Genomic DNA, 115,343 nt, shown 5'->3' with positions numbered 1-115,343 from the left:
GCATTAGCGATTCATGTTAAAAATGTATTTATCATCTTGGGTGCTAATTACTTTGTGATAAAAAATAAGATTAAAAACTATCCTGTTGAAATCATTGTAAATTCGGAATGGAAGAGTGGTTTGGGGGCGTCAATTTCCCGAGCTGTTTCAGGATTAATGGATGTTGTCCCAAAATTCGATGGTGCAATGTTTATTTTAGCCGACCAGCCTTTTGTGACTAGCAGTTATTTAAAACAGATGCTTACATGTTTTAAACCCAATTCAAAGCAAATTTTGACGACGAAATATAACGATGGGAAGCTAGGTGTGCCGACTATTTTTAATCGCTGTTATTTTGAAGAGTTATCAAATTTGTCAGAAGACAAGGGGGCCAATACCATCATAAAAAAATACGGTAACTTTGTTTTAAGCCTAGATGCCCCGTTTGAAAATATGGACATCGATACCGAAGAAGATTACGAAAGGGCATTAAAAATAATCAGTAAAGAGTAGTTATGAGTTCGTCTCCCCAAGATAAAGCCAAAACACCCGAAACATTTTTAGATTTAAAAGTCACAGAGCCAGAAACCAATAGTGTTGGGTTAGGTGCTATAAAATCGGCCATTGGTCAGGTTTCAAAATATATGAATGCGGCCAATGCCATAAAGCTTTCCGCAAAAATAAATCAAAAAGGCGGGTTTGATTGCCCCGGTTGTGCTTGGCCAGATCCGGACGATGAGCGGTCTTCATTGGGCGAATATTGTGAAAATGGGATAAAAGCCATTGCTGAAGAGGCTCAAAATAAAACCATTGGGGCTGAGTTTTTTGCAAAGCATTCGGTGGATGAATTGGCTAGTTGGACGGATTTTGAAATCGGAAAATCAGGTCGCTTGGCCGAGCCGATGTTTCTGCCGGAAGGCGCATCGCATTATCAGCCCATTCCTTGGGAAGACGCTTTTGCTAAAGTGGCCAACCATTTAAATGCGCTCAATTCACCCGATGAAGCGGTGTTTTACACTTCGGGCAGAACCACCAACGAAGCCGCATTCTTATATCAATTGTTTGTTCGGGAATTCGGGACATCGAATTTGCCCGATTGTTCAAACATGTGTCACGAAGCCAGCGGAAAAGCGCTTTCTGAAACTTTGGGTATTGGAAAGGGCTCGGTGACTTTAGATGACCTGTACAAAGCCGAAGTGGTTATGGTTATTGGTCAAAATCCCGGAACCAACCACCCGAGAATGCTCACGGCATTAGAGAAATGTAAAAAGAACGGTGGTAAAATTATAGCCATAAATCCGTTGCCGGAGGCAGGATTGATAAAGTTCACTAATCCGCAAAGCCCGATAAAAATGCTAACGGGCGGTACTCAAATTGCCGATGTATTTGTGCCCATAAGCATCAATGGCGATGTGGCTTTCATAAAAGCCTTGCTGTTAAAGCTTTTGGAAAAGGAAGAAGAATCGGGAAATGCATTTGATAAAGTATTTATCGAACAACATACCAGCGGATTTGATGTTTTCATTTCAGATTTAAAAACGTATAATTTCGAAGAATGTTTAAAGGCTTCGGGAGTGGCAAAAGAAATTTTTGATGCCGTTTTCGATTTAATATTGAATAACGATAAAATAATTTGTTGTTGGGCCATGGGCTTGACGCAGCACGAAAATGCTGTGGATAATATCCGGGAACTCGTCAATTTACTACTATTAAAAGGAAGCATTGGAAAGGAAGGGGCGGGTACTTGTCCTGTTCGTGGACATAGCAACGTTCAGGGCGATAGAACCGTTGGAATTTGGGAAGCGGCACCACAAGCTTTTTTAGATAAAATTGAAGCCAAATACGGGTTTAAGCCTACCCCGAAACATGGTTATTCGGTGATTGATGCCATTAAGGCTATGTATGAGAACAAAGCCAAGGTGTTTTTCGGCCTGGGTGGTAATTTTATTTCGGCGGTACCAGATACGTATTATTCGGCTCAGGCTTTGGCCAATTGCAATTTAACCGTTCATGTAAGTACAAAGCTTAACCGTTCACATTTGGTAACGGGCAAGGAAGCCTTGATTTTGCCATGTTTGGGGCGTACCGAAAAGGACTACCAAAAAACAGGTTTGCAAATTCAGAGTGTGGAGAATTCCATGGGTGTGGTGTCTTCCACAAAAGGCGTTTTAGAACCTTGTTCGGAAAGTCTTTTAAGCGAAGTGGCCGTGGTTTGTGGGGTAGCGTATGCTACGTTGAAAGAGCGTTCTAAGATAAATTGGTTGAGTTATAAAGACGATTATAATCTAGTGAGAGCCGATATTGCTGAGGTGGTCGATGGATTCGATGATTACAACAACCGCGTAAAACAACCTGCGGGATTTTATTTGCCCAACGGAGCCAGAATTAGAAATTTTAAGACAGAAACGGGTAAGGCACAGTTTTCAATCAATAAATTCCCAACTTGGAAATTGAAGTCAGATGAACTCATAATGATGACCATTCGTAGTCACGATCAATTCAATACCACCATTTACGGTTTGGACGATAGATACCGAGGTGTTTTTAACGAGCGACGCGTTATTTTTATGAACCGAGAAGACATGCGGGAGCGTGGGTTGGAAAATGGACAAATAGTTAATTTGAAATCAGTTTTTAACGGTGTTGCCCGAAAAGTGAATCGTTTTAAAGTAGTTCGGTATGATATTCCTAAAAACTGTTGCGCTACGTATTTCCCGGAAACCAATCCCTTGGTACCGCTAGATAGCTTTGCACATACCGCAAAAACGCCCGCATCCAAGAGTATTGCTATAACTGTTGAGGTTATTTGAGGTTTCGATAAAAACCAATCCTTTTAATTTCCTAAAAAGCAATTATTCTTATTTCTATTTGAGAAAATGGCAATAATCGGGCTGTTTGAAAAAAATCTTCAATAATAGCATAATAAATTACGTATAAATACTTAGTTTTGTGTTTATAAATACGTAGATATGCAAAAAATTATTGTAGTTGGAAACGGTATGGTAGGTTACAAATTTTGTGAAAAGTTTGTAGAGAGACCTGAAAGTAAAAATTTTAAAATTACTGTTTTTGGCGAAGAGCCAAGACCAGCTTATGATAGGGTTCATTTAAGTGAGTTCTTTGAAAACAAAGATGCAAAGGCACTTGAAATGGCACCACGAGAATGGTATGAGGAACATGGTATTGAGTTGGTGACGAACGAGCGCATTAGTGATATTCACCGGTCATCTAAAAAAGTGACTTCTACTACTGATGTTAATTATAAATACGATTACTTGGTATTGGCTACGGGGTCGTCTCCTTTTGTGCCTAATATCGAGGGTATTGAGAAAAAAGGGGTTTTTGTTTACAGAACCATAGAGGACTTAGAAGATATGTTGGCTTATGCTGATAAGATTCAGGAAGGTCGCGAAGAAAAAGTAAAAGCTGCTGTTTTAGGGGGCGGACTCTTAGGTCTGGAAGCTGCCAAAGCGGTTATGGATATGGGCTTTGAGCCTCATGTGGTGGAGTTCGCGCCCAAACTAATGCCAAGACAATTGGATACACGAGGTAGTAAAGTGCTTCAGGAAAAAATCGAGTCTATTGGTATTAACGTCCACCTTTCAAAAGCAACCAATAAAATTTTGGGAGAATCTGCGATTACTGGAATGGAGTTTGGCGAATACGATAAGATTGATGTTGAAATGTTAGTGGTTTCGGCAGGTATTAGGCCAAGGGATGAGTTAGCTAAAACTTGCGGTTTGGAAATGGGTACACGTGGTGGTATTGTGGTGAACAACAAGATGCAAACTTCAGATCCTGAGATTTATGCCATTGGGGAGGTTGCCCTATTTAATCAAATGATTTATGGTTTGGTAGCGCCTGGCTATGATATGGCCGAGGTTGCTGTGAACCAGATTATAGGCAATATTGATGTCGTAATGGAAGACGATATCGACATGTCTACAAAACTGAAACTTATTGGAGTGGATGTGGCCAGTTACGGTGTGCCTTTTATGCCGGTTGAAAAAGGATATTCCATCATTTTCGAAAACAAAACAAAAAATTTATATAAGCGTATTAATGTAAGTCACGACGGAAAAAAACTGTTGGGAGGTATCCTGATTGGTGATGCTAGTGACTATAATATGTTCCATCAAATTTACTTAAACGGATTGCCAATTCCGGAGGATGCAGAAGAATTGGTGATTGGTGCTAGGGGCGAAGGCGGTTCGTCTTTCGGTAGTGTGTTGGATATTCCAGATGTAGCTCAGGTGTGTTCTTGTGAAAGTGTTACCAAAGGCGATATTTGCTGCTCTATTACCGATGGCGATAGCAAAAACTTAAGCGACGTTATCGCGAAAACCAAAGCCACAACGGGTTGTGGTGGATGTAAACCTATGGTGGTCGATTTGGTTAACGAAACACTTAAATCACTTGGTCAAGAGGTGAAAGAGGTGTTGTGTGAGCACTTCAGCTTTAGCCGACAAGAGCTTTACGACTTAATTAAGGTAAATGGTGTTGCCGATTATGAGGAAGCCTTGAACCTGTTTGGAGAAGGGCACGGTTGTGAGGTTTGTAAACCAGCGCTGGCTTCTATTTTTGCAACCATAACCATGGAAACGCCAAACAGACAACCGGTTATTCAAGATACAAACGATAAATTTTTGGCTAACATCCAGCGTAACGGTACGTATTCCATTGTACCAAGGGTTGCAGGTGGGGAGATTACCCCAGACCATTTAATCGTATTGGGTGAAGTAGCTAAAAAATATGATTTATATACAAAAATTACAGGCGGTCAGCGTATCGATTTGTTCGGTGCTCAAATTCACGAATTGCCCATTATTTGGAAAGAGTTGATTGATGCCGGATTTGAAAGTGGCCACGCTTACGGAAAGTCGCTAAGAACAGTAAAAAGTTGTGTAGGTTCTACGTGGTGCCGCTACGGTATGCACGAGAGTGTCACCTTCGCCATCGAGATTGAAAATAGATATAAAGGCTTGCGTTCGCCGCATAAATTAAAAGGAGGCGTTTCGGGTTGTATCAGGGAATGTGCAGAGGCTAGAGGAAAGGATTTCGGATTGATAGCTGTTGAAGGCGGTTGGAACCTTTACGTATGTGGAAACGGTGGTGCTACACCAAAGCACGCGGTATTGTTTGCAGAACAATTGGATGACGAAACGGCCATAAAATACTTAGACAGATTTTTAATGTATTACATAAAAACAGCTGGTCCGTTAGTAAGAACAGCCCCATGGTTGGAAAAACTTGAAGGAGGCATAGATTACTTAAAACAAGTGGTGATTGAAGATTCGTTGGGTATTGCTGAAGATCTTGAAAAAGAAATGCAGGGCTTGATTGGTAAATACGAATGCGAGTGGAAACAAGCTATTGAAAACCCAGAAATGATGAAGCGCTTTAAGCATTTTGTAAACTCTGATGATACGGACGATAACTTGGTATTCGTGCCCATGAGAGAGCAAAAAATGCCAAAAGCCTGGAACTAAAAATCTAATCGTAGAAAAAACAGAGTAGTTATGCAAGATATTCTAGAACAGTACAAAACAGTGTTAGAGCCCGAAGTTAAAGAGTGGTTTAAGGTGGGCGTGGTTGAAGATTTTCCGCAAAACAGTGGGGCTTGTATTAAGTACAAAACCAAACAAATAGCGGTCTACAACTTTACCAGAACGGGCAAGTGGTACGCTACACAAAACCTGTGTCCACATAAAATGGAAATGGTGCTATCACTTGGAATGATAGGCGATAAAGACGGTATTCCTAAAGTGGCCTGCCCCATGCACAAAAAGAATTTCTCGTTGGAAGATGGCAGCAACCTTGGCGGCGAGGATTTAAAAATTGCAACTTATCCTGTTAAAATTGAAGAAGGAAATGTGTATATTGGCTTTTCGGATTAACGATTAGTACAAAATATACAACCATATGAAACCTACCAGATTTGAAACAGCCATAGCATTAATTGATGAACAAAACAACCAAGACCCTAATGTTTACGAGGTTTTCGGTATAGAATATCCAAAAGAGTTGCTGTACTCGCAACGCATGACGAGGAAGCTTTTGCAATTTGAACCCAATGCTTCAAAAGCGCTTCAAATTGCTGCACGGGCCCAACATATTTGTAGGTGGAAAATTGCGCGCGACGAATACCCGATGGATCGTGTGGGGTATTTAAAATGGCGTGAAACATTGAAAAAAATGCACGGCGAATTGACTTCCGAAATTTTAAATCAGGTAGGTTACGACCAAGAGTTTATTGATCGGGTTTCTTTTTTGATCAATAAAAAACTCATCAAGAAAAATGAGGAGTCACAAACCTTGGAAGATACAATTTGCTTGGTGTTTTTAGATTATTATTTTGAGGAGTTTGCAGCCAAACACGACGACGAAAAAGTGATTGATATCCTAAAAAAAACTTGGGTTAAAATGTCTGAAAAAGGGCATCAAGAAGCATTAAAACTGCCTTTTTCAGAAAAAAGCTTGGCTCTGGTTAAGCAGGCGATTTCTTAAAATCGAAAAAATATGGCAAAAAACGGTAATTCATTAGACCAGCGTACGTTTAATAAGTTGAGCCGTTTGTATGTTATCGCTTTAAGCGCCATTGCCGTTTCGGTAATAGCCAGCCAAATTCTTATCAGGAAACATTTAAACGATCAGCAAAGCGATTCTACAGTAATCAACGTGGCGGGTAGGCAGCGTATGCTTAGCCAAAAATTAACCAAAGATGTGGTCGCTCTTTCGGCCGAACCTGTGTTGGAAAACAGGGTGTTGCTGAAAGAAAAAATAAAATCGACCCTTAAAATTTGGGAGCTTTCGCATCACGCTTTGCAACAGGGAAACGATAGCCTGGGTTTGCCCAAAAAGAACAGTAAGGCGATTACCCAGAAATTTAAAACCCTAAACCCGGTTTTCGATACCATAGCTGTAGCGACAAAAGCCATTATCGAAAAGATTGAAAATGTACCACCATTACCCGTTAGTGCTTTTGTGGTCGATATTGAAAAGGTTAAGGCGAATGAGGGGGACTTCCTCTCGCTAATGGACGACATAGTAAACCAATATGATTTGGAAGCCGATGAAAAGGTTAGTTGGCTTCGGAATTTGGAAATTTGGTTGATGTGCTTTACTTTGTTGGTGCTGCTTGGTGAGTTCCTGTTTATTTTCTGGCCCACAGCCAAAAGTGTTAAAAATACCTTGGCCGAATTGTTGGTTGCCGAAAAGCGGGCTAAAAAAATGGCTGCTGAAGCTGACGAATTGAGCATTTCAAAAGAAAAGTCGATTAGAGAGTTGCGGGCTTTGAGTCACGCCATGGATGAAACTTTGCTGTTTGCAAGAATATTGCCTAATGGACAAGTGGTGCATATGGGCAACAAATTTTCAAGGTTGTTTAAATTTTCAAAGTTTGGAAAAAGTACACTCATTTGGAATGTGCTATCAAAGGTTGAAAGCGAACAATTTGTGGTTGAAGACATTGTCTCTAAACATAAAAAAACAGGTTGGCAAGGCGAGGTAAAGGCTACAACTAAAGACGGTAACGACATTTGGTTGGAAATGGCGATTATTCCTTTTAGTCCAACGGAGGATAAATCGGAGTTGCTCATCATTGCTTCAGAAATTACGGCACGTAAAGTGGCTCAAATTGAAATCGAACGGCTTAACAAGCAGAGTTTTGAGGAAAAAATGAGTCAGCAAAAAATAATCTCAAGTAAGATTATTGAAAACCAGGAAAAAGAACAAAACCGCATTGCTAAAGATGTTCACGATGGTATTGGGCAAATGTTAACGGGCTTAAAGTATAATTTGGAAAGTATCGATACCAAAGATGTTGAAAAGGCCACCACAAAGATTGAACATTTAAAAGAACTCACCACAAATATTATAAAAGGCGTGCGAACGGCAACCTTTAATTTAACACCGCCGGAGCTGACAGATCATGGTATTCTGCCAGCCATTGCTAAATTAACACAAGAGCTGTCGAAACTTACGGGAAAGCAAATTGTGGTTTTTAATAAAACCGATTTTAACCAAAGGCTCGATTCCCTTACTGAAATTAATATTTATAGAATAGTACAGGAAGCGATTAACAATGCTATTAAATATGCGGAATCCACACATATTTTGGTATCGTTATCGCACAGTAGGAATATCCTAAGTATTGTTATTGACGATAATGGCAAAGGTTTTGAGCCTTCAAAAGTGAAAAAGATAAAAGAAGGCGACGGCGGTATGGGCATGACCTTTATGCGCGAACGTATCAATTATATTGGTGGCAGGTTGTTCCTTAATTCCGAAATAGGAAAAGGCACTCGGGTTACGCTTAATATTCCGTTGGAATAGAATACGTAGTATTGTTTAAAAATACTTATTTTTGTAGTTGACTTGTTACTTTTTAACAAAGAGGATTAAAATTTGTAAAATATTATGGAAGACGTTATTAATGTAGTTTTGGCAGATGACCATATTTTGGTGAGGGACGGTATTCGTGCACTTTTAGAAGATCAAACAGGGGTTGTGGTTATAGATGAGGCTTCAAATGGTAAAGAAGCTGTAGAGATTGTGGAAAAAAACCGACCACACGTTTTGATTGTTGATATCAGGATGCCAGAAATGAACGGTATTGAGGTTGTGGGTGAAATTAATAAACGTTTTAAGGATGTAAATACTTTGGTGCTTTCCATGCACGATTCAGAGGAGTATGTGGTGCAGGCCATTCAAGCAGGTGCCGATGGCTATTTATTGAAAGGGGCTAGTAAAGAAGAGTTCTTGAAAGCTTTAAATAAAGTAGCTTCAGGAGGTAAGTATTTCACTGGAGATGTGTCGGCCATAATTATGAATAACTTCGTAAACGGTAACGCCAGTCCAGCGGTGGAAACTAAAAAAGAACCCAAGGAAGCACCGTTTAAATTAACCCGTCGCGAAAAGCAAATATTGGAGTTGGTGTTACAGCTTAAAAATAACAAGGATATTGCTGAAGAACTTCAAATTAGTAAACGAACGGCTGAGGTGCACCGTTTCAACCTGATGAAAAAACTGGAAGTGAAAAACTTAATGGAGCTTACCAACAAAGCTAAAGAGTACGAGTTGGTATAACGGGCAATTTCGTTTTTTATTGAAAAAATACTTATTTATAGCGGCCATTTGGTCGCTTTTTTTATGTTCATACCTGCCTTGTTACTTCAGTATTATCAAAAAGCTAAAAAGGAATCGACTTATTGTTGTTGATTATTCAAAAACAAGATTCTAAAATTGTTAATCTGATATAAATACTTAAATACTTAAATTATAAGAATTAAAATTAAGTATAAATACTTAGTTTTGTTAAAAAGAAATACTAAGTTTCTTGGATTAAAATATACAAACCTTTAAAAATAATTATCTAATGAAAGTAACAAAAGGGGCAAATAAAACGCTGTTTATTAATACGTTATCTTTCACTTTTTGTTTTGCAGCATGGCTGTTGAATGGAATATTAGTGACTTTTTTAGTTGATAATCAGGTGTTTAATTGGAGTGCCGTTGAAATTGGTTGGTTAATTGGTATTCCTATTTTAACAGGTGCCATTTTCAGATTGCCGGCAGGTATCTTAACCGATAAATTTGGAGGGAAGCCCGTATTTGCAGGATTATTATTGCTCTGTGCAGTGCCCATGTATCTGTTGTCTTATGCCAATGGCTTTTGGTCGTTTGCACTGTGCAGTTTAGGTTTTGGTATTGCAGGAGCCAGTTTCGCTGTTGGTATTGCCTTTTCTTCAATATGGTTTCCAAAAGAAAAGCAAGGTATTGCTTTGGGGATATTCGGTGCGGGAAATGCCGGTGCTGCCATCACCACACTTATTGGCCCAAAGTTGTTGGATATTTTAACCGACGGAAAAACCAATCTTGAAGGGTGGCGCGATATGCCAAAAATTTATGCTGCTTTTTTGGTAGTAATGGCGATTGTGTTTTTTCTTTCAACAAAAAATAAAAAACCAGCTTCAAGTACTAAAAACTTAAAAGGCATGTTGCAACCACTTAAAAGTGTGCGTGTATGGCGATTTGGGCTGTACTACTTTTTGGTATTTGGATGTTTCGTGGCTTTCGCGGGCTGGTTGGTACCATATTATACTAACGTTTATGCCTTAGATTTAGCCACCGCAGGTTTCTTGGCCTCTTGTTTTAGTTTGCCTTCTGGTGTTATTAGAGCTTTTGGAGGTTGGTTGTCTGATAAATTCGGAGCGCGAAAAGTGATGTATTGGGTGCTAGGTACCTCGTTGGTGTTCAGTGCGACGCTCATTATTCCAAAGATGGATATTTACGCGGCAGGAAAAGGGATTATGGCCAAAGCGGCAGGAACGGTTACCGACGTCACTTCCTCATTTATTGAAGTGGATGGCGTTCAATACCCGTTAAAAGAGAAAACAGGTAAACTGGCTTCGGCTGATGAAGAATTCTACTTTTTTCCAGCTAAGGAATCTTGGCAACAGCCTTTGGTTAAGAAAGGTGACGTGGTGAAAAAGAAACAATTGATTGCCGAAGGAAAAACACATATTTATTTTCAAGCCAACCTTTGGATATTTGCCATAATAGCCATTTTAATTGGTTCTATTTGGGGTATTGGTAAAGCTGCGGTTTATAAGCACATTCCCGATTATTTCCCAGAAGAAGTTGGGGTTGTAGGGGGTATGGTTGGCGTACTCGGTGGATTGGGCGGTTTCTTCTGTCCTATTATTTTCGGTTACCTTTTGGAAGGCACAGGGCTATGGTCTAGCTGTTGGATTTTAATGCTTGTTTTGTCTGCCATTTGTCTCATTTGGATGCACAGAGTGGTACAGCGCATGGTAAACAAAGCCACGCCGCAGTTGGTTGATAAATTCGAAAAGAATATTGACTAAATAATGAATGGTTCTGTGCTCAGAAGATGTGATAATGATAAAAACAAGTATATAAAGAACCCTTTTTTAATAAATCATTAAAATCGATATTCTATAATTATTAATCCCATATTTTTTAGTTGTTGGTTAATTATTAAGAATGAAAATTAAGTATTTATACTTAATTTTACGAAACAAGAAGCAGAAGGTTAATACAATTTGTATTTGGAGTTGGGAACAATGTCTTATTTATTTAAAAGTTTATTTAAATGGTAAAAAGCGAAGTAAAAACAACGTGCTCGTATTGTGGAGTAGGATGTGGAATTATTGTTAAAAAAGACAATAACGATAAAATTTATGTTGAAGGCGATAAAGACCATCCGGTAAATAAAGGCATGCTCTGCTCAAAGGGTATGAACTTGCACTATGTAGCGAACGATGTTTCCGATAGGATTTTATACCCAGAAATGCGTTGGAGCCGTTCACACCCCCGTGAGCGTGTAAGCTGGGATGATGCCTTGGATAGGGCTGCTAGTGTTTTTAAATCCATTATAAAAAAGCATGGTCCAGACAGCGTTGGTTTTTATGTGTCGGGCCAAAGTTTAACTGAAGAATACTATATAGCCAACAAGCTTACCAAAGGTTTCTTGGGAACCAATAATATAGACACTAACTCGAGGCTGTGCATGAGTTCGGCCGTTGTGGGGTATAAAAAAACATTCGGTGAAGATAGTGTGCCGATTTCCTATGAAGATATCGATTTGGCCGATTGCTTTTTAATTACTGGGGCAAACCCAGCATGGTGCCATCCTATTTTATTCCGAAGACTTGAAAAAAGAAAAGAGGAAAACCCCGATGTAAAAATCATTGTGGTCGATCCCCGAAAAACAGACTCCGCCAGCTTTGCCGATTTGCATTTGCAATTGTTACCAGGAACTGATGTGGTGCTTTACAATGCCATTGGAAGGTGCCTTTACAAACGCGGGTTGATTGACGAAGATTTTATCAACAACCACACTGAAGGATTTGATGCTTACAAAGATTTAATTTTTAAAACCTCATTAAAGGAAGCTTCCAAACTTTGTGGTGTTCCCGAAAAGGATATCCAAAAAGCGGCCGATATTATTGGGCTTTCAAAAGGATTTATCAGTATGTGGGCCATGGGGCTTAACCAAAGTGTTGTTGGGGTCGATAAAAATGTGTCGTTACTCAATTTATCGCTTATCACCGGAAAAGTGGGGAAACCCGGTTCGGGACCATTTTCGTTAACAGGACAGCCCAATGCCATGGGAGGACGTGAAGTGGGCGGTATGGCCAATTTGCTCGCCGTTCATAAAGACTTAATGAATGAAGAACACCGTAGAGAAGTAGCACAATTTTGGGGCGTGGATAAAATAAACCCGAAACCCGGGTTAACAGCCACCGAAATGTTCGATGCGCTTGAAAGCGGAAAAATGAAAGCCGTTTGGATTGCTTGTACCAACCCGTTGGTGAGTATGCCTAACACACACCGTATTGAAAAAGCCATGAAGAACGCCAAGTTTGTTGTGGTTCAAGATATTTCACATAAATCGGATACCGTGGCACACGCCGATTTGGTATTGCCAGCTGCGGCTTGGTTGGAAAAGGAAGGTACGATGACGAATTCCGAACGCCGTATTTCATACTTGCCAAAAGAAATCAATGCGCCCGGTGAGGCCAGACCCGATGTTGAAATATTCTGTGATTTTGCACAGCGTATGGGCTTCAGAGGCTTCAACTTTAATAATGCCGAAGAGATTTACGATGAGTACGCCTCAATGACCAAAGGCACGAATATCGACGTATCATTCTTAAATTACGAAAGATTAAAAACCGAAGGCACGTTCCAATGGCCGGTACCAGAATATAGACATACTGGAACAGCGCGTCTTTTCGAAGATAAAAGATTCTATACGCCATCAAAAAAGGCACAATTCAATTTGCCAACGCATACGGTAAATACATCGGTACAACCGAATGAAGATTATCCGTTGATATTAACTACAGGGCGTATCCGCGACCAATGGCACACCATGACCAAAACGGGAAAGGTGTCGCGATTAAAAACGCATTACCCAACGCCAGTGTTGGAAATCAACCCCGTTGATGCTTATCTCAATAAGTTAAAAGATGGCGACATTACCGAAATAAAAAGTGAAAACGGATTGGTGCGTGTGCGTGCCAAAGTAACCGACGATATTAAACGTGGCGTGGTGTTTTTGCCCATGCACTGGGGGAAACAGCTTCAAAGCGATTTGAACCGTACCAACAACCTCACTAATACTCATGTTGACCCGGTTTCGAAAGAGCCCGATTTTAAGTTCACCCGAGTTTCGGTGACTAGGTACGAAAAGACTTTTGAAAAAATTATAATTGTTGGAGCTGGAGCGGCAGCCTTTAGATTTGTACAAAACTACAGGGAATTCAATGAGAATGACGAAATCCATGTATTTTCAAAAGAACCCAACCTGTTTTACAACCGGGTATTGCTTCCGGAATATGTTACAGAAGAGTTAAGTTGGGAGCAGCTTTTAAAAATTAAGGAAAGGGAGCTTGGAAAATTGAATATCCATTTGCATCCTGAAACTTATATCACCGACATCAATAAAGAAGAAAAAAACGTTACCGACAGCAATAACGAAACGCATACTTTCGATAAATTAATATTGGCAACGGGAAGCCGCGCCTTTATCCCGAAAGATGTGCAAATTGATTTACCAGGACGTTTTACCATGCGAAACAAAAAGGATGCCGATGAGTTTAAGGCCTACTTGGATGGCACCGGTTTGCCGCCTGAAGAGCAGCACGTCGTTATCGTTGGTGGTGGATTATTAGGTTTGGAGTTGGCCGCGGCCATGAAACATAAAAATGTAAAAATTACCATAATTCAGCGGGCATCGCGATTAATGGAACGCCAATTGGATAAAGTTTCTAGTAAGCTTTTGGCTTTGGATGTGCAGGAACGCGGCATTCAAATTTACTTCGATAACGAAGTAAGCACTGTGTTTGATGATGAGGATACGGGCGAATTGAATATCACCTTAAAAAGTGGAAAGTTTTTAACCGCCAACGCTATTGTTTACGCTATTGGAACCATTCCAAATGTTGAAATAGCGCGAGAAAATGGTATTGCATGTAGTAGGGGAGTTAAGGTAAATCAGCATTTACAATCCTCGCACCCCGATATTTTTGCCATTGGCGAAATTGCCGAATTCAACAACCAACTTTTCGGAATTACATCGGCGGCTGAAGAACAGGCGAATATTTTAGCCAACTTCATAGCGGGCGATATCAGCTGTGCGTACAACGGTTCGGTGTTGATGAATATATTGAAATTCAATGATTTGAATCTGTGCAGTATTGGCGATATTAGTGTGCCGGAAAACGATGATAGTTATGAGGAAATCATTTTCACAGACATTAAAAAGCGTTACTACAAAAAGTGTATTGTAAAAGATGATTTATTGATTGGCGCGGTTTTAATGGGTGACAAAAATGAGTTTGCTGAATTTAAAACCATGATTGAAAGTAAAATTGAAATGGCCGAAAAACGAAATACTTTACTTCGTGGATCGTCCAATAATGAGCCAGTTATTGGTAAATTAGTATGCTCGTGCAGTCAAGTTGGTGCAGGTAATATAGAGGAAGCCATTGCCAAAGGTTGTAACGATTTTACAGAATTGTGCAATAAAACCGGAGCTGGTTTGGGCTGCGGAAGTTGTAAAACAGAAGTTAGGGAAATACTTAATAATTCAAAAGTATTAGCATAATGGAAGAACCATACAGATTACGGATAAACGGAGGTGTACTGTCTCCAGGTGAACTGAAATATATTTGTGAAGCCGCAGAGGGCTTGGGATTGGATGCTATTTCTTTTGGTTCGCGACAGGATATCATTTTCCCCGAAGCTATCGATGAAAGCAAGTTCAGCGAATTCGATAAAATTACCTTTGTAAAACCTAAGCGGGATGGCGTGGAAAATATTTCGTCGTCTTATGTGTCGGCCGAAATTCTCCCAAGCACATCTTGGTTAACCAGTGATCGATATCTGTACGTTATTGAGCAATTTAAGCATAAGCCCAAATTACGAATTAACGTTACCGACCCTAAACAGCGTTTGGTGCCTTTGTTTACTGGGAATGTGAATTTTATAGCTTCAGAGCACGAAGACTATTGGTATCTATACGTAAGGCTTCCCGAGTGGAAAAAAACGGTGATGTACCCAGCATTGATTTATAGTTGGGACATGGATAAAATTGAACATGCTATTGAGAATGTTCTGCAGGAAGAACCCGAAAATGTTGAAACCCTTTTTGAGTTGGTAAGCGATGCGGTGGATACCAATAACCGCACGGTCGATAAACCTTTGGATGTGCCGTTTTATCCCTTTCCGTATTACGAGGGCATGAACCGTATTGGTCCAGATAGGTATTGGTTAGGATTGTATTGGCGAAACAACCGTTACGATTTAAAGTTTTTAAAGGCCATGTGCGATTTGTGTTCCGATAATAAAATTGGAAAAATATCCATTACGCCTTGGAAATCATTTATCGTAAAAGGTATCCCTTTGAGTTCCAAACTTCAATGGGAAAAGTTTTTGGGCAAATTCGGAATCAACGTGCGCCATTCTATGTTGGAGATGAACTGGCATATTCCGGTAAACGATAAAGAGGCGCTCAACCTTAAAAAATATCTGGTTACCAATTTCGACCAAAACGATATTAGTACTTACGGACTAACTTTCGGCATTACCAGTTACGATAGCGATACTTATAATTTCACGTCCATCGTTATTGAAAAAAATAAAAAACCCGAGGCTATTGGAGATTTTAAAATCCGAGATACTTTCAATTTGTTGTATGCCAAAGATTTCGACCCCAATACCCAAGAATATATTCTGCATGTGCAGGATGTTGATAAAGTGGAACTTCCCGGTTTATTGATGGAATTAAGCCAATTGTATTTTGAACAATTAGGAAACGAAAAAACCGAGGAAGAACAATCAAAACCATTAAAGGAAACCGTTGAGGATGAGGTTTATCAATGCTCGGAATGCCTTACGGTTTACAATGAAGTTTACGGAGACCTTACCCAAAATATTGAACCCAATACCCCGTTTGAAAATTTACCGCCCAACTACGAATGCTCGTTGTGCGAAGCACCAAAAAGTAGTTTTGAGCGTAAAGTTTTGGTGAAATAATTGATTGAAAATTGTCAGCTTTTTTTCAATTATAAATGGAGCCTTTATACAGGCGTTTTTAAGTGGCCAGTTTTGTTAAAAAACTGGCTTTTTTTATGTCAAAAATCCGTCTAAATATTGCACTGTTTTTCTGTTTAAATGGTCATTTTAGCGATTGTGGCAACTATAGATAGAGCCTTGTGGACAGGTCGTTTCAAGCATTCTTTATTTAAACTCAAAACTATTCGTCTATACTTTTTTGCCATTTATCTACACATAGGGAAGAATAGACTAATTATACGGTTGTAGATTGATATTTCGGTTAATTTTACTGAATCACATTTAAGCTTAAATTTTTTAAAAATGAAAACCCTGAAAATATTACTTATTGAAGACGACGTGATTGAAGTCATGAAATTCAATAGAGTTGTATCGTCAAATAACCTTCCACATACCATAATAGAGGCCAATAATGGAGAGGAAGCTTTAGAACTTTTAAAGGACAAAGACAATATACCCGATATCATTCTTTTGGATTTAAACATGCCAAAAATTAATGGTATTGAATTTTTAAGTATTCTTAAAAAAGATGAATTTTTAAAGTATGTGCCAACCATAATTCTCACCACATCAAGTAACCAAAGGGATTTAGTGGCTTGTTACGAAATTGGTATTGCTGGCTACGTACTTAAACCTCTAAAATATGAGGAATATGTTTCAAAAATTGAAAAATTATTGGCATATTGGAGTATCAACGAATTAAAAAAGTTATAGAAAAGGAAAAATGAAAGGCATAGTTTTTACAGAGTTTCTCGATTTGGTTGAAAGCAAATTTGGCCTGGAAATGGTAGATAAGATTATCAATAAATCAAACTTAGAATCACAAGGCGCCTATACGGCAGTAGGAACATACGAATTCTCAGAAATGCTACAGCTGTTGCAGCATTTAAGTGAGAGCACTGGAGTTTCTATCGATGATTTATTGATGGTTTATGCCGAACATTTTTTCAAAGTTTTAGTGGATAGTTATCCCGGAATTATTTCAGCCTACAAAGACCCGATTGAAATGTTATCATCTATTGAAAACCACATTCATGTAGAAGTAAAGAAAATATACCCCGACGCCGAACTGCCAACATTCCAAATCATTGAAAAATCGGGCGAATTATTGGTTATGGTGTATAAATCCAGTAGGGCCATGTATTACTTTGGGCTAGGGTTGATGAACAAAACTTTCGAACATTTTAATTCATCGGCTGAAATTCAGTTGGAAAAAATTAAAGAAGACGGCACCGAAGTAAAGTTCATAATCCAAAAATGTCCATGAGCCAAAAAGAAATAGACATATTAAATCGAGCATTACAAAGGGAAAAGTTAGCGAGGAAGAAGGCCGAAAAAATTTTAGAGGATAAAGCTGCGCAACTGTACGAGGCTAATCAAGAACTTACCAAAGCCAACAGAGATTTGGAAATTCTTTTGTTAAAAACAGATTCGCAACTTCAAGGGGTTTTTGAGAACATAGTGGATGCCTACGTTATTATGGATTTGTTTGGCAACATCCTTAAAATGAACGATGCAGCCGTTTCTTTATTGGGCTTCAATAGTGTTAAGGACGATTTTAATTTGATGAATTTAGTGCATCCTAAAGAGGCCGAGCGTGTGGTGGAAGCTTTCAAAACACTTTATGACCATGGAAGCATTACCGATTTTCATCTTAAAGTGATAACCAGAAAGGGGCAACATTTGTTGGTTCATATCAATGCCAGTATTATTTATGATGAAGGCGTTCCTGTGGCGGCACAAGGTATTGTTAGGGATATTACTGAAAAGAAAGCATACGAAAATCAGTTGATAGAATCTGAAAACAGATTATCCACCCTAATTTTGAACTTAGAGAGTGGCGTACTACTGGAAGATGAAAATCGAAAAATAGTACTTACTAACAAAAAGTTTTGTGAATATATGCAATTGGGGGCTGCCCCAGAAGATTTAAAAGGGCAAGACCGAGCCGTAATAGCAGAGCAGAGCAAACCGGTGTTTAAAAACCCAGACCAATTTGTACAGCGCATCAACCAAATACTTGAAAATAAAGAGCAGGTGCTTGGAGACGAGATAATTATGGCCAACGGCACCATTTTAGAGCGCGATTTTGTTCCTATTGTCTATAACAATAAGCACAAAGGGTTTCTTTGGAAATACCGTGATGTTACCGTAAGGCGCCGTTACAGAAAAACGCTTGAGGCGCAAAGGCAAAAATACCATAATATTATTTCCAATATGAATCTAGGGTTGGTGGAAGTCGATTCAGACGATAGGATATTAATGGTAAATCAAAGTTTTGTGGAAATGACGGGGTATTCCGAAAAGGAACTGGTAGGTTCTAAAGGGAAGGACTATTTACCTGTTGAAGAAGACCAACAGCTCGTTAATGAAACTGTTGCAGCACGAAAAAGAGGCAGGACCAACAGTTATGAGTTACGTATAAAAAACAAACAGGGCGATATTAAGTATTGGTTGGTAAGCGGTACGCCAAACTATAATTTAGATGGAGAATTGGTGGGATCTATTGGTGTTAATTTTGATATTACCGAAATAAAGAACCTGCAACTCCAAAAGGAAAGTTTGCTGAAAAAATTGGAAAAAAGTAACGACGAACTCCACGAGTACGCGCATGTGGTATCGCACGATCTTAAATCGCCATTGCGCAGTATAAATGCCTTGGTAAGTTGGCTAAAGGAAGACAACAAAGAGGTTTTGGACCAAACCAGTATACAAAACATAGGACATATTGAAGACACCTTGGAAAAAATGGAACAGCTCATTAACGATGTGTTGGAATATTCCAGTGTAGGGGCAGACGATGCCAAGGCCGAACGAGTAGATACAAATATTCTGGTTAATGATTTAATAGCGATTTTGTATGTGCCAGAACACGTACAGATAAAAATAAACAATCAGTTGCCCGTTGTAAAAGGCAGCAAAGTAAAGCTTCAACAGGTATTTCAAAACTTGTTGAGCAATGCCGTTAAGTTTATGGATAAACCCCAGGGGCTTATTGAAATTAGTTGTTTAGACCTAAAAACCCATTATCAGTTTGCGGTTAAGGATAACGGGATGGGTATTGAAAAACAATTCCACGATAAAATATTCAAAATATTCCACGCTTTAAACAAAAGTAAAGATTCAACAGGAGTAGGATTAAGCATCGTTAAAAAAATTGTAGAGCTTCACGATGGTGATATTTGGTTGGATAGTGAACCTGGCCAAGGCACCACTTTCTATTTTTCGTTAAAAAAATAAAATAAAAAAGATGAAAACGGTTCAATTACATAAAGCAAAAGATGGCAATTGGGAGTATTTGTCAGCTAAACAACAGCTTAAAAACCCTTTGGTATTGGTGTTTGGTAACAGACATCTTTTGGAGGATAACAATATATACAATGAAATGGAAACACTATTTCCTGAAGGGCATATTGTTTTTGGTTCAACTTCTGGCGACATCTGTTCCCAAGCTGTAGCCGATCAAGGCATCACAATTACGGCCGTTGAGTTTGAGAAAAGCACATTTGTAATAAAGACCTGTAATATTGTCGATTCTCAATTGGATAGTTTTAAAACGGGACACGATTTAATAAACCAGTTTCCGGATGAAGACTTAAAGTATGTGTTGGTGGTTTCCGAAGGAAGTTTTGTAAATGGCAGTCAATTAACGAAGGGCATGAGCGCCGCGACAAACCACGACGTTTTAATAACGGGCGGGCTGTGCGGTGACGATGACCGTTTTGAAAAAACCTTGGCTTCTTATAATGAAAATCCGAAACAGGGCGAAATCGTGGCCATTGGTTTTTATGGCGAAACCTTAGAAGTTTCTTCGTCCATTCACGGCGGATGGACCCCTTTTGGGCCAGAACGAACCGTTACCAAATCGGAAGCCAATGTACTGTATGAATTGGATAATCAGCCCGCTTTAGATTTGTATAAAAAGTACTTGGGGGAAAAATCCAAAGAATTGCCGGGAGCCGCATTGTTGTACCCTATGAATGTTAAATTGGTAGACGAGCACCAGTCTATTGTAAGAAGTATTTTAACCATTGATGAAAAGGAAAACACGATGATTATGGCGGGCGATATTCATGAAAATTCTAAAGTGCAGTTGATGATGACCAATGTTGATAATATTGCCAACGCTTCTGAACGCGCCGCTAAACAAGCCTTGGAATCAAGAAAGAATGAACCACAATTAGCATTTTTGGTAAGCTGCATTGGTCGGAAATTAGTGCTCGATCAGCGTGTGGAAGAAGAAATAGAGGAAGTGACAGCCGTTGTTGGTGCAAACACCACCATTTCGGGGTTTTATTCCTACGGTGAAATTGCTCCGTTTCATGGCGAAAACAACTGCCAGTTGCACAACCAAACTATGACGGTAACGCTCATTAGTGAATAAATGAACTCTTTACTCAAGCGACAAATAAGAAAGTATTTAAGCGAAGAACAAGCTTCAGATAAAAATATGGAGCAGTTCTTAAACGCTATAGGCCGTTCGTATAATAATTATGACGAACAGTTTAATATGTTGCAGCGATCCATGCAGATTAGTTCGGAAGAGTTGTTCACTGCGAACAAAAAATTAGAAAAAGAAGCCCAGGCACAACAGGAGGTTATCGATAAGTTGAAGAATGTTATTGAAACGCTTAAATTTTACGAATTACCAGAAAATATAGCATCAAAGAATAGTGCGGATTTAGACGGCTTAAAGCTGGTCAATTTTATAGATAATCAAACCAAGGAGATTATAAAAATTAATCAGCAGCGTGAAAACTTGATGAGTGAGTTGGAGCACCAAAACGAAGAGCTTAGTGATTATGCCCACGTGGTGTCGCACGATTTAAAATCGCCTTTACGCAGTATCGATACCCTTTCAACATGGTTAAACCAAGATTATAAAGATTCGTTGGATGTAAATGGGGTAAACAATATTCAGCAAATTAGAAGTCATGTTGAGAAAATGGACAAGCTAATTAGCGGCATATTGGAATACACAGCCATTAGTAAAAATAAAATTGAATTTTATGATGTTGATACCGATAAATTAGTGGATGAAGTCATTAAAATGATTGAAGTGCCCGCACACATATCAATTATAAAAAGAAATAAATTACCTGTTGTAAAGGGTGATAAATACAGGTTGCAGCAACTGTTTCAAAACTTAATAACCAACGCAATTAATTATAACGATAAACCCGAAGGGCTAATAGAAATAGGATTAAAAGCCGAAGGTAAATTTTGGCAGTTTTATGTAAAGGATAATGGCAAGGGAATTAAAGAAACGTATTTCGATAAAATATTCAAGATTTTCCAAAAGTTGGAAAATGATTCCAAGTCCACTGGGGTTGGCCTGTCGATAGTAAAAAAGATTATTGAAGCATTTGGCGGAAAAATTTGGCTGGAATCTACCTTAGGAGTTGGAACAACTTTTTATTTTACATTAAAAAAAAAATCAACATGGAAAAACCTAATCTTACCTATATAGAAAGTATGTCTGGAGGCGATAAGGCCTTCGAAGAAAAGCTTTTGAGTATTATAAAAACAGAATTCCCACAAGAAAAAGAAACGTATTACAACAATTTAGCTGATAAAAATTTTAAAGAAACAGCAGAAAATGTACACAAACTTAAACATAAAATTAGTATTTTAGGGCTCGAAAAGAGTTATAAAGTTGCAGTAGCTTTTGAAAACAATCTTTTGCAGGGCAATACAGACCTAAGCGAAGAGTTCGAATCTATTTTAACCAACATAACCAATTATTTAGACCAACAACCCTAGCTATATTTTATGAATTGTATCATTATTGACGATGAAGCCACAGCGAGAGCAATCATAAGTCAATTGTGTTCTAATGTACCAGGTATCCATGTTCTGGAGGAGTTTCCAAATGCCATTCAGGCCATAAAATACTTAAACCAAAATGAGATTGACCTCATTTTTTTGGATATCCACATGCCCGATTTTACAGGATTCGATTTTATCGATACACTAAAAAATCCACCAAAAATAATATTGACAACCTCTGATGCCAATTTCGCTATTCAGGCATTCGAGTACGAGTGTATAGTCGATTATTTGGTAAAACCCATTACTTTGGAGCGGTTTCAAAAAGCCATAAAGAAAGCTGAAACATTTACAGTAGCCTTATCCGAAAAAGCAACTTCTGAAAAAACTGAAGGTTCTTCCAACAACGATTTATACGTCAATATTGATAGACGTTTAATCAAAATAGATATACCAAGTATTTATTTGGTGGAGGCCAAAGGCGATTATATTCATGTAAAAACAGAAGATAAAAACTACACGGTGCATTCTACCTTAAAGAAAATTGAAGAAAAATTACCAGACGATTTATTCTTGAAAGTACATCGGTCGTTTATTATAAACACGACTAAAATAGTTGATATTGAAGATAATAGCGTGCTTATAAAAAAGGATGTTATACCGGTAAGTCGCTCCAACCGCCCAGAGCTAATGAAGCGTTTAAACTTACTTTAAGCGTTTAACTCGGCAATTTTACCATTCGTCTACACTTATTTCCCGCCGAGCGAAAATCCCCCTGAAAAAGATATGTGGAGATTAACTTCGTGGAATAAATTATTATCCCATGAAAAAAAATCTACCCCTACTGTACCTACTTGTTTTATTTAGCAGCTTGTCTCAAGCACAAGATTTGCCTTTTAATTGTGATTATAACGCTTATCTTTTTCAGTACAACGACGTTTATGCCATCGATTTGGCTTCAGGAAATTCGTATAGCGTAGCAACTGATGTTACCGAGGGCAATATTAATGCAGCTGCCTACAATCCGGCTGATGGTTTTATTTGGGGTTCTTTGAGTACGCCTGCCAGAACTATTGTGAGGATAGGAAAGAATTTTCAAACCACAACCTATTATGTCGATGAACTATCGGACAACAATCGATATGTTGGCGATATTAGCGATGAGGGTGTTTACTATCTAAAAGGTGGAGGAACCACTTATTATAAAATTGATTTGAACCCAGAATCTGAAAGCTATTCAAAATTCATTTCAGAAGAAAATTTATCATCAAGCATCAATGTACACGATTGGGCTTTTAATGCTGTTGATGGACATTTATACACCGTTGAGAAAAAAACAAATATACTTTATAGGATTAATCCAGAAACCAGTCAGGTTACTGTGCTTGGTGTGGTGCCCATTCTTTCGGGACTCAATTATACTTATGGTGCCGTTTATTTTGATGCTGATGGTCGTTTTTACGTTTCGGCAAATCAAACAGGAACCATTTACGTTATTCAAAATGTACAGGATTTAACAGGTATTAATGCCATGGAATCTAATCTGTTTGCCTTTGGGCCGTCCAGTTCGCAAAACGATGGTGCCCGTTGCCCAACAGCACCAGTACCTCAGGAAGATTGTATTAACGGTATCGATGATGATGGTGACGGATTAGTGGATTGCGACGACCCATCTTGTTCGGGCTATGCATCTTGCCCAATCTTGGAGTTATCTACAACTTCGAGCGCGAACCAAGGCGGATTGGAAAGTAATAACCGTTTATCGCAACAAATCAGTAAACGAAACTTTAAAAGAGCCAAAAATAACTATAGGTTCGACCAAAAAGCAGCGAAAAAATTAAAAAAGTCTGTAAACTACGGGAGGGTATCAGCAAAGCAACAGGCGCTGCAGTTATCTAATTTTATGCCATTATCTGTTATTAACGAAGACTACGTGGTAGAATCAACTCCAGCAGATTTGATTGATATAACCAATGCTACGGAAGTATATTCGGCCGATTATTACCGAAACGATAACGCTGTAGCATCCATATTGTTACTTAAAACTGAAAACGGAGCCTACGAACACACCAAATCGATTTGCGATAGGTTGTTGGGCGCAGAGTTGCTTTCGGTATCGACTATCGAAATTAGGGAGCACTCCTTTATAAAAGCATTAATAAAGAATACAAACGGTTCCATCGAATTTGTTTTGAGCCTATCTGCAAAACCAACTGAAAACAATACCGCATTCGGGATTGAAAGCCACTGGAATATCGACAAGTACGAAACCGGTGTAGGCTGCTACAATTTTCAAATTTGGTCCAATTCGCTGGACGACCTGTTGACTTTAGGAGAAGAAGTGGTGCGTTTATTGGAAGTGCAAAAACCCATTTCGGGCTACAATACGTCAACACCTCCAACCGTATTTGTTAAAAAAGGCGGCTACCATAACGGTAAGTTGGAGTTGCAAATTGTAAATACGAACAGAACGGAGTCGGTACAATTTGATGGCGGATTACGAGCCACAGAAACCAGTGAAGTAGAGAACGTATCAACCACCATTCAACTTAACGGTAATTATATTTCGAATGTTGAAGTGGAGGCCGGAAACCTGTTCGATATAGGCTTTAGAATTGGCGATGGCATTGCCACTCCCGACGATTTATTTATGTCTGACGGGCCTTGGGGCTACGACGATGCCGCAGTAAGCACGGTAGTTACGGAGTATTTAGTAGAGGAAAATCTTGAAGCGTTTTTAGAAAATGAATACCCAATTGAGCGCAACATCAATTTATTAGCCACAACAAGCGAATACGTGGCTGCTTACAGAGCATTGACACCAAAATTCAACCCCATTGATTTTTCTGATTACCACAGCTTAAAATTTAAAGCCAAAGGTACGGGAACATTAATTATACGGTTGGTGAAAGAAAGTGTTGGCGATTGGGAAGCACAGTACAAAGCATCGATTGATTTAACCGAAAACCTAACGGATTATGATATTGCTTTAGCGGATTTCAAAAACAGTGGAGGCGAGAGTATTACTCCTAACGATGTTACATCGCTAGTGTTTACAATGATTGCCGATAGCGGTGTTATGGAAACAAAAGAATTAAATTTAAAGCAAATGCGTTTTGCAGAAAGCAGTTCCCTGTCGGTTGAGGAAGCGAACCTAGTATTCCTAAATGATGCCAAAGCCACGCCCAACCCCATGCACAGCAAAACCACGGTTGAGTTTACAGTACACAACAATCAGGATATTTCACTAATGGTTTACAACCCCTTGGGCATCTTGGTAAAGCAACAAAATATAAAAGCTGTGGCCGGTAAAAATAACATTACTATAAACCGTGACAACTTAAGTACGGGCATGTATTTGTGTCACCTAAAAGGCGCAAATAACCAATCCAGCACAATAAAATTACTCATTAAATAACTGGGTAGAACTGAGAATAATTAATAGCAAGTTTTTATTTTTCAGAGAAGAGAGGCAAAAGAGTTATTCTTTTGCCTTCTTTATTTTTATTTGTAGTATATTTCGTGAAGTAGAAATAATGGGCTATTTTGTGCTCCAAACATTAACGAAAAAACTCACTACTAAACAAAAAACCTCAATTAATTGAAATGAATATTGAAAAAATACTAAATCAAATTGGAGAGATTTACTCGCCATTATCCAATGAATGTTTACAAGAATTCATTTCTAACTCCGAACTAATTACTTACAGAAAAGGAGATACTGTTGTTAAAGAAGGGCAATATTCTAAAAAAGCATATTTAATTATTAAAGGTTGTGCAAGGGCTTATTATCTGAAAGATGGTAAAGACATTTCTGATTGGTTTGCCTTTGAAAATCAATTTATGGCCTCCATTGTCAGTTTTTTTAGCAACGAACCAAGTCCACACTACGTTGAGTTTATTGAGAATTCAATAGTTTTAGAGTTCTCAAAAGATACTGTTGATGAACTGTCTAACAAGTATCACGTTTTTGAACGGTTTATTAGTAAGGTAGTTACAGAAACTATGTTAGGACTTTGTGAAAGGTTACATACTATTCAATTTACTAAAGCAGAAGAAAGATATCAGAACTTAATAAGTATTTACCAAGATATTACACAACGTATCCCATTAACCCACATTGCTTCATATTTAGGCATTACGCTTGAAACATTAAGTCGAATTCGTAACCCTAAAGTTCGAATTTGATTTATATCAAATGATATGACTTCCATTAAAATGACCTTTGTAAAAAGATTTAAAAATGGAAGATTTAAACAGTCAACGAAAATCAGTTTTTGGCACTTGGTGGGAACCTATTAGAAAATGGTTTTATCCAGCATGGTTAAGCTATGAAACCTCAATTCGTTTCTATGAATATTCGTTAGGTGTAAGCAACTATTTTATAAAACAGCAAGATACTATTGGAGTACTTTTTGCTCAAATTTTGGCAATTGCTTGTGGACTAGCAACATTCTTAATCTGCTCATTCTATTTAACTATTCCGACCTGTATTATTCTTTATAAGTTTTTTAAAGAAGATAAACTTACAAACCCATTTCTACATAAAATCAAAAAATATTTCTAATTCAAAATGAAAAAAACATACATAAAATAGCAGGTATCATAAATCTATTAGGTGCTATTCTTCATACCATAGGTGGACAAATAGAATTGGTTAATCCTCTTTTAGATAGCAATATTAGTATTCAACAAAAGAGTGAATTAACCGCAGCGTGGCACATTGTAACTATTCTTTTATTTTTGACTTCTTACATCATCTTGAAAGTCGGATTTTCAAAAGACAATAATCAAGAAAAAGCACAACTTAAATCTATAGCTGTTCTTTATATTTTATCAGGAATTCCATTTATAATTACCAGTTATATATATAATGCTAATGCATTTCAATGGATATTGTTAATGCCTATTGGATTTCTACTCTTAATAGGTCTACGTAAATCATCTACTAAAAAACAAAATCTTTAGTTTTTATGAACCAATATATATGGGTCGCAGGTCTTCTATGCTTTATATTAGGATTAGTACATTCAATACTTGGTGAAGTTTTAATTTTTAGAAATTTAAGAAAGTCAAAAGAAATAATTCCCACAATTGCAAAGTCCAAATTAAAGGAAAGATATCTAAGAATTATTTGGGCTACTTGGCACTTAACATCATTATTTGGATGGTGTATAGGAGCTATACTTCTTAAAGTGGCAAATAAATATAATATACAAACTAATGAGTTATTACAATTCATCTTAACATCTACAACAATAACAATGTTCTGCTCTTCCCTTCTTGTTTTTATAGCAACAAAAGGAAAACATCTTGGATGGGCGATTTTATTAATTATTGGAATTTTCACTCTATTAGAAACCTTAAAATAATACGCAAATGAGTAAACGTATAGCACTAATAATTGGTCATCCAGATAAAGAAAGTTACAATTTCGCTTTAGCGAAAGCTTACAAAAAAGGAGCTGAATCATCAGGTTTTGAAATTCGAGAAATCATTATTCAAGATTTAAATTTTAATCCAAATCTTCAATTTGGCTATAGAAAAAGGACTGACCTTGAACCAGACTTATTAAAAAGTCAAGAAATATTAAAATGGGCAAATCATTTAGTTTGGGTTTATCCTGTTTGGTGGGGCTCAGTACCAGCAATTATGAAAGGCTTTTTAGATAGGGTTTTACTACCAGGTTTTGCATTTAGTAAAAGAAAAGATTCTTTATGGTGGGATAAACATTTCACAGATAAATCGGCAAGATTAATTTGCACATTAGACCAACCAAGTTGGTACTATAAATGGTTTTATTCAAGCCCTAGTCATAAGGCAATGAAAAAATTAACTCTTAATTTCATTGGAGTAAAAAAAGTAAGAACTACAACCATTGGTCCTATTAGACTATCTAAAGAAAATTTTAGAGAAAAATGGTTAATAAAAGTTGAAAAGCTAGGTCAAATGGCTAAATAAAGGAAGTAACATAAAATAACGTTTGCCAACAACGTATATAAAAAATAGCGGTTTAGATGCAAATCTTAACCGCTTTTGCCTTTAAATAAGTATATTGGTATATGAAAAGATAATGCCCAAAAACCCGCTACTTTTTATATACGTTGTTGGCAACAAGCTGAAAAAAAATGTACAAATCGATAGAAGATATTCTTCCTAGGGAACAAAATGAGGTAAAAGCTGAATTAAATAAGCTTTCATCTTCTATTGATAATACAGTTGATTTCGGAACGCACTTATTAAAATGGCAAGCAGATAAAATGAAAAGAGGTGACGACCATTTGGTACCAATACTTTTCTTTAGAAATATATTAGAATTAGCAGACGCGATTTCAATTCTAATAAAAAACTCTTCCATAGACCCAGCAAAACCACTTCTTCGTTCATTACTAGAAAACTCATTTGGATTAGAATATCTACTTGAGGATGATAAAAAGAACAGAGCTTTATCATACAATGTTTGGATTGCACATAAAGATTTGAAGTTCTTTGAAAAATTAAATGCTAACAGCCAAGTTGGAAAGCAGTTTTTCAATGTGATTAAAAAAGACAAGCACGTTCAAGAAATTAAAAGCAATAAAGAGTTAATAGAATTTGGTAAAAGAAATTCAGAGGAACTTTTAAAACTATCTATTTATCAAAAAATTGAGGAGGAATATCAAAGAACTAACGCTATTCGGAAAAACCCCAAATGGTTTGCTCTATTTGACGGACCTTGTGATATTGAACAACTAGCAAAAAAATTAAACCATCATACACTTTACGAAGTAGTTTATAGAATGCTCTCTGACAATGTCCACGCAACTGATTTAATGAAGAGCAAACTTGTTCCAGGAAAGAATGGACAAACTGATATAATTCAAATTAGGTTTCCAAAAGATGCTCAAAATATCACTGTCTATACTCTAAACATATTGCTTATGACATATTTAACCTTTTATCAAAAAGAATTACCAGAAAGGAAAGACGATTTTACGAAATGGTATTCGAGTTTTCAACCAACTTTTAAGGAATTAAGGGAAAAAGAGTTATTTAATATAAAGTTATAAAAGCCAGTTGGCAACAAAGAACTGAGGAGAAAACCAGAATCCAAAACGCCCATTTTAGGGCGTTCATTATTTCCTAAACCTAAAAATCGGTGTGTCAAACAAATACCATTTAAAACGGAGACCAAGTTCGGTATAGGTAAAACCGGCAGCGGTGGCCGAGGCAATATTACTTCGGGTGCCAAACAGGTTGGCCATACAGCGATTTGAAAATTTATAGCCTAGTTTACCTTGCGCTCGGTAGGTGCTTTGGCTGCTATCGTCTTCAATATATTGTAAACCAGTTGCTGCTGTTAATTCATAAAACCAGGCTTTGGGTTTGGTGATTACTTCGTTTTTAATCAGGTTTATAAATACCTCACCAGCATTGAATTTTTCCGGAGAAAAGTAAATACTGGGCACTTGGTTTTTAAACGTAATATATTGGTAATTGAGTCCGGCTTTTAGCGCAGGTTTGCTCAAAATATTATAGTATAGCGAGGTGAATAGTAAATTGCGGCTATTGTCATCATTCTGCCAGGTATAAAAATATTGTGTAAACCAGCCCAAATTGAAGTTGGTGCTGAGGTTGTAATTCGCGTAAATATTGTTCATTACAATCTCGCGATCTAATAAATCGGCATTAAAACTTTGTATTTCACGTTTATAGCCCACATCGAGCACTTGGAGTTTTAACGGTTTTATGTTGAAAGATACATCGGCTAGGAGTTGCGTGTAGTCTTCGGTTGCTGCTTTTGCAGAAGAAACACCAGCCGTTCCCTTAAAAATTACATTGGGCAACAATTGATAGGCGAGGCCCAACGACAAATTATTCGAGGTGGCTTTGTTGTTAGTTACTGTATTGTTGGTGATTCTGTAATTATAGCTTCCCATCATTTTGAATTTTATGGACATGGGAAATTCAACCGAATTTTGTACCGAAAATGCTTCGTTGTTGCCGTTGTCAAAACTGTAACTGGCTTTGGCTTCGTAAAACGGTGTAAAATTGGTGTTTAAATCTTTTATAAATTGTGAGGCATCTTTTTGTTTGTCGTAAAACTTTAGCGTGTTTTCGGCCGATTGGTAAGCACCGTCATAAATACCGAGGGCTTTTAACGTATTGGCTTTGCCCAGATTGCCATCAAACGAGGTGCTATCGTTAATCAAAATTTGGTTGTAGTCGGCCACACTTTTTTTGAAATCACTTTTATAGATGTTTAAGGTGGCGCGTAATGCCAATACCCAATTTTTGTTAGGGTGTTTTTCAATTAATTGGGAGATGAGTTGGTCGGCCTGTTTAAATTTTTTGTTCCAAATTAAAGCTTGTGCGTAGCGCTCGGTGGTGGCTTTTATTAAATTCTGGTCGGTGTCTTCAGTCAAACTTAAAAATGCTTTCTCACTGAACTTTAAAGCTGTTTTTTCTTTACCGTTTAAATGGGCTACGAGTGCCAAACCGTTTAAAGAAAGCAATTTGTTTTCAGGATTTTGAGCCAAAATATTGTACGTGGCTTCGGCATCTTCCAACCGGTTGGCGATTAAATATAAGTTGGCCAAGTTGATTAAAGTGTCTTTATCATTATCAAAAAGCTTCAAATTTTCTTTCAAAAGATGTTCTGCTTCATCGTATTGTTGAGCCTGTTGCTTTTGGTAAGCATACCCCAAATAAATATACTTTTTCGATGTGAGTGCATTGGGATTTTCAGGTGATACTTCCAAAGCCTTGTCAACAAAAACAAGGGCATCTTGGTATTCCTTTAAGTTGGATAGCGTATTGGCATAGCTTAAAAGTGCCGGGAAACTTTTCGCATCTTCATCAATTAAACCTTTAAAATAGTTTTTTGCTTGAGGGTATTTTTTGTTCCAGAGCAAGGATTCGCCGTAATTCAATTTTACCTCGAAGTCATTGGGGAAATCTTTCAGCAAATCAATAAAAAGCTGTTCTGCCTGTTGCGCGTTGCCGTTTAAACCCACGGCGCGGCCGTAACACAATCGTGCTGTTTTATTTTCAGGGTGGTTGTTTAAGATGTTCTTAAAATAGGTTTCAGCTTTGGGGTAATTGCCTTTTTCCAAATAGTTAAAGCCTTTCTGCATGTGTTGTGCAAAGGCCAAATTAACCAATAGAAATAGCGTAAATAGGGCAATGGATTTGACGGTCATGATTCGGGGTTTATTCTTTTTGCAAGTTAAGCATTCAACTGTAATCATTCATCTACAGTAACGTGCCACTCACCGAAATTGATTGGTATTACATTGATTCTTAAGGCATCTTTGTGTCTATAACCCCAAGTAATATTAACCAAAATTTAAAGTTATGGCATTAAAAATTAAACAAATAAAAGATGTTTTCATGGTGGAAGGTACCATAATCTCCGATACCGTTAAGCAATTTAAAAACCATTTAGAATTCCTTATTATTTATTCTAAAGCATTGACCATAAATATTGATGCTGTAACTTCAATTGATAAAGATGGCATGAAGGCTATTGAAGAATTGTATAAGATGGCTTTAACTTATAAAAAACCGTTTACCATTGTGGGCTATGGTTGCAAGGAAATTTATGAAGACATTCTAGTGAATGATGCCGCATAACAAAGCTGTGAAATCATGCAATTGATAGCCTCTTTAAAATCGAAAAAAATAACGCCCGAGCAGCTTTTTATGCTCAGCGTATTGACCGTTAACGGCGGAAACTACTTGTACAATCTTATTTTAGGCCGTGTACTTGGGCCAGCCCAGTTTGCCGATGCAGCCGTGTTAATTACTTTTTTATTGGTACTGTCGTTTGTGGCCATGACTTTTCAATTGGTTACAGCGAAGTTTTCGGTGATTTTTGAAAACAGCATGTTTTCTAATTTCATATCAAAAGTGTACCAAAAAGCCATTGTTGTTGGCTTAATTTTAGGCGCTTTGATCGTAGTGTTTTCTGGCGCGTTACAAAACGTGTTCAATACATCGTCATCAAACATGTTTGTGGTTTTTGGTATTGGTGTGCCGTTGTACTTTATTATGAGCGTAAACCGCGGTGTTTTCCAAGGAAAAAAAGCTTTCAAACAGCTTTCTATTACTTATCAAGCTGAAATGTTGAGCCGATTGTTTATTACATTAGGCCTGATTTTTCTGTTCAGTTTACAGTCTTCAGTAATTATTGCATTCGGTATTTTAATTTCGTTTGCATTCGGACTCATACCGTTTAAAACCGAACATATTTCATTCAAGAAAACATTTTTAGATAAAGCACAAAGTAAACAAATCAGGAACTTTTTTGTACTGACCGCCTTTTATGAATTAACGCAAATTATTATTAACAATAGCGACATTTTATTGGTTAAGCATTATTTTGAATCGTACGAAGCAGGATTGTATGCTTCGTTGGCGCTAATTGGGCGGATTGTTTACTTTATCGCTTGGATGTTTGTTATGCTGCTGTTGCCCACTGTAGTACAGCTCGAAAAGGAAGGCAAAGAAACGGCTCCCATTTTGTTTAAATATGTGGGCTACATTGCCGGTATTGCCACCCTGATTATAATTGGGTGCGCTTTGTTCCCAGAAACGGCGATAACACTTTTGTTCGGCGACAGCTACTTGGCCATGGCGCCTTTGCTTTGGAAATATGCTTTGGCAACTGGTATGTTCGCCGTTTCCAACATTTTTGCCTACTACTACTTATCGTTAGACCAATACGTTCCGGTAATCATTTCTGGCGTGTTTGGTATGCTGCAAATGGGCTTGGTAGTGTTTTTCCACGATAGTTTAGAGGAGGTGGTCCATATGCAGATTATAGCCATGGTGATGCTGCTTGGCATTCAGGTTATTTTCTTTAGATGGAATGTGGCGCAAAAGGCGAAAAAAGAGCTCGTCTAAGGAAAACAGCCATTCGTCTACACTTAAAAGCGAACTAGCTATTTACAACCATTTCTTGAATTTATATATTCCAAATTTGTATTAATACAAAACCTACAATTATGAAACTGGCTATAGTAACCGCATACCCCCCAAGTAAAGTTACTTTAAATGAGTATGCCTACCATCTCGTAAAACAGTTTAGACAACAACAAGCTGTTAGCGAATTAGTTTTATTGACTGATAAAACTGAAGAAGCAAAAGATATCCAATTTACCGAAGATGGTTGTAAAATTACAGTTAAGGAATGCTGGAAGTTTAATAGCTATGCCAATATTCTTAGCGTAAGCAAAGCCATTAGAAAAACGAAACCTGATGCGGTTTTGTTCAATTTGCAGTTTATGAAGTTCGGCGATAAAAAAGTGGCAGCGGCACTAGGGTTGATGTTGCCTTTGGTTTGTAAAATAAAACGAATCCCTAATGTGGTTTTGCTGCACAATATTTTGGAAGAAGTTGATTTAGGGAGTGCCGGCTTTACCAACAATAAATTAATGCAGAAAGTATACGGTTTCATTGGTAGCTCGTTAACACGACTCATTCTTCAGGCCGATACCGTTGCAGTTACCATGCAAAAATACGTTGACATTTTACAAAAGAAGTACAACGCAAATAACGTAAAATTAATTCCTCACGGCACTTTTGAAATTGCTAAAGAACCTAATTACCAAATTGCGACATCGCCAATGCAAATCATGACTTTCGGTAAGTTTGGAACTTACAAAAAAGTTGAAGGCATGATTGAAGCTGTAGAACAAGTGCGTAAACGTACTGGTTTGGATTTGGAGGTGGTCATCGCCGGAACCGATAACCCTAACGTACCAGGGTATTTGGCAAAGGTGCAGGAAGATTACAACCATGTACCACAGGTTAGGTTTACGGGTTATGTTGAAGAAAGCGACGTTCCTAAATTATTTAATGAAAGTGCGGTGGTGGTGTTTCCATATACATCCACTACAGGAAGCTCTGGTGTGCTACACCAAGCAGGAAGTTATGGTAAAGCCGTAGTGATGCCAGATTTAGGCGATTTAGCCCTATTGGTGAAAGATGAAGGTTATCAAGGTGAATTTTTCGAGCCTACTTCGGTGGATAGTTTAGCCAATGCTATTGACGCGATTGTAACCAACGAAACCTATAGAATACAATTGGGCCAAGCCAACTACAAAGCTGCAACGGCATTCCCTATGGAAAAAATTACTGAAATGTATTTAAATGCATTCTACGATATTATTGTGAAACAATCAAAATTGAGCGGATCGATAACCAAGGAAGCTATTTTTTAGCTATGTACCTGAAGGCGGGTTTAGTCTCTCCATTTTGGTTTATAAAACCAAAATACCCTTGAACCCGTTTACGCCAAGGGAGTCGTCCAACGACTTCCTTTGGTACTTCAGCAAAATCGTATAAAGTCCAAGACATAAATTGTAAATCATTGTTTGCAATTATTTCTTGGGCTTTTTTATGGTAATTGGCCTGGTCTTCTTCGGTGCTCCCAAATGGCTTCCATAAACCTCTGTAAGACGATAAACCGAACTCTTGAAGAACAATAGGTTTATTGGGTATTTCGGTTTTTAATGCTTTCACAGCACTATCTAAAGTGTTTAAATCATCATAATAATGAATGGACACAAAATCTACTTTGTCCTTTAAAAGCGTAGCGCTTTCGGTATTCGACCAACCAATGGTAACAGGGTGACGGCTATCAACCGATTTTACTAAATCTATCATATGTTCTAGCCAAGCCATTACGTTATCCTGACCTCTAGACTCAAAATCTAAGTTGGGTTCATTTTTAATATCGTAAGCCAATAAAGCGCCGTGATTTTTTACGGCGTTGACAATGGTTTCGGCATGCCGCTGATTGAGAGTCCAATTCAGCACCGAATAATCACCATAAAAATCGAAGAGTGTCAAAACCACTTTGAGCTTATTCTCCTCGGCTGCATCTAAGGTTTGTTTTAGTTTTTCAAGTTTTTCGGGTTTTACGGCTGCCTTTCCAAAGTCATCGTATTGCACAAAAATGCGCACTGAATTTAAACCAGTTTCTTTAATAATTTTAAAGTCTTTTGAAATGGTGTCTTTATGAAATTTTTCACCAAACATATCCCATGGACTTGCCTGCGGATAATAATTAATGCCTTTAATGTGAAGTCCGTCAACCGAGGCCGTTTGGCTGCTTTCACTTCTAGTTTCAGCATGTTCTTTTACCAAATGCCGAATGCGCCAAAAGCCATCTTCTAAGAGTAGAACCATTTTATAAGTGGCTGTTTCGGTGGTTTCCAAAACCAGTTTTTTGGCTTTGAAAATTCGCTTGTATTCTACTACATCCTTATCGGTAATCACAGCTAATTGCCCATCTTCACTAAAAAACTCTAAAATCGGATGGTGTTCTAGTGTAGTAGATTCAATAGTGATGTTTTCAGCTTTATTACGCTCAATAATGTTAAACAAGTTTTCTCGGGCACTTTCGGTGTAGTAATCTTTTATACCTGCAGTTTTATTGCTTTTATAGGCCACATGCCTCACGTACCAAGCATCTAAATAATCGTTTTCAATAGACTTGAGGTTTTCGTCGTCCATGGGGCGGCCTTCGTTTTGTAAAGGAGCCCAGTCCATTTTGGCGAGATATTGTTCTACTTTTTTAATTTCGGTATGTAGCATGCTGCTGCGGTCGGCACCGGTATTGAGGTAACTGAAAATGGCGCTAACGCCCGAAATGATTAAGGCTACAAGCATAATGTAGGAAGCTATTAAAATGGTACGCATTATATTTTTATTAAGACCTACCATAGTTTTTTTGATTTGAATTCTTTAGTCAATCCAGCGATTTCAATGGTAAAATTATAGTTAGCATTTTTATAAACTTCTGGTTTTAAATTGAAATTTACAAAGCCGTTGAAAGCCGTTTTAATTATTGTGTCAATTAATTTATTGTCGTGGTAAATAAGCAACTTTACTTGCAGACCGTCAGGAATCAGTTGTTTCATGAAGCTCTGCAACGGCCCCACGGAAATATTTCGGTTTCTTTCAGAAAACGAAACGGTAAAATCGTCAATAACCTGTTTGAAGCTGATGCTTATTTCGTTGCTTTCAGAAATACCTTCAACAAAGGCTTTGATGGTCCAATCATCGGCATAATCTGGATGGATGATTTTTGCGGAAGCCACACCATCAATAGTAGTGCCCGATGTTTTTAAAATATTGCCTTTGGAATTGGTAATAAAAAATGTAACAAAAGTACCGTCGCTAACAATATTGTTGTGTTTGTCTTTTATGACTGAAGTTGAAAAAGTTGTGATTTGGTTACCATCGGCATATTGGTGCGGGCGGCTTGATGAAATAATAAAGTCATTGGGTATGGCAGCGGAAACATTTATAGTAAATTCTTTTGAACTGGTATCCAGGCTCTCGGAAGATACCAACATTCGACCGCTTTCTTTTTTTGAATGAATGTTTTTATGAGCGATTAAATTTTTCGTGAATACGCTTTCGCTGTCTTCCGAGGTTAAAAACTGATGCTTTACGTTGACCAAAGTATTTGAGGGCACGGGATTGTCTAACGAGTCCGTTGGAATAACCACCAACATACTGTAATCTAAGGCGCCGGCCTCAATACTTGTAGGGCCTAAATAGGTTTCCATAGTGGCAACTTCGGCTTTAGGTTGCATGCTTATGGTTCCTGAAATGGGATTTTCATTTTGAAGCAAAGTCCAATTGATCACACCGATTTTTTTGGTGAAACTATCGGGTAATTCATATATTAAAACTCGGTTTTCCAATTTTGGTAGAATTAAGGTCGATCCATAGCTGTTAGAGCAGTACAGAGATGGCGTACTATTGTTAGGTGCCGAAAATTTTAAAATAATTTGGTCGCCTGCTTCGTAGTGGGACTGGGCAGTTATCGGCGTTATTTTATCGCCAACATTGTTTTGTTGAGCCATGCTAAACGGCGATACAAGCAACGCGCAAAAAACGAATATGTAAAAATGTTTAAAGCTCATTAAAACGGACTTCCAATATAACTGTTAATTTCAACTTTTATATACTTAAAATGTGGATGGTCAATGGGTTGTAATTGGCCATTGGTATGGTTTTTAATTCTGTTGGGTACAATTTTATTCGAAATGCTTTCATTGGGCAATCCGTTAATAAAAATGTTTTTCATGCTTTCATTTATTACCGAAACGGAACCATCTTTCGGAATAAGATATTCAAAATTTTGTTTTCGTTGTTGCCTGATGCCATCTTTTAAAAACAAGTGGTCTACCCAAACCATCTTTTTGTTTTCGTTGTAATAGGTAATGAGCAGTTGCGGGATGGTAACCTCTTGTATACCGCTATTAAACAGGTTGCCGGTTACAACTTGGTCTTTGATGTTTATTTCGCTTAGCACCACATTTTTATATAAATCGGAGCCAGCCACATTTCCTGCCACTTGCAAATTGAATTTGGTGGGTTGTTCTTCAAACTCCACCGGAGTGAATTCATCGGGGTTGAAGGTATCGGGAATGGAATCTTCGGTTTTAGACCACGCTATGCCTTCAAAATTAATTCGGAAACTGCTCGATTCTTTAGGCATTAATTTATGCTTTACGTGGTATTTGGCGTTGTAGGTAGCTAGCTGTTTGTTGTTGTCGTTGTAGAGTGTGCCTTTCAAAATAACATCGGCCGGTACGTTATCAATATTTTGAACTTCGCCAATTATAGCATAGCTACCGTGATATTTAACCAGTTTGGCCGTTACTACTTCCAAAACGGGTTGTTTTAGTACATCTTCGTGATAGGTTTGTTCGGTGGTAACGCGTCGTCGACCTTGATTGTAATATTTTGTGACATTACTGGAATATAACTGATCTGGCGGCAAATCGTTATTTAAATCGTCGGGTTGCAAATACCATTTACCCTTGATTTTAGAAAGCGATTTATAATCTACTTTTTCAATTTTTTCCAGTGGAGTGATCCATTTTGTCATCACTTTTGCCGATACCGTACTGTCGTTATGTGTTGTGATTTCAGTTTTTATAGCATCCATTTTAGCATAGCTACTCAGCAAACCATCGGTAACCGAAATTTCAAGCATGTATTGGGCTATAGGAATATTGTTCCTGGGGTCGATAAGGCTGTGGGCTTTTTCAAACTCCTTAAAATCGAGTGCATCGTAATAGGCAATAATCGCATTTTCGGGACTGCGTTGCGAATCGTTTTTCAGATAAAATAGGTAAATACCGTAAAAAACAACAACGGCTAAAATGAAAGACCAAACATGCGTAATTCTTAACACATTTCGGTTGAATTTATTATATAAAAGGGAATGTTTTAAAAAGTCGGGCACAGGTTTGAGCCTGGTTTTCAGCATATTCACCCATAACATTTGAATGTTAAGGATAAAGGCAATTAAAACGGTTAAAAATGGCATGATACCCCAATGGACTTTTAGCCATTTGGCAACATCTTCTTTAGGGAGGATAGATGCCACCGGAGGAATGTTTAGCCGTTCCCAAACCATAATACCGTTTTCTAATTGCCGCAAGCGTTGCCATCCGCAGAAATACAGAATGGGGTCGTAAAATTTATCGTTAGAGAAAATATACTTGAGATTGTATTTTTCGGGTGTGGTTAAAAACTGTTGCAACGAACCTATACCGGCAACACCTTTAAATTTTGAATTTTCCAAACGCTCAATGGGCCGTGTGGTCAATTCAGGTAAACGTCTTGCTGAGTGGTAGTTGCCATCAACCGTCATAGCGTTGGTTTGTGCACTTAGCCAAGCCATTTGATCGCCAAAGCCCAAAGTTAAAAACCGCCATTTATCATGGTCGTCTTGGTTTAGGAAATTCACGATGGGTAGCATTTTTATTTTTTGCGGTTGCGATGGCCTAAAATAGCCCAAACTCATGGTGAAAATGACCATAAAGACGAATAGTCCCGCCAAGATGCCACCAATAATGCGATGGTAAACCGCACCAAATTTAGCTTGAATTAGAGCTTTTAAATCGCCTTCTACAAATCGAAATGCAAATTCACCCATCATGGGAATAGACATGATGGAAGCCCAAAGGGTAAATCGATCTAAGGTTAAAATATTAAAGGCTGTTTCGCCTAAAACTTTTAGGGGAATAGGCGTTGTGCCTCCCGTTCCTAAAATGGTTAAAATGGTGATTGAAAGTCCGAAAAACAAATACCGTTTACTGTAATACCGATAGAAAATATAGGGCAGTAGTACGAGCAGAACGCCCCACGGAATTAAGAAAAACACCAAACCCGAAGAGGTGATTTCCAAAAAGTTATCGCGAGAACCGTGCGGTATTGGAACCTGGGTTATAGGGTTAGCTTTGGAGTTTATCCAATATGGCAGGATGCAACCCACTATTAAAACCAAAGAACACATCCCAAAAGTAATAATGCGTTTAAAAAGTTTGAAAAAACTATTTAAAAAAACTTTAAAGGTGACTTCTTTCATGGAATTTACCTGCTCTCTCGATACGTCCATAATCACCATTCCAATCAATGGGAATATAAAAAATACCATTCCGAAAATAGGGGTAACGTGGTGAGAGGTTACCGTCACCGAAATTAAAGATAGGCACGTGGCCAAATACCATTTTTCACCTGTTTTCAGCCATAAATAGATTTCGGGAAGGGCATGCATCAACACCGAAATACCTACTATGCTTGGCAGTTGCCCAAAAATATGTAAGGTTTCAACAAACGATGATGAAAACACCGCTAAAAGGGAGGCGTAACCCGCCACGGTTTTGTTTGAGGTAATTAACAATGAAAACCGATATGAACCAGTAATGAAAAGAACAATGGCTATAAGTGCCACGCTAAACATCCCAAATTTGAGTCCGCCGACTAATGAGAGCAAAGCAATAGATTGATGAACCAGCGGCGGGTAACTTTGTACTGTAAATCCTGTGTACCACTCGTAGTTCCAAGGTTCAAACCAGCTGTTGGCATAATGGTCTGCAAAAAATAAATGGATTAAAGCGTCATAAGTAGTCTCTAATGTGAAAAATATCGAGCTACCATGAAACGCCAAACCTAAAAGTAGGGCAGAGATTAAGTATTTGTTTGAGGTTTCTTTCATTACTGTTAGTGGTGTAAAGATAAATAAATTAAGTAGCTGTTCATTTTTTAATCATCTACAGCAATTTGCCATTCGTCGACACTTAATTTTAGCTTAACTAAATTAGGATTTTAAAAGCGTCATTCGTGGTATTTTTGGGACACCCCAAAACAAAAACCAACTTATTATGAAAGTTTTAGCGATCGATGATCAGCAGCTCGTGCTGCTTCCGCTTCAAAAAAGATTAACAGAATTAGGGTACGATGTAAAAATCGAAACTGATGCCCAAAAGGGATTGGAACTGTTTGAATCTTTTAAACCCGATTTAGTTATTGTAGATATAAATATGCCACGGGTTTCTGGCCTGGAAGTGGTTCAACATATCCGTCTAAAACAAAAATCGCAGGTACCTGTAATGGTTCTTTCTGGTGATACGCAAGATGATACCATTACCGAAGGATTCGAGCTAGGTATTAACGATTACATGAAAAAGCCATTAAGTTTAAATGAAATCTGCGCCCGCGTAAAACGTTTAATTGGTGTTCCGAAAGGTACTAATGTTATTTCAAAAGGAGAAGTGTTAATTCAACAGCGTTGCGTGGGCGTAGTTATTCCTTGTTACAACGAAGAAGAGCGGTTGTTAAGCACCGAATTCTTAAATTATATTGATAAAAATTCGGGGTACCATTTGTGCTTTGTAAACGATGGCAGTAAGGACAATACGTTGCAGGTGTTAAAAAATCTCCAAAAAGGACGTGAAGACTTCATAACGGTTTACGACTGTGAAAAAAATGGAGGAAAGGCCGAAGCCGTGCGACAGGGCATGTTGTTTATGGCACAAAAGGAAGACTTGGATTATATTGGTTTTTTGGATGCCGACTTATCTACCGATTTATCCGATTTCGACGATTTGGTAAAAACCATTGAAACTTCAAACTTTAAAATTGTAAGTGGTTCGAGAATTTCAAGAATGGGAGCTAATATTACGAAAGAATCTGCTCGGAAAATTATTAGTTTAACCATCAACTACATCATCCGAAAAATCTTGAAAATGGATTTTAAAGATACGCAGTGTGGTGCGAAGATTTTCAGTAAAGATGTAATTGGAATTGCGTTCAATGAAAAATTTGTTACACAATGGATTTTTGATGTTGAAATTTTCAAAAGAATGAGTAAGCATTTCGGACTCAAAAAAGCAAAGGCCATGCTTTGCGAACAGCCTTTAAAACGTTGGGTTCACGCCGATGGCTCTAAATTATCCATGAAAGATTCCATAAAAATTGTAATGCAGTTGGCTCAAATTGCATGGGTGTATAAAGGTAAAAAGGCAAAAATTTCAAAAACAGAAAGTCAACTTAAAGTGGCCTAACGTCAATGTTAACAAATTATTAAAACATTGATTTTCATTGTTTTGATTGAAGTTTTGATGTAACTTTAGTTCGGACAACTACTAGATAGAGACACTCTATACTATTTCTTTACGTTACAATCAAATCTTTTAATTTCTTTAGTCATGACGCCTACAAGCATTTTAACGCCTAAACAGCGTAGATCGCATATTTCAAAATTTAGTTTACAAAACAAGCTCAGTAAGAATAATTTAAAAGTTCAGGAAACCCGTTCGGGTTTTCATTATGAATTAAAAATTCCCGGCTATATAAGAGAGGATTTTAACTTTTATATAGAGGGCAATGATTTGGTAATTACTACAGATAAGAGTAAAACTAGTATGGCCGAAAATAGTGGCGATAATAGAAAAAGACACCATTATTGTTATCCTTCTGCTTATTTTAAAATGAAGATTCCACTGCCAAGCAATATTGTAAGCAATAAGATTTCAGTAAACTATGAGGACGAGGTTTTGTCTTTCGATTTGTTTAAACTGAATTCGTATTAACCGCCAATAGTAATCATACTACGGTTGTTGTTGTGCAATTTCGGTTCCTGCAATTTCTTTAAGGTATCCATGCCTCCGCGCATTTTAAACTTCGCCTGTACTGCTTTTTGGATAACAGGTTCAATAGAATGTCCTGCCCGAAGGGTGGTTAGTAAATCGGATTCGGAGGATGAAAATAAACAGTTTTTCAATTGGCCGTTGGCGGTCAATCGAAGCCTGTTGCATGAATCACAAAACGGATTGGTTACCGAGCTTATAACTGCAAAACTGCCTCGGTAACCTTTAATTTTATAGTTTTTTGAGGTGTCGTTGGGTTCATCTTTTAGGCGGATAACATCGTCTTCTGAAAAAGAAGCATTAACGTATTCCATCACTTCGGCGTAGCTTACCATTTTGCTCATGTCCCATTTGTTGCCATCAAAAGGCATGAATTCAATAAAACGTACCGAAATGGGTAAATCTTTTGTGAAATTGATAAAATCAATGATTTCATTATCGTTAAATCCTTTCATTAAAACGGCATTTACTTTTACTTTAAAACCTTCTTTCACCAGTAATAAAATGTTATCGTAAACCTTTTTAAACTCGTGACGGCGGGTAATGTGTTTGAATTTTTTTTCATCCAACGAATCCAAGCTCACATTAATTTTATTTACCCCGTTGGTTTTCAGTACATCAATAAATTTATCGATGATAACAGCGTTCGAGGTAATGGATATCTCCACAGGAAGTGTAGCTAGTTTTTCCAAGATAACGGGAATATCTTTTCTGATTAAAGGTTCGCCACCGGTTAACCTGATTTTATTCACACCGTGTTTTACAAAAGTTTTGGCTATGCTGAATATTTCCTCATAGGTCATTAAATCACTTTTAGGAGAAAGCTGTACGCCTTCTTCGGGCATGCAATACGTGCACCTTAAATTACAACGTTCAATCAACGAAATGCGCAAATAATTATGCTCCCTGCCAAAATGATCTTGTAATATGTTCGACTCCTTCTTCATTTTATATTTTTCAACTATCAACTATCAACTATCAACTATCCTAATCATGTCTTGCGCCTCGTAAAACTCCAAAAATGTGCAACACCGATGGAAATATGGCATCCATAGATTCTTTTGCGCCATTGGTAGAGCCAGGCAGCGCCAATACCAAAGTGTTCCCGATGGTACCGGCAACACTCCGTGAAAGCATTGCGTACGGCGTTCGGTCCTGTCCGTAATTACGAATAGCTTCTTCGATACCGGGAATGCGTCTGTCCAATAACGGAATTAAGGCTTCGGGAGTCACATCGCGACCCGAAAGTCCCGTTCCGCCAGTGTAAATAACTAAATCTACGCCTTGCGAATGGTAGGTTTTTGCTTTTTCAGAAATAATATCTTTTTCATCAGGGATGATAATGTATTCATTCACCTTAACTCCTGAAGTTTCTAATTTTTCAATGATCGCTTTTCCGGCTTTATCTTTCTTTTCTCCTTTGGAAATAGTGTCGCTACACACAACAACCGCAGCAGATAAATCACTTCTAAAACGGTTTTTGAAACTGGATTTTCCGCCTTTTTTGTTCAATAACTTTATGTGGTGAATTTCAATGCCTTTATCTATGGGTTTCAGCATATCGTACATGTTTAGAGCGACTACGCTGGCCCCGTGCATGGCTTCTACTTCAACACCGGTTTTATAAATGGTTTTTACGGTGAATAGTACCGTGATTTCCAATCCGTTTATTTCGTATTCCACACCAGTAAATTCGATTGGCAAGGGGTGGCAATCGGGTAAAATATCTGGGGTACGTTTTACGCCCAAAAGTCCGGCGGCCTTGCTCATGGCAAAAACGTTGCCTTTGGGCACGGTGTCGTTTTGTATCGCTTCGATGGTTTCGGGTTTGCTTACCTTAAGGACTGCTTGTGCGATAGCGGTTCGAAGCGTTGTGTTTTTATGTGTAATATCTACCATGACTGTTTAATCGTTGATTTGTTTAACTGTTTAATTGGGAATTACGTAATGCGTTTAGTTTATTGGAAATTTTTTCAACTTCACTTCGTAACATTTGATAATCGTTTTCTCGAAGAAACCCCAAATCTTTTGAAATTATAATTTGATTTAAAACTTCCATTAATGAACTAAAAGCTAAAGTTGAAAAATGGGCTTTATCTTTATTTGTATGTCGAGAGGTTCCTTCAGCCAAATTGGAAGCTATGGATATGGATGCTCTTCGTAGTTGATTCGTTAAACCGAATTTTTCTTCGTTGGGAAAGTCTTTTGTAATTAAATAAATTGATTTAACTAATTGTTTTGAATCACTCCAAACATTTAATTTTTCAAATGAAAATGTATATGCCATATTTTACTTTTTTACGATTAAACGGTTCAACAAATAAACAACTCCACAAAAACACTAAGTGTTTTTCTTCCATTGATGTGTTTCGTCCTCAAAAATTTCCTTTCCAAAAACGGGAACATTTGCTTTAATCTCTTCAACGATATATTCCAAAGCTTCAAAAACTACTTTGCGTCGGGGCGAGGATACGAAAACAAACAGGCAAATTTCGCCGGCTTTTACTGTGCCTAAGCTGTGGTAAATATGCATGCAAGTCATGTCGAATTTTTCAAAAGCGGCCTCTCTAATGTCATGGAATTTTTGATTGGCCATATCTTCGTAAGCGGTGTATTCAATGGCCGAAACGGTTTTTCCATCAATAACATCAGCACGTACTTGGCCCAAAAATATGTTGTGGGCGCCAATGCTGGTTTTCGTTTGATGTTTGGCAATAGATTCTCCAATAAATGCTGAAGAAATAGCACCTTGTTTAAATACGTTTTTTGGTTTTTTATCTGACATGGGTCGTTGTTTTTTGTTGTGTTTCTAAATAATTATTGATTTCTGGAGCGCCTTCCTTGATACTGTAGCAATTTGAAAAACCTGATTCAATTAAAAAAGAAACGGCCTTTTTGCTACGGATACCTGATTGGCAAAAAATGAAATTTTCTTTCTTTGAATCGATTTTTTCTAAATTGTTTTTCAACTGACTTAATGGAATATATGTAACCTCCAAACCATCTACTTTTGGCATTTCGTGTGGTTCGCGAACATCAATAAACTGAACGTTTTCCTTTTTTAAAACGGCATCAATTGAAATTTCAACATTTGGGATTGCGCAATTCTCTTCCATTTGCTTTTTGCTGAAAAGGTGCTTTTCTTTCAAAACTTTTGAAATTTGGTTTTCTGATTTGCTAATTTTCAAAACAGAAGATTGCGCCGTCAAAGCGTTATAGCAAAGCAGTTTCCCTGAAAGGGTGTCGCCAATTTCTAAAATAATTTTTAAGGCCTCGTTGGCTTGCATGGTACCGATAATCCCGGGTAAAACACCCAAAACGCCAATTTCTGAACAGTTGGGCACGCTGCCTTTTGCTGGGGCATTGGGAAATAAGCAGCGGTAGCTCGGTCCATTATTGTAATTGAACACCGAAACCTGCCCTTCAAACTTATAAATTGCTCCAAACACCAAAGGTCTGTTTGTGATAATGCAAGCGTCGTTAACCAAATACCGCGTTTCAAAATTATCGGAGCCGTCAACAATAATGTCGTATTTTTCGAATAGTTCGATGGCGTTTTGGTAGGTGAGTTGCTCCGCAAAAGCGATGATGGAAATCTCTGTGTTTAAATCTTCCAAGCGTTGTTTTGCCGCTATGGCTTTGTTTTGGCCTAAACTGGCACTGCCGAATAATACTTGACGTTGCAAATTGGAAGTTTCAACGACATCAAAATCGATGATGCCCAGAGTGCCCACACCGGCAGCAGCCAAATATTGTAAAATAGGACAACCCAATCCGCCAGCACCAATAACCAGTACCTTGGCGTTGTTTATTTTGTCTTGGCCCGTTTGCCCAATTTCGGGTAAAATAATATGTCTGTTGTATCTGTTTGTCATTCCTGCGAATTTTCGTCATTGCGAGCGAAGTGAAGCAATCTTATTATTTTTTTATATAATTTTTTTGAAAGATTACTTCGTCGTTTCCTCCTCGTAATGACATTAAATACTAATGTTTCACCCCCCCGAAAACGGTGGTAATAATGCGATTTCCGCGCCGGTTAATTTTTCGTCTTTAGAAACCAATTCTTGGTTTTGTGCTATTTTAAATTCTTTATTTTTCAAATTATTGTACTTCGAATAAAGGACATCCAAAACCTTAGAAATAGAACCTCCCGAAACCTCCATTTGTTCCATTTCCTTTTGGGTTACTTCGGCAATTTGTCCGAAATATTTAATGGTTATTTTCATGGTTAAGTTGTTTAAATTCTTCTTTTGTATTCACATTAATCGTGGCGTGGTTTAAATCGTCTTCCAAAACCACATTTTTATAATGGCAGGATTGTACGGCCACTCGCAACCGCCGTTCGTTTTGCAGCAAAAGTTGATAAAATATATCTTTTACTTCGCGTTTGTAAAGCGAAATGAGCGGCATGGTTTTGCCGTTGCTTTCAATTTGAACGATTGCAGATTTATCATCGGTATGTTCAATCAGTTTGTTTAAAATTTTAGTCGTAATCAACGGAATATCACAACTTAAAATTAAACTGTATGGCGTGGTTGAGACTTTTAGTCCCGAATAAATTCCAGATACCGGCCCCGCACTTTTTACATCGTCTTCAATGCGTTTAAAACCAAATTGGTCATATTCAGGATGGTCTGAAACTATAATGATTTCAGAAACCAAAGGCAACAACGCACCAATGCTATGCTGAACAAAAGGTTTGCCATTATAAAGCAAAAGCCCTTTGTCCGTCCCCATTCGTGAGCTTTTTCCACCCGCGAGAATAATGCCTGTTATGTTGTTTTTTTCAATCATTTTAAGTGAAAAACAATTTTACCGAAGCGATAATGAGTACGAATGCCAAAATATACCTTAAACTTTGATTGTTTATTTTTTTGCTTCCCAAATAGCCGCCTAAAACGCCACCTATCAGGGCAACGGCCACTAAGAGGAACGAAGCTGCTTCCAACCGAACGCCGGTACTGATTTGCCCAATCAGTCCAGCTGCCGAGTTTACCCAAATAAATAATGCTGAAACGGCTGCCGCTTCTTTCATTTTTCCCCAGTGCAACAATAAAATCACGGGGGTTAAAATGATGCCGCCGCCAATGCCAATGAGGCCAGAAAAGAAGCCAATAACACTACCCACAACCAATCCTTGCCATAGTTTCACTTCTTTTATCGTGTTGCTTTCCCTGCCAAAAACATTCAGCATTTTTAAAATGGCGAACACCAATAAAACGGCCAATATTTTTTTATAAAGTGAGGCCTCAATTTCTAATGTGCCCCCAATAAATGCTAGTGGGATGGAAGCTATGGCAAATGAAAAGAACAGTTTTTTGTTGAAAAAACCACCTTTATAATAATAGTAAAACGAGATGCCCGCCACGAATAGATTTAGTAATAGGGCAGTGGGCTTCATGGTTTCGGGTGCAAACGAAAATAAAGCCATTAATGCCAAATAGCCACTTGCACCGCCGTGCCCCACACTCGAATATAAAAAGGCCACGATGGGCAGCAGAAATAAAAATGAGTATATGTTCTCGGTTTGGAGCATGTTTTTAGTGAATATATTTTAGAGGTTTTCAATCTTTTTAAGTTGGTTGTCTAAAAAATCCCAACAGTTTTTATTGATTTCGTCGAATGCCGTAATTAATGACTTTCCGTATTCTGTCAGTTCGGCACCGCCACCACCTTTGCCACCAATGTTGTTTACTGTAACCGGGGTTTTGGCCGATTGGTTTACTGAATCAAGAAGGTGCCAGGCTTTTTTATATGAAATATTCAAAGATTTTGCCGCTTTCGATAACGACCCCGTTTCTTGAATAGCTTTTAAAAGCTGTACACGCCCTTCGCCTAAAAGAACATGGCCATTAGACTCAATCCATATTCTGCTTTTTATTTTGTAATCCATAATTAAACGGGTAATAAAATGGTTTCAACGGTGTCGTTAATGTCTATTTTAGTGACGTGTTCCGGAACAAAAACCAAAGCGTTCGATAGGGCAAAGGTTTGTTGCATGGCCGAACTTTGTCCTTCTAAAATTTCAACTTTTCCGTCTGTAAAAATGGCTTTTAAAAATTGTGGACGGTCGCCTTTTTTTTCAAAATTTGAAAGCGATTTGGCTTCAACATATGGTAATTTATTGCTTTCGCGGCCCATCATGTTTTGCAACGCGATATACACATAAACATAAAAGCAGGTGAGGGCTGCAGCAGGATTTCCGGGCAATGCAAAAATGGTGGTGTTATTTTTTTTTCCGAAGAAAAGCGGTTTACCCGGCTTTTGCTTGACTTTATAAAACACTTCCTCTACGCCAAGTTCATTCAAGGCTTTGCCCACATAATCGTAATCGCCCACCGAAATGCCACCAGTTATCAGCACCAAATCATTCTGCTTGATTATGGTCTTTAATTTGTCTAAGGTTTTAGCGTAATCGTCTTCTAATTTATGTATGGAAACATCATAAAATTTGAGGCTGTACAGGGCACTCAATAGCATCTTTGAGTTGCTTTCGTAAATTTTTCCGTAGGGTAAATCGGTGCCGGGTTCAACCAGTTCATTGCCCGTTGAAATGAGTGCAATGGATGGTTTTTGAAACACCGAAACTTCAGATATACCTAACGACGACAAATATCCGATAGCAGCAGGCGTTAATTTCGTGCCTTTTTTTAAAGCCAGTTCACTTTGTTTTACCTGCTCACCCAGCGGACGGATATTGGTTTCGTTTTCAACGTGATGTTCAATTGAAATGGACTTGCCATTAACTTCCACCTTTTCCTGCATCATCACGGCATTGGCAGAATCGGGAACGGCAGCTCCGGTAAATATCCTCAACGCTTCCCCTGGTTTTAAAACAGGTTGTTGACCATCGCCTGCTTTTATTTCACCAATTAATTGGTATTCCAAACTGTCATGCAAATTCAAGGCGTAGCCATCCATGGCCGATTGCCTGAACGGAGGCATATTAATGGGTGATAGTATGTCTTTTGATAATTCGTAACCACAAGCTTTTTCAACAGGTTTAGTAGTTACTTTTAAAAGTGGTTTTACTTGTTGTTTTACTAATTGTATGGCTTTTTCAATAGAAATCATGGGATGATTAGCGTTGTGTCTTTGCAAATATAGCGAATTTGGGAATTGTTTTGCGCTTCAATGAGGCAGAATTCCAGTTTATTTAGATTTGATATAAATAATACAGATGTGACGATCGTCAGTTTTTAGATTTTATACATAAGGTAGATTTGTCTTTTATTAATAAAAGTTTATGCCAATCACAAGTTATTTAGCCCACCCGCATTCTGGAAGAAAACAGCGTCTTATTGAAGCTTTGAAAGCTTTGCCGAATTGCGATGTTGTTCCTGCTGAAAATGAAAATCTACTCATTGCAATTACCGAAACCGATAACCAAGAGCAAGACGATAAACTAAAACAGACCATAGAGAACCTTGAAAGTTTAAAGCTTCTGGCCATGGTTTCTGCCATTGTAAGAAGTTTTACGGCGTTTAAGATTGAAGATAAAACCATCAAGAAAATAGCCATGGTGGTGACCGTAGCGGCACAGATTAATTTAATCCTGCTTATTTCAGAATTGTTCAAAGAATTTTACGCCCCCACGCACCACAGTGAAAGTGCTTGTTATTTGTTTTTTGGATTGCACGGAAAAGATGCTTTGTTGCCTTGGATTTGGACGGCCATTCCTTTAAACGTGTTGGCCACGGTATTGTTAACCTTCCATAAACTGCGCAATAATTTTAAGGTGCTGTTCTTTTCTTGTTTTATTCTGTTTGTGGCCATTTGGATTGAAAAAGGCTTCGGATTAATCGTTCCTGGTTTTATCCCCGGACCTTAAGGTAAAATTGCCGAATACACACCCACGGGCATCGAAATTGGTGTGACTTTGGGTATTTGGGCTCTTGGTGCTTTTGTGTTTACCATTTTGGCTAAAACGGCTATTGGGATCGAATTGGGGAATATAAAATATAAGAAAAATAATAAAAATTAATGTGTTCATAACATTGAGTAAGAAGTAATTTTTTTATCTTTAAAATGATAAAAGTCAGTTTTTTTAAGGAAAAAATATGGGAGTTTTGTTCGTGTCCAAGCCATAAAATAGTGCAGCTAATAAAAAAAATTAATACTTAATAATTGTGAACCTTCGAAAAAACATACTTCCGGACAAGGCATCAAGATGGAGAACCATAGCGGTTTTTTTAATAGCTGTTATTACAGGATTAGGTTTTTTTATGGCAAAAGAAGCCGAATTGGTATCGTATATGTCTGATAATCCGCAAGCCTGCGTAAACTGCCACGTTATGACACCCGTTTATAATAGTTGGATGCACAGCTCGCACCGCGAGTGGGCCAATTGTAACGACTGCCATGTGCCGCACAACAACGTGTTCAACAAATATTATTTTAAGGCGAAGGATGGCCTGTTCCATGCTTCGGTTTTCACGTTAAGGGCCGAGCCCGAAGTGATGTTTATGCGCGAAGCATCAGAAGAAGTGGTTCAGAACAATTGTATCCGGTGCCATGTACAACAAGTTACTCAAACCAAATATGCAAATTGGATTGACGGCCATAAAGAAAACAGAACCGATAGACAATGCTGGAGCTGCCATCAAGAAGTGCCTCATGGCAGTGTTCATGGTATTTCAACCATAAAAAATAACATAGCGCCATTGCCCACCGATACGGAAGAAGCCGTAATCCCCGAATGGCTCGAAAATCAAATAGCTGACCAATAATTTTTTTTGAAAATGAAAAACAAAGTATTATTTATCGTTACCGCCGTAGTTGTTTTCCTCTTAGGAATGTTGGCGTCAAGTATCGTTAACCGAAAAAATGAAGCTAAATACAAGTACGTTCCTAAAGTTGAGCTTGGGGAAAACGAACCCCGTAACGAAGAATGGGGCAAAAACTTTCCTGCCGAATACCAATCGTACATGCAAACTGCCGATACCAGTTTTGCATCCATGCAGGGCGGTTCTGCCATGCGCGACGTGCTGCATGAAGATTCACGTTTGGTGGTGCTATGGGCAGGTTACGGGTTTTCAAAAGATTATAATCAGGGTAGAGGGCATTATTACGCCATTGAAGATATACACAATACCTTGAGAACTGGTGCGCCCGAGGGGAAAGGCGATGGCCCAATGCCGGCTACTTGCTGGACCTGTAAAAGCCCTGATGTACCCCGTTTAATGAACGAAAATGGCATTGCCGAATTTTATTCCGGTAAATGGGCCGATAAAGGGGCCGAAGTGGTTAACCCCATTGGTTGCGCCGATTGCCACGATTCAAAAACCATGAAACTCACCATTACCAGACCGGCTTTGGTAGAGGCGTTTCAAGAAATGGGCAAAGATATCAATCAAGCAACGCACCAAGAAATGCGTTCGTTGGTTTGTGCGCAGTGCCACGTAGAGTATTATTTTGATAAAAAATTACCCGGAAAAGAAGGGGTGCCTTATTTAAAGTTTCCATGGAAAAATGGGATGACGGCTGAAGCCATGGAAGAGTATTACGATGAGATAGAGTTCAGTGATTGGACACATCAGTTAAGTCGTGCCCCAATGTTAAAGGCACAGCACCCAGGTTACGAAACATATTTAACGGGTGTACATGCCGATAGGGGTGTTTCTTGTGCCGATTGCCACATGCCTTATAAAAGTGAGGGCGGACAAAAATTTACCGATCATCACATTCAGTCGCCTCTCAACAATGTAGCTAACGCCTGCCAGGTTTGCCATCGTGAGGATGCTGAAAAACTGAAACTAAATGTTTACGAACGCCAACGTAAAGCCACAGAAAACCGCTTGAAGCTGGAAGACTTTTTGGTGAAGGCACATATTGAAGCAAAAAAAGCTTGGGATTTAGGCGCCACCGAAGCACAGATGAAAGCTATTTTAACCGATATCCGCCATGCGCAATGGCGTTGGGATTATTCGGCCGCTGCTCATGGTGCTTCTTTCCATTCGCCTGTTGAAACGGCTCGTGTTATGGGAGGAGCCTTAACCATTATTCAGGAAGGGCGTTTAAAATTGGCCAGGCTCTTGGCCGAGCTGGGGCATAATGCTCCCGTTGAAATGCCCGATATTTCAACTAAAGAAAAAGCGCAGGAATTTATTGACCTCGATGTTGAAAAATTAAAATCAGAAAAAGAGGAATTTAAGAAAAACCTGGTGCCTAAATGGCTAGAAGAAGCCAAAAACCGCGAAGCTGATTACAGCAGCAAAAAAGTGTCCATGGTCAATTAAACTTTTACCAAGTTAAAACTAAAAGATAACACTAAAAGTTACAACATTTTTCGTGTTATCTTCTTTCTTTATGCCCTATGCAGAAATTATATAGATTCTTTTCGTCCTCAAGTTTAGCGCTGTTGCTGCTTTTAGTTTTTGCAGTTGCCATGGCCGTGGCCACATTTGTTGAAAACGATTTTGGAACAGCGACCGCCTGGGCCGTTATTTACGATGCTTGGTGGTTCGAATTGGTTATGCTGGGATTGGCCATCGCGTTCCTGGCCAATATTTTCAAATACAAACTGTTGCGAAAAGAAAAATGGGCTGTTTTATTGTTCCATTTGGCATTTATCGTTATTGTTTTAGGGGCGGCCATTACACGATATGCGTCTTACGGCGGGGTGATGCGCATTCGTGAAGGTGCTTCATCAAACGTAATTATTTCCGATACTAATTTTTTAACGCTTCATATCAGCGATGGTTCACAAAGTAAAACCATAAAGAAGAAACTATCGTTTGCGCCAATTGGTAACAATGATTTTTCAATCGATACGGAATTCAACGGAAAAAAGATAGAAGTATCATATATCGATTTTATTGCAGATGCCGTACCGGAAGTTGTAAATGACGAAGCTAATGGCGAACCTATTTTAGAAATGGTGATAACGCACGGCAACGGCAGAAACAGTATTTTTTTAAAAAAGGGTGAAGTAGAAAGTATGGTTGGCCACCAGCATGAAATTGGTTTTGAATCTGATAAAAAAGGCATCATAAATATTTCTGAAAAAGATGGCACGTTTTTTATGGAATCACCCAAAAACCTTGAGTTTTTTGTGATGTCAACCCAACAAGCCGGAAAAGTAAAAAAAGACAGTTTACAGGCCGTTACTTTAAGAACATTGTACCGCGATGGCGATATGTCGTTTGTGCCGTTGGTGTATCATGAAAAGGGTATATTTCAATTGGTAAGCGGTTCGGAAAAACCAAAAGACAATGAAGAAACTAAAGACGATGCCTTGATTGTTAATGTGAATGTGGACGGGCAGGAAAAACCTTTGAATATTTTATACCGACAAGGTTTTTTGCCAACGCATCACCACCTCGAAATGGGCAATCTTCAGTTAACCCTTTCCTACGGTGCTGGTGCCATACAAACGCCGTTCGCCATAAAGTTGAATGATTTTCAATTGGAACGCTACCCAGGCTCAACAAGTCCGTCGTCATATGCCAGTGAAGTCGCCATTTTAGACAACGGCGAAAACATGCCGTACCGCATTTTTATGAACAATGTTTTAGATTATAAAGGCTATCGTTTTTTCCAGGCGAGTTACGACACTGACGAAAAAGGAACGGTGCTTTCCGTGAGCTACGATAGAGTGGGCACCTTGGTAACTTATCTGGGCTATTTATTGATGATGCTGGGGATGTTTTTTTCGCTCTTCGGAAAAACATCGCGTTTTCAATTCATCAATAAAAAATTAAAAAAACTAAAAAGTGTTGCCGTAGTGGCATCGTGTTTATTTCTTTTTGCGGTTCCCAATTCTGTTTTTGCAAATAAACCAACAGATTCATTAAGTGTCAACGTTGAAAAGGCATTGAAAAGCCAGCAAATAGATGAGTTGCATGCCGATTTTTTCGGAAGGCTTTTGGTACAGGATTTAGATGGCCGCATAAAACCAATAAATACGCTGGCATCAGAGTTTTTGAGGAAAATTTCAAGAAAAACAAAGTTTACGTATAACGATTTGTCGTTCAACGCCAATCAAACGTTTTTGGCCATGCATATGCTTCCCCAGATGTGGCAGCGGGTACCCATAATCAAAGTAGATTTTAAAAAAACAGGAAACTTGTTTGATGGTGTTGAAGTTGGGATTAACGGCCTTTTGGCCTTTAGCGATTTAATGGATCGGTCGGGAAATTATGTGTTGGCCAAACAGGCTGAAACTGCCAACCAAAAGAAGCCGGCAGAACGCAACGAATTTGATAAAGAAGTTCTCAAAATAGATGAACGCTACAATATTCTTTACAATGTCTTTATTGGCAACTATCTAAAAATATTTCCGAATAAAAATGACGACAATAACACATGGTTCAGTTACACGCACCATTTTTCAGATTTTCCCGAAGAAGATGGGCTGTTTGCAAAAACCATAATTCCGGCCTATTTTAAAGATGTTACAACGGGAAATTATGAAGCCGCGCATGATAAACTGATGTATATAAAAAAATATCAGGATGTTTTGGGGGCAGAGGTCATTCCTGCACCAGAGCGTATTGAAGCAGAAATTTGGTATAATAAAGCCAATGTTAACTTTTGGATGTTTCAGGTGTTTTTTACGCTCGGTTTCGGTTTGTTGGTGTTGGCTATTTTAAAAATGTTCTCGAAAAAAAAGTGGCTTACTTTCCTCAACAATATTTTTATTATTTTGGTGCTCATTGCTTTTTTGTGCTTTACGGGTAACATTTTATTGCGCTGGTATGTGGCCCAACATGCACCGTGGAGCAACGGTTACGAAATGTTGGTTTTTGTAGCCTGGGTGTTGGTTTTTTGTGGGTTGCTAACTTTTAGAAAATCTGATTTTTCATTGCCATTGGCAACTTTGTTTTCGGGAGCCCTGCTGTTTGTAAGCTATTTGGATTGGTTAAGTCCAGAAATTACAAACTTGATGCCGGTGTTAAAATCGTATTGGTTAAAAATTCATGTGGCCACGATTGTTAGCAGTTACGCGCCTTTGGCTTTATCGGCAGTTTTAGGAATTATGGCCTTGCTGCTAATGATTTTTAAAACTTCAAAAACCAAAACTATTATCGACATAAAAATCAAAGAACTCAGCTATATCAGCGAAATGGCCATGACTATTGGTTTGTTTGTTTTGGCGGTCGGCACTTTTTTAGGGGGCATTTGGGCCAACGAATCTTGGGGCCGATACTGGGCCTGGGATCCTAAAGAAACCTGGGCGCTCATTAGCATCATTGTTTATGCCATTGTGCTGCACTTGCGGTTTGTGCCGAAATTGAACAATGTTTATGTGCTCAATGTGGCCAGTATGTTCGCGTTTTGGTCTATTATCATGACCTCATTTGGTGTTAATTATTATTTGGCTGGCTTGCACAGCTATGCCGCAGGAGACCCATTGCCAATACCCTCATTTGTGTATGTGTTGGTGGCTTTTATGGTTTTGATAGCGATTTGGGCTTTTTTTAGAGAAAGTAAGCGAACGGAAACTTTAGTCGAATAAGTATTTTTTGCTTGCATTGTAAATAATTTTGTTGTGTATTTCTAAATTTTTTAAAAACATTTTTATCAATTCTGAAAGTGAAAGCCTTTATTTTGTGTAATCCTTAAAAATAAGTATTGTGTTTAGATTAATTAAGTATTAATACTTATATTTGGTCTAAGTAATAATTCTGTAATTGCAAGCAACCCGTTTACATACTGTTTCTTCTGCCACTAGAAAGCGTACTTCTTTTGAGGTGACTTGCGATGTTTGTGAAAACAAAAACTGCTTAATAAAGAGAAATTTGGTTTCGTTGGAAGAAAGTGGTTTAGATGTTGAAAAAAATAATCTTCGTTGCAAAAAAGGTCAGCAATTTATTATTGAAGGCGCTCCTGTAAATGGTTTGTTCTTTGTGTTGAAAGGGAAGGTAAAGGTATTTAGAACCGGAATAAATGGCAGGGAGCAGATTGTTCGTTTTGCCAAGGATGGTGAAATTATTGGTCACCGTGGTTTTGGTACAGAAGAATATTATTCGATCGGTGCTGTAGCCCTCGAGGACAGTGTGCTGTGTTATTTCTCTAAAGGGTACCTTCAAAACGCCCTTCAAAATAACCCTAAATTCGCTTACGATTTGATGCTGTTTTATGCAAACGAATTGAATAAAAGCGAATCTAAAGTAAAATCTATTTCTCAAATGGCGGTGCGCGAGCGTGTAATCGATACCCTGTTGTACATCAATAGAAAATTTGGTAGCAATAAAGGCTTTTTAGACGTGTCGTTAAGCAGGCGAGAATATGCAGAATATGCTGGAACAACCGAAGAGCAAGTTATCAGGATGTTTTCGGCACTGAAAAAGGAAAAACTCATTGTGACAAAAGGAAAAAAAATAGGTATTAACGACATTCAACTTCTTAAGAATGAAATTAGTGAGCACAACTTTTTTTTAGATAGTTAGCTCGCTTAAACTTCTTTTTTAAGTTAATTTTTCTTTTGAACCATACGTAGAAATACGTATGGTTTTTTGTTTTACAAAGATTCTTCGTTTGTTTTTTTAAGTCCATCTAGTATCACGACTTGCATGGAAATCACAGGGTATGAAGTACCTTTCGCTATAAAAGATGCCGTTCCTTTAAAAATGATAGATGGTTATTTTAAAGGAGGGGAAGATCCGTTTGGCACGGATAATAAATATACTGAACTATCTGAATTGGAATGTCTTAAACAGTTTAAAAACAAATAACACGTATTGTTTTGTTTTTTTACGTAGTTTTTTTGGTTAAAAGGAACATTTTAATCAGTGAAAACATAATAAATAGATAATTAATTAAGGTTTATCAACAAAAAAACACCTAATACTTAGGTGTTTTTTTGTTGATACGTACATTTTTTAATGGTTCAAATGTCTGTATATTAATTGTTTAAGTGTATTTTATGTGTTTTCGCAGGTTATAATGTGTTGTAAAAAGAGGTGTGTACATGTGCATTACCATATAATAGAACTTGTTCTACGTATATCTTTGTCAAAAATAAGTATTACTACTTAATAAAAACTAAAAACAATAAATATGAAATCTCTACTAAAAAGAACAACTTGGATTTTACCCGTAGCAGCTTTGCTTTTTGCTTGCGGTGGAAAAGAAAAAAAGAAAGACGTGGCGGAAAGTGTCGTAGCTGAAACGTCAAAAACAAAAACATTGGATATTGAAAAACCACAATTAACATTTGGTTTTATCAAATTGACGGATATGGCACCTTTGGCCATTGCAAAAGAAAAAGGATTTTTTGAAGATGAAGGTTTGTTCGTTTCAGTTGAAGCACAATCAAACTGGAAAAATGTTTTAGACCGTGTTATTGATGGTCAGTTGGACGGTTCGCATATGTTGGCTGGTCAGCCCATCGCTGCTGGAGCTGGTTTTGGTCGCCAAGCACAATTGGTAACACCGTTTTCAATGGATTTAAATGGTAACGGTATTACAGTGTCAAACGATGTTTGGTCTAAAATGAAACCTAATGTACCAGCCGATGAAGATGGAAAGCCTATTCATCCTATTAAAGCAGATGCTTTAAAGCCGGTTATCCAAGAGTATAAAAACAGTGGTAAAGCCTTCAAAATGGGAATGGTGTTCCCAGTGTCTACGCATAACTACGAAATTAGATATTGGTTGGCTGCTGCAGGTATCCACCCAGGAATGTACACTGCAGATAATGTACAAGGGCAAATCGATGCTGAGGTTTTATTGTCGGTAACGCCTCCGCCACAAATGCCAGCAACGCTTGAAGCAGGTACTATTTATGGTTACTGTGTGGGTGAGCCATGGAACCAACAAGCTGTATTTAAGGGTATTGGTGTGCCAGTAACCACTAACTACGATATCTGGAAAAACAACCCAGAGAAAGTATTCGTAATGACTAAAAAGTTTGTTGAGGATTATCCAAATACTGCCGTAGCCGTTACCAAAGCGTTGATTAGAGCCGGTAAATGGTTGGATGAGCCAGGAAATAGAGCAGAGGCGGTAAAAATATTATCAATGTCTCAATATGTAGGTGCTGATGAAGCGGTATTGGCCAACTCGATGACGGGAACTTTCGAATTCGAAAAAGGAGATAAAAGAGAAATGCCCGATTTCAACGTATTCTACAAGTACAACGCTACTTACCCATTCTATTCAGATGGTATTTGGTTCTTAACACAAATGAGAAGATGGGGACAAATTCCAGAGTCGAAACCAGCGGAGTGGTACGCCGAAACCATTAAAGATATTTACAGGCCAGATATTTGGGAAGAAGCAGCAAAACTGTTAGTAGAAGAAGGTAATATTCCTGCCAGCGATATACCAACTACCGATGGTTACAAAGCACCAACATCCGATTTTATCGATGGCACTACTTATGATGCCAAAGATCCAATAGCATATATCAACAGCTTTAAAATAGGAAACAAAGAAAAAGCTGTACAATAAAAAATAGACAGTACTAAAATAATAAGTCATGAAGCAAAGTATAACATTAGATAGAGTAACCAGATTTGTAGGATTGGGATTTTTAACCTCAATAAAAGACCTATTCACAGGGAAACTAGGGAAGGAAGATTTTAAAGGTATCTTGCGTAAAGTAGTCGTACCGCTTGCTTCCGTGCTATTATTTTTAGGTCTGTGGCACTTAGGAGCCAAGTCTCTTTACAACACAGAGGCCGAGTTTAAAATTGAAAAAGCACTAAACGACCAAGGTCCGGCAGCTGCCGATGCTATGCGCGAATGTATAGCATCGGGAGATGTTAGCTGCCAACCCAACACCTTGCCGTCGCCAGCTAAAGTATGGGAGTCGTTTCAATCTTTATTGAGAGACCATAATATTATTGCTGCTGATAAAGAAGCCTTTATTGAAAAAACAGCAGCCTTAAATGAAAAGCGTATCGCTGAAGGGAAAGACCCGATTACTTATACAGGAAGACCGTCATTCGTTGACCAAATTTTCAGAAGTTTAAAAACAGTATTTGCAGGTTTTTTATTGGCATTGGTTATCGCCGTACCGCTTGGCATATTCATCGGGTTAAGTCCTACTTTAAAGAGTTCCTTCAACTGGTTTATTCAAATATTTAAGCCCGTATCGCCCGTAGTTTGGTATCTGTTGGTTTTTATGATCGTAAAAACGGTGTTGATAGATTCCAACGAAGATAGCTCATTCACCATTTCATTCATTAGTGTGGGGTTATGTTCTATGTGGGCCACTTTGGTAAACACCGCCATGGGCGTGTCGTCGGTTGATAAAGATTACATCAACGTAGCCAAAGTACTGAAGTTAGGGCCATTTCAAAAAATATTCAAAGTGGTGTTGCCATCGTCTTTACCATTGATTTTTACAGGATTGAAAATTACGCTTTCAGTAGCATGGATGGTATTGATTGCTATCGAATTATTGGCGCAAAGCCCAGGTTTAGGATTGTTTGTTTGGGAAGAGTTCCAAAACGGAGCTAACGATTCCAACGCAAAAATTATTGTGGCGATGTTCGTTATCGGTATCATTGGATTCCTTTTAGACCGATTGATGCTTACCATCCAAAACACGGTATCGTTTGATAAAACCGATGCGATATAAATAAGGTGGATTTGTTTAATCGTAAAAACGAATAAACTTATCAACAAATAAACAGAAAGAAAATGGCATATTTAGAATTAAATAACGTTTATAAAACTTACGGAGAGGGCGATAACGCTGCCGAAGTGCTTTCAAACATCAACTTGTCGATTGAAGAAGGGGAGTTTGTGGCCATAGTAGGCTTCACCGGAAGTGGAAAAACCACTTTGGTAAACTTGATTAACGGCTTATTGCAGCCCACAAGCGGAGAGGTTTTGTTTAAGGGCAAACCTGTAACGGGCACGAGTCACGAGCGCGGGGTGATTTTTCAAAACTACTCGTTGCTACCTTGGTTAACGGTTGGGCAAAATGTGTTTATGGCTGTAAAAGAAGCTTTTCCGAAGAAAAGCAAAGCCGAACTGAACGACATTGTTGCAAATTATGTTGAAATGGTGAATTTAACACCTGCCATTAATAAGCGTCCAAAAGAACTATCGGGAGGAATGCGCCAGCGTGTGGCCGTAGCCAGAGCTTTAGCAATGAAGCCCGAAATGATTATTATGGACGAACCGTTAGGCGCTTTGGATGCCTTAACCCGTGGCAATCTTCAGGATGAAATTTTAAGAATTTGGGGAAAAGATAAGCGCACAGCGTTGTTAATTACCAATGATGTGGATGAAGGTATTTACATGGCGGATCGCATTATTCCGTTGCGTCCGGGGCCAAAAGCTACTTTAGGGCCGGAATTCAAAATTGATATCGAGCGGCCAAGGGATAAAACCGAATTGAACGATAATGCCAATTTTAAGGAAACCCGAAATGCTATTATCGAATATTTGATGGATATTGGAAATGAACGCAAATCGGAAGCGCAAGCCGTTTACGAATTGCCCGATTTAGCACCAAAGGATTTTGTTAATCAATTTTAAGCACACAAAAGATGAGTACTTTAACAGCAAATAAAACAGGAAATTTAACTGATAATGGGTTGTTTCCCGCATCGGATGTGATGTTGGATTTAAAAAACCTTAAAAAAGTGTACCCTACTCCAAAAGGCGATTACACGGTTCTGGAAAACTTGAACCTTCAAATAAAAAAGGAAGAATTTGTTACCATTATCGGGCACTCCGGTTGCGGAAAAACAACCATGTTGAGCATGATTGCTGGACTGAACGAGATTTCTGGAGGAAACATTTCGGTATTGGGAAAACACATTAAAGGGCCAGGGCCAGACCGTGGGGTTATTTTTCAAGCGCCCAGTTTAATGCCTTGGATGACATCGCTTCAAAACGTGCTTTTAGGAGTAAATCAGGTATTTCCCGATGCCACTAAAGCGCAACGTAACGATATTGCCAAATACTACTTGCAAAAAGTAGGTTTGGAGGATGCCTTTCATAAAAGAGCTTCCGAATTATCACAAGGTATGCAACAGCGTGTGGGCATTGCAAGAGCCTTCGCCATTAAACCAAAAGTATTGTTGCTGGATGAGCCTTTTGGAATGTTGGATTCCTTAACCCGTGGAGAGCTTCAGGATATTCTCATCGAAATTTGGAACAAGGAAAAAATTACCGCCGTTATGATTACGCACGATGTGGACGAGGCCATCTTTTTGGCCGACCGTGTGGTGATGATGACCAGCGGGCCCCGAGCCAAAATTGGTGATGTTCTGGAAATAGATTTTGAAAGACCCAGAACCAGAAAAGCTGTTTTAGAACACGACGATTACTACAAATACAGAAAACATTTAATTGACTTCTTAGAGCATTAATAAAGCGACTTCGGTTCGATTGTAATTCGGACGGGAGTCAAAAAACAAATCAAATTTAGCGGATTATTAAGGTTATGAAACATGAGAAATGTCATAGCCCTGGGGGTACTACACTCTTAAATTTGCTAAAAAATCAAACAAAAAAAATCAAATTTTAAATATAACTCAATAACAAACAACTTAAAAACAAGAAAACATGAAGAAACAATATCTTATAATTGGACTTTTACTGGGGTGTTTACAGTTTGCACAAGCGCAGTTTACCTTAGATGGTGAGTTTAGACCACGTACCGAATACCGCAACGGTTTTGGAAGTATCATCCCTGATGCTGCGGATCCTGGTTTTGGTATTTCAACCAGAGCACGATTAAATGCTGGCTACAATACAGAAGCATACAAATTTTATTTAAGCTTGCAGGACGTGATGGTTTGGGGTGAAAACAGACAGATTTTACCTTACGACCAAAATAACTCGTTTGCCATTTTCCAGGCTTGGGCCGAAATTGCTCTTGGCAAAGGTTGGTCAACAAAATTGGGTCGCCAAGTGATTTCTTATGACGACCAAAGAATTTTTGGTGGATTGGATTGGGCACAGCAAGGGCGTAACCACGATGCCGCTTTGTTAAAGTACAGCAAAGGCAAATTTTTAATGGACGTTGGTTTGGCTTTCAACCAAGATTATTCGAACCCAACAGGATTCCAGTCGATGAACACGGCTTACAACACTTCTGGTTTTTTCTCATATAAAACCATGCAATACGTGTACTTAAAGCAGGCTTGGGAAAATTTCACAGGTAGCTTATTGGCTTTAAATACCGGATTTCAAAATTTTGATACCAATAACGCGCCAGATGGTGTAAACAGCATCCAAACCATTGGTACGCATTTAAACTATAAAAAAGGAAGTTTTGGTGCAGCGGCCAACGCCTTTTTGCAAATGGGCGATAACGTAGATGGGGCTTATTTGGCATCGTTGGATTTAACATATAAAGCTTCTGAAAAAGTAGGACTTGGTGCAGGAGTTGAAATCATCAGTGGAAATGACGGTAGCACAGCCGATACTGAAGCGTTCTTCCCTCTTTACGGAACCAACCACAAATTCAATGGTTTAATGGATTATTTCTACGTAGGTAACCATGCCAACAACATCGGTTTGGTTGATGTCCATGTGAGTGCCAACTTTAAGTTAGGTGAAAAATCAAGCTTGATGGTTAAAGCCTTAAACTTTAGTGGAGCGGAAGAATTGCCAAGCGGAGAAAAATCGTTGGGAACGGAATTGGATTTGGTGTTCAAAAAAGCATTCAATGGTTATGCTTTGGTAATGGGCTATTCACAATTGTTTCCAAGCGATGGCATGTATGAGTTGAAAGGTGTAAGCGAAGCAGCTGCAGCCGATATGCAAAACTGGGCATGGGCCATGTTGGTGATCAAACCAAAATTTTTAAACTAACCAACTTCCATTATATAGTTGATTAATTGGAGAATAATTTTCATTTAAAAATGTGGATTAGTTTGATGTTTCCAATTTATATGAATCCCGCTTTTGGCGGGATTCTTTTTTTATGAAAAGGCGAATTATTTCACATCTGTACTTTTTAGATTAGTAACTTTTCAATTACATTTCTTACATTTAAGCTGTAAACAACAATTATGCTCAAAAAAGTTTTTGGAAGCGCCGTTTTTGGCGTTGAGGCCACAACCATAACCGTCGAGGTAAATGTTGATGGCGGAATTGGTTATCATTTAGTGGGCTTACCCGATAATGCGATTAAGGAAAGTAACTACCGTATAGCGGCTGCGCTTCAAAATAATGGCTATAAAATCCCCGGAAAGAAAATTACCATCAATATGGCACCCGCCGATTTACGAAAGGAAGGCAGTGCTTACGATCTGACTTTGGCCATCGGAATTTTGGCGGCCTCAAAACAAATACAAGCCGAAAATTTAGAACAATATTTAATTATGGGCGAACTATCGCTCGATGGCAGTTTGCAGCCCATAAAAGGCGCTTTGCCCATTGCGGTAAAAGCACGCGAGGAAGGATTTAAAGGTTTTATTCTGCCAAGTATGAATGCCAAAGAAGCCGCCATAGTAAACGATTTGGAAGTTTATGGTGTCGATAACATTAAGCAGGTTATCAATTATTTTGATAAAGGTGAAGCTTTGGAGCAAACCATCATCAATACCCGCGAGGAATTTGCCAAAAGCCTCGATTTCCCGGAATTCGATTTTAGCGATGTAAAAGGTCAGGAAGGGATAAAGCGCTGTATGGAAATTGCAGCGGCAGGCGGACATAACATTATTTTAATCGGCCCTCCGGGAGCAGGAAAAACCATGTTGGCCAAGCGTTTGCCCAGTATTTTGCCACCCATGACTTTGCACGAAGCTTTGGAAACCACAAAAATACATTCGGTGGTGGGGCGTGTTAAAGATACAGGGTTGATGGCGCAACGGCCATTTAGGAGCCCGCATCACACTATTTCGAACGTGGCCTTGGTCGGTGGAGGTAGTTTTCCGCAGCCGGGTGAAATTTCACTATCGCACAATGGCGTATTGTTTTTAGACGAACTGCCCGAGTTTAAGCGCGATGTGCTGGAAGTGTTACGTCAGCCTTTGGAAGACCGCGAAGTTACCATTTCAAGAGCAAAGTTTACGGTCACATATCCATCGTCGTTTATGCTGGTGGCGAGTATGAACCCGAGTCCTGGTGGTTATTTTAACGACCCCAACGCACCGGTAACGTCTAGCCCTGCCGAAATGCAGCGGTATTTGAGTAAAATTTCAGGCCCGTTGTTAGATCGTATCGATATTCATATTGAAGTAACCCCCGTGCCGTTTGAAAAACTTTCGGAAGACCGAAAAAGTGAATCGTCCGTGGAAATCAGGAAACGGGTAACGGCGGCACGCCAAATTCAAACAGAGCGTTTTAAAGAATCGGATAACGTGCATTACAACGCCCAAATGAACACCAAGCAAATCCGTAAATATTGTGTGTTGGATGATGGTTCAAAAGATTTACTGAAAACCGCTATGGAACGGCTGAGTTTATCGGCCCGTGCGTACGACCGCATTTTGAAAGTAGCGCGCACTATTGCAGATTTGGAAGCCAGCGAAAACGTAAACGGTTCGCATATCAGTGAGGCCATTCAGTATCGCAGTTTAGATCGCGAAGGGTGGTTAGGGTGATGTTTTTTAGATAAAACATTACTACTAATAAATTGACTTTTAAGCGAAATTACAGTATGATAAATTCAAAGAATATTTTTATGCAAGATAAACTTAAAAGCTTTTAATGGAATTAAACTTATTAATATTTAAAAATGAGTATAAACTTTATAATTAATAAATATTCAGTTTCTTTAGTTTTTTTGCTTTTACTATTTAATTCCAATAGTTTATATCCCCAAGCAACTATTCCGTTTATTACAACATGGAAAACAGATAATCCAGGTACATCAGCTAATAACCAAATAATTATACCTACTGCCGGAGGTGGTTACAATTACACAGTAGATTGGGGAGATGGAACAACACCTACAGTTGAAACAGGAGATGCTACACATACCTATGCTGTTCCTGGAACTTATACCGTCAGTGTTACTGGGGATTTTCCTGGAATACATTTTGCAAATACAGGAGATAAAGACAAAATATTAAGCATTGAGCAATGGGGGGACAATCAATGGGAATCTATGTCATATTCATTTTGGGGATGCACGAACCTAGCTGGTAATTTAGTAGATGCCCCTGATTTATCAAAAGTGTCATCTACTAAATATATGTTTGCTGGAGCAACTAACTTCAATACAAGTTTAAACAATTGGGATGTTAGTAATATTACCGAGATGGTAGCGATGTTTAGGAATGCAGAAACTTTTAATGGAGATATTAGCAATTGGGATGTGAGTAATGTTGTCGACATGACTCTTCTATTCGCTAGTGCGGTCGCTTTTAATCAGGATATTAGCAATTGGCAAACAGGGAGCGTTAAAAGTATGAGAAATATGTTTTATGAAGCAACTTTATTTAATCAAGACATAAGTAATTGGGATGTTAGTAATGTTACAGATATGTTCGCTATGTTTAATGTTGCCGAGGCATTTAACCAATATATTGGAGATTGGGATGTTAGTAATGTAACTGATATGACTTCTATGTTTAGTATTGCAACATCGTTCAATCAAGATATTAGTAGTTGGGATGTTAGTAATGTTACTAATATGAGTCATATGTTTAACGCTGCTAAATCATTTAATCAAAGTATCAATAGTTGGAGTACCAGTAAAGTTACTAATATGCAATGGATGTTCGGTTCAGCGGAATCATTTAACCAATATATTGGAGATTGGGATGTTAGTAATGTGACTAATATGATTGGGATGTTCAGTGATGCACATTTATTTAATCAAAGTATTAATAGTTGGAATACCAGTAAAGTTGATAGAATGCAATGGATGTTTGCTGAAGCTTTTTCGTTCAATCAAGATTTAAGCAATTGGAATGTTGGTAATGTTACAAATTTTGATGGCATGTTTGCTTATGCAGAAATGTTCGATCAAAATATTGGAATGTGGAATGTTCAAAATCTTCAAAGAGCAATACGAATGTTTGAAGGCGCAAAACTTTCTGTGGAAAATTATGATGCCTTACTTATTGGATGGAATTCTCAAAATTTAAACAATAATGTTTCTTTTGACGGAGGTAATAGTAAATATTGTACTGGGGCATCAGCTAGGGCAAATATGATTAGTATGGATAAGTGGAGTATTATTGACAATGGAGCTGCTTCTCCGTCAATCGACCCTTTAATGGATCAAAATAAAATAGGAAGTTTTACCTTGCCACCTATAACTGGGGTGGATTTATATGGTAATGAAGCTTACTACACTGGACTAAGTGGTACGGGGACAATGTATAAACCAGGAGAGGTTATTAATTATTCAGATTTCCCAATGTATCCCGTTACGCTTTATATTTATGGAGGGTACAATGTTGATTGCAGTTCTGAACAAAGCTTTGATCTGGTGATAACTTCGGATCCTTTATGTACAAATTTATCTTCACCATTAAATGGAGCAATAAATGTATCTACCGATACTGACATTACTTGGAATGCCGTAAGCGAAGCCATTGGTTATAAGTTGACGGTTGGCACAAGCATTGGAGCAACGGATATTTTAAACAATTTAGATGTTGGTAATACTACTGCTTATGATTTGACTTCAGGCCTACCTGAAAATACGACAATATTTGTAGCAATTATACCTTATAACGCTTCAGGTGATGCCCATGGTTGTAATGAGGAAAGTTTTACTACAGAAATTGTTAGTATGATTCCATCATGTACAACACTTAGTTCGCCAGCTTCAGGAGATTTAGACGTGTCGATTGATACAGATATTACCTGGAATTCAGTAAGTGATGCTTCAGGTTACAAATTATCAGTGGGCACTAGTCCTAGTGGAACAGATATAGTAGATAGACTGGATGTTGGCAACGTACTAATTCATGATATGCCTTCAGATTTACCTGAAAACACAACAGTTTATGTTAATATTACACCTTATAACGCTAGTGGAGATGCCTTGACATGTAGTGAAGAAAGTTTTATTACGGAAATTGTAAATGTAAGTACATTAAATGCGGAATTGCCACCTAGATTTTTTACACCAAATAATGACAATGAAAATGATTATTGGATAGTTCCGAACACATCAAATCAAATATCTAGTATTTATATTTATAATCGTTATGGGAAACTATTAAAACAAATAGTTGATTTTTCTGAAGGATGGGACGGTACGTTTAAGGGGAAAAATATGCCTAATAGCGATTATTGGTATCTTATAACCTATAGAAATGGTAAAACCCTTAGAGGTCATTTCAGTTTAGTGAGGTAAAAAGAACACATTCACAATTTATAAAAATAGTTGTTGATCAATATACAGAGTTTCATAACTAAAGTAGTGCGCACCATTGCCGATTTGGAAGGCAACGGAAATGTAAACGGCTCGCATATTAGTGAGGCTATTCAGTATAGCAGTTTAGATCGCGAAGGATGGTTGGGGTAACAGATTTCTATGGAAATAGGAATGTGTTTTTTATATTGTTTTTTGGAGCTCGTTACATATGAACATTTGAAAAGGTTTGTTTTTTTGTAGTTCGCGGGAATCATAAAGTCTGATTGTTGCCTAAAAGATAGCAGCTGGAGAGAATCTGCATTATTCATTACGCTTTCGGTCAAGACCAATACGTCATGGTGGGGAGAAAATCCAAAACCATGTGCCAATTGTGCGACGAAGTGATCGTAAAAGTTAAAAACACCTGGATTTTAATTTGGTGGGGAAAGTTGAGGATTTGGGGTGGTTAATTTTAATGATATGACGTCGTTTCAATGACTTATATCAGTCGTTAACTAAAGTGGTCGGAATTTTTTATATAATCAAATTTTGTTTCATATATGTGTAACTTTAAAGCCTTAATAAATACCTATATAAAAAACTAAAACCATGATGTTAACAACCACAAACAGCCTTGAAGGCTTCAAAATAACCGATTATTTAGGGGTGGTTTCGGGCGTTGGTGCCAATACCCGTAAAACCTCATTTTCTTTTAAAATAGAGAAGTTTCTGCAAACGCTTGAAAACAGCATTGAAGAAGTAAAGGAAGATGCTTTTCAAAAATTACGGGAAAATGCCATTAAACTGGGCGCCAATGCCGTGGTGGGTATAAGTATAGACTTTGAAACTGTGCCAAATACCACCTATATTTTGGTGTCTACCACTGGTACGGCGGTAAGGGCGTCTTGAGTTTTAGAGGTGTATTGTCATTGCGAGGAATGAGCAACGAAAGAGCCTGTAGTGAGCAAAGACGAAGTGTGGCAATCTCTTAGTTTTACCCTTCAAAAACCAATCAACAATCAAACATATTCATTAAAATTTTCATAAAATAAAATGCTGTGGAATAATTGTTGATAGCTTTGCGGTATTAACTAAAAATCAAACGCGAAAAACAAATGAAAACACTAGTTAAATTTTTTGTACTGTTTATAACCACAACGCTTTTTTCCCAAAACACCATAGAACAGGAAGTTGGTGAATTTACCGAACTCAAGGTGTTCGATTTAATACAAGTGGAACTCAAAAAAGCCAAGGAAAACAAAGCTTTTATTTCTGGTAAAAACAAAGAAGATGTGGTTATAGTTAATAACGATGGCAAACTGAAAATTAAAATGAAGTTGGATGAAGCTTTTGATGGAGATGAAACCAAAGTAGTGCTATATTACACTCAAATTGATATTATTGACGTTAACGAAGGCTCGAAAGTGGAATCTAGCGACACCATTGAGCAGTTTGAAATCGATTTAAAGGCGCAGGAAGGCGGAAGCATCCATGTTCCCATCAATGTAAAATATGCCAACATTCGTGCGGTTACAGGTGGTTCAGTAACAGCAACGGGATCTTCCAAAAAGCAAAATGTATCGTTATTAACAGGCGGTATTTACAATGGTCAATCTTTGGAAACCCAAAACACCGATGTATCTATTAGCGCCGCTGGCGAAGCCTATGTGAACGCCTCCAAAAAAGTAGAAGCCAAAGTACGGGCAGGAGGTAACATCTATATTTATGGCGATCCCGTAGAAATTAGCGAAAGCAAAATGTTAGGGGGTAATATTACTAAAATGTAAAAACAAAATTGGTATTGATATTAGCTGTACTTAGGTACGGCTTTTTTGTGTTTATAACCAAAAACGAATAATGAAGTTTAAAATATTTCTTTACTTTGTATTGAAACCCTCTCAATAAATATGATTGACGATATTTTAACGGCCGTGCCATTCGGAATTATTCTTGCATTTACCATCGGGCCGGTGTTTTTTGTGCTCTTGGAAACCAGTGCTACCAAAGGGTTTAGGAGTGCTTTAATTTTTGATTTGGGCGTTATACTGGCCGATATCATTTTCATCATTATTGCCTTCTACAGTACCAACAATCTCCGTGGAAAAATAAGCAACGACCCTAATTTTCTCATTTTTGGTGGCGTGCTATTGATGGTTTACGGGGTCATTTCGTTTATGAAAACCTCAAAATCCTTTCGTGCCATTGTAAAGGAATTCCATAAAGTAGAACTTAAAAAAGGCTACGGCAAACTGTTTATAAAGGGTTTTCTGCTCAATTTTATAAATATTGGGGTATTGTTGGGGTGGCTGGGCTTTATTGTGTTGGGCGATTCGCTTACCAGTTCTGAAAACGGCAGTTTGGTTTTTATTTTCGGGATGTTGTTTTCTTATTTTGTTTGCGATATCGTTAAAATATTGATTGCTAAAAAACTGAAGGCCAAACTCACCCCACGACTCATTTTTAAAACAAAAAAAATAATAGCTATAGTCATTCTAGGCTTTGGTGTGTTGCTGTTTGTGCAAGGTGTGTTTCCAGATGCCTACGAAAAAAACAAGGAAAAATTGGAGCGCATCAGCCCGATGAATTGAGTTTTATTTATTAACATTTTGTATTATGCGCTCAATACCTTGGTTATTTTTTAAGTATTTTTAAACTGCATTTTTACTTTCACATAACCGCCATAGGGTAAAACCATTCATCAATTTTTAAATTTGTTTATAGTTCGTTTTTTCTGTTTCTGGGTCCGGCTTTTGCGGTTCGGCAGGAATGATGGGGCGTGCATGCTGTTCGAAGAATAACTGCTGAATGGAATCCATGCGTTTCATCATGTTTTTAATATGATCATCCTGATTGATAAACCCGCGTTGGAAAAAATTTCGTGGATTGAACGTGCTCGTGGAATCGCTCCCAAAAAAATCATCGAAAAACGAATCGCTGAAAATGGAATTCTGTTTAAAATGGTTTTCGAACTGCATGCGCAGACTGTCGTTAAGTTTACCGTTTGAAGAGTAACTGTACGAGTAAATGGAGTCGTATTTTATCAGGTTGCCATGCTCGTCGTACTCCTTGTTTACAGTAATGTTTTCGTCGGGCTTCACAGCGTTTTGTTCAACCTTGCCTTGTTTTTCTTGACCCGAACAATTGAAAAACAAGAGTAAAAATAACATCGGAATAATTTTAAGTGTCTTCATAGTGCTTACATTTTAAATTAAAAATTCTGCGACGTTTTGCGTCGTAGTTCCGTTGAAATTGTCATTCCCGTGAAAACGGGAATCTAAACTAATGTTTGATAATTATGTAGCAAAAAATATACCAAGGCACTGTGAAATAACGAGGTGGTTTTTAAAATGTCAGGTTGGCAGAGAGCATAAAAAAAACACCCTAAAAGTGGGCGTTTTTGTATCCTGTTTTTGAAAAATTATGGGGTTGTGCGATGGTTATCGGGGTTGGCTACCGTTTTTTTATACTGTTCAGTTGGTCAGATGTTCTATTTCTCATTCTTTCCAGAGGTTTTAAATCTTTGTCTGAAACTTTTTCGCAAATCATTTTAACTCTTTCTAATTTTTTAAGTTTGTCTAAAAATTTAAATGAATCGTATTCTTTATTTGTTTTACTTATTTGTAGGATTTTCAAATTTTCTGCATTTCCAAGATTTGATATTTGTTCAATATTAGGGATGCTGTAAGTAAAAAATACCTCAAGATTTTTGTGGTTTTTAGAAATTCCGTTAAAACTTTTTAGATATTTAAGGTAGTATAAGTGAATCTCTTTTAAAGTAGACAGGTTTTCTATTCCTTTTAATGATTTAACTGTTCCGTTTACTAATTCTAATCTAATTAAATTTTTGAGATTCGATAAAAAGGTTAAGTCATCATTTTTAAAATACCAGAGTTTACAAGAAATCAATTCAGATAATTCATTGAAGTTTTCAAATTCCACACTCCAATTCGCAGAAATTAATTTAAGTTGATTTATTAAAGAAAAATCCAATATTGCTTTTTTACATTCATCTCCAATTGTTAAAACTTGTAGATTCTTAAAAATATTTAGTCTATTAAGATTGTCGAAATTCTTTTTTATTGAGACTTCTGTAATTCCATCGCAATTAAACTTTTTTAAGATTTCAAGGTCTTTAAATTCAAAAAACTGTTCACAGATAACAATTGATTTAATTTTGTATTTTTTTAAATAGCGAAAACTTCTTTTTAGTCTTTTAGAATTAAGATATAAGCTCTTTTTTTCTGTAGCAAATAATGGATTTACATAATCCGTTTCTATTATTTTTATTCCTCTAATTTCGGTGTGTTCCATAATGTGCTACAACAATTGGCTAAACTCAATTGCGTTTAGCCCCATTATATTTATATTCGATAAATATAAGTAATAACCTAAAAGAATGTAGCCGTTTTATTAAACTTTCTGGAAAATCAAGAACTATACACTTGGTTTTCCTGTTCGTTTACGCGAATAAACGTGGTACGTTTGGTCAATTCTTTAAGCCTTGAGGCGCCCACATAAGTACAGGTACTGCGCAGGCCGCCCAAAATATCCTGTAGGGTGTTTTCAACCGAGCCTTTATAGGGCACTTCAACGGTTTTGCCTTCGCTGGCACGGTATTCGGCCACACCGCCCACATGTTTTTCCATGGCTGTAGATGAGCTCATACCGTAAAATTTCCGAAAGGGTTTGCCATTCTTTTCAATGATTTCGCCACCACTTTCATCGTGTCCGGCCAGCATACCGCCCAACATCACATAATCGGCCCCGGCACCGAAGGCTTTGGCAATATCGCCAGGCGAGGCGCACCCCCCATCGCTAATGATTTGTCCGCCCAAACCATGCGCGGCGTCGGCACATTCAATTATAGCCGACAGTTGCGGATAGCCCACACCGGTTTTAACGCGCGTGGTACACACCGAACCGGGGCCAATGCCCACTTTAACGATATCGGCACCCGCCAACAAGAGTTCTTCTACCATTTCGCCCGTAACCACATTGCCGGCAATAATCACTTTTTCGGGGTACTGCTCTCTTGTACGCTTTACAAAGTGCACAAAATGTTCGGAGTAGCCATTGGCCACATCAATGCAAATGAATTGCAATTGCGGATGCATTTTAAAAATCTCGGCCAATTTTGTCGAATCGTTTTTGCCAATGCCTGTACTTACGGCCACATAGTTTTCGGCGCCCTTGGGCAACTCTGCTAAAAACAGGCTCCAATCGTTAATGGGGTAGTGCTTGTGAATGGCGGTAAACAGTTTGTTTTTCGACAGGACTTTGGCCATATCAAAAGTGCCCACCGTGTCCATATTGGCTGCCATAATCGGGATACCTTCCCATGAAATTGGGCTGTGCAAAAACTTAAATTCCCGATTAAGGCTAACTTCCGATCGGCTTTTTAAAGTAGAGCGTTTCGGCCTGATCATAACATCTTTAAAGCCTAGTTTTATATCGTATTCTATTCGCATTTTTATGAAAGTTAAGAGAAGTGATTGATGCTTAAAGGTAGTTAAATTAAAAATATTTTTATAGGGGTTTACGTATAATAGTTTTGTAATTTTACATATTTATAAATAAGTTTGTTAAAAGCGCCAATCTAATGAATTTCCTTTCAAAATTTATGAAATCCGTAAAGGTGAAAAAGAAGCAGTCTTTTTTCATTTTTATATTTATTGCGGCTATTTTGGTGGTGGGTTATGCCGTTTTGGAGGATAAGATTTACGCGAATACGGCGGCGGCTATTTTATTCATCATCGCTGTGGCACAAGTTTTGGTTTTGCAATTTTTCTTCAAAAACCAGTTGAAAAACGACGTGGTTAAAACCAATTTAAAACAACGCATAAAGGAACTTAAGGAAGAGGTTGTAGTGGCCGATAATTTGGCGAGTGAAAAATCGGTGTATTTGGCCAATATGAGTTACGAGGTGCGCACGCCACTCAGTACCGTTTTGGGCATGATGAACATGTTGAAACAAACCGATTTGACGGCTGACCAACGCGCGCAGGTGGAGATTGCCGAATATTCATCCCAACATTTACTACAATTGGTAAATATGATTACCGATAATTCGGAAGTGGAAAATGAAGGCGTATCGTTGAATTTAACGACTATGGATTTACGTTCGGACCTCACCAAACTGTTCAAAGTGTTCGAGTACCAAGCTTGGGAAAAAGGCTTGGAATTTGAATATACCTTTTTGCCAAAAGACAACGATAAGTTTTTGCTTATTGGTGATTCGGCACGCATCCAGCAAATACTCATTAATTTAATAAACAATGCCATTAAGTTTACCCATTTGGGGAAGGTATCGGTTATTGTAGACCAATCGGTGGGTATACAAGGCGAGCAAATCATTGCCTTTTACGTGAAAGATACCGGAATAGGCATGCGTCCCAATATGGCAAAACAGGTTTTGGGCAACGCCCAACAAACACTAAACGAGCCTACTTTAAAAGATTACAGAGGGCGGGGTATTGGTTTGGCCATTTCGAATAAGCTGGTGAAAATGATGGGCGGACAATTGAAGTTGGAAAGTAAGGAGAATGAAGGCTCTACTTTTTATTTCAGCCTTCAGCTTAAAAAAACGCTCAATCTAAAACTAGAGGAGGAAATAAGCAAACCCATTTTGTTGGAAAAACTGAATGTTTTGGTGGCCGAAGATAACCGTACCAACCAAAAGGTAATTAAGTTTTTATTGGAACGCCATGGCGCCGATTGTACGTTTGCTAAAAACGGATTGGAAGCGGTGGAACTTTATAAAATCCTCGACTTTGATGTGATTTTTATGGATATTTATATGCCCGACATGGATGGCTACCAGGCTACGAAGGCCATCAAGGAAACCAAAAAGTATGATGCTAGACAAACGCCTATTATTGCGGTGTCGGCCAGTGCTTTTGAGGAGGACATCAATAACGCCAAACTCGCTGGAATAGACGACTTTTTGGCCAAACCCATTGAAGGTGAAAAGCTAAAATATTTACTACTGAAGTATTCTAAAAAGAGTGCTTAAGGCATCTATTTTCCTTGAAAATTAATCTCGCAAAGTCGCTAAGGCGCAAAGGTTTTTCACTGGTTTTTTAAGTAACCTGAAACCCGAAACCTGAAACTTTGAACCCTACACCCGATGTTTCCAACGTTTGTGTGTCCAGAAATAATATTCGGGGGCTTGGTAAATTTGTTTTTCAACTTCCCTTAGAAATATATCGGTAAGCTCGTAGTCTTTATAAATTCTTGAATCTTCCGCCAGGGTGATGATTTCAGCTTCGTAATAGCCCCGTTTTATTTTGTTCACTTTTAAATACGCGGTTGAAAAATCCAACTTTTTAGCCAAACGCTCAGCGCCCGTAAAACACGGTACTTTTATCCCCATAAAGCTGCTCCAATACACTTCTTTGCTCAACCGTGGTGATTGGTCGCTTAAAAAACCGGTGATGGATTTTGTTCCGGCCAACTCATTTTGGGTAATGGTGTGTATGGTTTCTTTTGTACTGATTAGCGTAGTGTTGTATTTCGAACGAATATCGCGAACCAATTTATCGAAATGTTTGTTGGCCAATTTTTTGTAAACCGCAAAGCCTTTAAAATTGATGTAGTTTTGCAATACGATAGACCATTCCCAACTGGCATAATGCCCAAAAATTAAAATGATGCTTTTGTTGAGTTTTTCAAGGCGTTTTAGTTCTTCCGGATTGGTGATTTTAAAGCGTTTTTCCAATTCCTTTTCAGAAATAGTCATGGTTTTGGCCATTTCCAAAAACATATCGCAAAGGTGCTTGTAGAATTTCTTTTTTATGGCCGTAATTTCCTGTTCAGTTTTCTCGGGAAAGACCAATTTTAAATTTTCGGTCACCACCTTTTTTCGGTAGCCCACAATGTAGTAGAGTAGTAGATACAGCCCATCGGAAAGCAAGTACAACAACCGAAACGGCAATTTGGAAACCATCCACAATAGCGGATAAACCAAAATATAAACTAGAAATTGCATGAATAAATTTTAGATTTGCAAATATAGACTAATTCAAACTTTTATTCCCCATGGGCAACATAGATGTCATTACCATAATTTTGATTGCAGCGAACGTCATCATTTCGTATAAAGGATTCCAGGATTACTCATTTTTTGAAAAGTATAAATTCAACGTGGGGGCGGTAAAACGCGGAGAACAGATCCGAATGTTCAGTTCGGGATTTTTACATGCCGATATGCAGCATTTACTGTTCAATATGCTAACGCTCTACTTTTTTGCCGGTGTGGTTATTACTTTGTTAAACACCACGCAGTTTGTTTTAATTTATCTGGGCAGTTTGTTGTTGGGTAATTTGTTGTCGTTATACTTCCATAAAAACGAATACCATTACAGCGCCGTTGGTGCCAGTGGAGCCGTTTCTGGGGTTATTTACGCCGCTATATTATTGCGTCCGGATATGAGTTTGTACTTGTTTTTTATCCCCATCCCCATCCCGGCGTATGTGTTTGGCATCGGTTATTTACTGTACTCCATTTACGGTATGAAAAACCGTATTGGCAATATTGGGCATGATGCGCATTTTGGAGGTGCCATTGGTGGTTACGTAATTACTTTAATTCTTTCGCCGTGGCTGTTCCAAACCAATTTGTTGATGGTGGTGTTGTTGGCCATTCCCATCGTTTTACTTTTTGTTTTGAAGAAAATGGGGAAGATGTAACCCCAAACCTCAAATTGGGTTTTGCAAAATCCAATTATGGCACAGCAATTGAATTTACTACATTAAAGAGAATAGGTATGTTCGTTTAAACCGCCTGTTTTCAGCGTTTTAAAACTTTTAGAGTTAAATTAAAAATCAAAACCATCTGTTTTTAATGACAGATTGGCTTAATATAGTATATGAAGAAATCGAATATCATGAATCTTGACAGTTTGTCATTGCAGGAGTTTGACGAAAATGCAGAATTGATTCCGTTAATGACACCCGAAGATGAAGAAGCCATAAATAACGAAGAGTTGCCCGAAACCTTGCCTATTTTATCGTTACGAAATACGGTGTTGTTTCCCGGCGTGGTCATTCCTATTACCGCCGGTCGCGACCAATCCATAAAACTGATTAACGACGCCAACAAGGGCGGAAAGGTAATTGGCGTAGTGGCCCAAAAAGATGAAAATGTAGAAAAACCTACAGCAAAAGACATCCACCCAACCGGAACGGTGGCTCGTATTTTAAGGGTTTTAAAAATGCCCGATGGCAATGTTACCGTGATAATTCAGGGAAAAAAACGCTTTCAAGTGGCCGAGGTCATTACCGAAGAGCCTTACATGAATGCCACGATTAGGGACATCCCCGAAGCAAGGCCCGCACAAAAAAATAAGGAGTTTAGCGCGATTATCGAATCGATTAAGGATTTGGCTTTGGATATCATTAAGGAAAGTCCAAATATTCCAAGTGAAGCCTCTTTCGCCATAAAAAACATTGAAAGCAATTCGTTTTTGGTGAATTTTGTGTCGTCGAATATGAACCTTTCGGTGGATGAAAAGCAAGAACTTTTAGAAATCAACGATTTAAAAGAGCGTGCTTTGGCGACTTTAAAATATATGAATGTTGAGTTCCAGAAATTGGAATTGAAAAACGATATTCAATCGAAGGTGCAAATGGATATGAGCCAACAGCAACGTGAATATTTCCTGCACCAGCAAATGAAAACCATCCAAGAAGAATTGGGGGGGGTAAGCCACGATACCGAAATTGAGGAAATGCGTATCGCAGCCCAGGAAAAAAACTGGGACGAAAAAGTAGCCAAGCATTTTGAAAAGGAAATAGCCAAAATGCAACGTATGAATCCGCAGGTGGCTGAATATTCCATTCAACGTAACTATTTAGAGCTGTTTTTGGATTTGCCTTGGAACGAGTTTAGCGAAGATAAATTCGACTTAAAACGCGCCATGAAAATCCTGAATCGCGACCATTTTGGTTTGGAAGACGTAAAAAGACGCATCATTGAATATCTAGCGGTATTGAAACTGCGAAACGATATGAAATCACCTATTTTGTGCCTTTATGGGCCTCCGGGTGTGGGTAAAACGTCGTTGGGAAAATCTATTGCCGAAGCTTTGGGGCGTGAATATGTGCGTATGTCGTTGGGCGGATTGCGAGATGAAGCCGAAATTCGTGGGCACCGAAAAACATATATTGGGGCGATGCCGGGGCGTATCATCCAAAGTCTAAAAAAAGCGGGCACATCAAACCCCGTGTTTGTATTGGATGAAATCGATAAACTTTCCAATTCGCATCAAGGCGATCCGTCGTCAGCGATGTTAGAAGTATTGGATCCCGAGCAAAACAGTGAGTTTTACGACAATTTCTTAGAAATGGGCTACGACCTCTCTAAAGTGATGTTTATTGCCACTTCAAATAGCTTATCGACTATTCAGCCGGCATTGCTCGACCGAATGGAAATTATAAACGTAACGGGCTATACCATTGAAGAAAAGGTTGAAATTGCCAAGCAGCACTTGTTGCCAAAGCAGTTGAAAGAGCACGGATTGTCTTCCAAAGATCTAAAAATTGGTAAGCCACAATTGGAAAAAATTGTTGAAGGCTACACGCGCGAATCGGGTGTTCGTGGTTTGGAAAAGCAAATTGCCAAAATGGTACGTTTTGCGGCCAAAAACATTGCCATGGAAGAGGAATACAATATTAAAGTAACCAACGAAGATATTGTTGAAGTTTTAGGCGGACCAAAATTGGAGCGCGATAAATACGAAAACAATAATGTGGCTGGCGTGGTAACAGGTTTGGCTTGGACCCGTGTTGGTGGTGATATTCTGTTTATCGAATCCATTTTATCAAAAGGAAAAGGAGCGATGACCGTTACCGGAAATTTAGGTAAAGTGATGAAGGAATCGGCTACCATTGCCATGGAATACATCAAATCGAACGCCGAGGAATTTGGTATCGACCCAACAGCATTCGATAAATACAATGTACACATCCACGTGCCTGAAGGCGCTACGCCAAAGGACGGGCCAAGTGCAGGGGTAACGATGTTAACCTCGTTGGTATCATTGTTCACACAGAAGAAAGTGAAGAAGAGCATCGCCATGACAGGCGAAATTACCCTTCGAGGAAAAGTGCTTCCCGTTGGTGGTATCAAAGAAAAGATTTTGGCGGCCAAGCGAGCCAGAATCAAAGAAATTTTATTGTGTGAAGATAACCGCCGCGATATTGAGGAAATCAAACCAGAGTATTTAAAAGGTTTGACGTTCCATTATGTATCCGATATGAGTGAGGTCATAGAATTAGCCCTTACTAACCAAAAGGTTAAAAACGCCAAGAATATTTAAAGTTTGCAGACTGTTTAAAAAGGTCGTCATTCCGAACAAAGTGAATGAATCTTAAAAAATCAAGCCAATGATTATGAGATTACTTCGAAATATAAATTTCTCGTAATGACGTTTACATGTTACCTTTTTTAAACAGTCTGTTTTTTTATGTTCTAAAATAAAATATACGTACCGCCGTTTTAAGATAGATTTGCTTTCTTTGTGTTCGTAAATATGCTGAAACCATTCGTCTTATTTTTTAGCCTCACATTAACCACTTTAGCTTGGGCACAGGTTGGGGGAGAGCATACCTATCAGTTTTTGAATTTGGTATCGTCGCCCCGTCAAGCAGCTTTGGGCGGAAAGGTTTTAACTAATGTGGACTACGATGTTACGCAAGCCCTATTTAATCCAGCGACCATAAATATTGAAATGGATAACCAGTTGGCGTTGAATTACACCAGTTATTTGGGCGGTATTGGTTACGGAACGGCCGCTTATGCTTATACCGTTGACAGGCGTACACAAACCTTCCATGGTGGCATCACTTACATTAATTATGGTTCATTTGAAGGTTATGATGAGGACGGAAATTCAACAGGAACGTTCAGCGGAAGCGAAACGGCACTGTCATTGGGTTATGCTACTCAAATCGGCTATTCCAATTTTTATTTCGGAGGGAACTTAAAACTCATCACTTCAAAACTGGAGCAGTATGGCTCCTTTGGTACGGCGGTCGATTTGGGTTTGATTTATATTAATGAATATCTGGATTTTAATGCCGCTTTGGTGGTTCGGAATTTGGGATCGCAGATTACAACATACGCAGGACTTAATGAGCCTTTGCCTTTCGAGGTAGCTTTTGGCATGTCGCAACTTATGGAAAATGTGCCCATCCGTTGGCATGTTACTTTAGATAATTTACAGGAATGGCCCATTTCCAGACCAAACCCAGCACGAACTACCAGTGATTTGTCTGGAAATTCAACCGAAGAAAAAATTGGATTTATTGGTCAGGTGATTCGCCATACTATTGTTGGTGCTGAAATTTTTCCCGAGGGTGGATTCAATATCCGTTTAGGATATAATTTTAGACGCGGCGAGGATTTACGTATTTTAGACCAACGTAATTTTTCGGGGCTTTCGGCAGGTATTTCCATAAAAATGAATAAAATGCGTTTTAGTTATACGCATGCCAAATATACCAGCGCCGCCAATTCGAATTTCTTTGGTCTGCAGATTGATTTGCAGTAGAAAACTTTTAATCGAAAAGAATTCCCCGCATGTTTGCATTCGGGGGGGAATTGTCATTCCCGTGAAATCGAAGATTCATGATTTCAAAAATTTAGAATAGATACCAATGAATAAAACGGGAATCTAAATAATCGAATTTCGGTTCTTGATTCTATAGCCAAAATGAAATCAGCTAAATACTCCTGTGGCTTGCCCTGGGGATAGTTGGTTTCAAGAAATTCTTTTATTATCCCAATATTTTACATCCTTAAGCATTTTAAGTATTTTTGGCACTTCAAAATTAAAGCATGCAAAAAATTACCATTGCCATCGACGGATTTTCGTCCACTGGAAAAAGTACCGTTGCCAAACAGTTGGCTAAACATTTAGGCTACGTATACGTTGATACAGGGGCGATGTATCGCGCGGTGACGCTTTATGCCATGCAAAACGGATTAATTGATGCCGATTCTTTTAAAGTGGAAACCTTGGTAGACCGTTTACCGGAAATTAATATCAGTTTTAAGTTTAATGCCGAATTGGGTTTTGCTGAAGTATATTTGAACGGCATGAATATTGAAAAAGACATCCGAACTTTGGAGGTTTCCAGTTATGTGAGTAAAGTGGCTGCTATTTCTGAAGTGCGCCAAAAATTGGTGGAACAACAGCAAAAAATGGGTGCCGATAAAGGCGTGGTGATGGATGGTCGTGATATTGGCACCGTGGTATTTCCCGATGCAGAGTTGAAGTTGTTTATGACGGCAACAGCCGAAACCCGTGCACAACGCCGTTTTAAGGAATTGATAGAGCGAGGTGATAAGGTGGAATACGAAGATGTTTTAAAAAATGTAAAGGAACGCGATTATATTGATTCTAACCGTGAAGATTCGCCATTGGTAAAAGCAGGCGATGCCATTGAAATCGACAATTCGGACCTGACTTTAGAGGAGCAATTCGAAAAAATCCTTCAGTTGGTCAAATCGGTTATTGGGAATGGTAATTATAATGGATAGACAAATTTCAGTCAGTTTAAATGAGTTCCATATGGTTATTTGTAAATTCACCCGAAAAAAGATTTACTTTTTAACTAGCTTAATTTATTGAAATGCCATTTTCATTAAGTCTTAAATCTAATTGCCAATCCAAACGTTTGGCCGTAAAACTCAATGCCAAAGGCGAACAGTTTGTTTTAAAAGGCCATCCGTGGGTTTTTTCAAAAAGTATTGTAAAAATAAATGATGATGCCAAAACGGGCGATTTGGCTATAGTTTTCAGTAAGAATAAAAACCGTGTAATGGGTTTGGGGTTGTACGATGCACAGTCTCCTATTCGAATAAAAATGCTCCATAGCGGTATCGATAAGGTAGAAATCAACGAAACTTTTTTTCAAAAGAAAATAAAGGAAGCATTTCAGAAAAGAAGCCCATTACTAAAAACAAACACGAATAGTTATCGTTTGTTATTCGGTGAAAACGATGGTTTTCCGGGGTTGATAGCCGATGTATATGCTAAAGTTTTGGTAGTAAAACTGTATTCTGAAATATGGTTGCCGTATTTGGAAGTACTGCTTCCCATTTTACAAAGTACCGCAAAAGCTGAAACGGTTGTAATTAGGCTGAGCAGGGCGCTTCAAAATTCAAAAAACCATAAGTTAAAAGATGGCGAGGTAGTTTACGGCACGCTTGAAAACGACGTGGTACGGTTTGTAGAACATGGCGTAAATTTCTCAGCCAATGTGATTAAAGGGCATAAAACAGGTTATTTTTTAGATCACCGAGCCAACCGAAAGCAAGTAGGTAAGTGCAGCAAAAATAAAAGTGTTTTAGATGTATTTAGTTACGCAGGCGGCTTTTCGGTACATGCATTGGCCAATGGCGCCAAAGAAGTCACTAGTTTAGATATTAGTAAACAAGCGCTTGAAATTGCCATTGAAAACGGCAAACTCAATACCTATTCGGGCGTACATAAAACCATTGCAGGCGATGCTTTTGAAGAATTAAATAAACTCATTAAAAAGCGCGTAACATTCGATGTGGTGGTAATCGACCCACCAAGTTTTGCAAAACAAGCTTCGGAAATCGATTTGGCCAAAAAGAAATACGCCCAACTTGCCCAATTGGGTGAAAAATTAACAGCAAAAAATGGACTTTTGGTATTGGCTTCATGTTCATCCCGAGTGGTTTCGCAAGCGTTTTTCGATATCAATAATCAGGCGCTATTGACTTCCGGTCGTCCATTTAAAATGATTCTTCAAACGCATCACGATATGGATCACCCTGTCGGGTTTCCCGAAGGCGCCTATCTCAAGTGTGGATATTATCGGTTTTCAAATTAAATAGAGTCGCTGTTATGCGTGCATAATATTTGTTATATTTGTTGAAGTCAAGTTCAATAAATGGAAACACGCCTTACTCAACTTCTCGATATTAATTATCCTATTATTCAAGCGCCAATGTTTTTGGTTTCTAATGTAGCCATGGTAAAAGAAGCGATGCATTGCGGTATTGCCGGTTGCATTCCCGCTTTAAATTACCGTACAGTGGACGAATTACGAATAGCAATCAGGGAATTAAAAGCAGCCAAACCAAAAGGCGGTTCGTTTGGGTTTAACCTTATTGTTAACAGATCGAATGTAAAATATAAAGGGCAATTGGAAGCCATTTGCGAAGAAGGTTGCGATTTTATTATCACTTCGCTTGGAAGCCCTGAAGAAACCATTAAACGGGCGCGCCAAGTTGGCATTAAAGTGTTTTGCGATGTGGTGGATTTAAAGTTTGCAAAAAAGGTCGAAACATTAGGTGCCGATGCCATAATTGCTGTTAACAATGAAGCCGGAGGGCACCGAGGGAATTTATCGCCCGAGGATTTAATAAAAGAATTGAAAATGCACTGCAGCATTCCTGTTATTTCTGCCGGAGGCGTAGGAAACAAAGCCGAGGTTGATAAAATGCTAGGATATGGCGCCGACGGCGTTTCGGTGGGAAGTCCGTTTATCGCTTCAGAAGAGGCCAATGTTACCAAAGACTACAAGCAAGCGTGCGTAAATTACGGTGCCAATGATATTGTAATGACCGAGCGTATTTCGGGAACACCCTGCACCGTTATCAATACGCCTTATGTTCAAAAAATAGGAACCAAAGCCACATGGCTTGAAAACATCTTGAACAAAAATAAAAAACTGAAAAAGTGGGTAAAAATGATTCGTTTTGCCATTGGTATTCGTGCTACCGAAAAAGCGGCAAAACAGGCTACTTACAAAACCGTATGGGTGGCGGGCCCCAGTATTGAGCACACTAATAAAATTCTACCGACTAAAGAAATTGTTAGGCGACTGATTAGTTGACCAATGCCACGGCTTTCTTTTTCTTTTTATTGCCAATAAAAAGATTCAAAGTGGTGCTCATAAACAATCCGCCAGCGGTAGTAGCAACAATTTCACCTGTGTCAAACCGTTCATTTTGGCCAAGGTCAATAGCCTCTTTTGCTATACCGGCTAAAGCAGAAGCGCCCAAACTATACCAAAAAGCTTTTTTCTTGTTTTTGGTAGCCAAATAAACCACAGTATAAGACATTCCAGAAACTAAAGCTCCTGCTCCTAAATGTAGTTTGTCATCCGCAGAAATGAATTGGGCGTTACAAATAAGTATATTAGAAAAAAATAATAGCAAAAGGGTTAAAATTAGTTTCATAAGTTTACCAAAAATGTTTTTGAAGTTTTAAAGTAACTAAATGGTTTTTTAACAGCAAAATATGATGTTTAATTATCTATTAACTCCGATAAAATGTATATATCCTTAAAAGAATTTGGTGTTGAAAGACGGATTGCCAAGGTGTTTTTGAGTGTGAGTGAGCCACTACAGATTTCCAATCAAAAAGTTTTATAAGAGAATAATTTTTTTAACTATTGTCTTATTCCCTGGCTAATTAATTACTTTTTAGACACCCATTTTTTATGAGTAACAGGTTTTTAACTCACTTTTCTTTCGTTTTTGCTGTTGCCTTAAAGCGATAATTCCGAAGGCAATAATAACGCCTACAGAAGCCATAGCAGCGCCAATCCAATCGGCCGACGTGTAACCGAAGCCCATAGCAATGGGTATGCCGGCAAAGTACGCTCCGGTGGCGTTCCCAATGTTAAACGCACTTTGGTTAAGCGACGACCCCAAAGTTTCCGAACCTTTTGATGCATTGATGATAGCCACCTGAATAGGGGTGGAGAGGCAAAAGGTTATCGTACCGATAATAAAGGTCATAACCAAAACCATAATTTTGTCTGAAGCCAAATAGGTATTGAGGCCCAAACAAATTACCATAAAAATGAGGGTAATAATGATGGCATTGATTGGCGAAAATTTTTCGGCCAGTTTGGCACCAATAAAATTTCCGATAAACATGCCCAATCCGGCCAAAATCATAGCCAGCGATACCATTTCCTTTGGGTGTCCTGCAACATCGGTAATCAAAGGCGCAATGTAGCTGTACCACGCAAAGAATCCGCCCGTACCAATGGTGGTCAATAAAATAATCAACCACAATTCCAACCGTCTAAAAATTTTAAATTCTTCAATAAAACGGGTTTCCGAAGATTTTTTCAACTCTGGCATCCAAAATTTAACGCTTAAAACTGCCAGAATGCCAACAATGCCAACCATTAGAAACGAAACGTTCCAATTGAAACCTTTTCCTAAATATGTGCCCAATGGAACCCCCAAAAGGTTAGCGATGGTTAATCCACTAAACATAATGGCAATGCCTTGTGCCTGTTTTCCGGGTTTGGAAAGTTTGCCCGCTACCACAGCCCCAATACCAAAAAAAGCACCGTGGGGTAAGCCGGATAAAAATCGTAAAATCAAAAATTGATAATAACCGTTGGCGAAAGCCGAAAGGGTATTGAAAACTGTAAACCACAGCATAAGTGCCAAAAGTACTTTGTGGGCGGGCCATTTGCTGCCAATTCCCGTTAAGGTTGGTGCGCCAATCACAACGCCCAAAGCGTATGCCGAAATAAAATGTCCGGCTTGGGGGATACTGATATTGAATGCCGTAGCCACCTCGGGCAAAATACCCATAATTACGAATTCTGTTAACCCAATGCCAAAACCGCCAATGGCTAATGATAGTAATGCTTTGTTCATAAGCGTTCAAAGATTTAGAAACGACAAAAATACACGCCAATGCATTAATTGAACGCTTGCTGAATGATAAATAAAAGTTAATTCAGAAATCGGTAAAATACAACCTCGATAATTATCGTTTTGCAATATTTTGAGAAATGATATTGTACAATTGATGCCTGTTAAACTGTTTTTGAATGAAAAACGATTTCTTCAAAAAGAAATATATAAAATGAAGAGATGCTTTTTAATTTATGGTTAATAACCGATATTTGCCTATAACTAACCAAATAAAGAAAAAGATTATGGCAATGAATAAAAACACGGTATTGGCTTGGGCTACATGGATTATGATTTTTGTGGGGCTAGGGTTAATTGCCATGGGAGCTTTTAAATATCAGGAAGTAGCAGGTTGGGGATTTGCAGCTGTAGGATTGGGCTTTTTCGCTGTGGCTTGGGTATTTAACGCTTTAAAGGGACGTGTTTAAATTAAAACTTACTTAAAATAAAATGAGCGACGATAAAAAAATAATATTCTCAATGTCTGGTGTTACCAAGACATTCCAGAGTGCCAATACACCGGTGCTTAAAAATATTTACCTCAGTTTTTTCTACGGGGCCAAAATCGGTATCCTGGGGCTTAATGGTTCGGGTAAATCTACTTTACTGAAAATCATTGCGGGTGTTGATAAAAACTATCAGGGCGATGTGGTGTTTTCGCAAGATTACTCAGTCGGCTACTTAGAGCAGGAACCGCAATTGGATGAAGAAAAAACGGTGATGGAAGTAGTTCGCGAAGGCGCTGCCGAAACGGTTGCCATTCTTGACGAATATAACAAAATAAACGATATGTTTGGTTTGGAAGAAGTGTATTCCAATCCAGATAAAATGGAAAAATTGATGAACCGCCAAGCCGAGCTTCAAGACCAGATTGATGCCGTCAATGCTTGGGAGCTCGACACCAAATTGGAAATTGCGATGGACGCCCTGCGCACGCCCGAAGGAGATAAAAAAATAGGTGTGCTTTCTGGTGGTGAACGTCGCCGTGTAGCACTGTGCAGATTGTTGTTGCAAGAACCCGATGTGTTATTGTTGGATGAGCCTACCAACCACTTGGATGCCGAATCGGTACATTGGTTGGAACACCATTTGGCGCAGTACAAAGGCACGGTGATTGCCGTAACGCACGACCGTTACTTTTTGGATAATGTAGCGGGTTGGATTTTAGAACTCGATCGAGGTGAAGGCATTCCGTGGAAAGGGAATTATTCGTCTTGGTTAGATCAAAAATCAAAGCGCATGGCGCAGGAAGGTAAAGCCGCTTCAAAACGACAAAAAACCTTGGAACGTGAGTTGGAATGGGTACGTCAAGGCGCTAAAGGCCGACAAACCAAACAAAAGGCACGTTTAAAGAATTATGATAAACTTTTGAGCCAAGACCAAAAACAGTTGGATGAAAAACTGGAAATTTATATTCCAAACGGCCCGCGATTGGGAACCAACGTTATTGAAGCCAAAGGCGTAAGCAAAGGCTATGGCGATAAGTTGCTGTATGAAGATTTAAATTTCAATTTGCCACAAGCGGGAATTGTTGGGGTTATCGGGCCAAATGGTGCTGGTAAAACTACTATTTTCAGGATGATAATGGGTGAAGAAACGCCCGATAAAGGAGAGTTTGTAGTAGGAGATACAGCCAAAATAGCCTATGTAGATCAGAGCCATTCCAATATTGATCCCGAAAAAACCATTTGGCAAAACTTTAGCGACGAGCAGGAATTGGTGATGATGGGAGGAAAGCAAGTCAATTCACGAGCTTATTTGAGTCGATTTAATTTCAGCGGAAGCGAGCAAAATAAAAAAGTGAAACTGCTTTCGGGTGGTGAGCGTAACCGACTTCATTTGGCGATGACGCTAAAAGAAGAAGGCAACGTGCTGCTTTTGGATGAGCCCACTAACGATTTGGACGTAAACACGCTTCGTGCCTTGGAAGAAGGTCTTGAAAACTTTGCGGGTTGTGCCGTGGTTATTAGTCACGACCGCTGGTTTTTAGATAGAATTTGTACCCATATTTTGGCTTTTGAAGGAGACAGCCAAGTGTATTTCTTTGAAGGTAGTTTTTCTGATTACGAAGAAAACAAAAAGAAACGATTGGGAGGCGATTTAATGCCGAAACGAATTAAGTACAAAAAATTGGTACGATAAAAAAAGAGGTCGTCTAAAAATCACTTTGTAGACGACCTCTTGAGTTTTAGGGTAATTAATTACCTTGTTGATTTTGAATTTGTTCCATCATTTCTTGCGATTGCTGCATTAATTCGTCCCAACCAATAGTTGAAATCTGATAAATGGTGTAAACAAGGTAAAGAATATTGATGATTAAAATAATTAAAGCCACTGTTTTGGCGGTTCCCATGGCTTTTATACTGTTTGCCTCGTAATTTTCAGGGTTTAACTTTACGGCGTTTAGTTTGCTGTTGGCAATAAAAAAGGCCACAGCAGCAAGAATAGCACCAGCACCACCAAAGCAACAGCACAAAAGGCCTACAATTGCTAAAACATAAACAAGGGTTGGATTGAGTTTTTGTTGTTCCATATTTAATTATTAATTGATTAATTTAACCATATAGCTTATTACAATAGTCGTTACCGTTATTATGGCTAATGCTCCAATGATTTTATTGGAATGTCTAAATTTAAAGAAAATATTTACGCCCATAACAGTAAACAGTATTAATAAACTATAAACGGCTGGATACATTTTGAAAGCTGCCACAAACTCACCTTGAAACACAAGGGCGATAGCCCGTTGCAAACCACAGCCTAAACATTCAATGCCAAACAGTTTTTTGTTCAGACAAGGTAGCATATATTTTTCCATAGTTATAGTTTGAAGTGAAATGCCCAAGCCAATTTAATAAAAAGAAAATATTTAAAGGAAATTTATTCTGCAATATCATGTACAATCACTTTTTTGGTTAAACTGTGGTTGTCCGAAGTTTCAATATTTACCAAATAAGCACTAGTGTTTAAGGATTTAGTTGATATTGAATGTTTTCTTTCAGAATGTAAATGTTTACTGGTTACTATCTTTTTACCTGAAATATCAAAAAGTGTTATGGCTTTAAGTTTAATCTGATTAGGGTTTAAAATGGTGATTTCAGAGGCAGATTTATTAAAGAATACTTTAAAGTTGTTTTCGGCAATAACTGGAAGGTTTAAAGCATTTTTAGAAAAAGTAATTTCAAATCGGTCGTTATGCGTCCCTTGATTGAGGATGATTTCAAAAGAGCCATTTTTTACATCGGTATAGCTATTATTTTCATGGTCATAAACATATACGTTCACATGCTCAGGAACATTTTTCAATTTATGGATTTTTAAGCTAAATAGGCTATTGTTTTTCCCGGCCTTAAAGCCCAACGGTAAACTAACCGATTCGTCATATTTTATGGATTTTACAACCAGTTTTTCGTTTCCCGAAATAAGGTAAACATCAGTAGCTAGATTATTTATGTTTCTACCATCAAAAAACTTATTGTAGGTACTGTTGTTCGGAGTGCTTTCCCTGAAAGCAATAACGTTTTCTTTATAATAACTGTTGTTAATATGGGTGTGCAATCTAATTTCAGGCACAACCGTTGGGTTTTCAAAAATGGCTTTGTAATCCACACCGTTGTGCGAAATTGGGTGTTTTTTTCCTTCAGGTTCAGTCTTTTTATTCTTGCCTTTTGCAAATACAGAACCATCGCCGTTCGGATCTGAATCTTCAGCAAAACCGATGCGCATAGAATTATCGAAAGTAGCAAAGCCTCCATTAACATTACTTGCAATCACAAAACCTTGGCCAATGGCAGCATAGCGTCTTGAATGGTTTGCATTAAAATCTGTAGTGCTTCCTGTTGTGGTATTGTTGTCGCTTCCGTCGCCATTGTAGCTTTCAAAAAGAGTAGCCGTGTAGGTGCCATTATCGTTTAAATCGCCTAAGTTACCTGGGGTATATACACCATAACCGCCTTCATAATCAGCTAAATAATGAGAGCTTTTTTGTTTTTGTTCCCAAAAATAAATTTCACCATTTAAGTTGGTTTGGTTATCAGCATGAGCCAAAAATAATTTTAAATCCAGGGCAGAAGGGTAAGGGTTTCCTGTTAAAGTTTGGGCGTGATTTAGCAAGCCTGAAGGTTGGTTGTCTGTACCGTCATACGAACAGCTTACAGTAATAGTACCGTTGTTTGGTCTACCTCTAAAATCCAAAACATTATTGAGTGTTGGGCTTCCTTTTAGGGTAAAACCGTAACCCGTTTCAATAGTGCCCGTATCGAAAACTTGCTGCCAATTCCAATAACCTTCTGCGTCTTTTAAAGTGTATATCCAATAGTTTGAAAGTTGGGTAGCTGTACCGTTATAGTCTGAAGTAAAACCATATAAGCTTGAGTTAACATTTGTTACATCGGCGTCATCAATAGGATCATAAATGTTATTTCCGCCCAAGAAATCAGCATTAGCATGAGTTGTGCCATCGGTGCCTAGGCCTACAGGAGAACACCAATAGTTGTATTCATAAATACCAGTAGTTTGGTTTTGATAAATGGAAAGGCTGCCTGTATCAGAATTTTTTATGTCATTATTTTGAATAAGTTGGGCATCACCGCGAAAGTATAAATTAGATGTTGGCGTTTCCAACCGAATATCGTCATTAACAAAAACAACGACATCATTAGCGAAGAGGTAGCTATTGTCGGCCACGTAAAGATCTTGGCTAAAAGCGAAATTCAATGATAATAGGAAAAAAAACAGAAATTTGGAGTTCATATACTGAAGATTGTAGGTGTAACCAAATATACAAAATTTATATTTTCTTACATGTAAAATTTAGGCGATAAGTTTACAACATGCAGTTATAGTGCTGAATATTGCTTATATATAACTGCTTTAAATGCTAAAATTAGTGTAATTTCGCTATGTAAATTTTACTGGTAAATAATGAAATATTTAAATTATATATTGATTATTATTGGTGCCTTTGTGGCTATTTATGCCAAGGCAGGGGCAGACCAGAACCAACTTGTTTTGATATTAGGAATAGTGTTGCTCATGATTGGCGTTTACCGTATTTCAAAGACCATTCCCAGTAGAAAAAAAGATGAAGATTCCGAGAATTCTGAAAACGATAACTAATGTTGTTTAAACCAGGCGATTATGTTTTTGTATTGGACGAACAGCTTTCCGGGACGGTAAAATCCGTTAAGGGAACAATTGTTTCTATTGAAACAGATGAGGGCTTTTTGTTGGATTTTGAAAAGCACGAATTGGTAAAAAAGCAAGCTAAGGAAAACATGAAGTCTCAGTGGTTGGCACATTCGGAGTTAGATTCTATAATTTTAGAAAAAGAACAACCCAAAAGAAAGCAGCAGCCCAAAAAGAAAGCAAAGGAGCGTTTTGCTCCAGCAATGGAAGTCGATTTGCACATCCATCAATTAGTTAAATCGACGCGGGGCATGAGCAACCACGATATGTTAACGCTTCAGTTGGATACGGCGCGCCGTAAATTAGAATTTGCCATGGCCAACCGCATTCAAAAAATAGTATTCATCCACGGGGTGGGCGAGGGTGTTTTAAAGCTGGAGTTGGAATATTTATTTGGTCGGTATAGCAACCTAAAGTTTTATGATGCCAATTACCAAAAATATGGTTTGGGCGCTACTGAAGTGTATGTTTACCAAAATCCTCAATGATTAATTAAACTCGGGCGTTACTTTTCGGCTTTTCGAAGTATCGGGTATGGCACCGTTTTCAAGGGTTCCAAAATTAAAAACATCTAAAGAAATCAAGGTTAAATCAAAGTTTTCAATCACCAGAGTTACGGTAAACGTTCTGTTGATAGTGTGTTCTCTGTAGGCTGTTGCAGGTACCAAAGTTGTAGCATCAGGGTTTAAATAATCGGCTCCCACTTCGCTGTTGGTAATATCGTTTGCAGGGTTGTTGTCTTGAGTGTCGCCTTCTTCATCACGGGTTAAAACGCCGTCACCGTCATCGTCGTTATCCAAATAATCGGGTATGCCATCGCCATCAGTATCTTGGGCATCGTCAAAAATACCGTTGTCATCGGGGTCGGGGTTTTCGTCTTTGGTTAAAATGTTGTCGCCATCGTCATCGGCGTCAATATAGTTGGGTATGCCATCGCCATCGGTATCATCATTTTCTAAATCGCCATCACCGTTTATGTCTTCAAGTTCAGCAGGAACACCGTCGTTATCGTCTTCAACTAATACGGTCTTTAATAAGGCGTTACCGCTGGTACTTTCAATGTCTTCTTTTAATTTTACTTCAGCATTAGGTATGGCATTGCAAAACAAATCGTCGGGCAATGTAGTGTTGCTGTAAGTTCGGTAATTAAAAGGGTTGTTGGCGTTTATGGTGATGTCTTTTTTGTATTCGTTTTTTTCATCAACTTTCAAAATATCTGCAATAGTTAAATCGGTAACCTTAAGCGATAAAGATTCAGACGGATCGTTCTTTGTTTTGTAAAATACCAAATCGCCACCGCTCTCGCAAACTTGAAAATCATCATCAAAATCCAACTCAAAAGTGATGACATCTCCGTCGTCACATGAGTTAAGAGGGAGAATCATAAAGGTTGAAATGGCTAAAAATAACTTACGCATGGGGTGTGGTTTTTAGGCAAAAATAACAGAATTGTTATTTATAACGTAGCGTATTGAAAATAATTTTATTTCAAGTACTTTTGAAGTTTTAAAAGCACGATTTTTAAATAACAGGCATTAAGTTTACACTTTAAAATGAAACAGGTATATTTTGATAATGCGGCAACAACCCCTATTCGGGATGAGGTGGTTAAAGGAATGGTTAAGGTGATGAATGAAAATTATGGAAACCCTTCATCTTCACATGGTTTTGGTCGTTCATCGAAAGTTTTGGTTGAAAATTCAAGAAAAGCGATTGCTAGTTGTTTTAACGTATCTGCTGGTGAAATTATTTTTACTTCCGGGGGAACTGAGGCTGATAATTTGGTGCTGAAAAGTGCTGTTAAGGATTTGGGGGTTCGGCACATCATCACTTCAAAAATTGAACACCATGCCGTTTTGCACACCGTTCAACAGTTAGAAATTGATTATAAAATTAACGTGACTTATGTAAACCTTGACAAAAAGGGGAATGTGGATTTTGAACATTTGCAACATCTATTGAAAACCGACGATAAAACCTTGGTGAGCTTGATGCACATTAACAATGAAATTGGCAATATTTTAGATTTAAAACGAACCGCAAAACTGTGCAAGGAAAACGATGCGCTTTTCCACACCGATGCGGTGCAATCCGTAGGACATTATAAATTGGATTTACAGGATATTCCAGTGGATTTCTTGGCGGCTTCAGCGCATAAATTCCATGGGCCAAAAGGAGTGGGTTTTGCTTTTATTAGAAAAAACAGCAGTTTAAAACCCATGATTATTGGAGGAGAACAAGAACGAGGTTTAAGGGCGGGTACCGAAAGTGTGCATAATATTGTGGGTATGGAGTTGGCCCTAAAAGCGGCGTACCAAAATCTAGAAAAAGAGCGGCAAATCGTATTTAGGCTGAAACAATATTTCATTGATAAAATGAAATCTGAAATCCCGAATGCAACTTTCAACGGGGCATCAGCAAATGCTGAAAATGGCACTTATACGCTCGTTAATGTTTGTTTGCCCGTGCCACCAAAAAAGTCTGCTATGCTCTTATTTCAGTTGGATTTAAAAGGGATTGCCTGTTCTAAGGGGAGTGCCTGCCAAAGTGGAAGTTCGAGAAATTCACATGTGCTGTCTGAAATTCTAAATGAAGATGATTTGCAGAAGCCTTCACTTCGGTTTTCATTCAGTATTTATAATACTAATGAAGAAATTGATTATGTGGTTGGTGTTTTAAAAGAATTTAGCACCTAAAGAGCGCATAGAGTTTCTTCCATTTTCTTGTATTTTGCCGACTTAACTAAAATAAACAATTTCTGTATATCGATATGTTGGTTTAAAGGAAGTTTTTAGTAATAATGATGCAGGCTAATTGAAGCTGTTTATGTTAAATAAATCATATAGTTTTCAACTCTTGAATTGGCTAAATGATTTGTTAATAGTGTTTTGTGTTTTTTTACCACGGAATTATTATACGTTTTTTTTAGCCCCGCTCATGGTTCTTTGTATAAATTTCGTACTTTTATAGAATAGAAATCCCAAATCTCTATAAATTGTATGAAAAAAGATAAACTCATTATTTTCGTAGTGTTTTGTCTGCTAACCTCGACTATGGCTGCGCAAATTGGAATCGGAACAACCAACCCTAATCCGTCTTCAATTTTAGATATCGAATCTACATCGCAAGGTGTTTTAACCCCAAGAATGACATCATCCCAAAGAACAGCAATAGCCTCTCCGGCAGAAGGTTTGTTGGTTTACGACACCGATGAAAGTGCATTTTATTATTACAGTAGTAGTGTATGGGAAAAATTGGGAGAGATTGAAACCCGAGATAATTATAAATTGATAAAAAGTGAAGCCGATTTAGCAGATGAACTAACTGCTGGCGGCGGAGCGTTTTATGAATTAGACACCAATACACTTTATGAAATTAATGGTGAAATCACATTAGTTGCTCCAATTGATTTAAACAGCGCTTATTTAATCTAAAGAATTCCTCGTCAGCTTGCTGCGGGGTTTAGCTGAAAAGTTTGAAAAACGGAGAGTTTTTCAAAACACTTTGAAAAAGTGTATATTGGATTTATGAGTGAACATATTCACAAGCGACATAATAAAAGCCTGCTGTTGTATCATGTAGTTTGTCCAATAAAATATAGGCGTTCAATTTTGACTGACCGTGTTAATTCTAGTATGGTTTTAGTTTGTTCAGAGATAGAAAACAGATATGATATCTATTTTATAGAGATAGGTTTAGACGAGAACCACGTTCATTTTTTAGTTCAGAGTGTTCCGGTTTATTCTCCAAAAAAGATAGTGCAAACGGTCAAGAGTATATTGGCAAGGGAAATCTTTCGTCTTCATCCAGAAGTAAAAGAGCAATTATGGGGAGGTCAGTTTTGGTCAAAAGGGTATTATGTAAATACGGTGGGTCAATATGCTAACGAAGAAGTGATAAAGAACTATTTAAAGAATCAAGGAAAACAAAAAGAATATAAACAGATTCATTCAAGTCAATTGAGGCTGTTTGAATAATTGAGATACCTCGTCAGCTTGCTGCGGGGTCATTCATTCGGCTTGGATACAAATGAAGATAAGCTTGTTCGGGCAAGTGGCATTTTGTTTTCTGGGGCAAATGGAGGCAGTATTAGGAATTTAACTTTAGAGGCCACAGGTGGCGGTGTTTTTGGATTATCCGGAAGTGGGGCAGAGTCGTTGGTGGTGCAAAATTGTATAGTCCAAAACTCATCTAGCGTGGGTAGTATTGCCAACTTTGGGCTTGTTTTTAATAATATCATTCAGTTTTCAGGAAATACAACAGGTATTACTTTTTTGTCCATCAATACTTTGCTTTTAAATAATATGGGGTGGTTAGGAAACAATACTGGAACTTATGAAACCTACATCGGAACTTTCAGTTTAATAGAAAAGGTGAGCGGTTTCAGTACCGTGACTTCGGGTGTGACAGGTCTTGATGTGAGCGCAAACCCAGCTGTAACTGATGGCGTGTTGCTGGGAACGGCATTTTCTGGAGTAGGAACTTATGTGGATGGATATACCACGGGCAGCTATCCTGGGTATAACTTCACCAATAACTGGTTTGTAAATGCTCCGGGAATTGCAGAGGAAACTGATGGTGTGGCTTCTGGGAATTTTTACTTTAATGGTACCTTAACAACAGGTTTTTCTCAAACAATAATCAATGGTATAGCTACAGAGGTTCAAGGAAATGGTACTTTTACTGCTAATAGCCTTTTTAGGTTTACTAGTGCTGGTGGCAACAACAGATTAGTTTACGACGGATTAAAAGAAAGAGAATTCCAAATCAATGCTTCCATGTCGGTTCGCGTTACAGGTGCAGCAACAAACTTTTATGCGTTTGTTTTAGCAAAGAATGGAACTGTCCTTACCGAATCGAATTCTATAGTATATATTGACAGTGATACACAAATCCAAAACATATCGATAAACGCGAATGCTAATCTTGCAAATGGAGATTACATAGAGGTTTATGTTCAGAGGTTAACCGGAAGCGGGATTGATAGCTTAGTGGTTTTTTCGGAAAACCTCAGCATTAAATAGTTCTCAAAACTTCATCGTCGTCCGTACATTAAAAACCCTTGGCGTTAAATAATTGGGTATGGCGTATTGGCGCTTGGTATCCACATCGCGTACCCAAGTGTTGGTAATGGAGTTCTGTACATCAAATATGTTGAAGATTTCAAACCCGAACGAAAGTTCTTTAAATGGTTTTTTCCATCCACTGTTGAATTGCTTTTTTCCGTCAACCAAAACAAACTGTAAACCTAAATCAGCACGCTTGTAATCGGGCAATCGGTTTTGATAAACGTATGGGTCGGCATAGCTTGGCGAACCTCCTGGCAGTCCGGTGTTATAAACCAGGTTTAAATACATTTTCATGTTTGGTACATTGGGCACGTAATCCTGAAATAGTGCCGCAAACTTTAAACGTTGATCGGTTGGGCGTGAAATATAGCCTCGGTTGTTGATGTTTTCTTCAGTTTTTAAATAGCCAAAGCTAAACCACGATTCGGTACCTGGAACAAACTCACCGTTCAGTCTCATATCTAAGCCGTAAGCATAGGCTTTAGCACTGTTGTTGGCTCTGTAACGGATACGTACGTTTTCCAAAGTATAAGGGTTAACATCGCTTAAGTTTTTATAATAAAGCTCAGAAGTGAGTTTAAAAGGGCGGTCCCACATTTTAAAACTGTAATCGTTCCCCAATACCAAATGAATTGATTTTTGAGCTTTCACATTCGGTTGAACTATTCCGTTGGCATCACGAAGTTCGCGATAAAACGGTGGTTGGTAATACATACCTGTAGCTACTCTAAAAAGCATATCTTTTTCCCAATCGGGTTTGATGGCGAATTGCGCACGCGGACTAAAAACGGTTTGCGAGGATGACGAAATCCCCTTACCGCTAACCGTCCAATTATGGGCGCGAACCCCGGCATTGTACCAAACATCGCTATTTCCCCAAGTACTTCGTTTGCTCCATTGGGCGTACGCCTGAAAGCGGTTTATAGTCGTGTTATTCGTGGCTCTAACGTTGTTGTATGGCTCCAACGGGCCGGTAAATGGAATGTAAGGCTGTTCGTTGGATGAGGTTTTGGGTGGACGCAAAGAAAACCCTGCCGAGTCTATCACTTCCCATTCCACCAATCGGTCACGGATGTTTTCGTGAGTGAATTTTGCAGACCATTCAATGCGGTTGTAATCAATTTTAAAATCGCCTTTATGCTCGATATTTGTAATTAGAGCATCTAAATCGTTTCGGCCGTGCGTGAGCTGGCTGCCTATGCCTTCACTAAATTCTACTTCGCCTAAATTTTCATCGCCAATATTGTTATTCACTTCACCTAATCGGTACTGGGCAAAAATATCGAAATACTCTTCCTCGGTAGTGTGGTAACTCGAGGTAATGAGTTGAAGCGTTAAGTCGTCGTTTACAAAATACGAGCCTTTAAATGCTCCGAAAAGCGTTTGGTAGCGGTCTTTTTCCTGTCCTTCGTAAAACACGATAAGTGCCACGGGATCGGCCAAGGTTCCAAAATTGGTCTGTCTTGTTTGTGGTTGGTAGTCGTAGGTGTTCAACGAAGCGTTCCCTAAAAAGCTCAAATGGAATTTATTGGTGAATTTATAGGTAAAAAATGCTTGGGCGTCTGTGAAAGACGGTTGGAAATTGGTTTCTGTTTCTTTGGCATTTACTAGCAAACTATTGTCGCGATAACGTAGCCCCACAATGCCCGATAATTTTGAATCTTTGCTCACATTTTCAACAGAAAGGCTTCCGCCGAGCAAACTCAGATCGGCATTTACTTCAAATTGATACGGGTTTTTATAGGTGATATCTAAAACAGAAGAAAGCTTATCGCCATATTTCGCTTGAAATCCACCAGCGGAAAAATCGACGTTTTGAACCAAATCGGTATTCACAAAGCTCAATCCTTCCTGTTGCCCCGAACGCACCAAAAACGGACGGTAAACTTCAATGCCGTTAACGTAAACAAGGTTTTCATCGTAATTTCCGCCACGAACCGAGTATTGCGTGCTCAATTCGTTGTTGTTGCTTACACCCGGAAGTGCCATCAATAAATTTTCAACACCAGCATTGGCACCTGGTATTTTTCTGATGGTTTCTGGCTTTAAAGTGACTACCCCTTCAACGTCTTTCCGCCGGTCTCCGCTAACCACCACGACTGCAATTTGCTCAACAGAATTGTTCATTACGGGGTTAAATTCGTAAACCTCACCGTTCTTTAAGTTGAAAGTGCTCTCTACCTTTTTGTGCGAGAGATGCGTAAAGCTAAGGGTTATGTCTTGGTTTATCGGGATATCGAGGGTGTAAAACCCATTTTCGTTGGTTTTGGTGCCGCTATCTCTGTTGCTTTTAATGTTTACATTTTCTATGGGCTGGTTGCTTTCGTCAAGAATAATACCTTTTACGGTAGCCGTTTGTGAGAACCCAATGGTAATTAAAGAAAAAAGTAAACAAGTGGTTAGTAAGAGTTTTGCTTTCAAAGATGTAAAAAGTTTATTTGCGGTAAAATAACGCTTCAAAAGTAGAATTATTTCCAACATTATCGGTCACAATCACTTTTAAATTGTTCTTAGTGTCGGTTATCTTGCCATCGTTAAAATCGTGCGTTAGGGTTTTGGTTTTATAATCGTATTCCATTAAAATCCATTTGCCGTTAACGGTGGCCCTGTAATTTGAAATGCCCGAACCGTCGTCATCAATTTTAATTTTTAAATAATGGTAATTGCTCATCCATTGCCCATCTTTAAAATTTGAAGCCGAAATAGTGGGAGCAATCGTATCGAAGGCTAGTGTGTAGGTGCCCAGCTTTTTAGAACTTGCCGTTAGGGTTTTACCATTTTTTTTGGTGTAAGTGTAAGATGGATATTGGTTGTGACCTACTAAGCGGGCAACGTATAGTTTGCTAATGTCTTCGTCGGAATATTTACTGGCATCAAAGGTAATACTGAAGTTTTTTTGACAAGCCATAACATCGTCGTGCAATTTCAGGGTGTCATTTTTTACTTCAAAATCCATGTAAAAATCGTCGTAAAAGGTGTCTTTATAAAAATCCACGCTTACCGAACCTTGCTTTAAATTGGTGGTTTGCTTGGCCTTAATAAAATACGGTGTTGTTTTATGTTGCTCGGGTTCGGCGATAGTGTTTTGGGTGCCTTTTATTTGCACGGTAACCCACGATTCGTTGTTTTTAAAATCGGAAACCCTTATTTTAAATACAGATTGAGTACTGTCTTGAATGGCAAGCATACCATTGTTTAAACCTGGTTTAATAATACTGAGCGGATTGTTCTTTTTGAACAGTTTTTGAATGCGCTCGTGTTGGTTGCTGTAATGCTCGTAATCGATAAGTTCGTTTAGGTGTTTGGTTTCATCAAACGAAAAACGACGAAAATCCAATTCAAAATTTTTACTGCCATTAACAAACGATTGGATATTGTAAACCCCGTTGGAATTGGCCGCATAATCTTGCCTATCGATGGTTTCGATGCCAAAACCAATATTGCCAATAGCCTCAATATTTTCGGCAATATAATCGCCATTTTGTAAAGGTGTTAAGCGCAATTTCTGCTTGGTTTGAAACTTATTTACAAATGAGTTTTCGTCCAACGGATACACATATAACGAGTTCACAATAGGAAAAGAAGTGTCTTTTATGTTGATGCCGAACAGCATGGGGTTGATGGGACGTTCTTGTTTGTCGCGAATTTCGTAATGCAGGTGTGGGCCTCCGGAACCTCCGGAGTTTCCGCTATAAGCCACTAAGCTATCTTTGATAACGGGAAGTGTTTCGGCTGTTGGAAAAAGTTCAACTTCATACGACTCTTTTTCGTATTGATGCTTTTTTACATAAGCTTCAATCTCTGGTGAAAATTTTTGTAAGTGGGCGTAAACCGTTGTGTATCCGTTGGGATGGGTAATGTAAAGGGCTTTTCCATAGCCGAAATGCGATACTTTTATACGGCTTACAAATCCGCTGGCCGATGCTTTCACTCTCAATCCCCGACGTTGTTGGGTTTTAATGTCAATGCCCGAATGGAAATGGTTCGACCTTAGTTCAGCAAAAGTTCCGGAAAGGATCAAAGGAATTTCCAGAGGACTACTGAAATAATCTTGGGGGTAGTTGTTTTGGGCATTTACAACTATCGAAAAAACTAAAAAAAGTGTAGGTAAAAAGCGCATAAAAATGTATTGTGCTAAAATATTAATTAGAAGTGAAATCGCCAAGCTTTGTGCAAAAATCGAGCCAATGGAAAATTGGTGGCTATGGTAAAGTGTGTTTAAAATTTTATGAAAAAACAATTGTTATTCTTAACGAGGTATGTTAACTTTGTGAGGTAAGTATTGGATTTTGCAAATGGGTAATATTGAGGATATTGTAGATTCTTTAGAAAACAAGATTAGTAAAGTATTACACAAACTAGAGCTTTTGAAGCTTGCAAACGCGAAATTAAAAGAAGAATTAGACGTTTCGAAGCAAGAAGTAAACACCCAAAAAGAAATCATTGCGAATTGGGAAGAAAAATACGAAGCTTTAAAAATGGCAAATTCCATGCTTGGTAGTAACGATAATAAAAGAGAAACTAAGCTTAAAATAAATGCGCTAATTAGGGATATAGATCATTGTATTGCCCAACTATCAGATTAGCACAACATCACACTCAATGTCTGAAAAGCTTAAAATCAAACTGTCTATAGCTAATAGGGTGTACCCGTTAACTATCGAAGCCCATCAAGAAGAGGGGTTGCGCAGGGCGGCCAAAAACATTGAGGTTATGATAAAACAATTTGAGCAAAGTTATTCTGTTCGAGATAAACAAGACGTGTTGGCCATGTGTGCCCTTCAGTTTGCCTCTCAGGTAGAACAGAAATCTATCGATAAGGCAAATGTTAATGAGCATGTAGAGAATAAACTCAATGCGCTTCACGACTTGCTGCAATCGCACTTGGTCTCTTAGTCGTTCTTTAAAATAAGTAAAAAGTTACTGCCTACATTGGTTATTTTTTTTGATAAACTCAACGTTAATTCTTTAAAAAGGGTGAGTTTAAGTTGTAAAAGCAGGCCACTAGTGCTGAACTTGTTTCGGTAGCTATGGTGGATCCTTGATCAGCTTGTTAGCCCTAAACTTGTTTTTAAGGAGTTTATACAAAACTTTATGCTGGTGTAGGCTTTTTTTATATATGTAAATTAACTAAATCAAAGATGGACAACTCAATTATATTTGCAGTGGGTGGTGTTATTTTAGGGCTAATTGTAGGCTTTATTATAGCTAAAATACTAGAGAAAAATAATGCTTCAAAATTGGTAAAGGAGGCCAAGAAAAATGCCGCCTTAATTCTTAAGGAAGCCAATAGTGAAGGCGAAAGCATTAAAAAGGACAAGATTCTTCAAGCCAAGGAAAAGTTCATAGAACTTAAAGCGGAGCACGAAAAGGTTATTTTGGCACGCGACAAAAAGATGGATGAAGCTGTTAAGCGTACGCGTGATAAAGAATCGCAGGTTTCGAGTGAACTTTCCAAAACGAAAAAACTTAACGACAGTTTAGAAGGGAAAATAAACGACTACAATCACCGATTGGAAGTACTTGATAAAAGACAGGAAGAGGTTGACAGATTGCACAAAAGCCAAGTGCAGCAATTGGAGGTGATTTCTAGCCTTTCTGCGGAAGAAGCCAAAGAGCAGTTGGTTGAATCGCTTAAAGGAGAGGCGAAGAATGATGCCATGGCTTACATTCAAAGTACCTTGGAAGAAGCGAAATTAACGGCTGAACAGGACGCTAAAAAAATCATCATCAACACAATCCAGCGAATTGGAACGGAAGAAGCCGTTGATAACTGTGTGTCTGTTTTCAATATTGAATCGGATGATGTAAAAGGCCGAATCATTGGTAGAGAAGGACGTAACATCCGCGCCATTGAAGCGGCTACAGGTGTTGAGATTATCGTTGACGATACGCCGGAAGCAATTATATTATCCTGCTTTGATTCCGTTAGGAGAGAGGTAGCCAGACTATCGTTGCACAAATTGGTAACCGATGGACGAATTCACCCTGCGAGAATCGAAGAAGTGGTTAAAAAGACCCAAAAGCAGATAGAGCAAGAAATTATAGAGGTGGGTAAACGTACCGTTATCGATTTGGGTATTCACAATTTGAATCCAGAGTTGATTAAGATGGTTGGTAGGATGAAATACCGTTCATCTTACGGTCAAAACCTATTGCAGCATTCGCGCGAAGTGGCTAAACTTTGTGGTGTAATGGCAGCAGAATTAGGGTTGAATCCGAAATTGGCCAAACGTGCCGGACTATTGCACGATATAGGAAAAGTGCCAGATGCCGAAGCCGACATGGAAACACCGCACGCTATTTTAGGTATGCAGTGGGCTGAAAAATACGGCGAGAAAGCTGAAGTTTGTAACGCGATTGGAGCGCACCACGACGAAGTTGAAATGAAATCGTTATTGGCGCCAATCATTCAAGTGTGTGATGCTATTTCTGGAGCTAGACCAGGGGCGCGTCGTCAAGTGTTGGACAGTTATATTCAGCGTTTAAAGGATTTGGAAGATATTGCTTTTGGCTTTACGGGCGTAAAAAAGGCTTATGCTATTCAGGCAGGTAGAGAACTTAGGGTAATTGTTGAAAGTGAAAAGGTGGATGACCAAAAAGCAGCCGACTTATCATTCAACATTTCACAGAAAGTTCAAACCGATATGACTTACCCTGGGCAAGTTAAAGTGACTGTGATTAGGGAAACGAGAGCAGTAAATATTGCCAAATAAGTTAGTCCTGCGATAGCAGGAATCTTTAATTAAATATTAAAATTAAATCCAGTTCAATTTTGAGCTGGATTTTTTTGTTTATCGACTTTTGCGAGGGTGGAATTTCTCAACCGTTTCCGTTAAATGTGTTTCGTCCATATGCACATAAATTTCGGTAGTGGTGATGCTTTCGTGACCCAACATGAGCTGGATGGAACGCAAATCGGCATTATTTTGCAATAAATGTGTCGCGAAAGAATGCCTAAAAGTGTGCGGAGAGATGCTCTTTTTTAATCCGATTTTTTCAGCCAATTGTTTGATAATGGTAAATACCATGGCGCGGGTGAGTTGCTTCCCTCTTCGGTTTAAAAATAAAGTGTCTTCATGTCCATTTTGTATTGAAATGTGGGGTCTCACTTCATTTTTGTAGATGTTGATGTATTTTTGGGTCAGGTCAACAATGGGGACAAAACGCTGTTTGTCACCTTTCCCTGTAACTTTTATAAAACCTTCGTCAAAAAACAGGTCAGAAATTTTTAAGTTAATCAATTCGCTAACTCGCAGTCCGCAGCCGTATAGGGTTTCCAGCATGGCGCGGTTGCGTTCACCTTCCGGTTTACTTAAATCTATGGCGCTTATAATTTGGTCAATTTCCTCTTCCGATAAGGTGTCTGGTAGCTTTCTGCCAATTTTGGGTGATTCTATGAGTTCCAAAGGATTGCTTTCCCGGTAATCTTCAAAAACCAAATAATCGAAAAAACTTCTAAGTCCAGAAATAAACCGTGATTGAGAGCGTGCACTCACGCTTTTAGCGGTTTCGTAAATGCACTCTTGAATGGTTTTGGTGGATATATCGATAGGTGAGATGGTGATATTATTGCTTTTTAAAAAGGAAATCAGTTTTTTTATATCGAGAGCATAATTGTTGATGGAGTTTTCTGAAAGCCCACGTTCAATTTTTAAATACAATTGATAATCCTTAAGTGCATTTTGCCATTTCATTGTTTAAAATTATGGAAATATTTAATAATCAGGGTGTTTTTGGGGTACGTATTTATACGCATTTTTTAGTGTTTGTGTTAATAACTATTATTTTAAACAACACATAAACAGTTTGTTATGTTTTATTGTTGATAAAATTGTTGATAACATAATTAGTTTTGTAGGATTTTCCAAAAATTTGATCTTAATTTGTCAATATCAAACTAAAAACATTTTTTATTATGAAAAAATTATTTTTATTGGCTGCTATTGCAGTATTCGGAATTGGTAGTGTTAATGCACAAGGTAGTGCTCTGTCGGAAGGAAGTTGGGTTATTGAAGCTAATACAGGTTCTTGGACTACAGGTAGTACTGCTTTTTCTTTGACTTCAGTAGATGGTGAGACTATGTGGTCTGCTGGAGCTGAAGCAGGTTATTTTGTTAAAGAAAGCTTAGCTATAAAAGCAGGGTTGGGTTATTCAGATGCTGGTGGTGACTTGTCTTCATTTAGTTATAAGATTGGAGCTAAGTATTATATAGCCAATGAGTTCCCTGTTGGAGTGGATTATACAGGGACTAGTATTAAAGATTTTGATGAAAACCCTTCATATGTAGGGATAGAAGGGGGGTATGCTTGGTTTTTAGCAGACAATGTATCTTTTGAGCCTAAACTTAGATACAATATTTCTATGAATAGCGACTTTTATGATGATGCGTTACAATTCTTAATCGGGTTTGCCATTCATATTTAATCTATGAAAATATAAAAGTCAAAGCCGAGGTTTTAGTCCTCGGTTTTTTTATATCATAACTTTTGTATTTTTACCACATGAAAAAAATCCTTATTATCAACGGGCCAAATCTAAATTTACTTGGTAAAAGAGAGCCCAATATCTACGGAAGCTTAACGTTTACTGAGTTTTTTGACACTATAAAAGATAAGTACCAGAATGTGGAATTGAGTTATTATCAATCGAATATTGAAGGAGAAATAATAGATAAATTACACGAAGTAGGGTTTAGCTACGATGGCGTAGTTTTAAATGCAGGTGCCTACACCCATACCTCCATTGGAATAGGAGATGCGATTAAAGGTATTGAAACGCCGGTTGTTGAGGTGCATATTTCCAACACATTTGGCCGGGAAGAGTTTAGGCACCAATCATATATTTCACCGAATGCAAAAGGTGTTATTTTGGGTTTCGGTTTGCAGAGTTACGAATTGGCCATCCAAAGTTTTTTATAGACTATCTTAGACTTCTAGATTTTTAGATAACTTAGAGTTTAAATTTTATTAAAAAGCAAAAAGGTTTCAGAAATTCTGAAACCTTTTTTATATCTAAGAAGTCTAAACTTCTAATTTCTCTAAAAAGTCTAAATATGAATCACTTCATCATAAGCTGCAGCAACGGCTTCCATAACCGCTTCACTCATAGTTGGGTGAGGGTGAACGGCTTTTAATACTTCGTGGCCTGTAGTTTCCAGTTTTCTACCTAAAACGGCTTCGGCAATCATATCGGTAACGCCGGCACCAATCATGTGGCAACCTAACCATTCGCCGTATTTGGCATCAAAAATAACTTTTACAAAACCATCTTTGTTTCCGCCGGCACTGGCTTTACCAGAGGCCGAGAACGGGAATTTCCCCACTTTTATATCGTAACCTTTTTCTTTGGCAGCTTTTTCGGTTAATCCAACGCTGGCAATCTCTGGGGTGCAGTATGTACAACCCGGAATGTTGCCATAGTCGATAGGCTCAACATGCATCCCAGCAATTTTTTCAACACACAAAATACCTTCAGCAGAAGCCACGTGCGCCAAAGCCTGGCCTGGAGTAACATCACCAATAGCGTAGTAACCCGGCATGTTGGTTTGGTAGTAATCGTTAACGATAATTTTGTCTCTATCAACCACAATACCCACATCTTCCAATCCGATGTTTTCAATATTGGTTTTAATTCCAACGGCACTTAAAATGACATCGGCCTCAAGAACTTCTTCTCCTTTTTTAGTTTTAACAGTCGCTTTTACGCCTTTTCCCGAAGTATCTACTTTAGTGACTTCAGCAGAGGTCATTACATTGATACCACTCTTTTTAAACGAGCGTTCCAATTGTTTTGAAACGTCTTCGTCTTCAACAGGCACTACATTCGGCAAATATTCAACAACCGTCACTTCGGTGCCCATGGAGTTGTAGAAATAGGCAAACTCCACTCCAATCGCGCCCGATCCAACCACAATCATTTTTTTAGGTTGCTTTTTCAAGCTCATCGCTTCACGGTAACCTATCACTTTTTCACCATCTTGCGGTAAGCTAGGCAATTCGCGGCTACGCGCTCCAGTAGCAATAATAATATGGTCGGCACTGTATTCAGTACCATCAACATCTACTTTTTTGCCCGGTTTAATTTTTCCGTAGCCATTAATAACGTCTATTTTGTTCTTCTTCATTAAAAACTGAACCCCTTTGCTCATCCCGTCGGCCACACCACGGCTGCGCTTTACTACCGCATCAAAATCGTGTTTGGCATCTTTTACGGTTAAACCATAATCTTCAGCATGTTTCAGGTATTCAAATACTTGGGCCGACTTCAATAAGGCTTTAGTTGGGATACATCCCCAATTTAAACATACGCCCCCAAGATTTTCTTTTTCAACTACAGCGGTTTTAAAACCTAATTGCGATGCTCTAATAGCCGTAACATAACCACCAGGACCACTTCCAAGAACAATAATATCGTATTTACTCATTTGTTAAAATTTAGGCTACGAATTTACGAAATCGAATTTTAATAAGGAATTTAGAACGTCCTAAAATTTGCATCTTTATGCTACCTTTGCCCTGTAAGTATCAATTTATGAACATACCAAGAACGAGTTTTCCGCGAATTGTAATTATTGGAGGCGGTTTTGCCGGAGTGGCATTGGCCAAAAAACTATCCAAACAAGAAGTGCAGGTAGTGCTTCTCGATAAGCATAATTACCATACTTTTCAACCTTTATTGTATCAAGTTTCTACAGGTGGATTGGAGCCCGATTCCATTGCATACCCCATTCGGAAGATATTGAAGGATTTCCCTAATTTTTATTTTAGACTGGCGAATGTGGAGGAAATCGACACTGAAAAGAACAAGGTAATTACTGATATTGGAAAATTGAAGTTCGATTATTTGGTCGTGGCTTCGGGATCTACAACCAATTATTTCGGAAATGCTGAAATTGAAAAGAACAGTATGGCCATGAAAACCGTGCCGCAATCGTTGAATTTGCGTAGTTTGATTCTTGAAAATTTTGAAGATGCCCTGTTGACTTCCGATTTAAACGAGCGCAACGCCCTGATGAATTTTGTAATTGTGGGTGGCGGACCAACCGGCGTGGAATTGGCAGGGGCTTTGGCTGAAATTAAAAAAGGCATTTTGCCCAAGGATTATCCCGATTTGGATACGCGCATGGCACAGATACATATTATCCAGTCGGGCGATTGTATATTGAAAGGCATGAGCGATAAGGCTTCGCAAAAAGCCGAAGATTTCCTTGAAAAGCTGGGCGTTCAGGTTTGGAAAAATGTACGGGTAACCAATTACGACGGAAAAACCGTTACCACCAATACCGATTTGATTTTTGAAACCGCAACTGTGGTTTGGGCAGCAGGTGTAAAAGGAGCGACTATAAAAGGATTGGATGCTGAAGCGTTCATTACCCGTGGCAACAGGATTTTAGTGAACGAATTTAATCAAGTAAAAGGTTTCAATCATATTTTTGCCGCAGGCGATATTGCTTGCATGGTTACCGATGAATTTCCAAATGGACTGCCCATGATGGCACAGCCGGCCATTCAGCAGGGCGAACAGTTGGGCGATAACATGCTGCGCCTCATTGAAGAAAAACCTATGGAACCGTTTAAGTATAAAGACAAAGGTGCTATGGCTACCATTGGAAGAAATAAAGCCGTGGTTGATTTAAAACGTTGGAAATTTCAGGGGGTGTTTGCTTGGTACGTTTGGATGTTTGTTCACTTGTTCTTTCTCATTGGTTTTAGAAACCGCATGGTGGTTTTTGTAAACTGGGTGTACAATTATATTCGGTTTGACCGGGAGGCAAGGTTGATTATCCGACCGTTTAAGAAGAAGTTGAAATCAGAATAATTACAAATCATACTTAAAATGGATGTTTTTCTCCCCTTAGCTGAATTTTTCTTGATTATATATCGAAGAGTCACCATTTGGTATTGAAAGCAAATGCCAATCGTTATCTTTTTAGAAGTTTGCCTAATTGGTTGTTTTTCAATAAAACCGATGTGCTATGCTACTTTTTTCCTTTTCTTTGGTTTTGGCTTATTAATTGCTACGCAATGAAACCCTCCACCGTTTCTGTTCAACTCTATACAATCGAGCATGACGATCTCTTTTTCAGGGAATATACTCTTAAATATAATTTCTACCTTAGAGTCCTTAGAAATTGCTTCATCGCTCTTTAAATACTGAGCATAGCTTGGTACAATTACTTTATTTTTAGTGATAATAAAGTTTAGGTAACTGGTGGGTTTTATAAAAATTTTAGTTTCATTGAAGTTTGATTCTTTTTCAAAAAGTAGAGGGGCGACAGGTATCCGAATTATATTTAACGGATTACCATCTTGATCTAAAGAATTTTTTAAGATAGTGTAATTTTCTTCCAATCGTTTATTAGCTATTTTTGATATAGGGTTAGTATTTGTTTCATTTTTATCTACTTCGGCAAGCAAAACTGTATTTGGAGAAATAAATCTGCAAAAATTATCTATATGGTTCGCCCCATCTGTGTAAATATTTTCAAATATGGGCGTTGTGGCAAACACGGCATCTTGGGGAAGCCCCCTTTTTAACCATATAATTTTTTTTACGCCTATTTTTTTCCTCAACTCTTTAGCTATCATATCTTTGGTGAGGCTTGGGTTGCTTTCTAATTCATGTTCTTCAACCAAAATAGCCAATCCTTTTCCATTTAATTCTCTGGCACCGCCAATTCCCACAATTTTAGAAGCTCTGAGTCTTTCCTTTACAAAGGCTTGGTATTCATAGGGAAATATATTTTCTGTATGATTGTAGTAATTAAAACTTAAAATTTTGGTTTTATTTGTTTTTTCATTATTCAAGAAAACTGGGCCAAAGTCTCTAATCCAAATATTGTTATTAGTAATACTTTGCAATTGAACATTGTCCATATTAACACCAAATAGGTTGAGTTGACCAAATAAACTATCTAGGTGGGTTGGTTGAGGCACAAATAATGTTACTTGGTCGTCTTCGGCTAAATTTTTTATAAACTCCTTATAGGTTTTAACATGTGTGTTAGACCAAACAACCAAATGAGATTCAGTTTCATCAAAATCGGTAGAGGCTTGATATTCTTGGTTGTATCCTATAAAAAACCATGTTAAACTTAGTGCCATCACCAGGAAAGCAATAACAATTTTTATTGTTTTCATATAATACATTTAATCGGTCTAAATTAAATGTAAATTCATTGAATAAAAAAGTTAATTTTTAGATGGTTTTAATAAAAAAAAGAATTCCTTAACGCTCTGTGTTTGGGTTTCTGTTGAAATTTCATTCCTGTGAAATCGAAGATTCATGAGTTCAAAAATTAAGAATAAGTACCCATGAATAAAACGGAAATCTAAATACGGTACCGAAAGCTTTCGGATATGTTTTTTCAACTTGTACGGTCAAAAATGAAACGAGCGAAATATTCCTACGTATCTGTCTCGGAATAGTTCGTTTCAAGAAATCTTTTATTTAAAAAGAAACCCCTATAGCATCAAGGATTATAATGTTTTTCGTTTTATGTGATTTGTGGTTTGGATGAAATTTTAAAGTGAGTAAATAGGTAAAATAGATACGTATCGATTATAAATCGCAGAGGGATTGAAAAATCATTTGAAAATCAAAGCCAAGGTTTTTATGGGAGGTTTTTATTCGTAACAAAATCTAAGGCTACTCCGTTTATACAATGCCTTTTTCCAGTGGTGTTTTTAGGGCCGTCGTTAAAAACATGTCCCAAATGGCCGCCACAGGTAGCACAGTGTTCTTCGGTGCGTGCGTAGCCTAAATCATAATCGGTTGAAAAAGCCACGTTGCCTTTTATCTCACGGTCAAAACTGGGCCAACCCGTACCAGAATCGAATTTATGTTCACTTTTAAAAAGTGGTGTTTGGCATGCTGCGCAAACGTAAACACCGGCTTTGTAGTTTTTGTTCAACGGACTCGAAAAAGCACGTTCTGTTCCAGCCTTGCGCAAAACGTAAAATTCCATATCGGTCAGTTCAGCTTTCCATTCGGCTTCGGTTTTTGTAATCTTAAAATCTGTTTTCTTGGGCTTTTGCGTGTTTCCTTTGCAATTGAATAAAAGTATGGCTAGGACCACTAAGGCTGTTTTTTTCATGAAATGTTTTTTTAAACTAGTCGTGATTGGGTCAAAAACTTAACGTTCTCAGCCAAAAGAATAGTGACAAATTATTGATATTAGTGTCGTAATATAAAGGTATGATTTTTGTATTTTTATAATCGAATAAAAGTTTTAAACGATGACATTGAAAAGAACATTTATAATATTAGGGTTGCTTTTGTTGGTAATTGCTTGTGCCACAAACCCTTTTACAGGTAAAAAAACCATGGCATTAGTGCCGAACTCACAATTATTCCCAACATCTTTTGCCCAATACAATCAGTTTTTGGGTGAAAATAAAGTAGTAACCGGAACAAAAGACGCTGAAATGATAAAACGGGTGGGGCAACGTATTGCCGTAGCAGCCGAACGATATTTGAATGCTAATGGACATCAGGGTTATTTGGCCGATTATAAATGGGAGTACAACCTTGTTGATGACAAAACCGTAAATGCATGGTGCATGCCAGGGGGTAAAATTGTTTTTTACACTGGTATCTTGCCTATAGCTGATGGAGAAACTGGCGTAGCTGCCATTATGGGACATGAAGTGGCGCACGCTTTGGCCAATCATGGTCAGCAACGTATGAGTGCCGGCATGTTGCAACAATTAGGCGCTGTTGCTGGAAATATCGCTATTCAAGATGAGCAATCCAGAAACGCTTTTAACCAATATTACGGAGTAGGTTCGCAGGTTGGTGTGATGTTGCCTTTCAGTAGGGCGCATGAAACTGAGGCCGATAAAATTGGTGTATATTTAATGGCGATAGCGGGATACGATCCTTACGAAGCTGCAGAATTATGGAAACGAATGAAAGCCAATAGTGGCGGACAAGCCCCACCGGAAATTTTAAGTACACACCCATCTAATGATAGCCGAATTGCTAATTTGGAAGCTTTGGCACCAAAAGCAGTTGTCGAGGCCAAAAAATTTGGGGTGACCTCCTTTAGGTAATGCTATATTAACTTATAACTGAAATTATTTTTCTACTTTAGAAGCTGCTAAAAAAGGCAGCTTTTTTTATGGAAAAACTTGAAAAGGGAAGTAAAAAGCTTCTTAACGCATGGGCGTTTTACGATTGGGCAAATTCGGTTTATACACTAACTATAGCGTCTTCTATTTTCCCTATTTTCTATTCGGCGTTGTTTATTTCTAATGCTTCCGAAATAAAGACCGTTTGGGCATTCGGATTCGAATTTAAAAGCACGGCACTAATCACTTTTGTAACGGCATTTACGTTTTTAGTGGTTTCAGTAATGTCGCCCATTTTGTCGGGTATTGCCGATTATGTGGGAAACAAAATGAATTTTTTAAAGTTTTTTTGTTACGTGGGCAGTGCCGGCTGTATCGGGCTATATTGGTTTGATGTTTCGCCCGAGCGCATACATTTAAGCTTATTATTCTATTTTATGGGCTTGATTGGCTACTGGGGCAGTTTGGTGTTTTATAATTCGTATTTGCCCGATATCGCATTTCCTGAGCAGCAAGATAGTATCAGTGCCAAAGGGTTTTCTTTGGGGTACTTTGGGAGTGTTATTTTATTGATAATCAATCTGGTTATGGTAATGACCCAAAGTGATGGTGAAGCAAAAATGCAAATGATGCGCTATTCGTTTATTACCGTAGGGATTTGGTGGGCTTTATTTAGTCAATACTCTTTTTATTATTTGCCCAAAGGTACTTCATCAGGACATAAAGTTACAATGAGTATTGTTTTCAACGGGCTGAAAGAATTAAGGCAAGTTTGGAAGCAACTCAAACAAAATTTAAGACTGAAACGTTATTTGTACGCTTTTTTCGTGTTCAGTATGGCGGTACAAACCATAATGCTGGTGGCGGTTTATTTTGGTGAAGAAGAAATAGCTTGGGGGAGTGACGGCGAAAAAACCACAGGTTTGATTGTTAGTATTTTGGTGATTCAATTGGTAGCCATAGCTGGGGCTATTTTAACTTCAAAAGCATCTGAAAAATTCGGAAATATAAAAGCTTTGATTGGGGTAAATTTTATTTGGATGAGTTTATGTTTTTATGCCTATTTTATGGAAACCCCTGTTCAGTTTTACATTGCGGCCGGTATAGTTGGTTTGGTGATGGGTGGCGTACAATCGCTGGCGCGTTCTACGTATTCAAAGTTTTTACCTGAAACGGATGATACCACTTCGTATTTCAGTTTTTATGATGTGGCCGAAAAAATAGGTATCGTAATTGGTATGGTTATTTTCGCTAGTATCGACCAAATAACGGGTACCATGCGAAATGCGATTCTATTTTTATTTATTTTCTTCTTGTTTGGAATTATTCTTTTGTTTCGAGTACCAAAAACGAATAAAGACAATTTCTAATTGTTGACGCAATTCGTGTTTTTACCGTTCTGGTTCAACAAGGAATGGCCCCAGTTAACAGCGCTTTCAATGGTTTTGAAAGATTCGAAAGGCGTAGAGGAAAATAGTTTTTCAATTTTAACATTATTGAATGCTAGTGGGGTGTTGGCTACAACCGCGATGCCTGCCAAATTTTCTATTAATGAGGTTTTTTTGTAAACCGAAGGATTAACGGAGTACGAGTTTTTTCGGATGGTGATGTAAACAAACATTTTGTTGCTAAAGTAAGTATCAGCGATGTCTTCCAAAATTTCGCTCGAACTCATTTCAACGCTTTTACCTTCGTTAATTTCAACAATTAAGAGGTTTTCGTAAATATCAAAACGTCCTATTGGAAGGTTTAAAGTCTTTCTTTTCATCTGTTTAAAGATATCAATTTTTAAAATAAAAAAGCCCAAAAGTAATACTTTTAGGCTTTTAAGAATAGGGCTTTTGATGCTAAAACTGCAAAACTATGCAGGAACAGTTTCCTCCTTTCGTAATTTCTTGGCTACGCTTACGAGGTTTTCCAAAGCTCTTTTGGTTTCGGGCCAATCACGGGTTTTTAATCCGCAATCGGGGTTTACCCAAATATGTTCTTTGGGCAATACCTGTTTAGCTTTGTTGAGTAGGTGTTCAATTTCTTCCAAGGAAGGCACTCGCGGCGAATGGATATCGTAAACACCGGGGCCAATTTCATTTGGGTATTTAAAATTCACAAAGGCGTCGAGCAATTCCATTTCAGAGCGCGAAGTTTCAATGGTAATTACATCGGCATCCATATCGGCTATACTCGAAATGATATCATTAAATTCAGAATAGCACATGTGGGTGTGTATTTGGGTGTCGTCCTTAACGGCACTTGCCGAAATTTTAAATGCATTCACAGCCCAATTGAGGTACTTATTCCATTCACTTTTCCTTAGTGGAAGCCCCTCACGAATGGCAGGTTCGTCTATTTGAATGATTTTCAATCCGTTTTTTTCCAGATCGGCTACCTCGTCGCGAATGGCCAAAGCAATTTGATTGCAGGTGGTGGCTCTCGGTTGATCATTCCGAACAAAAGACCATTGTAAAATAGTAACCGGGCCGGTGAGCATACCCTTTACGGGCAAGTTGGTGAGCGATTGCGCATAAGCCGACCATTTTACGGTAATTGCGTTTTTACGAGAAACATCTCCAAATAAAATAGGCGGTTTTACACAGCGACTACCATAGCTTTGCACCCAACCGAAATCGCTAAAAGCAAAACCATTGAGGTGTTCACCGAAATATTCCACCATATCATTACGTTCAAATTCGCCGTGTACCAACACATCCAAACCTATTCTTTCTTGAAAACGGATGGATGCTTCAATTTCGTTAGCAATCAGTTTGTCGTATTCGGGTGTGGGTAACAATCCTTTTTTGTGTTTAAGTCGCCAACTTCTAACTTCTTTGGTCTGCGGAAACGAACCAATAGTGGTTGTGGGGTAGATGGGCAAGTTTAGTGCTTGTTTTTGTTTTCTTTGTCTTTCGGGAAATGTGCTGTTCCGAAGGCTATCGGACGCTTTTAAATTTTGAATGCGATTTTTTATAGCTTCGTTGTGTATAAGTTTTGATTGCTGTTTGTTGATGTTGGCCAATTTGTTTTCTTCGAAAAGATAAAGGAAACTTTCATTTTCGTTTGAGGCTAAATTTTTTAGAGCAACAACTTCTTCCAGTTTTTGCTTGGCAAAGGCCAGCCATTGTTTAATGTTCGGGTCGATGTTTTGTTCGTGTCCTAAATCGTAAGGCACATGCAGAAGTGAACACGATGGAGCAATCCATAAATTTTCCGATGAAATTTTTTGTGATGCTTTTTCAATGGTTTTTAAAGAGGTTTCAAAATCATTTTTCCAAATGTTTCTGCCGTCAACAATCCCTAAGGCTAATTTGGTTTTTGGGTTGTAATGTTCGGAATTTAAAATATCATCCAATTGCAAAGAACATCGAACCAAGTCCAAATGCAAAGTATCTACAGGTAAGTTTAAGGCGGTCTTTAGGTTTTCACCGTAGCAGTCAAAATAGTTGGCTAAATAAATCTTTAAATTTGGAAATTTTTGAGCGATTTGCTGATAAGTTGAGGTGATGGCTTGTCGTTCGCTATCATTAAGGTCAAGAGCCAAACAAGGTTCGTCAAATTGAATGTATTCCACGCCAAGTTGAACCAGTTCTTCAATAATTTCAAAGTAAACGGGAAGTAGGTTTTTCAACAAATCAATCCGATTAAAGCCGGTTTCTTTTTCTTTCCCTAGCAACAAAAAGGTTACGGGCGCAATCAAAACGGGTTTCGTTTTAATGCTAAGATTTAATGCTTCTTGGTATTCATCAATCACTTTTCGGGAAAAGAAACTAAAGGATTGGTTTTTTTCGAATTCGGGAACAATGTAATGGTAGTTGGTGTCGAACCATTTGGTCATTTCCATGGCGGTCACGTCTATTCCATTTTCCTGTAGGCCTCGTGCCATGGCGAAGTAGAGTTTTGAGGTGTCGTTTTGGTCGATGGATTTAAATCGCTCAGGAATGCATCCAAGCGAAAAACACATGTCTAACACCTGATCGTAAAACGAAAAATCGTTTGAAGGAATTAGGTCAATGCCAAGTTCTTTTTGTTTCAACCAGTTTTTGCGTTTGATTTCTGAAGCTGTTTTTTGTAAGCTTTCAAGGGTTATTTTTCCTGACCAATATTGCTCGCAGGCTTTTTTGAGTTCACGTTTGTTTCCAATTCTGGGGTACCCTAAAATGGTAGTTTTCATAATTTGTAGTTTTTTAGACTGTTCAAAATTATAATTGAAGAATAAAAATGCATAATAGTGAGTTGTTTTTGGGTGAATAAACTATTTTTGGTTTTTATTATGGGTGATTAATCTTTTAAGATGTTAAAATGGAAGACTTTTTAGAAAAAAATTCTACAATAAAATTGGATGAAATCGATTTAAGGATTTTGAAATTACTACAGGCAAGGTCGAACTTAACCACAAAAGAATTGGCGTTAAAAGTGAACCTGTCGGTAACTCCAGTTTTTGAGCGTGTGAAGAAATTGGAAAAAAACGGATTTATAAAAGGTTATATAGCTGTTTTGGACGCCGAAAAACTGAATAAAGGTTTGATGGTGTTTTGTAACGTAACCCTAAAGGAGCACACCCGTGAAATTGGAAGGCAGTTTGTGAATGATATTCTGAGGTTGGAGCAGGTAGTGGAGTGTTACAATATTTCAGGTGATTACGATTTTTTGCTAAAGATAATGGTGGCTGATATGAAAGAGTACCAAAATTTTGTGTTAGACCATTTGGGCAGTATAAAGAATATAGGTAGCGCCCATAGTACATTTGTGATGGGCGAAATTAAAAATACACATGCCGTGCCCATTTAACAATATTGCAAAAAAAATAGCCCGAATAATTCGGGCTATTTCATTTTATAAATTATGATTTTACGATTCTGTTGGCTCTTCGGCCTTGGTAATCGTAATTTTTAACTCATCCGTGGCTTTATCTAAATCAATATTGATTTCATCGCCTTCCTGAAGGTGCGAAGCAACAATCTCTTCGGCCAAAGCATCTTCAACATACTTTTGAATAGCACGTTTTAGAGGTCTCGCACCATATTGCTTATCGAAACCTTTTTCGGCAATAAAATCTTTTGCCGCATCGGTTAAGGTCAATTGGTAGCCTAAGCCTTTTATTCTGGCCAATAGTTTGTCCAATTCGATATCGATGATCTTATTGATGTCTTCTTTCTCCAAAGGATTGAACACCACCACGTCGTCAATTCGGTTTAAAAATTCAGGAGCAAACGATTTTTTCAAAGCGTTTTCAATAACACTTCTTGCGTTGGCATCTTCCTGTGCCTTTTGCGACGAGGTGCCAAAACCGATTCCGGTACCGAAATCTTTCAATTTTCTGGCACCGATATTGGA

Annotated in this window: 102 protein-coding genes and 1 other RNA gene (2 of these 103 running past the window's edge); 70 read left to right on the top strand and 33 right to left on the bottom strand. The window is 38.3% G+C overall.

What is annotated here, in order from left to right:
- From ABI125_11590 to ABI125_11480, 23 genes are all read left to right on the top strand, one after another.
- Positions 1–492, top strand: partial view of a nucleotidyltransferase family protein gene (locus ABI125_11590; GenBank protein XCF05367.1) — the 3' portion only. 135 nt of this gene lie to the left of the window's left edge; the window shows 492 of its 627 coding nt (coding positions 136–627); the start codon falls outside the window, past its left edge; it ends in the stop codon at positions 490–492.
- Positions 493–494: 2 nt separating this feature from the next.
- Entirely contained in the window at positions 495–2,789 is a 2,295-nt protein-coding gene (locus tag ABI125_11585) for an FdhF/YdeP family oxidoreductase (protein ID XCF05366.1), read from the top strand.
- A 159-nt stretch (positions 2,790–2,948) separates the two neighbouring features.
- Positions 2,949–5,468, top strand: a complete 2,520-nt coding sequence (gene nirB, locus ABI125_11580; protein XCF05365.1) for a nitrite reductase large subunit NirB — start codon at positions 2,949–2,951, stop codon at positions 5,466–5,468.
- 30 nt (positions 5,469–5,498) lie between these two features.
- Positions 5,499–5,876, top strand: a complete 378-nt coding sequence (nirD, locus tag ABI125_11575; protein XCF05364.1) for a nitrite reductase small subunit NirD — start codon at positions 5,499–5,501, stop codon at positions 5,874–5,876.
- 25 nt (positions 5,877–5,901) lie between these two features.
- Positions 5,902–6,486 (top strand): DUF4202 domain-containing protein, encoded by a 585-nt coding sequence (locus ABI125_11570; GenBank protein XCF05363.1) that lies wholly within the window; start codon positions 5,902–5,904, stop codon positions 6,484–6,486.
- Between the two features lie 12 nt (positions 6,487–6,498).
- Complete coding sequence (locus ABI125_11565; protein ID XCF05362.1) at positions 6,499–8,313, top strand: ATP-binding protein; 1,815 nt, start codon at positions 6,499–6,501, stop codon at positions 8,311–8,313.
- 84 nt (positions 8,314–8,397) lie between these two features.
- On the top strand, positions 8,398–9,066 hold the full coding sequence (locus tag ABI125_11560; GenBank protein XCF05361.1) for a response regulator transcription factor: 669 nt from the start codon (positions 8,398–8,400) through the stop codon (positions 9,064–9,066).
- Between the two features lie 289 nt (positions 9,067–9,355).
- The gene (locus ABI125_11555; GenBank protein XCF05360.1) at positions 9,356–10,846 is read left to right on the top strand and encodes an MFS transporter; all 1,491 of its coding nucleotides are present in this window, start codon (positions 9,356–9,358) and stop codon (positions 10,844–10,846) included.
- 248 nt (positions 10,847–11,094) lie between these two features.
- On the top strand, positions 11,095–14,616 hold the full coding sequence (locus ABI125_11550; GenBank protein ID XCF05359.1) for a molybdopterin-dependent oxidoreductase: 3,522 nt from the start codon (positions 11,095–11,097) through the stop codon (positions 14,614–14,616).
- On the top strand, positions 14,616–16,046 hold the full coding sequence (locus ABI125_11545) for a rubredoxin (GenBank protein XCF05358.1): 1,431 nt from the start codon (positions 14,616–14,618) through the stop codon (positions 16,044–16,046). The genes ABI125_11550 and ABI125_11545 overlap by 1 nt, the downstream gene beginning before the upstream one ends.
- A gap of 342 nt (positions 16,047–16,388) precedes the next feature.
- A complete protein-coding gene (locus tag ABI125_11540; GenBank protein XCF05357.1) occupies positions 16,389–16,799 on the top strand; it encodes a response regulator in 411 nt (136 codons plus the stop codon).
- 10 nt (positions 16,800–16,809) lie between these two features.
- Entirely contained in the window at positions 16,810–17,352 is a 543-nt protein-coding gene (locus ABI125_11535; GenBank protein XCF05356.1) for a heme NO-binding domain-containing protein, read from the top strand.
- Complete coding sequence (locus ABI125_11530; GenBank protein ID XCF05355.1) at positions 17,349–19,325, top strand: PAS domain S-box protein; 1,977 nt, start codon at positions 17,349–17,351, stop codon at positions 19,323–19,325. Before ABI125_11535 ends, ABI125_11530 begins: the two co-directional genes overlap by 4 nt.
- Positions 19,326–19,335: 10 nt before the next feature.
- Entirely contained in the window at positions 19,336–20,469 is a 1,134-nt protein-coding gene (locus ABI125_11525) for an FIST N-terminal domain-containing protein (GenBank protein XCF05354.1), read from the top strand.
- A complete protein-coding gene (locus ABI125_11520; protein ID XCF05353.1) occupies positions 20,470–21,555 on the top strand; it encodes an ATP-binding protein in 1,086 nt (361 codons plus the stop codon).
- Positions 21,528–21,848 (top strand): Hpt domain-containing protein, encoded by a 321-nt coding sequence (locus ABI125_11515; protein ID XCF05352.1) that lies wholly within the window; start codon positions 21,528–21,530, stop codon positions 21,846–21,848. Before ABI125_11520 ends, ABI125_11515 begins: the two co-directional genes overlap by 28 nt.
- A gap of 9 nt (positions 21,849–21,857) precedes the next feature.
- On the top strand, positions 21,858–22,568 hold the full coding sequence (locus ABI125_11510; GenBank protein XCF05351.1) for a LytTR family DNA-binding domain-containing protein: 711 nt from the start codon (positions 21,858–21,860) through the stop codon (positions 22,566–22,568).
- A 109-nt stretch (positions 22,569–22,677) separates the two neighbouring features.
- Positions 22,678–25,272, top strand: a complete 2,595-nt coding sequence (locus ABI125_11505) for a T9SS type A sorting domain-containing protein (GenBank protein ID XCF05350.1) — start codon at positions 22,678–22,680, stop codon at positions 25,270–25,272.
- A gap of 188 nt (positions 25,273–25,460) precedes the next feature.
- Positions 25,461–26,042 carry a Crp/Fnr family transcriptional regulator gene (locus ABI125_11500; protein ID XCF05349.1) on the top strand — a complete coding sequence of 194 codons (582 nt, stop codon included), beginning with the start codon at positions 25,461–25,463 and terminating at the stop codon, positions 26,040–26,042.
- A gap of 55 nt (positions 26,043–26,097) precedes the next feature.
- The gene (locus ABI125_11495; protein XCF05348.1) at positions 26,098–26,421 is read left to right on the top strand and encodes a hypothetical protein; all 324 of its coding nucleotides are present in this window, start codon (positions 26,098–26,100) and stop codon (positions 26,419–26,421) included.
- 406 nt (positions 26,422–26,827) lie between these two features.
- Positions 26,828–27,226, top strand: coding sequence for a hypothetical protein (locus ABI125_11490; GenBank protein ID XCF05347.1), 399 nt, complete (start codon positions 26,828–26,830; stop codon positions 27,224–27,226).
- Between the two features lie 7 nt (positions 27,227–27,233).
- Positions 27,234–27,815 (top strand): NAD(P)H-dependent oxidoreductase, encoded by a 582-nt coding sequence (locus tag ABI125_11485; protein ID XCF05346.1) that lies wholly within the window; start codon positions 27,234–27,236, stop codon positions 27,813–27,815.
- Positions 27,816–27,982: 167 nt separating this feature from the next.
- Positions 27,983–28,903, top strand: a complete 921-nt coding sequence (locus tag ABI125_11480; GenBank protein ID XCF05345.1) for a DUF5677 domain-containing protein — start codon at positions 27,983–27,985, stop codon at positions 28,901–28,903.
- Positions 28,904–28,969: 66 nt separating this feature from the next.
- On the opposite strand, the gene ABI125_11475 is transcribed toward ABI125_11480, so the two are convergent.
- On the bottom strand, positions 28,970–31,036 hold the full coding sequence (locus ABI125_11475; protein XCF05344.1) for a tetratricopeptide repeat protein: 2,067 nt from the start codon (positions 31,034–31,036) through the stop codon (positions 28,970–28,972).
- Positions 31,037–31,190: 154 nt separating this feature from the next.
- Between ABI125_11475 and ABI125_11470 the strand changes: the two genes are divergently transcribed.
- From ABI125_11470 to ABI125_11460, 3 genes are all read left to right on the top strand, one after another.
- Positions 31,191–31,469: an STAS domain-containing protein gene (locus ABI125_11470; GenBank protein ID XCF05343.1), complete on the top strand. Its 279-nt coding sequence runs from the start codon at positions 31,191–31,193 to the stop codon at positions 31,467–31,469.
- 15 nt (positions 31,470–31,484) lie between these two features.
- A complete protein-coding gene (locus tag ABI125_11465) occupies positions 31,485–32,741 on the top strand; it encodes an oligosaccharide flippase family protein (protein XCF05342.1) in 1,257 nt (418 codons plus the stop codon).
- A gap of 101 nt (positions 32,742–32,842) precedes the next feature.
- Positions 32,843–34,060: a glycosyltransferase gene (locus tag ABI125_11460; protein XCF05341.1), complete on the top strand. Its 1,218-nt coding sequence runs from the start codon at positions 32,843–32,845 to the stop codon at positions 34,058–34,060.
- Here ABI125_11460 and ABI125_11455 read toward each other — a convergent pair.
- Genes ABI125_11455 through ABI125_11445 form a run of 3 tightly spaced genes read right to left on the bottom strand, consistent with a single transcriptional unit; the run spans position 34,050 to position 39,867 of the window.
- Positions 34,050–35,567: a cellulase family glycosylhydrolase gene (locus ABI125_11455; GenBank protein XCF05340.1), complete on the bottom strand. Its 1,518-nt coding sequence runs from the start codon at positions 35,565–35,567 to the stop codon at positions 34,050–34,052. The two genes, ABI125_11460 and ABI125_11455, sit on opposite strands and share 11 nt — an antisense overlap.
- A complete protein-coding gene (locus ABI125_11450) occupies positions 35,561–36,718 on the bottom strand; it encodes a hypothetical protein (protein ID XCF05339.1) in 1,158 nt (385 codons plus the stop codon). The genes ABI125_11455 and ABI125_11450 overlap by 7 nt, the downstream gene beginning before the upstream one ends.
- A 59-nt stretch (positions 36,719–36,777) precedes the next feature.
- Positions 36,778–39,867, bottom strand: a complete 3,090-nt coding sequence (locus ABI125_11445; protein ID XCF05338.1) for a hypothetical protein — start codon at positions 39,865–39,867, stop codon at positions 36,778–36,780.
- A 166-nt stretch (positions 39,868–40,033) separates the two neighbouring features.
- On the opposite strand from ABI125_11445, the gene ABI125_11440 reads away from it, so the two are divergent.
- Positions 40,034–41,215: a response regulator gene (locus tag ABI125_11440; protein ID XCF05337.1), complete on the top strand. Its 1,182-nt coding sequence runs from the start codon at positions 40,034–40,036 to the stop codon at positions 41,213–41,215.
- A gap of 144 nt (positions 41,216–41,359) precedes the next feature.
- Positions 41,360–41,743: an Hsp20/alpha crystallin family protein gene (locus tag ABI125_11435; protein ID XCF05336.1), complete on the top strand. Its 384-nt coding sequence runs from the start codon at positions 41,360–41,362 to the stop codon at positions 41,741–41,743.
- Here ABI125_11435 and moaA read toward each other — a convergent pair.
- The 10 genes from moaA to glp all read right to left on the bottom strand — a co-directional run bounded on the left by moaA (position 41,740) and on the right by glp (position 48,901).
- Complete coding sequence (gene moaA, locus ABI125_11430) at positions 41,740–42,747, bottom strand: GTP 3',8-cyclase MoaA (GenBank protein ID XCF05335.1); 1,008 nt, start codon at positions 42,745–42,747, stop codon at positions 41,740–41,742. The genes ABI125_11435 and moaA overlap by 4 nt on opposite strands.
- Before the next feature lie 40 nt (positions 42,748–42,787).
- Positions 42,788–43,699, bottom strand: a complete 912-nt coding sequence (moaCB, locus tag ABI125_11425) for a bifunctional molybdenum cofactor biosynthesis protein MoaC/MoaB (GenBank protein ID XCF05334.1) — start codon at positions 43,697–43,699, stop codon at positions 42,788–42,790.
- Positions 43,700–43,721: 22 nt separating this feature from the next.
- Positions 43,722–44,087: a four helix bundle protein gene (locus tag ABI125_11420; protein XCF05333.1), complete on the bottom strand. Its 366-nt coding sequence runs from the start codon at positions 44,085–44,087 to the stop codon at positions 43,722–43,724.
- A 54-nt stretch (positions 44,088–44,141) separates the two neighbouring features.
- Positions 44,142–44,585, bottom strand: coding sequence for a molybdenum cofactor biosynthesis protein MoaE (locus ABI125_11415; GenBank protein XCF05332.1), 444 nt, complete (start codon positions 44,583–44,585; stop codon positions 44,142–44,144).
- A complete protein-coding gene (locus ABI125_11410; GenBank protein XCF05331.1) occupies positions 44,575–45,675 on the bottom strand; it encodes a HesA/MoeB/ThiF family protein in 1,101 nt (366 codons plus the stop codon). The genes ABI125_11415 and ABI125_11410 overlap by 11 nt, the downstream gene beginning before the upstream one ends.
- Before the next feature lie 117 nt (positions 45,676–45,792).
- The gene (locus ABI125_11405; protein XCF05330.1) at positions 45,793–46,026 is read right to left on the bottom strand and encodes a MoaD/ThiS family protein; all 234 of its coding nucleotides are present in this window, start codon (positions 46,024–46,026) and stop codon (positions 45,793–45,795) included.
- Entirely contained in the window at positions 46,010–46,594 is a 585-nt protein-coding gene (locus ABI125_11400) for a molybdenum cofactor guanylyltransferase (GenBank protein ID XCF05329.1), read from the bottom strand. The genes ABI125_11405 and ABI125_11400 overlap by 17 nt, the downstream gene beginning before the upstream one ends.
- 1 nt (position 46,595) lies before the next feature.
- Positions 46,596–47,336 (bottom strand): sulfite exporter TauE/SafE family protein, encoded by a 741-nt coding sequence (locus ABI125_11395; protein XCF05328.1) that lies wholly within the window; start codon positions 47,334–47,336, stop codon positions 46,596–46,598.
- Positions 47,337–47,354: 18 nt separating this feature from the next.
- Positions 47,355–47,693 (bottom strand): LysR family transcriptional regulator, encoded by a 339-nt coding sequence (locus tag ABI125_11390; GenBank protein XCF05327.1) that lies wholly within the window; start codon positions 47,691–47,693, stop codon positions 47,355–47,357.
- 2 nt (positions 47,694–47,695) lie between these two features.
- Positions 47,696–48,901 (bottom strand): gephyrin-like molybdotransferase Glp, encoded by a 1,206-nt coding sequence (gene glp, locus ABI125_11385; protein ID XCF05326.1) that lies wholly within the window; start codon positions 48,899–48,901, stop codon positions 47,696–47,698.
- Between the two features lie 145 nt (positions 48,902–49,046).
- Here glp and ABI125_11380 point away from each other — a divergent pair, with 145 nt between their 5' ends.
- From ABI125_11380 to ABI125_11300, 17 genes are all read left to right on the top strand, one after another.
- On the top strand, positions 49,047–49,631 hold the full coding sequence (locus tag ABI125_11380) for a hypothetical protein (protein XCF05325.1): 585 nt from the start codon (positions 49,047–49,049) through the stop codon (positions 49,629–49,631).
- Positions 49,632–49,929: 298 nt separating this feature from the next.
- Positions 49,930–50,529 (top strand): cytochrome c nitrite reductase small subunit, encoded by a 600-nt coding sequence (gene nrfH / locus ABI125_11375; protein ID XCF05324.1) that lies wholly within the window; start codon positions 49,930–49,932, stop codon positions 50,527–50,529.
- Between the two features lie 6 nt (positions 50,530–50,535).
- A complete protein-coding gene (nrfA, locus tag ABI125_11370; GenBank protein ID XCF05323.1) occupies positions 50,536–52,038 on the top strand; it encodes an ammonia-forming cytochrome c nitrite reductase in 1,503 nt (500 codons plus the stop codon).
- A gap of 77 nt (positions 52,039–52,115) precedes the next feature.
- The gene (gene ccsA / locus ABI125_11365; GenBank protein XCF05322.1) at positions 52,116–55,259 is read left to right on the top strand and encodes a cytochrome c biogenesis protein CcsA; all 3,144 of its coding nucleotides are present in this window, start codon (positions 52,116–52,118) and stop codon (positions 55,257–55,259) included.
- A 175-nt stretch (positions 55,260–55,434) separates the two neighbouring features.
- Entirely contained in the window at positions 55,435–56,193 is a 759-nt protein-coding gene (locus ABI125_11360) for a Crp/Fnr family transcriptional regulator (GenBank protein XCF05321.1), read from the top strand.
- A gap of 123 nt (positions 56,194–56,316) precedes the next feature.
- Entirely contained in the window at positions 56,317–56,478 is a 162-nt protein-coding gene (locus tag ABI125_11355) for a hypothetical protein (protein XCF05320.1), read from the top strand.
- A 325-nt stretch (positions 56,479–56,803) separates the two neighbouring features.
- The gene (locus ABI125_11350) at positions 56,804–58,198 is read left to right on the top strand and encodes a CmpA/NrtA family ABC transporter substrate-binding protein (GenBank protein ID XCF05319.1); all 1,395 of its coding nucleotides are present in this window, start codon (positions 56,804–56,806) and stop codon (positions 58,196–58,198) included.
- 28 nt (positions 58,199–58,226) lie between these two features.
- Entirely contained in the window at positions 58,227–59,333 is a 1,107-nt protein-coding gene (locus ABI125_11345) for an ABC transporter permease (protein XCF05318.1), read from the top strand.
- Positions 59,334–59,395: 62 nt separating this feature from the next.
- Positions 59,396–60,241 carry an ABC transporter ATP-binding protein gene (locus tag ABI125_11340; GenBank protein XCF05317.1) on the top strand — a complete coding sequence of 282 codons (846 nt, stop codon included), beginning with the start codon at positions 59,396–59,398 and terminating at the stop codon, positions 60,239–60,241.
- Between the two features lie 11 nt (positions 60,242–60,252).
- Positions 60,253–61,080 (top strand): ABC transporter ATP-binding protein, encoded by an 828-nt coding sequence (locus ABI125_11335; protein XCF05316.1) that lies wholly within the window; start codon positions 60,253–60,255, stop codon positions 61,078–61,080.
- Between the two features lie 196 nt (positions 61,081–61,276).
- Entirely contained in the window at positions 61,277–62,530 is a 1,254-nt protein-coding gene (locus tag ABI125_11330; protein XCF05315.1) for an alginate export family protein, read from the top strand.
- A gap of 200 nt (positions 62,531–62,730) precedes the next feature.
- Entirely contained in the window at positions 62,731–64,266 is a 1,536-nt protein-coding gene (locus tag ABI125_11325) for a YifB family Mg chelatase-like AAA ATPase (protein XCF05314.1), read from the top strand.
- A gap of 134 nt (positions 64,267–64,400) precedes the next feature.
- On the top strand, positions 64,401–66,980 hold the full coding sequence (locus ABI125_11320; GenBank protein ID XCF05313.1) for a BspA family leucine-rich repeat surface protein: 2,580 nt from the start codon (positions 64,401–64,403) through the stop codon (positions 66,978–66,980).
- 33 nt (positions 66,981–67,013) lie between these two features.
- Positions 67,014–67,151 (top strand): hypothetical protein, encoded by a 138-nt coding sequence (locus tag ABI125_11315; protein ID XCF05312.1) that lies wholly within the window; start codon positions 67,014–67,016, stop codon positions 67,149–67,151.
- 438 nt (positions 67,152–67,589) lie between these two features.
- Positions 67,590–67,889 (top strand): heavy metal-binding domain-containing protein, encoded by a 300-nt coding sequence (locus tag ABI125_11310; GenBank protein XCF05311.1) that lies wholly within the window; start codon positions 67,590–67,592, stop codon positions 67,887–67,889.
- A 206-nt stretch (positions 67,890–68,095) separates the two neighbouring features.
- Positions 68,096–68,767 carry a head GIN domain-containing protein gene (locus ABI125_11305; protein XCF05310.1) on the top strand — a complete coding sequence of 224 codons (672 nt, stop codon included), beginning with the start codon at positions 68,096–68,098 and terminating at the stop codon, positions 68,765–68,767.
- A gap of 120 nt (positions 68,768–68,887) precedes the next feature.
- On the top strand, positions 68,888–69,568 hold the full coding sequence (locus ABI125_11300; GenBank protein XCF05309.1) for a LysE family transporter: 681 nt from the start codon (positions 68,888–68,890) through the stop codon (positions 69,566–69,568).
- 117 nt (positions 69,569–69,685) lie between these two features.
- Here the strand turns inward: ABI125_11300 and ABI125_11295 are convergent, their stop codons facing one another.
- The 3 genes from ABI125_11295 to ABI125_11285 all read right to left on the bottom strand — a co-directional run bounded on the left by ABI125_11295 (position 69,686) and on the right by ABI125_11285 (position 72,448).
- Positions 69,686–70,171 carry a hypothetical protein gene (locus tag ABI125_11295; GenBank protein ID XCF05308.1) on the bottom strand — a complete coding sequence of 162 codons (486 nt, stop codon included), beginning with the start codon at positions 70,169–70,171 and terminating at the stop codon, positions 69,686–69,688.
- 259 nt (positions 70,172–70,430) lie between these two features.
- Positions 70,431–71,291, bottom strand: a complete 861-nt coding sequence (locus ABI125_11290) for a hypothetical protein (protein XCF05307.1) — start codon at positions 71,289–71,291, stop codon at positions 70,431–70,433.
- A 116-nt stretch (positions 71,292–71,407) separates the two neighbouring features.
- On the bottom strand, positions 71,408–72,448 hold the full coding sequence (locus ABI125_11285) for a GMP reductase (protein ID XCF05306.1): 1,041 nt from the start codon (positions 72,446–72,448) through the stop codon (positions 71,408–71,410).
- Between the two features lie 152 nt (positions 72,449–72,600).
- Between ABI125_11285 and ABI125_11280 the strand changes: the two genes are divergently transcribed.
- Positions 72,601–73,992 (top strand): response regulator, encoded by a 1,392-nt coding sequence (locus ABI125_11280; GenBank protein XCF05305.1) that lies wholly within the window; start codon positions 72,601–72,603, stop codon positions 73,990–73,992.
- Between the two features lie 105 nt (positions 73,993–74,097).
- Here ABI125_11280 and ABI125_11275 read toward each other — a convergent pair whose 3' ends face one another.
- Positions 74,098–74,967, bottom strand: a complete 870-nt coding sequence (locus ABI125_11275; GenBank protein ID XCF05304.1) for a lysophospholipid acyltransferase family protein — start codon at positions 74,965–74,967, stop codon at positions 74,098–74,100.
- A 50-nt stretch (positions 74,968–75,017) separates the two neighbouring features.
- On the opposite strand from ABI125_11275, the gene ABI125_11270 reads away from it, so the two are divergent.
- From ABI125_11270 to ABI125_11245, 6 genes are all read left to right on the top strand, one after another.
- A complete protein-coding gene (locus tag ABI125_11270) occupies positions 75,018–75,668 on the top strand; it encodes a rhomboid family intramembrane serine protease (GenBank protein ID XCF05303.1) in 651 nt (216 codons plus the stop codon).
- Between the two features lie 179 nt (positions 75,669–75,847).
- Complete coding sequence (lon, locus tag ABI125_11265) at positions 75,848–78,298, top strand: endopeptidase La (GenBank protein ID XCF05302.1); 2,451 nt, start codon at positions 75,848–75,850, stop codon at positions 78,296–78,298.
- A gap of 213 nt (positions 78,299–78,511) precedes the next feature.
- Positions 78,512–79,531, top strand: coding sequence for a type IX secretion system protein PorQ (gene porQ / locus ABI125_11260; GenBank protein XCF05301.1), 1,020 nt, complete (start codon positions 78,512–78,514; stop codon positions 79,529–79,531).
- A gap of 287 nt (positions 79,532–79,818) precedes the next feature.
- Entirely contained in the window at positions 79,819–80,523 is a 705-nt protein-coding gene (gene cmk / locus ABI125_11255; protein XCF05300.1) for a (d)CMP kinase, read from the top strand.
- Between the two features lie 92 nt (positions 80,524–80,615).
- Positions 80,616–81,845 (top strand): class I SAM-dependent rRNA methyltransferase, encoded by a 1,230-nt coding sequence (locus ABI125_11250; protein ID XCF05299.1) that lies wholly within the window; start codon positions 80,616–80,618, stop codon positions 81,843–81,845.
- A gap of 60 nt (positions 81,846–81,905) precedes the next feature.
- Positions 81,906–82,853 (top strand): nitronate monooxygenase, encoded by a 948-nt coding sequence (locus ABI125_11245; protein ID XCF05298.1) that lies wholly within the window; start codon positions 81,906–81,908, stop codon positions 82,851–82,853.
- On the opposite strand, the gene ABI125_11240 is transcribed toward ABI125_11245, so the two are convergent.
- On the bottom strand, positions 82,846–83,199 hold the full coding sequence (locus tag ABI125_11240; GenBank protein ID XCF05297.1) for a hypothetical protein: 354 nt from the start codon (positions 83,197–83,199) through the stop codon (positions 82,846–82,848). The two genes, ABI125_11245 and ABI125_11240, sit on opposite strands and share 8 nt — an antisense overlap.
- A 261-nt stretch (positions 83,200–83,460) precedes the next feature.
- Positions 83,461–84,645 carry an MFS transporter gene (locus tag ABI125_11235; GenBank protein ID XCF05296.1) on the bottom strand — a complete coding sequence of 395 codons (1,185 nt, stop codon included), beginning with the start codon at positions 84,643–84,645 and terminating at the stop codon, positions 83,461–83,463.
- 284 nt (positions 84,646–84,929) lie between these two features.
- Between ABI125_11235 and ABI125_11230 the strand changes: the two genes are divergently transcribed.
- The gene (locus ABI125_11230; protein XCF05295.1) at positions 84,930–85,112 is read left to right on the top strand and encodes a CAL67264 family membrane protein; all 183 of its coding nucleotides are present in this window, start codon (positions 84,930–84,932) and stop codon (positions 85,110–85,112) included.
- Between the two features lie 22 nt (positions 85,113–85,134).
- Positions 85,135–86,826, top strand: coding sequence for an energy-dependent translational throttle protein EttA (ettA, locus tag ABI125_11225; protein ID XCF05294.1), 1,692 nt, complete (start codon positions 85,135–85,137; stop codon positions 86,824–86,826).
- A 55-nt stretch (positions 86,827–86,881) separates the two neighbouring features.
- Here ettA and ABI125_11220 read toward each other — a convergent pair whose 3' ends face one another.
- The 3 genes from ABI125_11220 to ABI125_11210 form a co-directional block, all read right to left on the bottom strand.
- A complete protein-coding gene (locus tag ABI125_11220) occupies positions 86,882–87,217 on the bottom strand; it encodes a CCC motif membrane protein (protein XCF05293.1) in 336 nt (111 codons plus the stop codon).
- Positions 87,218–87,226: 9 nt separating this feature from the next.
- Positions 87,227–87,502 carry a DUF2752 domain-containing protein gene (locus tag ABI125_11215; protein ID XCF05292.1) on the bottom strand — a complete coding sequence of 92 codons (276 nt, stop codon included), beginning with the start codon at positions 87,500–87,502 and terminating at the stop codon, positions 87,227–87,229.
- 62 nt (positions 87,503–87,564) lie between these two features.
- Positions 87,565–89,436: a T9SS type A sorting domain-containing protein gene (locus ABI125_11210; GenBank protein ID XCF05291.1), complete on the bottom strand. Its 1,872-nt coding sequence runs from the start codon at positions 89,434–89,436 to the stop codon at positions 87,565–87,567.
- 171 nt (positions 89,437–89,607) lie between these two features.
- Here ABI125_11210 and ABI125_11205 point away from each other — a divergent pair, with 171 nt between their 5' ends.
- Both ABI125_11205 and ABI125_11200 read left to right on the top strand, forming a co-directional pair.
- Complete coding sequence (locus ABI125_11205; protein XCF05290.1) at positions 89,608–89,802, top strand: hypothetical protein; 195 nt, start codon at positions 89,608–89,610, stop codon at positions 89,800–89,802.
- The gene (locus ABI125_11200) at positions 89,802–90,359 is read left to right on the top strand and encodes a DNA mismatch repair protein MutS (protein XCF05289.1); all 558 of its coding nucleotides are present in this window, start codon (positions 89,802–89,804) and stop codon (positions 90,357–90,359) included. The genes ABI125_11205 and ABI125_11200 overlap by 1 nt, the downstream gene beginning before the upstream one ends.
- Here ABI125_11200 and ABI125_11195 read toward each other — a convergent pair whose 3' ends face one another.
- Positions 90,360–91,289, bottom strand: coding sequence for a hypothetical protein (locus tag ABI125_11195; GenBank protein ID XCF05288.1), 930 nt, complete (start codon positions 91,287–91,289; stop codon positions 90,360–90,362).
- Positions 91,290–91,424: 135 nt separating this feature from the next.
- Between ABI125_11195 and ABI125_11190 the strand changes: the two genes are divergently transcribed.
- The 4 genes from ABI125_11190 (at position 91,425) to ABI125_11175 (ending at position 94,895) form a co-directional block, all read left to right on the top strand.
- Positions 91,425–92,567 (top strand): cysteine desulfurase family protein, encoded by a 1,143-nt coding sequence (locus ABI125_11190; protein XCF05287.1) that lies wholly within the window; start codon positions 91,425–91,427, stop codon positions 92,565–92,567.
- Between the two features lie 303 nt (positions 92,568–92,870).
- Positions 92,871–93,305: a hypothetical protein gene (locus ABI125_11185; protein ID XCF05286.1), complete on the top strand. Its 435-nt coding sequence runs from the start codon at positions 92,871–92,873 to the stop codon at positions 93,303–93,305.
- 93 nt (positions 93,306–93,398) lie between these two features.
- On the top strand, positions 93,399–93,848 hold the full coding sequence (gene tnpA / locus ABI125_11180; protein ID XCF05285.1) for an IS200/IS605 family transposase: 450 nt from the start codon (positions 93,399–93,401) through the stop codon (positions 93,846–93,848).
- 42 nt (positions 93,849–93,890) lie between these two features.
- Positions 93,891–94,895: a hypothetical protein gene (locus ABI125_11175; protein ID XCF05284.1), complete on the top strand. Its 1,005-nt coding sequence runs from the start codon at positions 93,891–93,893 to the stop codon at positions 94,893–94,895.
- 3 nt (positions 94,896–94,898) lie between these two features.
- Here the strand turns inward: ABI125_11175 and ABI125_11170 are convergent, their stop codons facing one another.
- Complete coding sequence (locus ABI125_11170; protein XCF05283.1) at positions 94,899–97,421, bottom strand: carboxypeptidase-like regulatory domain-containing protein; 2,523 nt, start codon at positions 97,419–97,421, stop codon at positions 94,899–94,901.
- A complete protein-coding gene (locus ABI125_11165; protein XCF05282.1) occupies positions 97,375–99,060 on the bottom strand; it encodes a M23 family metallopeptidase in 1,686 nt (561 codons plus the stop codon). Before ABI125_11165 ends, ABI125_11170 begins: the two co-directional genes overlap by 47 nt.
- 175 nt (positions 99,061–99,235) lie before the next feature.
- Here ABI125_11165 and ABI125_11160 point away from each other — a divergent pair, with 175 nt between their 5' ends.
- From ABI125_11160 to rny, 4 genes are all read left to right on the top strand, one after another.
- Positions 99,236–99,526 carry a hypothetical protein gene (locus tag ABI125_11160; GenBank protein XCF05281.1) on the top strand — a complete coding sequence of 97 codons (291 nt, stop codon included), beginning with the start codon at positions 99,236–99,238 and terminating at the stop codon, positions 99,524–99,526.
- 16 nt (positions 99,527–99,542) lie between these two features.
- On the top strand, positions 99,543–99,836 hold the full coding sequence (locus tag ABI125_11155) for a cell division protein ZapA (protein XCF05280.1): 294 nt from the start codon (positions 99,543–99,545) through the stop codon (positions 99,834–99,836).
- 56 nt (positions 99,837–99,892) lie between these two features.
- A non-coding RNA gene (gene ssrS / locus ABI125_11150) (6S RNA) lies at positions 99,893–100,022 on the top strand.
- Positions 100,023–100,081: 59 nt separating this feature from the next.
- Positions 100,082–101,656 carry a ribonuclease Y gene (gene rny, locus ABI125_11145; GenBank protein XCF05279.1) on the top strand — a complete coding sequence of 525 codons (1,575 nt, stop codon included), beginning with the start codon at positions 100,082–100,084 and terminating at the stop codon, positions 101,654–101,656.
- A gap of 78 nt (positions 101,657–101,734) precedes the next feature.
- On the opposite strand, the gene xerD is transcribed toward rny, so the two are convergent.
- Positions 101,735–102,637: a site-specific tyrosine recombinase XerD gene (gene xerD / locus ABI125_11140; GenBank protein XCF05278.1), complete on the bottom strand. Its 903-nt coding sequence runs from the start codon at positions 102,635–102,637 to the stop codon at positions 101,735–101,737.
- Between the two features lie 221 nt (positions 102,638–102,858).
- On the opposite strand from xerD, the gene ABI125_11135 reads away from it, so the two are divergent.
- Both ABI125_11135 and aroQ read left to right on the top strand, forming a co-directional pair.
- Entirely contained in the window at positions 102,859–103,368 is a 510-nt protein-coding gene (locus ABI125_11135) for a hypothetical protein (protein ID XCF05277.1), read from the top strand.
- Positions 103,369–103,445: 77 nt separating this feature from the next.
- Entirely contained in the window at positions 103,446–103,862 is a 417-nt protein-coding gene (gene aroQ / locus ABI125_11130) for a type II 3-dehydroquinate dehydratase (GenBank protein ID XCF05276.1), read from the top strand.
- A gap of 128 nt (positions 103,863–103,990) precedes the next feature.
- Here aroQ and lpdA read toward each other — a convergent pair whose 3' ends face one another.
- On the bottom strand, positions 103,991–105,367 hold the full coding sequence (lpdA, locus tag ABI125_11125) for a dihydrolipoyl dehydrogenase (GenBank protein ID XCF05275.1): 1,377 nt from the start codon (positions 105,365–105,367) through the stop codon (positions 103,991–103,993).
- Positions 105,368–105,474: 107 nt separating this feature from the next.
- On the opposite strand from lpdA, the gene ABI125_11120 reads away from it, so the two are divergent.
- Positions 105,475–106,761, top strand: coding sequence for an NAD(P)/FAD-dependent oxidoreductase (locus ABI125_11120; protein ID XCF05274.1), 1,287 nt, complete (start codon positions 105,475–105,477; stop codon positions 106,759–106,761).
- Positions 106,762–106,916: 155 nt separating this feature from the next.
- Here the strand turns inward: ABI125_11120 and ABI125_11115 are convergent, their stop codons facing one another.
- Together ABI125_11115 and msrB are read right to left on the bottom strand one after the other, a co-directional pair.
- Positions 106,917–108,083 carry an agmatine deiminase family protein gene (locus tag ABI125_11115; GenBank protein XCF05273.1) on the bottom strand — a complete coding sequence of 389 codons (1,167 nt, stop codon included), beginning with the start codon at positions 108,081–108,083 and terminating at the stop codon, positions 106,917–106,919.
- 473 nt (positions 108,084–108,556) lie between these two features.
- Positions 108,557–109,039: a peptide-methionine (R)-S-oxide reductase MsrB gene (gene msrB / locus ABI125_11110; GenBank protein XCF05272.1), complete on the bottom strand. Its 483-nt coding sequence runs from the start codon at positions 109,037–109,039 to the stop codon at positions 108,557–108,559.
- 142 nt (positions 109,040–109,181) lie between these two features.
- On the opposite strand from msrB, the gene ABI125_11105 reads away from it, so the two are divergent.
- Both ABI125_11105 and ABI125_11100 read left to right on the top strand, forming a co-directional pair.
- Positions 109,182–109,997: a M48 family metallopeptidase gene (locus tag ABI125_11105; GenBank protein XCF05271.1), complete on the top strand. Its 816-nt coding sequence runs from the start codon at positions 109,182–109,184 to the stop codon at positions 109,995–109,997.
- Positions 109,998–110,065: 68 nt separating this feature from the next.
- Positions 110,066–111,385 carry an MFS transporter gene (locus ABI125_11100; GenBank protein XCF05270.1) on the top strand — a complete coding sequence of 440 codons (1,320 nt, stop codon included), beginning with the start codon at positions 110,066–110,068 and terminating at the stop codon, positions 111,383–111,385.
- On the opposite strand, the gene ABI125_11095 is transcribed toward ABI125_11100, so the two are convergent.
- Both ABI125_11095 and metE read right to left on the bottom strand, forming a co-directional pair.
- The gene (locus tag ABI125_11095) at positions 111,382–111,783 is read right to left on the bottom strand and encodes a hypothetical protein (protein ID XCF05269.1); all 402 of its coding nucleotides are present in this window, start codon (positions 111,781–111,783) and stop codon (positions 111,382–111,384) included. The two genes, ABI125_11100 and ABI125_11095, sit on opposite strands and share 4 nt — an antisense overlap.
- Positions 111,784–111,876: 93 nt before the next feature.
- Positions 111,877–114,180: a 5-methyltetrahydropteroyltriglutamate--homocysteine S-methyltransferase gene (gene metE / locus ABI125_11090; protein ID XCF05268.1), complete on the bottom strand. Its 2,304-nt coding sequence runs from the start codon at positions 114,178–114,180 to the stop codon at positions 111,877–111,879.
- A 128-nt stretch (positions 114,181–114,308) separates the two neighbouring features.
- Between metE and ABI125_11085 the strand changes: the two genes are divergently transcribed.
- Positions 114,309–114,797, top strand: a complete 489-nt coding sequence (locus ABI125_11085) for an Lrp/AsnC family transcriptional regulator (GenBank protein XCF05267.1) — start codon at positions 114,309–114,311, stop codon at positions 114,795–114,797.
- Between the two features lie 60 nt (positions 114,798–114,857).
- On the opposite strand, the gene ABI125_11080 is transcribed toward ABI125_11085, so the two are convergent.
- Positions 114,858–115,343, bottom strand: the end of a protein-coding gene (locus tag ABI125_11080) for an ATP-dependent Clp protease ATP-binding subunit (protein ID XCF05266.1). 2,061 nt of this gene lie beyond the right edge of the window; 486 of the gene's 2,547 nt are visible here — the last part of the coding sequence; its start codon lies beyond the right edge, outside the window; the stop codon is at positions 114,858–114,860.

Origin of the sequence: Tamlana crocina, from assembly GCA_040429635.1 — a bacterium.
GTDB lineage: Bacteria > Bacteroidota > Bacteroidia > Flavobacteriales > Flavobacteriaceae > Flavisericum > Flavisericum crocinum.
The sequence above is the reverse complement of the archived record's forward strand: the minus strand, read 5'-3'. Positions and strand labels throughout refer to the sequence as shown.

Excerpts from the sequence above, each read along its gene's own strand:
- ABI125_11585 (XCF05366.1), top strand. The coding sequence starts at position 495 with ATGAGTTCGTCTCCCCAAGATAAAGCCAAAACACCCGAAACATTTTTA.
- nirB (XCF05365.1), top strand. The coding sequence starts at position 2,949 with ATGCAAAAAATTATTGTAGTTGGAAACGGTATGGTAGGTTACAAATTT.
- nirD (XCF05364.1), top strand. The coding sequence starts at position 5,499 with ATGCAAGATATTCTAGAACAGTACAAAACAGTGTTAGAGCCCGAAGTT.
- ABI125_11570 (XCF05363.1), top strand. The coding sequence starts at position 5,902 with ATGAAACCTACCAGATTTGAAACAGCCATAGCATTAATTGATGAACAA.
- ABI125_11565 (XCF05362.1), top strand. The coding sequence starts at position 6,499 with ATGGCAAAAAACGGTAATTCATTAGACCAGCGTACGTTTAATAAGTTG.
- ABI125_11560 (XCF05361.1), top strand. The coding sequence starts at position 8,398 with ATGGAAGACGTTATTAATGTAGTTTTGGCAGATGACCATATTTTGGTG.
- ABI125_11555 (XCF05360.1), top strand. The coding sequence starts at position 9,356 with ATGAAAGTAACAAAAGGGGCAAATAAAACGCTGTTTATTAATACGTTA.
- ABI125_11550 (XCF05359.1), top strand. The coding sequence starts at position 11,095 with ATGGTAAAAAGCGAAGTAAAAACAACGTGCTCGTATTGTGGAGTAGGA.
- ABI125_11545 (XCF05358.1), top strand. The coding sequence starts at position 14,616 with ATGGAAGAACCATACAGATTACGGATAAACGGAGGTGTACTGTCTCCA.
- ABI125_11540 (XCF05357.1), top strand. The coding sequence starts at position 16,389 with ATGAAAACCCTGAAAATATTACTTATTGAAGACGACGTGATTGAAGTC.
- ABI125_11535 (XCF05356.1), top strand. The coding sequence starts at position 16,810 with ATGAAAGGCATAGTTTTTACAGAGTTTCTCGATTTGGTTGAAAGCAAA.
- ABI125_11530 (XCF05355.1), top strand. The coding sequence starts at position 17,349 with ATGAGCCAAAAAGAAATAGACATATTAAATCGAGCATTACAAAGGGAA.
- ABI125_11525 (XCF05354.1), top strand. The coding sequence starts at position 19,336 with ATGAAAACGGTTCAATTACATAAAGCAAAAGATGGCAATTGGGAGTAT.
- ABI125_11520 (XCF05353.1), top strand. The coding sequence starts at position 20,470 with ATGAACTCTTTACTCAAGCGACAAATAAGAAAGTATTTAAGCGAAGAA.
- ABI125_11515 (XCF05352.1), top strand. The coding sequence starts at position 21,528 with ATGGAAAAACCTAATCTTACCTATATAGAAAGTATGTCTGGAGGCGAT.
- ABI125_11510 (XCF05351.1), top strand. The coding sequence starts at position 21,858 with ATGAATTGTATCATTATTGACGATGAAGCCACAGCGAGAGCAATCATA.
- ABI125_11505 (XCF05350.1), top strand. The coding sequence starts at position 22,678 with ATGAAAAAAAATCTACCCCTACTGTACCTACTTGTTTTATTTAGCAGC.
- ABI125_11500 (XCF05349.1), top strand. The coding sequence starts at position 25,461 with ATGAATATTGAAAAAATACTAAATCAAATTGGAGAGATTTACTCGCCA.
- ABI125_11495 (XCF05348.1), top strand. The coding sequence starts at position 26,098 with ATGGAAGATTTAAACAGTCAACGAAAATCAGTTTTTGGCACTTGGTGG.
- ABI125_11490 (XCF05347.1), top strand. The coding sequence starts at position 26,828 with ATGAACCAATATATATGGGTCGCAGGTCTTCTATGCTTTATATTAGGA.
- ABI125_11485 (XCF05346.1), top strand. The coding sequence starts at position 27,234 with ATGAGTAAACGTATAGCACTAATAATTGGTCATCCAGATAAAGAAAGT.
- ABI125_11480 (XCF05345.1), top strand. The coding sequence starts at position 27,983 with ATGTACAAATCGATAGAAGATATTCTTCCTAGGGAACAAAATGAGGTA.
- ABI125_11475 (XCF05344.1), bottom strand. The coding sequence starts at position 31,036 with ATGACCGTCAAATCCATTGCCCTATTTACGCTATTTCTATTGGTTAAT.
- ABI125_11470 (XCF05343.1), top strand. The coding sequence starts at position 31,191 with ATGGCATTAAAAATTAAACAAATAAAAGATGTTTTCATGGTGGAAGGT.
- ABI125_11465 (XCF05342.1), top strand. The coding sequence starts at position 31,485 with ATGCAATTGATAGCCTCTTTAAAATCGAAAAAAATAACGCCCGAGCAG.
- ABI125_11460 (XCF05341.1), top strand. The coding sequence starts at position 32,843 with ATGAAACTGGCTATAGTAACCGCATACCCCCCAAGTAAAGTTACTTTA.
- ABI125_11455 (XCF05340.1), bottom strand. The coding sequence starts at position 35,567 with ATGGTAGGTCTTAATAAAAATATAATGCGTACCATTTTAATAGCTTCC.
- ABI125_11450 (XCF05339.1), bottom strand. The coding sequence starts at position 36,718 with ATGGCTCAACAAAACAATGTTGGCGATAAAATAACGCCGATAACTGCC.
- ABI125_11445 (XCF05338.1), bottom strand. The coding sequence starts at position 39,867 with ATGAAAGAAACCTCAAACAAATACTTAATCTCTGCCCTACTTTTAGGT.
- ABI125_11440 (XCF05337.1), top strand. The coding sequence starts at position 40,034 with ATGAAAGTTTTAGCGATCGATGATCAGCAGCTCGTGCTGCTTCCGCTT.
- ABI125_11435 (XCF05336.1), top strand. The coding sequence starts at position 41,360 with ATGACGCCTACAAGCATTTTAACGCCTAAACAGCGTAGATCGCATATT.
- moaA (XCF05335.1), bottom strand. The coding sequence starts at position 42,747 with ATGAAGAAGGAGTCGAACATATTACAAGATCATTTTGGCAGGGAGCAT.
- moaCB (XCF05334.1), bottom strand. The coding sequence starts at position 43,699 with ATGGTAGATATTACACATAAAAACACAACGCTTCGAACCGCTATCGCA.
- ABI125_11420 (XCF05333.1), bottom strand. The coding sequence starts at position 44,087 with ATGGCATATACATTTTCATTTGAAAAATTAAATGTTTGGAGTGATTCA.
- ABI125_11415 (XCF05332.1), bottom strand. The coding sequence starts at position 44,585 with ATGTCAGATAAAAAACCAAAAAACGTATTTAAACAAGGTGCTATTTCT.
- ABI125_11410 (XCF05331.1), bottom strand. The coding sequence starts at position 45,675 with ATGACAAACAGATACAACAGACATATTATTTTACCCGAAATTGGGCAA.
- ABI125_11405 (XCF05330.1), bottom strand. The coding sequence starts at position 46,026 with ATGAAAATAACCATTAAATATTTCGGACAAATTGCCGAAGTAACCCAA.
- ABI125_11400 (XCF05329.1), bottom strand. The coding sequence starts at position 46,594 with ATGATTGAAAAAAACAACATAACAGGCATTATTCTCGCGGGTGGAAAA.
- ABI125_11395 (XCF05328.1), bottom strand. The coding sequence starts at position 47,336 with ATGCTCCAAACCGAGAACATATACTCATTTTTATTTCTGCTGCCCATC.
- ABI125_11390 (XCF05327.1), bottom strand. The coding sequence starts at position 47,693 with ATGGATTACAAAATAAAAAGCAGAATATGGATTGAGTCTAATGGCCAT.
- ABI125_11380 (XCF05325.1), top strand. The coding sequence starts at position 49,047 with ATGCCAATCACAAGTTATTTAGCCCACCCGCATTCTGGAAGAAAACAG.
- ccsA (XCF05322.1), top strand. The coding sequence starts at position 52,116 with ATGCAGAAATTATATAGATTCTTTTCGTCCTCAAGTTTAGCGCTGTTG.
- ABI125_11355 (XCF05320.1), top strand. The coding sequence starts at position 56,317 with ATGGAAATCACAGGGTATGAAGTACCTTTCGCTATAAAAGATGCCGTT.
- ABI125_11350 (XCF05319.1), top strand. The coding sequence starts at position 56,804 with ATGAAATCTCTACTAAAAAGAACAACTTGGATTTTACCCGTAGCAGCT.
- ABI125_11345 (XCF05318.1), top strand. The coding sequence starts at position 58,227 with ATGAAGCAAAGTATAACATTAGATAGAGTAACCAGATTTGTAGGATTG.
- ABI125_11340 (XCF05317.1), top strand. The coding sequence starts at position 59,396 with ATGGCATATTTAGAATTAAATAACGTTTATAAAACTTACGGAGAGGGC.
- ABI125_11335 (XCF05316.1), top strand. The coding sequence starts at position 60,253 with ATGAGTACTTTAACAGCAAATAAAACAGGAAATTTAACTGATAATGGG.
- ABI125_11330 (XCF05315.1), top strand. The coding sequence starts at position 61,277 with ATGAAGAAACAATATCTTATAATTGGACTTTTACTGGGGTGTTTACAG.
- ABI125_11325 (XCF05314.1), top strand. The coding sequence starts at position 62,731 with ATGCTCAAAAAAGTTTTTGGAAGCGCCGTTTTTGGCGTTGAGGCCACA.
- ABI125_11320 (XCF05313.1), top strand. The coding sequence starts at position 64,401 with ATGAGTATAAACTTTATAATTAATAAATATTCAGTTTCTTTAGTTTTT.
- ABI125_11310 (XCF05311.1), top strand. The coding sequence starts at position 67,590 with ATGATGTTAACAACCACAAACAGCCTTGAAGGCTTCAAAATAACCGAT.
- ABI125_11305 (XCF05310.1), top strand. The coding sequence starts at position 68,096 with ATGAAAACACTAGTTAAATTTTTTGTACTGTTTATAACCACAACGCTT.
- ABI125_11300 (XCF05309.1), top strand. The coding sequence starts at position 68,888 with ATGATTGACGATATTTTAACGGCCGTGCCATTCGGAATTATTCTTGCA.
- ABI125_11295 (XCF05308.1), bottom strand. The coding sequence starts at position 70,171 with ATGAAGACACTTAAAATTATTCCGATGTTATTTTTACTCTTGTTTTTC.
- ABI125_11290 (XCF05307.1), bottom strand. The coding sequence starts at position 71,291 with ATGGAACACACCGAAATTAGAGGAATAAAAATAATAGAAACGGATTAT.
- ABI125_11285 (XCF05306.1), bottom strand. The coding sequence starts at position 72,448 with ATGCGAATAGAATACGATATAAAACTAGGCTTTAAAGATGTTATGATC.
- ABI125_11280 (XCF05305.1), top strand. The coding sequence starts at position 72,601 with ATGAAATCCGTAAAGGTGAAAAAGAAGCAGTCTTTTTTCATTTTTATA.
- ABI125_11275 (XCF05304.1), bottom strand. The coding sequence starts at position 74,967 with ATGCAATTTCTAGTTTATATTTTGGTTTATCCGCTATTGTGGATGGTT.
- ABI125_11270 (XCF05303.1), top strand. The coding sequence starts at position 75,018 with ATGGGCAACATAGATGTCATTACCATAATTTTGATTGCAGCGAACGTC.
- lon (XCF05302.1), top strand. The coding sequence starts at position 75,848 with ATGAAGAAATCGAATATCATGAATCTTGACAGTTTGTCATTGCAGGAG.
- porQ (XCF05301.1), top strand. The coding sequence starts at position 78,512 with ATGCTGAAACCATTCGTCTTATTTTTTAGCCTCACATTAACCACTTTA.
- cmk (XCF05300.1), top strand. The coding sequence starts at position 79,819 with ATGCAAAAAATTACCATTGCCATCGACGGATTTTCGTCCACTGGAAAA.
- ABI125_11250 (XCF05299.1), top strand. The coding sequence starts at position 80,616 with ATGCCATTTTCATTAAGTCTTAAATCTAATTGCCAATCCAAACGTTTG.
- ABI125_11245 (XCF05298.1), top strand. The coding sequence starts at position 81,906 with ATGGAAACACGCCTTACTCAACTTCTCGATATTAATTATCCTATTATT.
- ABI125_11240 (XCF05297.1), bottom strand. The coding sequence starts at position 83,199 with ATGAAACTAATTTTAACCCTTTTGCTATTATTTTTTTCTAATATACTT.
- ABI125_11235 (XCF05296.1), bottom strand. The coding sequence starts at position 84,645 with ATGAACAAAGCATTACTATCATTAGCCATTGGCGGTTTTGGCATTGGG.
- ABI125_11230 (XCF05295.1), top strand. The coding sequence starts at position 84,930 with ATGGCAATGAATAAAAACACGGTATTGGCTTGGGCTACATGGATTATG.
- ettA (XCF05294.1), top strand. The coding sequence starts at position 85,135 with ATGAGCGACGATAAAAAAATAATATTCTCAATGTCTGGTGTTACCAAG.
- ABI125_11220 (XCF05293.1), bottom strand. The coding sequence starts at position 87,217 with ATGGAACAACAAAAACTCAATCCAACCCTTGTTTATGTTTTAGCAATT.
- ABI125_11215 (XCF05292.1), bottom strand. The coding sequence starts at position 87,502 with ATGGAAAAATATATGCTACCTTGTCTGAACAAAAAACTGTTTGGCATT.
- ABI125_11210 (XCF05291.1), bottom strand. The coding sequence starts at position 89,436 with ATGAACTCCAAATTTCTGTTTTTTTTCCTATTATCATTGAATTTCGCT.
- ABI125_11205 (XCF05290.1), top strand. The coding sequence starts at position 89,608 with ATGAAATATTTAAATTATATATTGATTATTATTGGTGCCTTTGTGGCT.
- ABI125_11200 (XCF05289.1), top strand. The coding sequence starts at position 89,802 with ATGTTGTTTAAACCAGGCGATTATGTTTTTGTATTGGACGAACAGCTT.
- ABI125_11195 (XCF05288.1), bottom strand. The coding sequence starts at position 91,289 with ATGCGTAAGTTATTTTTAGCCATTTCAACCTTTATGATTCTCCCTCTT.
- ABI125_11190 (XCF05287.1), top strand. The coding sequence starts at position 91,425 with ATGAAACAGGTATATTTTGATAATGCGGCAACAACCCCTATTCGGGAT.
- ABI125_11185 (XCF05286.1), top strand. The coding sequence starts at position 92,871 with ATGAAAAAAGATAAACTCATTATTTTCGTAGTGTTTTGTCTGCTAACC.
- tnpA (XCF05285.1), top strand. The coding sequence starts at position 93,399 with ATGAGTGAACATATTCACAAGCGACATAATAAAAGCCTGCTGTTGTAT.
- ABI125_11170 (XCF05283.1), bottom strand. The coding sequence starts at position 97,421 with ATGTTGGAAATAATTCTACTTTTGAAGCGTTATTTTACCGCAAATAAA.
- ABI125_11165 (XCF05282.1), bottom strand. The coding sequence starts at position 99,060 with ATGCGCTTTTTACCTACACTTTTTTTAGTTTTTTCGATAGTTGTAAAT.
- ABI125_11160 (XCF05281.1), top strand. The coding sequence starts at position 99,236 with ATGGGTAATATTGAGGATATTGTAGATTCTTTAGAAAACAAGATTAGT.
- ABI125_11155 (XCF05280.1), top strand. The coding sequence starts at position 99,543 with ATGTCTGAAAAGCTTAAAATCAAACTGTCTATAGCTAATAGGGTGTAC.
- rny (XCF05279.1), top strand. The coding sequence starts at position 100,082 with ATGGACAACTCAATTATATTTGCAGTGGGTGGTGTTATTTTAGGGCTA.
- xerD (XCF05278.1), bottom strand. The coding sequence starts at position 102,637 with ATGAAATGGCAAAATGCACTTAAGGATTATCAATTGTATTTAAAAATT.
- ABI125_11135 (XCF05277.1), top strand. The coding sequence starts at position 102,859 with ATGAAAAAATTATTTTTATTGGCTGCTATTGCAGTATTCGGAATTGGT.
- aroQ (XCF05276.1), top strand. The coding sequence starts at position 103,446 with ATGAAAAAAATCCTTATTATCAACGGGCCAAATCTAAATTTACTTGGT.
- lpdA (XCF05275.1), bottom strand. The coding sequence starts at position 105,367 with ATGAGTAAATACGATATTATTGTTCTTGGAAGTGGTCCTGGTGGTTAT.
- ABI125_11120 (XCF05274.1), top strand. The coding sequence starts at position 105,475 with ATGAACATACCAAGAACGAGTTTTCCGCGAATTGTAATTATTGGAGGC.
- ABI125_11115 (XCF05273.1), bottom strand. The coding sequence starts at position 108,083 with ATGAAAACAATAAAAATTGTTATTGCTTTCCTGGTGATGGCACTAAGT.
- msrB (XCF05272.1), bottom strand. The coding sequence starts at position 109,039 with ATGAAAAAAACAGCCTTAGTGGTCCTAGCCATACTTTTATTCAATTGC.
- ABI125_11105 (XCF05271.1), top strand. The coding sequence starts at position 109,182 with ATGACATTGAAAAGAACATTTATAATATTAGGGTTGCTTTTGTTGGTA.
- ABI125_11100 (XCF05270.1), top strand. The coding sequence starts at position 110,066 with ATGGAAAAACTTGAAAAGGGAAGTAAAAAGCTTCTTAACGCATGGGCG.
- ABI125_11095 (XCF05269.1), bottom strand. The coding sequence starts at position 111,783 with ATGAAAAGAAAGACTTTAAACCTTCCAATAGGACGTTTTGATATTTAC.
- metE (XCF05268.1), bottom strand. The coding sequence starts at position 114,180 with ATGAAAACTACCATTTTAGGGTACCCCAGAATTGGAAACAAACGTGAA.
- ABI125_11085 (XCF05267.1), top strand. The coding sequence starts at position 114,309 with ATGGAAGACTTTTTAGAAAAAAATTCTACAATAAAATTGGATGAAATC.